Origin of the sequence: Sedimentimonas flavescens, assembly GCF_019264375.1 — a bacterium.
Lineage (GTDB): Bacteria > Pseudomonadota > Alphaproteobacteria > Rhodobacterales > Rhodobacteraceae > Rhodobacter > Rhodobacter flavescens.
The window spans coordinates 493,606-605,512 of sequence record NZ_JAHVAI010000001.1 but is presented as its reverse complement, the minus strand read 5'-3'; the positions used below and the strand labels follow the sequence as shown (position 1 = coordinate 605,512).

Here is a 111,907-nt window from a genome sequence, read left to right as displayed (position 1 = left end):
CATCGCCGCCAACATTCCCGAGATCTATGAAGCCCATTTCGCTGTGCCGATGGCGGGAGCGGTGCTGAACGCGATCAATACGCGTCTGGATGCCGAGGCGATCAGCTTTATCCTGAGCCATGCCGAGACCAAGGTCTTTCTGGTCGATCCCGAGTTCGCGGAGGTCGCCGAGCGCGCGCTGCATATCGCGGGGCGCAGCGATATCCTCGTGGTCGACATTCTCGACGTGAGCTATGAGGGCGGACGCCGTATCGGTCAGATCACCTATGACGAGATGGTCGCCGAGGGTTCCGAAAGCTTCGAGTGGACGCCGCCGGCGAGCGAATGGGATGCGATCAGTCTGAACTATACCTCGGGGACGACGGGCAATCCCAAGGGGGTCGTCTATCACTACCGCGGGGCGCATCTGAACTCGCTCTCGAACATCGCGACCTGGCAGATGGGCGACACGCCGGTCTATCTGTGGACCTTGCCGATGTTCCATTGCAACGGCTGGTGCTTCCCCTGGACCATTGCCGCCGCGGCGGGCACGGTGATCTGCCTGCGCGCCGTGCGTGACGAGGCGATGCTGCGCCTGATGAAGGAAGAGGGCGTGACCCACTTCTGCGGCGCTTCGATCGTTCTGGCTCTTATCGTCCATGCCGATGCGGCGCTCAAGGAAGGCTTGCAGACCGGGATCAAGGTGCTGACCGGTGGCGCGCCGCCGCCTGCGATCATCATCGAGAAGATGGAGGCGATGGGCTTCGAGGTCACCCATGCCTATGGCCTGACCGAGACCTATGGCCCCGCCGTCACCTGCGCCTGGCACCCCGAATGGGATGCGCAGAGCCCGGCCGAGCGCGCCCGGCTCAAGGCCCGCCAGGGTGTGCGCAACCTTTCGGCCGAGGGCTTGATGGTCGCCGATCCGGAAACCCTGCAACCTGTGCCCTCCGACGGTCAGACCATCGGCGAGATATTCCTGCGCGGCAACAGCGTGATGAAAGGTTACCTCAAGAACCCGAGCGCGACGGACGAGGCATTCTCGGGCGGCTGGTTCGCCAGCGGTGATCTCGGTGTGATGCATTCCGACGGCTATGTCGAACTCAAGGACCGCTCCAAGGACATCATCATTTCGGGCGGCGAGAATATCTCGTCGATCGAGGTCGAGGATGTGCTTTACAAGCACCCCGAGGTGATGGAGGCCGCCGTGGTTGCCCGCCCGCACGAACGCTGGGGCGAGACGCCCTGCGCCTTCGTCAAGCTGAGCGCCGGTGCCACGGTCAGCGAGGCCGAACTGATCGCCTTCTGCCGCCAGAACATGGCGCATTTCAAGGCGCCCAAGACGGTCATCTTCTGTGAGTTGCCCAAGACGTCGACCGGAAAGGTGCAGAAATTCGCCCTGCGCGAACGGGCGCGCGAACTTGAGATGCAAGGCTGATGCCAGCCAAGGGGCGCCCCGACCCAGGGCGCCCCAGATCGGCGCGGAGTCGTGCCGCTGTCAGGCGCCCAGATCCCGCGTGACCCCCTGAAAATCTTGCCAAAAATCTTGCCCGACCGGCGCTGCCGTGCGAACCTGACGCCAGGGGAGGACATCTGATGGACGCAGGGGAAAAGGCCGAGCGCAAGAAGCTCGACGCCGCAGAACTTGGCGCGATTGCGCATCTCTACCGCGGCGAGGTGTATCGTTCGACGATCTGGCGAACACGGCTGGATACGACGACGAACTGGGCGGTGGTGACGCTCGGGATCGCGCTGTCGATTTCCTATTCCTCGCCCGCTGCCTCGCCCCTGCCGCTGATCCTGGTGGGGATCCTGATCATCTTCTTCCTGATGCAGGAGGCGCGGCGCTATCGCTATTTCAACGTCTGGCGTGCGCGCTGCCGCTGGCTTGAGACGCATTTCTACGCCCCCATGCTGCATGACGGCGATCTGCACATGGAAGAAGGCTGGCAAAAGACCCTGGCCGAGGATTACTGGGCCCCGCGCTATCATGTCTCTTTGTGGGTTGCGATTGGCCGCCGCATCCGGCGCAATTACTTCTGGATATTGCTGATTCAGACGGCGGCCTATCTGGGCAAGCTGCTCGTGCATCCCGAGCCTCTGACCCATGCCTCGCAACTGGCCGAGCGCGCCGCGATCGGGCCGATCAGCGGGAGCTACGTGCTGGCAATGGGCGGGCTTTACTGCGTTGCCTGGGGCGCCGCGACCGTGCTGAGCTGGCGCAGCGATTCTGCCCGCGCTGGCCGTCGCCGCGAACGCACCGGCATGGGGTGAAAGGCCGCGTTTCTTGACCTCGTCAGCCTCCTGGCCAGGTGAATGCAATCGCTGCGGGAAAACTCGGCAGCCATGAGTGATATACTTTAAGAAAGATTAAGGCATACTGGCGGGAGCGACCGGAGACGAACAGGGAGACCGCCTTATGGCTGCGAAAGCGCATACCCGCTCGGCGAAATCGACGATGGGGTCGAATTCGGATGATGTGATCCGCGGGACCGAACTGGACGACGTGATCAAGGGGCGACCGGGCGACGATCATCTCTTTGGCGAAGGTGGGGACGATGTTCTGAAGGGCGGCCCCGGCAATGACATACTCGATGGCGGCTCGGGCGACGATTTGCTGATCGGCGGGCCGGGAGAGGATACTTTCGTCTTCGATTTCAACATCTCGAACGACGGGGGCGGCGGCCTGCTCGGCACTTTCACCCCCATTTCCGGATGGGATTGGGACACGTTCTTTCTAGAGTATTTCGTCAAATTCCTTGGCAGCCACATCGGAGAACCTGGTGGCAAAGACCAATATCTGTGGGTCGATTACGAGGACAAAGACCCACTCGCAGATAATCCGGATCCGACGGTCGAATCCTACACCCTCAGCGATGGCACGGTCATCTATTACGAGAACGATCTCTACGCAACGGGCGGCGAGGGGGCCGTGGCGATCCTCACCTCGGACGGACACGACACGATCGCTTCGTTCCAGAGCGGTGTTAACGTGCAGGACACTATCCAGTTGAACGGTCTCTCGGGTCTGACCGATCAGCAGCTCGACGACCTCTTTGATCTTGCTACGGTCGATACCGATGGCGACGGGGTCGAGGATGCGTCGGTCCTAAGCTGGGGTGACGGAGCGGGGTCGATCACCATTGGCGGTACGACCGAGTGGGGCACCGATGTATTGGCCTTCTTCAGCGATGATCAGGTTTTTCTGGCCTGACGCACGCCTATTGCGATTCAGCCTCGGTTCAGGACTTTGGCGGATCATCGCGCGGGTTGGACCTTGGAGCCGGTTTCGCTTTGTGATCCAGTGACCGGACCGGGCCGCCGAGGGAGAAGGCATGATGGCAGTTGCGAGGACACAGGCACCGTCCGAATTACGTCGGACGCTGTGGTCCTCGGCGCGCAGCCTGCTGGCGGTGGCGCTGTTCAGCGCGGTCATCAACCTGCTGATGCTGACCGGGCCGATCTTCATGTTGCAGATCTACGACCGGGTAATCGGCGGGCGCACCAGCAGCACGCTGGTCGTTCTGTTCATCATCGTGGCCTATCTGTTCCTGATCATGGGTGTGCTTGACTTCGTGCGGGGAAGGGTGCTGGCGCTGATCGGGGCGCGGTTGCACGATGGCCTCAGCCCGCGGGCGTTGTCGGCGTCGCTTGCACTGGCCGAGCGTGGCGGCGAGCGGCGCGGCGATGTGCGGCCGTTGCGCGATCTGGCACAGGTGCAGGCGGTCTTTGCTTCGCCTGCTCTGGCGGCGCTGTTCGATCTGCCCTGGACACCGATTTTCCTGATCGTGCTGTTTCTGTTTCATCCGCTCCTGGGTTGGTTTGCGCTTGCTGGCACAGCGCTGGTTCTGCTGCTTGCGCTCTTCAATCAGCGTGTCACGGCGCGTCAGCAGGCGGTCGCGATGCGCAGCAATCTTGAGGCCGACGCCCGCGCGCAGATGATGGAGGACGAGATCGAGACGATCCGTGCCCTCGGGATGCGCGGCGCGCTGTCGGCGCTGTGGCAGGGTGCGCGGCAAGGCGGGCTGGAGGCTTCGTTGCGCGGCGCGCATCGTGGCGCGGCGATCACCTCGGCGACGCGGGCGACCCGGCTGCTGCTGCAATCTGCGGTGCTTGCGCTTGGCGCATGGCTTGTGTTGCAAGATGAATTGACGGCAGGCGCGATGGTCGCGGCCTCGATCTTACTGGGGCGCACGCTGGCGCCGGTCGAGCAGACCGTGGGGCAGTGGCCGGTGATGCAGCGCGGTCTGATCTCGGCACGCGCGCTTGACCGAGCCCTGGCCTCGGTGCCCGAGGCGCCCGCGCCAATGCCGCTGCCTGAACCCGCCGCGCTGATCTCGGCCCATGGTGCGACCTATCTGCCGCCGGGGCAGTCGCGGCCCTTGCTGCGCAACGTGAGTTTCAGCGCGCAGGGCGGCGATGTTGTGGCGGTGATTGGCCCCTCGGCCTCGGGCAAGACGACGCTGGCGCGGATGCTGGTGGGCCTCTGGGCGCCGAGCCATGGCGAGATCCGTCTGGGCGGCGCGACGCTTGAGCAATACGAACCCGACCGGCTGGGCCTGATGCTGGGCTACCTGCCGCAGCGCGTCACGCTGTTTGCGGGCACCGTGGCGCAGAACATCGCGCGCTTTCAGCCTGATGCCACGCCCGAAGATATCGTGGCGGCGGCGCTGGCGGCCTCGGCCCATGATCTGATCCTCGGCCTGCCCAATGGTTATGACACGCGCATCGGCGATCGCGGGAATGAGCTGTCGGGTGGCCAGCGCCAGCGCATCGGGCTTGCGCGCGCATTCTATGGCGATCCGGTGGTTCTGGTGCTCGATGAGCCGAATTCGAGCCTTGATGAGCCCGGCTTGCAGGCGCTGAACGCGGCGATTGCCACGGCGCGCGATGCGCAGAAGATCGTCTTCGTGATGTCGCACCGGCCCTCGGCGCTGGCGGTGTCGAACAAGGTGATGATGATCGAGGGCGGCGTGATGCGCGCCTTCGGACCGCGTGATGAGGTGCTGAGCCGCTTCGTCAAGAACAGCCCCAGCCTGATCAGTGCGGCCAGCCGCAAGCAGGGGGATGGCTGATGGTTTGGTCCACGACGCGTCTCATCACCATCGGTCTGTTGACCATCCTGCTGGGTATTGGCGGCTTCGCGGCGTGGTCCGTCGCGACCGAGATCAACGGCGCGGTCGTTGCCATGGGGCAGGTCGAAGTCGAGGCCCGGCGTCAGACCGTGCAGCATCCCGATGGCGGCCTTGTCGCCGCAATCGAGATCCGAGATGGCGATCTGGTTGAGGCGGGCGCGGCCCTGATCCGTCTCGACGGGACCGAGCTTGAGGCGCGGCAGTTGCTGCTGCGTCGCGGTCTATTCGAGACGCTCGCCCGGATCGACCGGCTGAGCGCCGAAGTGCTGGATGCTGAGGCCCCCGACTATCGCGCCGAGTTGCGCGATGCCGCTGCGGCCGATGCCGAGGTGGCGCGGGTTCTGGCCTCGGAAACCGCGCTGTTTGCCTCGCGCCGCGACACCATGGCCCAGACACTCGCGCAGCTAGACGAGCGCAAGTTGCAGGCGCGGGCGCAGATCGAGGGCTTCGGCCGTGAGATCACGGCGGGTGAGACCCAGTTAAGCCTGATCGAGAAGGAACTTACCGATCAGCAATCGCTCTATGAGCGCGGGCTGACGCAGTTCCGCCAGGTCTCGGTTTTGCAACGTGAGGCCGCGAGCCTTGAGGGCCAGATCGGGCGGCTTCAGGCCTCGGTCGCCGAAATCAACAGTGCTCGCGCGGGGTATGAGATCGAGGCCCTGCGGCTATCGGCGGCGCGGCGCGAAGAGGCGCAAAACGAGTTGCGCATGCTGGAGCCGCGCGAGATCGAACTGCGCGAGAACCTGCGGGTGGTCGAGACTGCGCTAGGCCGGCTGATCCTGCGCGCACCGATGACCGGGCGCGTGTTGGACCTGAAGGTCCACACTATCGGCGGGGTCATCGCGCCGGGCAGCGACATCGCGACGATCGTGCCCGCCGATACGCCGCTGATCTTCGTGCTGCGCATCGACCCGCGGCAAGTCGACCGGCTGCAACCGGGGCAGGGCGCGCTGGTGCGTTTTCCCAATTTTGACAGTCGCACGACGCCCAGTTTTTCGGGCGTGCTGCGCAGCCTATCCGCCGATACGGTGCTGGATGCGCAAAGCGGCGTGGCCTTCTACACCGCCGAGTTGACCATCGCCGAGGAAAGCCGGGCGGCGCTGGATGGTTTCGGGCTGCAACCCGGCATGCCGCTGGAGGCTTTCATCCAGACCTCGGCGCGCACGCCTGCCTCGTTCCTGCTCAAGCCGATTGCCGATTACATGTCTTACGCCTTGCGCGAAGAATGAGCGCGGAGTGAGCCGATGGAACTGCTCTCGGGGGATCGCGGCAAGAAGGCGCTGATCGCGGTTGCGTTGGCGGGGCTTTGCCTGGGGCTTTTGCTGCAATTCAGCGGGCAGGAGGCGCCCGCGCGATGGGTCTGGGCAGCGGGTGTCGCGCCGGTTCTGGCGGCGCTGGTCCTCGAGATTGCAGACGGGTTGCGGCGGGGTGAGTTCGGCCTTGATATCGTCGCGGCGCTGTCGATGTCTTCCGCGCTGATCTTTGGCGAGACGCTCGCCGCCGCCGTCGTGGGCGTGATGTATGCGGGCGGCACCTTTCTGGAAAGCTATGCCGAGGGGCGCGCCCGGCGCGAGATGCACGATCTGCTTTCGCGCGTGCCGCGCAGTGCTGCCCGGCTGCGCGACGGCAGGCTAGAGGCTGTGCCGCTCGATGCCATCGAGCCCGGCGACCGGCTGCTGATCCGGCAGGGAGAGGTTGCGCCGGTCGATGGCACGCTCTTGTCGGATATGGCGATGCTCGACACCTCGGCGCTGACCGGGGAATCGCTGCCCGTGCGCGCCGCCGCCGGCACCGAGGTCATGAGCGGTTCGACCAATGCCGGTGAGGCGTTCGAGCTGCGCGCGACGCGGATCGCCGCGCAAAGTACCTATGCCGGGATCGTGCGCCTTGTCGAAGAGGCGCAGCGTTCCAAGGCGCCGATGGCGCGGCTGGCTGATCGCTGGTCGCTCGGCTTTCTGGTGGTGACGCTGGTGCTGGCAGGTCTGGCGTGGTGGCTGACGGGCGATCCGATCCGGGCCGTCGCGGTTCTGGTCGTGGCCACCCCTTGCCCGCTGATCCTGGCCGTGCCTGTCGCCCTGGTCGCGGGGCTCTCGCGGGCGGCGCATTACGGTGTGCTGATCAAGGGCGCCAAGCCGCTTGAGATGTTGGCGCAGATCCGCACGCTGATCCTCGACAAGACAGGCACCCTGACCGAGGGGCGCCCGCGCATCCTTGCCGTTCAAAGCCGTGGTGCGCTGGAGGAGGATGAGATCCTGCGCCTAGCTGCCTCGCTCGATCAGGCCTCGCAGCACCCGGTCGCGCAGGCGCTGGTGCAGGCCGCGCGCGAGCGTGGGCTGGTGCTGTCTCTGCCGACCGAGGTTGCCGAAATCCCCGGAGAGGGCGTTCTGGGTCATATCGATGGGAAAAGCGTGCTGGTCGGCGGCGATCGCTTCGTGACCGAGCGGGTGGGCGATGGCGCCCTGCCGGACGAAGCGCTGATGGCGGGCGCGGTGTTGGTGGCGCTTTCTGTCGATGGGCATCTGGCGGGGCACCTGATCATGGCGGACCCGCTGCGCGAGGGCGCGCGCGAGATGCTCGACGCGCTGCGCCAGCTTGGCGTGTCGCGCATCCTTCTGGCCACCGGTGACCGTGCCGATGTGGCCGAGCGCGTCACCGATGGCCTCGGGCTTGATGGTCTGCGCGCCGGGCTGACGCCTGATCAGAAGGTGCTTCTGGTGCTGAGCGAGCGCAAGGATGGCGCGGTGGCCATGGTGGGCGACGGGGTCAACGATGCCCCCGCGCTGGCCGCCGCCGATGTCGGCATTGCGATGGGCGCGCGCGGGGCGGCGGCCTCGGCCGAGGCGGCGGATGTGGTGCTGCTGGTCGATAGCATCGACCGGCTGCGGCCGGGGCTGGAGATCGCGCGCGGTGCACGTGGCATCGCGATCCAGAGCGTCTTCATGGGAATCGGGCTGTCGGTTCTGGGGATGATCGCGGCGGCGCTTGGCTATCTGACGCCCGTCGAAGGCGCTCTGCTTCAGGAAGTGATCGACGTGCTGGCGATCCTCAATGCGCTGCGGGCCTTGCGGATTCGCCCCGCGCCCGTTGCCGGAATGGCCGCCTGAACGCATTGCGCGCGTCGGCGAAAAACGGCGCTGTCACCAAGGGTTGCATTGACGCCGCTGCCGCGATCTGCGATGCCGCGTGCCTCTTGAAGGGGAGGGCCAGATGCCGGACAAACCGCTCGAACGCGCAGAACTTGAGCTGCTGAACGTGATCGCCCAGCTTGGGGACGCGGGCGGGTCTGTCGATCGCGATTCGCTTTCGGTCGAGGCGCGTGGCAAGGGGCTCGAGGTGGGTCGCCCGCTGGTGCGCCTGAAAGAGATGGGCCTTGTTGAGGAGCACGAGCATCGCCCGTTCTTCCTTAGCCGGTTGTTCGGCGCCAAGGTGGTGATGCAGTTGCGCCTGAGTGCGGCGGCGCAGGCCCTGCTTGCCCCCGCTCCGCAGGAAGAACCTGTGCCCGCACCCCACGCCGCGGAGCCCGTCGATCTGCCCGCTGAAGCGCCGCCCGAGCCCGCAGCTACCCCCGAACCGGCACCCGTCGAAGAGGTCCCACCGGTCGAGGAGCGGCCTGTTGCGCCCGTGCGCGCCGCACCCAAGGCGCCGAAGGTTTCGGTCTCGGTCTTTACCGAGGATCTCGGCGGCGCGCCCTCGGATGACGCGACGCCTCTTGGCACCGAGGTCGATCCCGAAGTGCTGGCCGGGATGCGCGAACTGCTCGAAGGGTTCGGGATGGAGATGACCATGGCGGGCGAGGCGCTGGCCGCCGACCGGATGGCGCGCGGAGCCTCGGTGGGCGAGGCGCTGACGCAGGTCGTCATGTTCGCCTTCGCCCATGCGGTGCGCTACGATGTGCAGTCCGAAGGCGAGGTGCAGGCGCTTGGCCTCAACGATTACGCCATCGAAGTGATGCGCGAGATCGAGAAGCTGCGCGATGCAGGCGTGATCGGCGAGGAGCGTTTCGAGGAGGATATGCACCACCTCTGGGCCTTGGTGCAGGGCGGCGAGGAACGCCTGACCCGCGCCGAAGAGATGCTGCTTGACCCTGTCGGAGGGGCCGCCCCGCCGGCGCTGCTGCCCGAAGATCTGCGCCGCGCCGAAGAAGGCTGAGGCATCCGGCGAACTCGGCGCACTGTCGCCTTGCTGACCATTTGGTGAAAATTCCGTCCGACGCCTCTTGCCCCCGCCGCGTCGGCGCTATCCTTTACGTCGGGATGAAAGCCCTGACTATTCCATCTGCCGCTTGGATTCGGCATAAGTCGCAAGAAAGGAATCGCGATGCCGCAATCACTTCAAGCAGTCGCTCGCCAGTCGCTCTTGCTGGCGAACGTCCCGGCCCACGCGTTGGACCGTATTCTGGCGCAGGCCCGGATGCGCGAGCTTGAGCGCGGCGCGACGATCTTCCTGCAGGGCGAAACCGCGACCGGCGTCTATATCGTCGCCGAGGGTTGGGTGAAGCTCTATCGCATCGCGCCGAACGGGGCCGAGGCGGTCGTGGGGGTCTTTACCCGCGGCGACAGCTTCGGCGAGGCGGTCGCGTTCAAGAACGATCCCTATCCGGTCTCGGCGGAATGCGCGACGGATTGCCGCCTGATCCGTATCGACACCGAAGTGTTCTTGCGGCTGATCCAGAACGAGCCCGAGCTTGCCGTGGCGCTGCTGTCTGCGACCTTCGCACATCTGCATCGCCTTGTTGGTCAGATCGAGCAGCTCAAGGCGCAGACCGGGGCGCAGCGGGTTGCGGAATTCCTGCTTGATCTCGCGCCTTGCGGCGAGGGTAAGTGCGAGGTGACGCTGCCCTATGACAAGGTGCTGATTGCCGGGCGTCTGGGCATGAAGCCCGAAAGCCTGAGCCGCGCCTTTGCCAAGCTGCGCGATCAGGGCGTGCGCATCCGTCAGAACGTCGCGGTGATCGACGATATCTCGTTGCTGCGCGACTATTCCGAGGAAGACCCCGCGACCGCTTGGTCGAAGCCCTGATCGCTCAGGCGATCAGGTAAAGCCCCAGCAGGCCCGCGCAATAGATCGCCAGCACGATCGAAAAGCCGCGATGCCAGAAGGGCGCCTGTGCAAGCCCCAGATAGCGAGACAGGATGACCCGGGCCTTGGCCCAGGCCAGCACAAGGATCGTAGCTCCAGCAAGGGTGATGCCCACGCCCTCGATCCGCGCGACCGAAGTGGCGATGACGGTGGAGCCGAGCGAAAGCCCCACAAGCCAGACCCAGGCACGCATCAGCGGATCAGACAGCAGCTTCATCGCTTACCTCAACAGATAGATCACCGGGAAAAGCAGCACCCAGACCAGATCGACCATGTGCCAGAAGGCGGCGCCGACCTCGACCGTGCGCGGAGTGCAGCGGATGCCGACGAGGCCCAGGATGACGATCCCGGCGACGACATGCGCGGCATGAAAACCGGTCATCAGGTAATAGAAGGTAAAGAAGGTACTAGTCTCGATCCCGATGCCCTGCTGCGCCTTCTCGATAAACTCGAAGGTCTTGATCACCAGGAACACAACCCCGAGCAGCGAGGCCGCGGAAAGCCACATCCGGGTGCGGGCGATCCGGCCATGCTCGGCCGCGCGCACCGCCAGGGCGGCAAGAAAACCCGAGGTGACCAGGACCAGCGTGTTGATCCCCGCGGCCGCGCGATGGAGATGATCCTGCGCGCTCGCGAAGCCCGCCGGGTCGGTGATCCGAACGCTCAGGAAGGCCGCGAGCCCCGCCCCGAAGACAAGCAGTTCCGACACGATCAGCACCCACATCATCAGATCGCCGGGAAGCTGTTCGAGCGGATGGGCCTCGGGTGTCGTGTCGGTCATGCTCCCACCAGTTGCCGGTAGATCTCGGGGAGGGCGGCGGTCAGGTGATCGGGATGCGGGATCACGGCGAAGCCGCCGCGCCCGAAGATCCGCGGGAACCAGGACTTGCCCTCGCGGTCGATGGTGATGCCAAAGACCGAATGGCCCGCGCGGCGCGCCTCGAGCACCGCCATGCGGCTGTCCTCGATGCCGTGGCGGCCCTCGTAATGGTCGAGGTCGTTGGGCTTGCCGTCGGTGATTACCAGCAGCAGGCGCCGTTTGCGCGCCTGACGCGAAAGATCGGCCGAGCTGTGGCGGATCGCGGCGCCAAGCCGGGTGTAGAAGCCCGGGCGGAGCGAGGCGATACGCTCCTCGATCGCAGGGCCCATCGGCTCGCCGAATTCCTTGCAGTTCAGCATGTAGACCCGGTTGCGCTTGAGCGACGAGAACGCATGGATCGCGAAATCATCGCCGCAGGCATCAAGACCCCAGGCCAATGCGGCCAGCGCCTCGCGTTCGATGTCGATTACGGCGCGGCCCGACACGGCGCTTTCCGTAGAGCGCGACACATCGAGCAGGATCGACACCGCAAGATCGCGCTTGAGCGGGCGGGTCTGGCGCCAGATCCGCTCCGATGCTTCGCCGGTCGCCAGCAGGTCGGCACGCGCGCGAACGGCGGCCTCCATGTCCAGCTCATCGCCATCCAGATGCCCGGAGGTCGAGATGCGGCCGGGCCGCAGCGCTTCGAACTGGCGTTTGACCGCGCGGATGCGGCGGTTGGCGCGCGGGTCCGCACTGGGCGACGGCGCATCTGGCCGCACCTCGGCAGGGCTGGCAAAGACGCTGCAATGATCGGGCAGGTAGGCGCCCGTGCGCACATCCCATTCGGGGTAGAGGAACTTGCCCGCCAGGCGCTCGCGGTCCACATCTTCGGGCGCAAGGTCGAGGTGCAGCTTGAGCCGCGTCGCGGGCGCCTTGGAGATTTGCCCCAGCCCGATCTCTTCCTGATCGTCGGCGGCCTTCTTGGCGCTGTCGGGATCGTCGTCATCGACCCGGCGGTTGAGGTTGATGAATTCGGCCCAGCTCAGGATCGCTTCGAACTTGTGCAGGATGAAGCTGTCGTTGCGCTCAACCTGGTCGGCCTTGCGACGACGGGCGCGATGGGTCTTTTCTCCGGGGTTCTCGTCGATCAGGTTCTCTGACTCGGCATCGCGGGTCTCTACGGCGTTCTCGGCCGAGGTTTCGACGCGACGCAGATCGGGCCAGAGCGAGACCGGGCGCGCGGGCTGATAGCCGCGCGGCGTGCTCAGGGTGTTCAGCCGCCCCTCTTTCATCGCGGCCTCGTAGCCGCGCGCCATATCGGACAGCGGGGTCGAATCGCCAAGCGTCGCGCGGATCAGCGCCTCGACGGCCGCCTCGGCGGCGGGCAGCGAGGGGCGCGGGCGCAGCGCAAGCGTAGCGGCGCAAAGGTCGGAGTAGAGGCTGCGGAAGCCCGGCGCCTCGGTCAATGTGTCGGCCACCATGCGGCGCGCCAGCGCAATCCGCGCAAGATCGGCCTGCAAGAGATCCTCGGGCAGGGTGATGCCGCCCGGAGCGCGCGCCGAAATCGCGGCCAGCCAGACATATGTGGCGGCATTGGCCTCACGCGCGGGGAAAAGGGACAAGGAGACGGGAAGGCGCAGGGCCTCCCCATCAAGGCTTGCGCGCGGGAGGGCCTCGGCCTCGGTTCCCAGGCGGCGCAGGAAGGACAGCCGGTGGTGGCTGACCTCCTCGGACACCGGCCGGATTTCGCAGGCCGCAGCACCCCCCAGGGCGCGGAAAAGGACTGCCAGCCGTCCGCCGACCTCGGAGAGGTCGACACGGGCTCCGTCATACGCCTCGGGGGCGTCAAAACGGCTGGCAAGGGCGTGCCATAGTTTCCCGACGCTTTCTTCGGGTTCCCATGGCTCGAAGTCGATCCCGGTCACGGCTTGCCTCACCCGAAAATGGCCGTAACGAGATCGCGGAGCCCGCGTTTCACATCCTCATCATCCGAAAGGGGTTCGATCATCGCGGTGTCGATGGCCCGCTCGATCGGCATACCGCGCGCGATCAGCGTTGCGGCATAGACGACAAGGCGGGTCGAAACTCCCTCTTCCAGATCCTGCCCCTTGAGCGCGCGCAGCTTGCCCGCGAGCCGCACGAGCGGCTTGACGCGTTCCTCGGGCAGGCCGGATTCGCGGGCCACCACGGGGATTTCGTGCTCCGCGGCGGGGAAGTCGAACTCCATCGCGACGAAACGCTGACGGGTCGAGGGTTTCAGGGTCTTGAGGATATTCTGATAGCCGGGGTTATAGGAGGCAACCAGCATGAAGCCGGGCGCGGCCTCCAGTTCCTCGCCGGTGCGGTCGATCGGCAGGATCCGGCGGTCGTCGGTGAGCGGGTGCAGCACGACGGTGACGTCCTTGCGCGCCTCGACCACCTCATCGAGATAGCAGATCGCGCCTTCGCGGACGGCGCGGGTCAGGGGGCCATCGACCCAGACGGTCTCGCCACCCTTGAGCAGGTAGCGACCGATCAGGTCGGCGGCGGAAAGATCATCGTGGCAGGCAACCGTGTAGAGCGGCCGGCCAAGCTTGGCCGCCATATGGGCGACGAAGCGGGTCTTGCCGCAGCCCGTGGGGCCCTTGAGCAAGACGGGAAGATCGCAGGCGGCGGCAGCGGCAAAGACGTCGCATTCGTCGCTCTGGGGGAGGTAGAAGGGGGCTGCCGCCCCCTCCTTCGTGATGTTGTGCGCGTTCATATCCTGATGTCCTGTCTTGGGTTGCATCACTCGGCCGGAGCGGCTGAGGTGATCACCTCACGCCGAGGCTTCGCCAGAGCGTAGATGAACAGCAGAGCGCCGACCACGACCGCCACGCCCGAGCCGAAGCGCATGACGTAGAAGACCCAGAGTTGCTCCTGCACGTCCATGAAGCCATCGCCCAGAACCCGCTGCATGTGCGTCTGCACCGTGCCAGCGAAGGTCAGCGTGAAGGTCATGAAGGTCATGCCGCCCGACATCAGCCAGAACGAGGCCATGTTGAGCACCTGGTTGTAGGGATCGCGGCCACGCAGGATCGGGATAGCGTAGCTCATGATCGCCAGGTTCAGCGAGACATAGGCGCCGAAGAAGGCAAGGTGGCCGTGCGCCGCGGTGATCTGCGTGCCGTGCGAGTAGTAGTTCACCCCGTGCAGCGTGTGCAGGAAGCCCCAGACACCGGCACCGAAGAAGGCGAGCGTGGCACAACCGAGCGACCACAGCAGGGCGGCCTTGTTGGGGTGGTCACGACGGCCTTTCCAGACCATGACGAAGGCAAAGGCCATCATCGCGAAGAACGGAATGATCTCAAGCGAGCTGAAGATCGAGCCGATCCACTGCCAGTAGCCCGGTGCGCCGATCCAGTAGTAGTGGTGACCGGTACCAAGGATGCCCGAGAAGAGCGCGGCAGCAACGATGACATAGAGCCATTTTTCCACGATCTCGCGGTCCACGCCCGTCAGCTTGAGCATCAGGTAGGCGAGAATCGCGGCCATGATCAGTTCCCACACGCCTTCAACCCACAGGTGGACGACGTACCACCAGTATTGTTTGTCGAGCGCGAGGTTCGACGGGTTGTAGAAGGCGAAGAGGAACAGCAGCGCCAGGCCCCAGAGGCCAAGCAGCAGGATGTTGGTGATGGCGGTCTTGCGACCCTTCAGCACCGTCATCGAGACGTTGTAGAGGAAGATCAGCGCGGCAACGACGATACCGGCCTTCACCCACATCGGCTGCTCAAGGAACTCGCGCCCCTCTTTGCCAAGCAGGATGTTCCCCTCAAACAGGTTGAAGGTGTAGGTGATGACTGCGCCAAGCGTGCCGACAACCAGAATGATCAGCTGAATGTAGGCCAGCTTGACCGAGTGGATCTCACGCTCGGATTCTTCCGGAATGAGGAAGTAGGCAGCGCCGAAGAAGCCGGTGATCAGCCACACGACAAGCGCGTTGGTGTGCAGCATCCGCCCGATGTTGAAGGGCAGAACCTCGGACAGGAAGTTCGGCGAGACGTAGATCCAGCCGATGACGAGCCCCATTGTGACCTGGATCAGAAAGAGGCCCAGTGCCACGCCCATATAGGCCAAGGCGATTTTTTGCGATTCGTATTTCATGATGGTTCTCCCTCAGCCCGCATCATTCGGCGGCCAGTCCTGGGCGTCGATAGTATCGACCCAGAGCAGGAAGTCGGCGAGCTGCTGATACTCTTCGTCCGTCAGATTGAATTGCGGCATCTGACGGCGGCCTTCGATGCCCGTGGGCATCGCATCCATCCAGGCCTTCAGCGATTCCATCGCTCCCTCATGGTCGGCCGGATCGACGCCCCAGCGGGTCATCACATTGGCCAGTTCGGGGGCGAAATAGGCGCCTTCACCAAGGATGGTGTGGCAGTTGATACAGGCTTTCTCTTCCCAGATCCGCTTGCCCGCCTTGACCGAGTCCGTAAGTGTGGCTTCGTTGGTCGAGGTGGTACGGATGTACATGTGGGTCTGCGCCGAGAGGCCCAGGAAGATGATGATGAAGAACAGTGACCCGCCATAGAATATGTTTCGGGCCATGCTCTTGGTCATGACTTCGCGCATTGCGCTCTCCTTTTCGGAGCGGTTGATCGGTCTGCCCAGATGACAGAGCCTGGGGGGTAGCCGCCTTAACGAAAGTCAATCGTTCGTGAACTGTGCGTGATCACGAACGATGCGGCGGGACGGGCGGGGCCGGTTCGCGCGGCGCGCGGGGCGCGGTCAGGATCGGCCCCATTGCCGCCAGCGCAAGGCTGAAGCCTGCCAGCCACAGAAGGCCCGCAGCGATCGTCAGCAGGGGTTCGAGCGTGCCCGCCTGCGGGGCCAGCCAGCGCAGGACCGCAGCCGACGGGATCAGCGCATAGGCGATTGCAACCGGACGCGGTGCGATCAGGGGGCGCCCGGTGTGCCCAAGGCTTGCACGGCTAAGCACTGACAGGATCATCCCGCCCGTCCCGCCGATTCCCAACAGGTGAATCGCCGCTATTTCAGAACCGATTCCCATCCATGACAGCCCAAGGGCAATCAGACCAAGCCCGAGCAGGCCGTAGGACAGGTGCAGCGTCCACAGAATCGCGAAGGGGCGCGTCCAGCGACTTTGCCAGCGCGCAAGCCGGATCAGCGCCAGCGCCCCGGCGATGCAGGCCGCCGCGCCCGGAATGACCTCGGGTATCGGCAGGGCGGCGAGGCCAGCGGTGGCGATTGCCGCAGCACTTCCTGCAAGATCAAGTCGCCCACCGCTTGCGGGCAGGTCGTGCTCGCGCCCGGTGCGGATCATCGCGTTGCGGGTAAAGGCGGGGGTCACGCGCCCGCCGATCACCGCGATCAGCGCGACAAGTGCGAGCAGCGCAACCCGCAGCCCGCGCCCGGAATCGCCCCAGCTCCAGCCCATCCAGTCGGCCTGAACCAGAAGCTCTCCCGCCCAGATCAGCGCCAGGACCGCCAGCAGGATCACGTTTTGCGGTTTGGGCCGCTTGAATAGCAGCATCGCGATTCGCGCCCCCAGAAACGGCAGGAAGGCGAGACAGATGATTGCAACGACACCGGGGGGCAGAAGCCCCGAGAACCACACCGCGATCCGAGCGGCCAGCCAAAGCGCCGCGGCCGTACCTATGAAACGCGACCGCGCGCCGGCGGCGCCGGTCCAGTTCGGCACGGCAGTCAGAAAGAATCCGCCGACGGCCGCCGTGGCAAAGCCAAAGATCATCTCATGCGCGTGCCAGTGCATCGCCGCCGGAGCAAAGGGAAATTCGGTCGAGCCAAGACCCATCAGGTCTGCGCTGTAGATCCACAGCCAGACGCCAAGCAACACGATCGCGCTGATCAGTGTGGCCAGAAAGAAAATCCGAAAACTTTCCGAGAGGATGCGTGCGAATACGCTCATGGGGGTGCCTTCCAGGTTCTGGATCGCACGGCGACCCGAAAACAACATGTCCTCCCGACCATGAGTCGGCGCCTCTCGCTCGACCTTAACGAAAGTCAAAATTCGGCGCGCCGGAGCGGCTTTTTCGTAACATATTGCAATAATTAGAAGTTTTTGCGCGGGATCGGACCATCAAACTGACCTCACAGAAACTTGACTTTGGTCAATGTATCTCGCGCCCTCTCCGGGCAGTGTCGCACCTGCCTCATCGCCCCCACAGGAGAGTGATCATGTCACTTGAGAGAATTACGAAACGCTTCGGCCTGGGCTCGGTCGCCAGCCTCGCGGTGCTGCTCACCGGCGTGGCGCTGCCTGCCTTTGCCCAGGAGGCCCCGACGCTGAGCCCGGAAGCCTTCGAGCATTCCAAAGAGATTTACTTCCAGCAGTGCGCGGGTTGCCACGGTGTTCTGCGCAAAGGCGCCACCGGTAAGAACCTCGAGCCGCATTGGAAGAAAACCGCAGCCGACGGCACCGTCACCGAGGGCGGCACGCTGCAGCTTGGTCAGGAACGCCTTGAAAAGATCATCTCCTTCGGCACCGAAGGCGGGATGAACAACTTCTCGGACATCATGTCCGAGCAGGAAATCAAGGACATGGCGACCTACATCCAGATGGATGCGCCCAAGCCCCCGGAGTGGTCGCTTGAGCAGATGAAAGCCAGCCGCAAGGTCTATGTCGATCCGAAGGACTACCCGACCGAGCCGCTGCACGGCCGCAACTGGGAAAACTTCTTCGTCGTGATCGAGCGTGACGTCGGCAAGGTTGCCATCGTCGACGGCGACACCAAGGAAGTCGTGACCCACATCCCGACCGGCTACGCCGTGCACGTGATCAAGGCCTCCGAGCACCACAACACCGAGCACACCGAAAACCCGGGCCGCTTCTGGTACACCATGGGCCGCGACGGCAAGATGACCAAGATCGACCTCTGGCAGACGCCCGAGAAGATGCTGGTCGCCGAGGTTGACATCGCCCATGACGCACGTGACGTGGCCGTTTCGGGCGACGGCAAGTACGTGATCGGTGGGGGCTACTGGCCGCCGCACTTCGTGATCGCCGATGCCGAGACCATGGAACCGCTCAAGGTCGTCTCGACCCGCGGTATCAACGTCGACGGCAACTATGTCGAAGAAGCCCGCGTGGCCGCCATCTACACCACCCCGAACGAGCCGACCTTCCTGGTGGCCGTGAAGGAACTGGGTCAGATGTGGCAGGTGGACTACTCCGATCTCGACAACCTGCGCATCGAGGCAATCAACTCGGCCAAGTTCCTGCACGATGGTTTCTTCGATACCACCGGCCGTTACTTCCAGATCGCCGCGAATGCCTCGAACAAGATGGTCGTGGTCGACACCAAAGATCGCAAGCTTGAAGCGATGATCGACGTCGGCGCGCTGCCGCACCCCGGCCCGGGCGCCAACTGGGATGACCCGAACTGCGGCCCGGTCGCCGGCACCACCCACCTGGGTGAAGGCACCGTGACCGTTTGGGGCAACGACCCCGAGGGCCATGCCGACCAGGCGTGGAAAGTCTGCTACACGGTCGAGACGGACGGCCCCGGCCTGTTCATCCGCACCCATCCGAATTCGAAGTACGTCTGGGCTGACCAGACCAAGCACCCGGATCCGGAAGTGCAGCAGTCGATCCAGGTCATCGACAAGGCGACCGGCGAAATCGCCAAGACTATTCAGGTCACGGACGAAGCCGGTAGCGCTGCGGTTCACTTCGAGTTCAACAAGGACGGCACGGAAGTGTGGGTGTCCAAGTGGAACATGAGCGACTCGAAAGAGCCGAACGGTGAGATGGTGATCTACGACGCCGAGACGCTGGAAGAGAAAGCCCGCGTGAAGGGCCTCTATGCCCCGACCGGCAAGTTCAACGTCTACAACCGCACCAATCACGTGACCTGATAACGGGTTACGTGCAGCGGGCCGCCTCGGATACCGGGGCGGCCCCTTTTCTTCCCATGCATAGGGCTGGACGGGTGCTGCCAGACGCCAAGACCCCTCCGCCGCGCAGGAGCGATCATGTCTGACGACACTACCGAATCCAAAAAAACCGGCCGCCTTTGGCGCCGCTACGTCTATTTCGGCGTGCCCGTCATGGGCGCAGCCGCAGCCTTCATCGCTGGGATCGTCTTCTGGGGCGGCTTCAACACCGCGATGGAAGCCACCAACACGATGCCATTCTGCATCTCGTGTCACGAGATGGAGGATAACGTCTATGCCGAATACAAGGGAACCATCCACGACGTGAACCGTTCGGGGGTGGGCGCGGTCTGTTCGGACTGTCACGTGCCGAAGGACTGGACGCATAAGATCATCCGCAAGATCAAGGCTTCGAAAGAGGTTTGGGGCAAGCTGACCGGCTCGATCTCGACGCCCGAGAAGTTCGACGCCAAGCGGCTTCATCTGGCGATGAACGAATGGGAGCGGATGAAATCGTCGGATTCGCGCGAGTGCCGCAACTGTCACGATTTCGAATCCATGCTGCCCGAAAAGCAGCGCCCGCGCGCGCGCCAGCAGCACATGAATGCGATCGAGACGGGCCAGACCTGTATCGACTGCCACAAGGGGATTGCGCACACGAATGTGCGTGACCGCGCCGACGAGGAATACCTCGCCCAGCTCGAAGCCCCGAATCCGAAGTTTGCCCGCGAGATCCCGCAGGAATACCTTGAGAGCCTGGCGCGGATCGAAGCGAAAGAGGCCGCCGAGGCCGAAGCTGCCGCGGCAGCTGCCACGGCCGCAGAAGAGGCCGTTGTGGCGCGCATTGCCGCTGCGGTCGAACAGGCCAAGGCTGCTGCCAGCGGTGGCGATGCGGGGGCTTCCGCCTCGGCTGCTCCTGCAGCTTCGAGCGGAACCGCCGACGTCGGGATCGACTGGGGCAAGGCGAGCCCGATTACGGTGACCATGTTCTACCCGGGTCAGGCCAGCTTCGAATGGGTGCAGAACGGCAAGACGCATGGCGGTGCTCGTCCGTTCACCAAAGGCGGCGACAAGTGCTCGACCTGCCACGCCAAGGAACTCCCTGCGATGGGTCAGAAGATCGTGACCGGCGAGAAGGCCGAGCCGACCCCGATCCCAGGCAAGCGCGGTTCGATCGACGCGTCGCTTCAGGCGACCCACGATGCCGAGAACCTCTATCTGCGCCTTCAGTTCAAGGCCGCGGCGCATACGCCCGTGCCCTTCGTCGAAGGCGGCAAGATGGATCCCGAAAACCCGGTCAAGGTTGCCATGATGATCGCGGGTCAGGGCATCGAGTATGTCGAGCAGGCCGGTTGCTGGGCGACCTGCCACAACGACAGCCGCTACATGCCTGACGCTCCGGAAGCGGACGCTCTGGCGGCGGCAGGGGATGTCGCGCAGCGCATCGGCGCCAGCGAGTTTGTCTCGAAATACATCGCGGAATCGCGTACCGAGATCGAGCTGAAGGGGCGTAACAACGCACCGCTCGGTGGATGGGACAAGCTGAAGTCCGAGGATGAGATCGCGGCCTATCTCGATGGCGGCACCTTCATGGACCTTCTGCGCGCCAACCCGACCGGCGGCAACAACGGCCACATCCTCGATGCACGCCGTGTGGATGAGGGCGCACCGATCGACACCTCGGTCACGCTGGAAGGCGACACCTGGACCGTGGTCATCAAGCGGCCGCTCGACACCGGGGCGCCGGGCGATGTGAAGATCGAGGCTGGCAAGGTCTACACCGTGGGCTTCGCGATCCACGACGACTTTACCACCGCGCGCTTCCACCATGTCTCGATGGACTGGCGACTGGGGCTTGACGATCCCAACGTGGAAATCAACGCCACGGCGCAGTGACAAGGACGGGGCGGCGGGGTAACCTGCCGCCCTTCTCCTTTTCCGGATGGAGTATTGACGATGAAAGCCATTCTTCCGATCGCCCTTGCCGCGCTCTGGGCCGCGCCGGCCCTAGCCGAGACCGACCCTGTCAAGATCGCCGCGATCTGCACCGAGGCAGAGGAGCGCTATGCCGAGATCTATGGCCACCCTTCGGCGGAAGCAGAGGGTGTCGAGGTCGTTCTGATGTACAAATACACCTTCTGCCCGATCGAGGTCGAAGTTCCTGCGGGCACCACGATTCGCTGGGTGAACGTGGACAAACGCACCTCGCATTCGACCTGGTTTCGCGATGCGGGCGAGCCCGAAAGTGAGCGCCTGTTCCCCGAAGAAACCGCAGAGCAGACCTTCGATATCCCCGGCGAATGGGGCTATCTGTGCGGCCCGCATTGGGAAAGCCGCGACATGATTGGCAAGGTCATCGTCAAGCCCTAGCAGGAAATTCCACCTGGATCGGCCAAGATTGACTTCCGTCAAGATAATCGCGGGTCAGTTTTGGCATGGTCGGTTGGAGTAATTCCAAGCAGAGGACGTGACATGGGTAACATAGGGACGGTTACACTTGTCGGCGCAGGTCCGGGCGACCCGGAATTGTTGACCCTCAAGGCGGCGCGGCTGATCGGCTCCGCCGATGTCGTGGTCTATGACCGGCTTGTCGCCGCCGAGATTCTGGCGATGATTCCGCCGGAGGCCGAGCGGGTGAACGTTGGCAAGAGCACGCATCACCACCCGGTGCCGCAAGAGGAAATCAACGAAATTCTCGTGCGTTACGCGCAGGCGGGCCGCAACGTGGTGCGCCTCAAGGGAGGCGATCCGTTCATCTTCGGCCGTGGCTGCGAAGAAACCGCGCGACTGGCCGAGGCCGGTGTGCCCTTCGCCGTGGTGCCGGGCATTACCGCGGCACAGGGGGCTTCGGCCTCCACCGGGGTGCCGCTGACGCATCGTGGTCTCGCGCGTTCGGTGCGCTACATCACCGGCCATTGCAAGGCCGACGAGATGCTCGATCTCGACTGGGCGGGGCTTGCCGACCCGGAAACCACGCTCGTTTTCTACATGGGCAAGGCAACCATCCGCCTGATCGCGACGCAGCTGATGGCGCATGGGCTGGAAGGATCGACCCCGGTCATGGCGGTCGCCTCGGCCACCACCGCGCAAGAGCAGCGCCTCGATTCCCGGCTTGACCGGATCGAGGGAGATCTGGCGCGCTCGGACCTCGAAAGCCCGGTGATCTTCATCGTGGGCGCGGTTGCGGGCCTCTCGGGGCGCACCAGCGCTGGCTGCCTGTGCACGGCCGTTCTGGCCGATCCCGGCGCGGAGCGGTGCCATGCCTAAGATGCTCGCCGCCGCCGTCCTGCTGTTGCTTGCGATCACGCTGCCGGCCACCGCCGAAGTGGTGGGGCCGGAGCGCGCGGCGCAGCTTGAGCATCTGGTCGTCCAGGATTGCGGCTCGTGCCACGGGCTGACGCGCAAGGGGGGGCTTGGCAGTCCGCTGACCCCCGAGGCGCTGGAGGGCCAGGACCGCGAACTGATCGCCACTGTTATTCTCGACGGTGTGCCCAATACCGCGATGCCGCCCTGGCGCCCGCTGATGAGCGAGGCCGAGGCCTACTGGATCGCCGATTACCTGCTGAAAGATCAAAACCAATGAACCGTCTTGCTGCTTTCCTGCTGTGCACCGCCCTCACCGCCCCCGCATTCGCGCAAGAGTTGCGCGCCACCGGCGATCTGGGGGTCGTGGTCGAACGCGCGACGGGCTCGGTGCTGATTGTCGATCAATCCGAACGTGCCGCGATTGGCCGGGTCGAAGGGTTCGGCGATCTGTCGCACGCCTCGCTGGTCTTTTCGGCGGACGAGCGTTTTGCCTATATCTTCGGTCGCGACGGCGGGCTGACGAAGCTTGACCTGCTGACGCAGCAGATCGTCGGGCGCGTCGTGCAGGCGGGCAACTCCATCGGCGGTGCGATTTCCGACGATGGCAAGCTGATCGCGGTTGCGAATTACGAACCCGGCGGCGTGAATATTTTCGATGCCGAGACGCTGGAGCAGCTCGTGGCGATTCCCGCGGGTGGCAAGGCGCTTGGGCTGGAAGACGCGCCGGGCCGCAAGTTTGTCTTCTCGGTCTGGGATACGGGCGAGACGAAGATCGTCGACATGTCGGGTCCCGAGCCCAAGATCACCACGCTGAGCAACATCGGCGCCGAGCCTTACGATGCGCTGGTGACCGATGATGGACGCACCTATATCGCCGGGCTGTTCGGCGAGGACGGGCTGACCTCGATCGACCTCTGGGCCGAAGTGCCCGAGCCTCGCCGCATCCTGCCCCAATACGGGCGCGGCAAGGAGGAGATGCCGGTCTACAAGATGCCGCACCTCGAAGGTTGGGCGAAAGCGGGCGACCAGATCGTGCTGCCCGCGATCCACCACCACGAAGTGCTCTGGATCGATTCGCGCACTTTGGAAGAAACGGGCCGAACCGCCACTCACGGACAGCCGGTCTTTGCCATGGCGCGCCCCGGTGGGCGGCAGGTCTGGGTTAATTTCGCTCATCCCGACAACGATACTGTTCAGGTCATCGATTCGATGACGCATGAGGTTGTCGGCGAGATGAAGCCCGGCCCTGCCGTGCTGCACATGGAATTCACCTCGCGCGGGACCGAAGCCTGGGTCTCGGTGCGGGACGAGAACAAGGTGGTGATCTATGACACCACCACCTTGGAACCCATCGGCGAGATCGCGGCCGAGAGCCCCTCGGGGATCTTCTTCACCGCGCGCGCCCACAGACTGGGATTGTAATCATGGCATTTCTGACGCCCCTCGACATGCGCCTTCTGGATGAATGGCAGCGCGACCTGCCGCTGGTGGCTCGCCCCTTTGCGACCATGGCGCAGATGCTGAACGAGACCGAGGAAGAGGTGCTGATGCGCCTGGTGCAGCTGCGCGACAGCGGCACCATGGCCCGTGTGGGTGCGACCTGTCGGCCCAATACCGTTGGTGCGTCGACGCTCGCGGCGCTCGCGGTGCCCGAGTGGCGTATCGAAGAGGTGGCGCAGATCGTCGGGTCCGAGCCGGGCGTCAACCATTCCTACCTGCGCGAGGATGAGTGGAACATCTGGTTCGTCGCCACCGCCCCCGATGCCGACAGCCTTGCCGAGATCCTTGAGCGTATCGCTGAACGCAGCGGGTTGCGGGTGCTGAACCTGCCCTTGCAGCGGGCGTTCAACGTCGATCTTGGTTTCCGCCTGGAGGGGCCGCGCCATGTGCTCAAGCTCGATCAGCCCGCCGATCTCGATGCGATCCGCGACGGCGATCGCGCGATCCTGCAGGCGCTGACCGATGGCTTGCCGCTTGTGCCCCAACCCTTCGCCGAGATTGGTGCCCGTCTTGGCATGACCGAGGATGAGGTCATCGCACGTATCGCCGCGCTCAGCGAGGCGCGTATCATCACCCGAATGGGCATCATCGTGCGCCACCGGGCACTTGGCTGGCGCTCGAACGCGATGGTGACCTGGAAGATGCCGCTTGATCAGGTCGAGGCCGCGGGCAAGGCGCTGATCGGTCATCCCGGCGTGACGTTGTGCTATGAGCGCCGCCTGTCAGAAGGGTGGGAGCATCCGCTGTTTTGCATGGTGCACGCCAAGACCCGTTCCGAGGCGCTTGAGGTTATCGCGGGAGCCGCCGCGCTGCCTGAACTGGCCGGTGCCGAGCCGCGCGTGCTGTTCTCGGTCCGCTGCTTCAAGCAGACTGGGGCGATGCTTCAGGCCCGCCCTGCTCTGGAGGCTGCCGAATGAGACGCGCGCCGCTTTCGCCCGATGTGCTCGACGCGGAGGATCGCAAGATCCTGAACGCGCTGCAGGACGGTTTTCCGATCGCTCCGCATCCTTTCGCCGTTGCGGCAGAGCAACTGGGGTTGGAGGAAAAGGACCTGATCACCCGCATCCGCCACCTGCGCGAACTTGGCGCGATCACGCGGTTCGGGCCGTTCTACGATGCTGCCGCCATGGGTGGAGCTTTCTGCCTTTGCGCGATGGAAGTCCCCGAGGCCGAATTCGAGCAGGTCATGACTTTGGTCAATGCCCATCCGGAGGTCGCGCACAATTATGAACGCACGCACCGGCTGAACATGTGGTTCGTGCTCGCGGCGGAGACGCTCGAAGGGATCACGCAGGCAGCCGATGCGATCGAGCGGGAAACGGGGATGTGCGTCCACCGTTTCCCAAAGCTCGAAGAGTTCTTCATCGGCTTTCGGGTTCCGGCATGAGTATCGACGCTATCGACAGACGTATTATCGCAGCGACCCAGGCCGGGCTTCCGGTCACCTCCGAGCCCTACGCTGAGATCGCGGGGCAGCTGGGGTTGGATGTCGAAGTGCTGATGGCGCGGATGCGCGCCATGCAAGAGCGCGGCGTGATCCGCCGCATCGCGCTTGCCCCCAACCACTACGCGCTTGGCATGACGGCGAACGGCATGTCTGTTTGGGATGTGCAGGACGACCGGGCGACCGAACTTGGTGCGCAGGTCGGCGCGCTCGATTTCGTCTCGCATTGCTATCTTCGTCCGCGCGCCGAGGGCTGGCCCTACAACCTCTTTGCCATGGTCCATGGCTCTTCCCGCGACGAGGTCGAGGCCAAACGCGCCGTGATCTCCGATCTTCTTGGTCCCGCCTGTCGGGCCAAGGATATCCTCTATTCCACCCGTATCCTGAAAAAGACCGGATTACGTATCCGGGGAGAGGGCTGATCCATGTTCCGTCTGACGCAATACATGCGCGAGCTTGTCGCGCCGACCCCGGTGCGCGAGCGCCGTGGCCCCGTGAAGCCTGTGGTGATTTGGAACCTCACGCGGCGCTGCAACCTGCGCTGCCGGCATTGCTATACCACCTCGGCCGACACCCATTTCCCGGGCGAGTTGAGCCACGAACAGGCGATGGGCGTGCTGGACGACCTGAAGGCGTTCGGCATTCCGGCGCTGATCCTGTCGGGGGGCGAGCCGCTCTCGCGTTTCGACTTCTTCGAACTGGCCGAGCGCGCGAAAGAGCTGAACTTCCGTCACCTGTCGCTGTCCACCAACGGCACGCTGATCAATGCCGAGAATGCCGGGCGCATCGCCGATCTGGGCTTTGACTACGTTGGGATCTCGCTTGACGGGATCGGTGCGACGAACGACTGGTTCCGCGGCCTCGACGGCGCTTTCGACGCGGCGTTGGTCGGCGTGCGCGAGTTGCTCAAGCGGAAGGTCAAGGTGGGGCTGCGCTTCACCATCACCGCCGACAATGCCGAACAGATGCCCGCAATGATGGACCTGTGCGATCGCGAGGGCGTGGACAAGTTCTACCTGTCGCACCTCGTCTATGCCGGGCGCGGCGACAAGCACCGGGGCGAGGATACCGAACACGCCCGCACCCGCGCGGCGATGGACGAGTTGCTCGATCGCGCCTGGATCGCCGTGGCCGAGGACATGCCGCTGGAGATCGTCACCGGCAACAACGACGCCGACGCTGTCTATTTCCTGCGTTGGGTCGAGAAGAACTTCCCCGAGAAGGCCGAGCATATCCGCGCCCATCTCGAGGCCTGGGGCGGCAACAGCTCGGGTCTGGGTGTGGCCAATATCGACACGCAGGGGCGGGTGCATCCCGACACCTACTGGTCGGATTACACCGTCGGCTCGATCAAGGAGCGCCCCTTCTCCGAACTGTGGACCGGCGATGACCAGATGCTGGCGACTTTGCGCACCCGGCCGCGCCCGCTCAAGGGTCGCTGCGGCGCCTGCGCCTACAAGTCGGTCTGCGGCGGCAATACCCGCATTCGCGCGCTGCAACTGACCGGCGACCCCTGGGCGGAAGACCCCGCCTGCTATCTCTCCGCGTCGGAAATCGGCCTTGAGGCCGATGGCCCGCGCGTGACCGTCACTCCGTTCCGAGGCAAGAGCCATGATCCGCAGCATCGTTTCTTCTGACCGTCTGGCAGGCGCCATCGCGCTGGTTCTGGCCGCAACCGGACCCGCGCTGGCCGAGCCCGACCCACAGGCGCTGTTTGCCGAGCATTGCGCCGCCTGCCACGCCGAGAACCGCCTGGGCGGCACCGGCCCCGCGCTGATCCCCGAGACGCTTGGCCGCATGTTCGGCCCGGCGCTGGAAAAGGTGATCAGTGACGGCCGTCCCGCGACGCAGATGGCGGGTTTTGCCGAAACGCTCGCCCCCGAGCAGGTCGCCGCCATCGCGCGCTATCTGGAAACCCCGCTGGCCGAGACCCCGCGCTGGAGCGTCGAGGATGCCAATGCCAGCCGCGATCTGTCGGCTGACTACAAGGCTGCCGAAGCGCCGGTCTTCACCGCCGATCCGATGAACATCACGCTGGTTGTCGAAACCGGGGACCACCATGTCTCGGTTCTCGATGGCGACACGTTCGAGGTGCTCGACCGCTTCGCCACGCCCTTCGCGGTGCATGGCGGGCCCAAGTTCAGCCCCGATGGGCGCTATGTCTTCGTGATGTCGCGCGACGGCTGGGTGCAGAAATACGATATCTGGTCGCTCCAGGTTGTGGGGCAGGTGCGCGCAGGCCTCAACAGCCGCAACATCGCCATGTCGGGCGATGGCAAGTGGCTTGCGGTTGCGAACTACCTGCCGCAGACGCTGACCATCCTCGCGACCGAGGATCTGGGCGTGCAGAAGATCATCGACGTGACCGGGTCGGGCGGAGTGCCCTCGCGCGTGTCGGCGGTCTATCAGGCTCCTCCGCGTGAAAGCTTTGTGCTTGCGCTCAAGGATCTTCCGCAGGTCTGGGAAGTCTTCTACGGCGACAACCCGCCGGTGCAGGGCTTTGCCCATGACTACCGCATGGAACCCGCGATCAAGACGACCGAGCGCTTCCCCGTGCGCAAGATCCCGGTCTCGGACATCATGGACGACTTCTTCTTCGATCTCAGCTACACCAACCTGATCGGCGCCTCGCGCGACGGGGCGCGCGGGCTGGTGCTGGATCTCGATATCGGCAAGGAAGTGGCCGAGGTCGATCTGCCGGGGATGCCGCATCTTGGGTCGGGTATCACCTGGCCGTGGAACGGCACGACCGTCATGGCCACGCCGCATCTGAAAGACCCGGCGATCTCGGTCATCGATATGGAAAGCTGGAAGACGGTGAAGCGGATCGAGACGCTCGGCCCCGGCTTCTTCATGCGCAGCCATTCGAATTCGCCCTATGCCTGGGCCGATGTGTTCTTTGGCCCGAACAAGGACAAGATGCACATCATCGACAAGGAGACGCTCGAGATCGTCAAGACGCTCGACCCTGAGCCGGGCAAGACCGTGGCGCATGTCGAATTCACCAAGGACGGCGACGAGGCGCTTGTCTCGATCTGGGAAGACGACGGGGCTGTTATCGTTTACGATGCCAAGACGCTCGAAGAGATCAAGCGCCTGCCGATGAAGAAGCCTTCGGGGAAATACAATGTCTGGAACAAGATCAGCTTCGAAGCCGGAACCAGCCACTGAGCCCGCGGGCCCGCGGCTGAGCCGGCTGGCGATCCTGCTCTATCCGTTCACGGCGGCAGCGGTGGCGATCAACCTCTATCTTCTGGGGCTGATGTGGCAGCGCCTTGGCCTGCCCGCGATCCCGCCGCTGACCGCGCTGTGGGTCTCGATCCCGCTTGGCGTCCCGGCGACCTGGCTGGCGGCGAAATGGGTCAAGGGCCTGATCGACGAAGCCGAAGGGCGCCGCTGAACCCCTGTTGAGAAAAGTCAAAGAAACGATCCGCGTCGGGCAATAGCCTGTGCGCGGAAACGACGATTCACCGAAGGACAGGACGATGCCGCGCGCAAGCCAACTTGATGATCTGCGGACCAGCTTCGGCGAACAAAGCGTTGCCGAGGAAATCCGTCGCGACGAGGTCCGAGCGCTGTTTGATCGCATCGCCCCGCGCTACGACCTGATGAACGACTTGATGAGCTTCGGCACACATCGGCTGTGGAAGCGCAAGGTGATTTCCCGCGCGCTGCATCATCTTCAGCCGGGCGAGGCGCCGATCGTCGATCTTGCGGGCGGCACCGGCGATCTCGCGATTGCGCTGCGGGCGGCTCTGCCCGGGCGGCGCATCATCGTGACCGACCCTTCGGCGGGGATGCTGGGCGTTGCGCGCGAGCGGGCGGGGGATGCGCTCGAATATCTTCAGGCGGCGGGCGAGGATCTGCCCCTGTCCCCGGCGTCGGTCGCGATGGTGACGCTCTCGTTCGGGCTGCGCAACATGAGCGATCCGGCACAGGGCCTGCGCGAGGTTGCACGGGTGCTGGCGCCGGGCGGGCATCTGGTGCTGCTGGAATTTTCCAAGCCAGATCCGTGGTTTGCCCCTTTCTATGGCGTTCACGCGCGCCATGTGATCCCGCGGCTTGGCGCCCTTGTGGCGCGCGACCAGGGCGCCTACCAATATCTTGTCGAGTCGATCGAGCGCTTCCCCGCGCGGCAGGACATGGCGCGCGAGATTGCCGCCGCCGGGCTGGAGCTGGTTGAGGAACGCGCCTTCGTCTTTGGCGTGGCCCGGATGCAGATAGCGAAGAAACCGCAATGACCCAAAGCATGTCCGACGTCAGAGAGCGCCTTGCAAGCCTGCCGCGCCCGGCGCTCTGGATCATGGCGGCGCGGTTCAAGACGGTCAGCCTGTCGCTGATGCCGGTGTTGGCCGGAAGCTGGCTGGCGGCGGGGCAGGGGCTGTGGCGGCCCGATGTGACGCTGGCGGCGATGCTGGCCGCGGCCGCGATCCAGATCGGCACCAACCTGTGGAACGATGCCGCCGATGCCGAGCGCGGCGTGGATCGCGACGACCGGCTTGGCCCGCCGCGCATGACCGCACTTGGGCTGCTGAAAGCGCCTCAGGTGCGGCGCGGGGCACTGGCGGCCTTTGGTGTCGCCGTGCTTGCAGGGCTTTACCTGACAGCGCTTGGCGGCTGGCCCATCGTGGCGATCGGGCTTGCGTCGCTGGCCTTCGGCTATCTCTACTCGATGGGGCCCTACCCGATGTCGGGCCTGCCCTTTGGCGAGGCGCTGGTGATCCTGTTCTTTGGGCTCGTGGCGGTTTCGGGCACGGCCTGGCTGCAAGGTGTTGCGCCGCTTGCGCCGCAGACGCTGGCGCTTGGGGCGATGATCGGTCTGCCGGGCGCGGCGGTTCTGATGCTCAATAACCACCGCGACCGGGCGCAGGACGCGCGCGCCGGGCGCCGCACGCTGGCTATCGTGATCGGCGACCGCCCCTCGCGGCTGGTGTATTTCGCCTTCCTGCTGGGCGCGCTGGCGGTGGCGGCCTGGCTTCGGCCCGCGCTGACGCTGGCTCCCGCGGGGCTGCTTGCACTTTGGCTCGGCCATGCGATGTGGCACTGGCCGATCTCGGCGCGGCTGAACCGGCTGATCGCGCAGACCGCGCTGTTCCAGATGCTGCTGCTGATCGGCGTCATCGCCGCCTGAGCCGATGCGCAAAAGGAAAGGGCCACCGAACGCCCGGTGGCCCCCGAGGGATGCTTGAACCGCAGGGACTCAGTTCATCGCACCCGCACGCTTGACGGGCAGTTCGATCGCAACCTCGCCCGCCTTTTCGAAGACCAGAGTGACGGGCACCTGCGCGCCTTCTTCCAGCGTTTCGGTCAGATTGATGAACATCAGGTGCAGCCCGCCGGGCTGGAGTACCGCCTCGCCGCCCGCGGGAATGTCGATTGCGTCAACCTGACGCATCCGCATCATGCCGTTGTCATGCACGTGGGTGTGCAGTTCGGGTTGGGTGCAGGCGGGCGAGCGGAAAGCTACAAGCCGGTCCTCGGGGCCGGTCGAGCGGATGGTCATGAAACCCGCTCCAGCGGCCGCAACCATGGGCGATGCGCGCATAAAACCGCCCGAAATCTCAAGCCCGGGCGCGGTTGCCTCCTGTGCGAGGGCGCCAATTGGCGCAAGAACAAGCATCATTGCGCAGCCAAAGATCGCGGAACGTCGTTTCATCGGGGGCCTCTTTTCCGGAATGATCGAGGCATATCAGGTGCCTCGCCGACAACCTGCGTCCAAACTGGTATTCAAGCCTTAACATATGTCAAGGCGACTCCCTCACCTACATGTGAAGAGAGTCGCGGCGCAGCTTACGGGCCGTCTGCGTCATCGGGAAACGCGTCCAACGCAAACGGCTCGAAAGCGAGGGCAAACAATGGTCAAGACCATTCACAAGCGCCTGCTTGCCACGACGGGAATCGTGGCCATGAGCATGGCTATGAGCGCTTCTGCGGAAACGCTCGACGAGGTGATGGCGCGGCGCGGCCTGACCCAGCAGGATCTGGTCTCCGCGGCGAAAACCTACACCCCGACCGGCGGGCGCGATGAGTTCATCGTGTTCTCCTCGGGCGGTCAATCGGGCCAGGTCATGGTCTATGGCGTGCCGTCCATGCGTATTCTGAAATACGTCTCGGTGTTCACGCCCGAACCGTGGCAGGGCTACGGCTTCGACGAGGAATCGAAAGCGATCCTCGAGCAGGGCAAGATCGACGGGCGGGAAATCCAGTGGGGCGATACCCACCACCCGGCGATCACCGAGACCAACGGCGACGTCGATGGCGAATACCTGTTCATCAACGACAAGTCGGCTCCGCGCGTCGGCGTGATCTCGCTGCATGACTTCGAAACCCAGCAGATCGTCGTCAACCCGATCCTGCAATCCGAACACGGCGGCACCTTCGTGACCCCGAACTCGGAATACGTGATCGAGGCCGCGCAGTATCCGGGCGTTCTGGGCCGCGGCTATGCGCCGCTGTCGCAGTTCAACGAAAAGTTCCGCGGTGCTGTCACCTACTGGAAGTTCAACCGCGAAAAAGGCCGCATCGAGCCCGAGAACTCGTTCTCGATCGAACTGCCGCCCTACAGCCAGGACTTGTCTGACGCCGGTAAGCTCGTGTCGGATGGCTGGTCGTTCACCAACTCGTTCTGCGCCGAACGCTATGTCGGCGGCATCGAGTCGGGCCGTCCGCCCTTCGAGGCCGGCTGCTCGCAAAACGACACCGACTATCTGCACATCATCAACTGGAAGAAGGCAGAAGAGGTCTACAAGGCCGGCAAGGTTACCATGATCAATGACCACCCGGTCATCAGCATGGAAACCGCGATCGCCGAGGGCCTGGTGTACCTTGTCGCCGAACCGAAATCGCCGCACGGCGTGGACGTTTCGCCCGACGGGAAATACATCATCGTCGGCGGCAAGCTCGACACGCAGGGTTCGGTCTACTCGTTCGAGAAGATCAAGGCTTCGATCGATGCCGGCAAGTTCAGCGGCACGGACCCCTATGGTATTCCCGTGATCGCCATGGAAGACGCGATCCACACGCAGGTGCCGCTCGGCCTTGGTCCGCTGCATACCCAGTATGACAGCAAGCCTTGCGTCGTCTACACCTCGCTCTACGTGGACAGCCAGGTTGCCAAGTGGGACTATTGCGAAGGCAAGGTGCTCGACAAGATCTCGATCCACTACAACATCGGCCACCTCGTGGCGATGGAAGGCGAGACCGTCAATCCGAAGGGTAAATACCTGATCGCCCTGAACAAACTGGCGATCGACCGGTTCAACCCCGTGGGCCCGCTGCATCCGCAGAACCACCAGCTGATCGATATCTCGGGCGACAAGATGGAACTGCTCTACGATATGCCGGTGCCGCTGGGTGAACCCCACTACGCCACCGCCATCTCGGCCGAGAAGCTCCAGCCGCTGGTCCGCTACAAGTACGGTACCAACTCGCGCACGGGCGAACGGCACGAAGGCGCGGTGCGTCCGGGCCAGGAGCGCATCGAGCGTGACGGCACGAACGTCAAGGTCTACATGACCGCGATCCGTTCGCACTTCACCCCGGAAATCGTGGAAGTGAACGAAGGCGACACCGTCGAGTTCATCATCACCAACTCCGAGCGTGCAGAAGACGAAACCCACGGCTTCTCGGTTTCGACCTACAACGTCAACTTGTCGCTTGAACCCGGCAAGACCGCGACCGCGAAGATCGTCGCCGACAAACCCGGTGTCTTCTCGTACTACTGCACCGAGTTCTGCTCGGCGCTGCACCTCGAGATGACCGGCTTCCTGGCCGTGCGTCCGAAGGGCTACGTCGAAGAGGCCGGTGCTGTGACCGAGGGTCAGACCTACAGCAAGGATGACTACGACAAGCAGACCGCGAACAACGTGGCGACGCAGGAAGTCATCGACTCGGTCGTGACCTACATCACCGAGCGCAACTTCAAGGACTTCCCGGAAGTTGTCTCGCTGGTGGAAGACGCGACCGACCAGCTGAACTTCGCCGCTGAGGCCAAGGCCAAGGCCGAAGCCGCAGCCGAGAAGGAAGACTGGCAGAACGCGACCCTCTGGGCCGGTCAGTGGTGGCAGTACCAGGTTAAAGCCGCCGATATCGGTCTGCGCGCCAAGAACTTCCTGGATGAGCATGGCGCTGTGAAGCAGTGACGTGATCCTGGGCGGCGGCCATCAGGGCCGCCGCCTTCTTCCCTGCCAGATACGAGGATTGCGCCAATGCGTCCCATCTTGAACAGCCTTCTCGCCGCGGCGCTTACGTGCGTCGCAATGCCCGCACTCGCTGAAGGCCCGGACGAGGGCAAGAAGATTTACATGACCAAGTCCTGCATGGCCTGCCATGGCATGAAGGGCGCCAAGCCGGTGATGACCTATCCCGCGCTGGCCGGTCAGAATGAGAAATACCTGCTGCAGCAGCTCAAGGATATCAAGGCGGGTAAGCGCCTGGGGACCGTTGACGAGACGACGGGCCATCCTTTCGTGCAGGGCATGATCGATGTCATGCATCTGGTGACCGACGACGATCTGAAGAAGGTCTCCAAATATCTGGCCGATCAAGCGCCCGGCGCGCCCAAGCCGCTGGACCCCCCGCCCGATGCCGAGACGCTCGCTGCGGGTGAAAAGGCGTTCAACTCGCTTGGTTGCAAGTCGTGCCACGGCGCCGAAGGCAGCAAGCCTACCAGCAAGAATTATCCCTTCGTCGCCGGTTTGAACCGCGACTACCTCATCCGCGCGATGACCGAGATGCGCGACAAGGTGCGCGTCAACGGTCAGTCGAAGCTGATGTTTGGCACGATCAAGAAGGCCTCGGACGAAGACATTTCTGTCATCGCCACCTGGCTGTCGCAGATCGACCGTTCCGCAAAATGAAAGGACCAGCCATGAAAGCCACTCTTCTTTCCGCCGCTCTCGTCGCGCTGGCACTGCCCGCGCTGGCTGCGGGCACTGTCGACACCTCGTCGTGGAACCAGGGCGGGGGTGAACAGGATGAAGCGCTGCACCTGACCCCGAACTACGAGAACGGGATCGAGGTCTATGAGGTCTGCTCGGCCTGCCACCAGCTGAACGGTTGGGGCCTGGACGACGGCACCTTCCCGCAGATCTCGGGGCAGCACTACACCGTCATCATCAAGCAGCTCGCCGATATTCGCGCGCTGAACCGCGACAACCCGACGATGTATCCCTTCGCGCTGCCCTCGGAAATTGGCGGCTCGCAGGCGATCGCGGACGTGGCCGAGTATATCTCGAAGCTGCCGATGAACCCCAATAACGGCGTCGGCAAGGGCGACGATCTGGAGTTGGGTGCGCAGCTTTACAAGGACAACTGCGTGCGTTGCCACGGTGAGAACGGCGAAGGCGACAACGACAAGTTCTATCCCCGCATCCACGGCCAGCACTACAACTACCTTGTGCGTCAGTATCAGTGGATCAAGGAAGGCAAGCGCCGGAACGCCAACCCGGACATGGTGCAGCAGATCCAGACCTTTACCGAGCGTGACACCCTGGCGGTGCTCGACTATGTCTCGCGCCTGAAGCCGCCGGCGGAACTGGTCGGCGATCCGGATTGGGTCAACCCCGACTTCGACTGGTAAGACCATGCGCCGGGCGGGATTGCTTTCCCCGCCCGGTTGCCCACATAGCCTGACAGGACCTCACCCATGGACAAGGCCGCCACCGACAAACGCGGGATCGTTTACCGCGTACTGACCCTTATTTCCGTTTGCCTCATTGCCGCTTCCTTTTTCAGCCCCGGTTGGTGGGTGTCGTTGACGGCCCCGAACTACCCTGAGGCGACCTTCCCGCAGGGGATCCGTATCCTCTTCCACATGGACTCGGTGCGCAACGGCTGCGATATCCGCGACTCGACCGAGGTCGAAGAGAACGAAGCCCTCGACTGCGTCCACGAGATGGACACGATCAACCACTATGTTGGCATGTATCCGATCGCCTCGGGCGGCCCTGTCGAAAAGGCCTATTCGCCCTTCCTCTTCGGTATGATGGGGGTGATGCTGCTGGCTTTCGCGGCGCCGGGGCGCAACGCGCGCATCGCCGTGTCGGTGGTCGGGTATGGCGCCGTCGCGGCCTGGATGACGCTGGCGATGCATGGCGAGAACGGGATCTCGAAACATACCACCGCCTATCTTGAGGGGCTCGTCGTGTCGCTGGGGCAGGATTCCGGCGAAAAGGTGGACGACTCGAACCTGTCGCCGATCGTGAAGATGCTCAAGCAATCGCTTGAGGAGAGCGAGGCCAAGGAAACGCCGGTGGTCGCAGGCACTGGCGACAAGCAGGCGCTGATCGACAACCTGCGCGCCAACTACAACATCGACAACAACAAGAAGCCCACGGATCAGCAGGAAGCGTGGAGCGGCTCGGTCATGCAGGTTTTCGAGTGGCACTATGCCAAGTCGCTGGCCCGCTGGTTCAATGAACCCGAGCGTAACGACCCGCTCGTTGCCACGATGAGCTCGGTCGCGCAGGTGCTCTATGTCGTGATCCTGGCCTTCATGGCGCTGATGGTTTTCGCTGCTTTCTCGGCGCGCTCGGTCTTCTACTGGCTGCTGGTGCTGGTGCCGATGGCGCTGCCGGTGGGCTTCCTTGCGGAATACGCCGGTTGGCTGTGGTGGTACGGGCATAGCCTCAACGAGATGGGGGCCTTCACGCTCAAGCCCTTCATGCCGACGGTGTTTGGCGACGGCAAGGTGGCGCAGTTCACGACCCACAGCTATCCTTCGACCGGGTTCTTCCTGATGCTTGCCTCCTCGGCGGTCCTGCTTCTGGCGGCGCTGATCCGCTTCAAGCAGATCCGTCTTGCGGGTGATGCTGCCGCCAAGATGTGAGCCATGCCATGCGTGCCGCCTCGATTGCCCTTCTGTTGATGGCCCTTGCGGCCCCGGCCTTGGCCGAGACGCTGCAAGAGCGCATCGACGCCGCCCCTGATGGCGCCGAGATCGTTCTCGAACCCGGCAACCATCAGGGCCCGCTGGTCATCCGCCATCCGGTGGTGATCGACGGGCAGGGCGCGGCGGTGATCGACGGGGGCGGCACCGGCACCGTGGTCACCATCGAGACCGATGGCGTCACGCTCAAGAATCTGACGATCCGGAACTCGGGCCGTCTGCACAACAAGGTTGATGCCGGGCTGCGCATCCACGGCAATTTCAACGTGGTACGAGATGTACGCATCGAGAACAGCCTTTTCGGCCTGGATCTCTCAGAGGCCAGCAACAATGTGCTGCGCCGCAACTATATCAGCTCGAAGGATATGCCGCTGGAGATGCGCGGGGATTCCGTGCGTATCTGGTATTCGAACGACAATATCTTCGAGCAGAACCATGTCGAGCACAGCCGCGACTTCGTGATCTGGTATTCCAGCGGCAACAAGATCCGCGACAATCGCATCCAGCACGGCCGCTATGGCATCCATTTCATGTATGCCCATGAGAACGATGTCGAGCGCAACGAGATCTCGGACTGCGTCGTGGGTGTCTTCCTGATGTATGCCAACGATATCAACGTGCGCGGAAATCAGATCCTGCGGGCATGGGGCGCCTCGGGGCTGGGCGTGGGGTTCAAGGAAACCTCGGGTGCGGTGGTCGAGGACAACGTGATCCTGGGCAATGCGGTGGGTATCTATATCGACCCCTCGCCCTGGGATCCGGACAAGACCAACGAAATCCACCGCAATCAGATCGCCTACAACGGTGTCGGCGTCGAGTTCCACACCGACTGGGAAGGCAACAACTTCTCGCAGAACAACTTCCTGTCAAATTTCACCCAGGTGTCGGTGCGCGGCCGCGGCACGGCGCTGCGCGAGGGCTGGAACGGCAATTACTGGGACGACTACGCGGGCTTTGACGCCGATGGCGATGGCGAGGGCGACGCGCCCTATGAGATCTACAACTATGCTGACCGGCTGTGGATGGATGTGCCCTCGGCGGCGTTCTTCCGGGGTGGGCTGGCGCTTGCGGCGCTCGATTTTGTCGAACGCCTCGCGCCCTTCACCGAGCCGCGCCTGCTGGTTCGCGAAACGCGCCCCTATGAGCAGGCGGTGAACCACAGTGCCGCGCAGACCGAAACCGCGACGCGCGTCGAGAAACCGACAACCGCGCTGGAGATGCTTACGCAATGACCGACGGCTCCGATACCCCGAAGAAACCCCGCCTGACCCGGCGCGAGCTGGAGCGGCGGCGCCTGATGCTGCGCACGGTGGGGCTGGGCGTGGCCGCCGTGGCTGCGGGCCTCGTCGGCTGGTATCCCGTGTATCGCCAGATGTTTGACCGGCTGCGTCCGCCTGGTGCGTTGGCCGAGAAGGACTTTCTGGCGTCCTGCATCAAATGTGGCCAATGCGTTCAGGTCTGTCCAGTCGAAGCGATCAAGCTGGCCGATGGCGATGAGGGCTACGGTCTCGGCGTGCCCTATATTGACGCTCGCGCTCAGGCCTGCGACTTCTCTTGCGATGCGGTGCAATGCGTTCTGGCCTGTCCGACGGGGGCGCTGAGCCACGCGATCGCGACCAAGGAAGAGGTCACCATGGGTTTCGCGCGGCTGGCGCGGCCCGAATCCTGTCTTGCCATGAAGGGCGAGGGTTTTACCGGACTTGCGCGCGGCTACGACTTCACCGGCCTTCTGCGCTACGAAGAGATCGACCGGTGGGAGCCGCAGCCCGTCGCCTCGCATCCCTATGAGCTGGAGCTGTGCGACCTGTGCGTACGCGAATGCCCCATCCAGGGCGCAATCAGCCTTGAGAGGATCTCGGAGGATCCGGCCGATCCGCGGCGCATCCCCACCGTGCACAAGGCCTGCGTCGGCTGCGGCACCTGCGAGATGATCTGCCCCGCCGAGCCCGCCGCTATCATCATCGACACCGAACTGACCCTGGAGGCACAATCATGAAGTGGTTCCTGCACAAGCTGGCGATGATGTTCGGCGCCGATCCGCGCAAGGCCGCGCCGACCGAGGAAACCGATGCCGCGCGCGAGATGAAGCGCTACAAGAAGACCCCCGAGCAGGTCCAGAAGCGCAAGGCGATCATCGATCACGAACACCAGTATCCGCTGGTCAGCAACAAGTGGCGCAACATGCGCTGGGCCTCGATCATCCTGATCAACGCCCTGTTCATCATTTCCTTTGCGTGGGACGTGCAGCTGGTCGAGGGCTCAATGTCGGCCTCGCGCTTCCTCGGCTTTCACATGGCCGACCCGAACGCGGCGCTTCAGGTCTTTCTGGCTTACAAGGAACTGGTGCTGAACCTCGTGATCGGTACCGTAACGGTCGTGCTTTTGTGGTGGATCGTGGGCGGGCGGGCGTTTTGCTCCTGGGCCTGCCCCTATCACCTGCTGGCCGAATGGGCCGAGGCGCTCCACCTCTTCCTCGCGAAGCGCGGTTGGGTCAAGGATCACCCGTTTCATCGAGGTCTGCGGGTGGTGCTATGGGTCATCTTCATGGGCCTGGCCTTTTTCACCGGCTACACGGTTTTCGAATACATCAACCCGGTGGGCATCGTCAGCCGCGCGCTGATCTACGGCCCGACCGTCGCTGTCGTCTGGGTGATCTTCCTGCTTGGGATTGAGGTCTTCTTCTCTCGCCGGTTCTGGTGCCGTTATGTCTGCCCGATCGGGCTGACTTATGGCATCACGGGCGCTGTTGCACCGGTCCAGATCAAATACGATCTCGAAAAATGCGTGCATGAAGGGGAGTGCAGGGCGGTTTGCCTTGTGCCGCATGTGCTGGAGATCACGAAGATGGGCTATGCCTCGGACACCACGGAATTCATCGGGCCCGATTGCACGCGCTGCGGGCTATGCGTCGATGCCTGCCCGCAGGAAGCGCTGAGCTTCACGATCCGCGGCCTCGACAAGATCGTCTGAGGAGGGCGACATGATCACCATCGACCGCCTGACAAAACGCTTCGACCGCCGCGCGGTTCTGGATGAGCTGACGCTTTCGATCGCCGCAGGCGACCGCATCGCGCTGATCGGCTCGAACGGTGCGGGCAAGACGACGCTGTTTCGCTGCCTGCTCGGCCAATACCGGCATGACGGGCGCGTCGGTTTCGACGGCGCTGGCGCCGGGCGCCGCGATGCGGGTGCGCTCGCGCGTATTGCCTTCGTGCCGCAACTGCCGCCGCCGCTGCGTATGCCGGTGGGCGAGTTGCTGGGCTTCGCCGAAAAGGGCGCCGGGGCCGACCGCGCGCTGATGCAAGCGATTGCCGAACGCATGGGTATCGACCTCGACGAGGTGAAGAAACGCCCCTTCTACCGTCTCTCGGGCGGGCAAAAGCAAAAGATCCTCGTGACTGTCGCGCTTGGCCGCAACGCCGATCTGATGATCTTCGACGAACCCTCGGCCAACCTCGACCCGGCGGCCCGCGCGGTCTTCATCGACCTGCTGGCCGAGCGCCGGGATGCCTCGATGCTAATTGCCAGTCACCGCCTGGAAGAAGTGGCGCCGCTGGTCAATCGCGTGATCGAGATGGACCGGGGCCGCGTGGTGCTGGACGATGCGGTGATGGATCGCCTCAAAGCGGGTGAGTTCCGCCGCGCCGAGATCGTGCTGTCGGCGCCGCATGCGCCTTTCGCGCTGGCTTTGTCGGGCTGGGGGTTTGAGGCCAATGGCGCGGGCACGCGCTTCACCGGCCCCGTGCCCGCCGCCGAGACTTTCCGTTTCCTCGGGCTTTTGGCCCGCTATGGCAGCCTGATCGAAAGCCTGTCGCTTGATCAGCAACCTGAGAGGGTGAATTGAGATGTGCAGACGTTGTCACGGCCCCTCCCGTCGCCAGATGATCGCGCTGCTGGCCGCAGCACCGCTGCTGGCCGCCTGCAAGCCACAATCCGAAGGCCCCGAGCCGATCCGCTGGGGTCGCGAGACCTGCGAGATCTGCGGCATGATCATCTCCGAGCCGCAATACGCCTCCGAGATCCGCGGCGGGCCGGATCGCAAGCTGGTGAAGTTCGACGACATCGGTGATGCGGTGAACTGGCTTGAGGAACAGCCCTGGAAAGACGCACCCGATATCGAGTTCTGGGTGATGGATTACGACAGCGGTACTAAGGGCGATGCCTGGATGGATGCGCGTCAGGCCCATTACCGCGCGGGCATGGTTTCGCCCATGGACTACGGCTTTGCAGCGGTGCGCCATCCCGCCTCGGATACGGTCGATTATGCCACGATGAGGGTCGAGGTGCTCAAACGCGGCTTGACTTGGCGCTGCGTACCGGGTGCGGATGGGGAAGGACACCGAGGATGAACGCAATGACCCCTGAACCCGTGCTGCGCGAGGCCCCGACCTCTCGCCGCGATCCGGCCGTGACGCCGCGCACCGGGCTTGGCCTGATGCTGCGGCTCGAACTGTCGGAGTCGCTGCGCTCGCGCTGGTTCCATTTCTATTCTTTCGTGGCCATCGGCCTGATGCTGCTGCTGATCACCACCGGCATTTCCGAAAGCCGCGTACTGGGCTTCACCGGGCTCTCGCGGCTGCTGGTGACCTATATCCAGATCATGATGGCAGTGCTGCCGTTATTCATCGTCGTCACCACCGCGCGTTCGATGGTGGGGGACCGTGAGGCGGGCAACCTCGAATATATGCTGGCCTTCCCGGTCTCGTTGCGGACCTGGTACTGGGGGCGCTTTCTTGCGCGACTGATGCTGGTGCTTTCCCCGATCTTCGCCGCACTGGCGCTGGCTGCGGCCTATGGCGCGGTGATGGGGCATGAGGTGCCCTGGCGCCATGTCGGCCTCTATTCCGGCCTTGTCGCAGCGCTCGCGACCTGTTTTCTCGGGATCGGCTTCCTGATCTCGTCCGTGTCGCGCTCGACCGAGGTCGCACTCGGCGCGAGCCTGCTGATCTGGCTGACGCTGGTGGCCTTTCTTGACCTGCTGTTGCTGTCGATCCTGATCCAGCAACGCTTCGTGCCCGATTTCGTCATCGGCATTGCGCTGGCCAACCCGCTGCAAAGCTTCCGCACGGCCTCGATGATCCTGTTCGACCCGCAGCTGATCCTGCTGGGCCCGGCGTCCTACGTGATCCTCGATCACTTCGGGGTGGCAGGATATGTCGCCTGGGCGATGGCCTATCCGACGGCGCTTGGCGCGGCCCTTGCGGGCTTGGGATACTGGCGTTTCTCGCGCGGGGATCTGGTCTAAGAGAAACGCCGCCCCTTGGGGCGGCGCTTTTCGTTTCGGGGGCGTTCAGGCCAAGCCCATCAACCACTCGATCGTGGTCGGGTCGTCCCACCGCGCCTCGCCTTCGACGTATTCGATCATCCGGCCGGTGCGATCAATGATCGCCGTTGTGGGCAGGTTCTCAAGGCCCAGGACCGCCTTGAGATTGTCGCCATCGCCCGTCAGCACCGGCAGGTTGGTGATATCGGTTTCCCGGTAGAACCGCCGCACCGCACTCGCGCCACGCCAATCGAAGGCCAGCGGCAGCACGACGCCGCGCGCCGGGTCGAGCGTCGTGGCCAGCCGCGCAAGCGAGGGCATCTCGCGCCGGCAGGGCACGCACCACGGCCCCCAGAGGTTCAGCACCACGATCTTGCCTGCGAAGTCGGCCAGCGCCAGCGCGGCACCTTCGCCGTCCTTCATGATCAGCCCCGAGGCATCGCGCGGCGGTGTGGCGGCGCGCGCCAATGTCGCCGCAGTCGGGGGAAGGGCCTCCTCGGCGCGCAGGATGCCGGGCAGCGCCAGTGTGGCACCCAGACCCGCCAGAACACCGCGCCGCGTCGTTCGCATCATTTCACCGGGACCTCGGCCATGATCGTGCGCATGTCGCTGGCCATATCCTCGGCGCTGGTGCCGTGGGGGTAGCGTTTGATCAGCATCCCGACCGGATCGAGGAAGGCGATCGAGGCGGTGTGGTCGATCGAGTAGCGGTCGGGCTGCGCGGGATCGGGAATGTGCTTTTCGTAGCGCGCGTTGAACGTTTTGACCATGTGATCGGTATAGGCCTTCGGGCCGCGCAGCCCCTCGATCCGCTTGTCGAAGAAGGCGAGGTATTCGCGCATGAGCTTTGCCGTGTCGCGCTCGGGGTCGACGGTAACGAAAATCGGCGTGACCTGCGCGGCGTCCTCACCCAAGAGATCGAGCGCATCCGCCATGGTTGACAGCGAGGTCGGGCAGACATCGGGGCACCCGGTGTAGCCAAAGTAGATCAGCAGGTATTTGCCCGCGAACTCCTCATTCGTCATGACGTTGCCGTAGAGGTCTTCCATCATGTAGCGGCGCGGCATGTCCTGCATCATGCCGGCATCGGCCTCGGGTTCCAGATCGGCATGCCCGTCTTGGGCAAAGCCGGCCCGGGCAAGAAGCGGCAAGAGCGCGGTGGAAGCGATGAGCAAGCGACGGGTGATCATGGGCCATGTCCTCTTGGTAATGGGCGGACACTAGCCCCCGACGCTGCGCGCGACCTTGACTTTGATCAGGGACGCGCGGCGCGGCGCAGGGCATCCAGAGCAAAAGAACGGGAGTTTCCAATGACGGCGATCCTTGCGGCCTTCCTGCCGGTGGCGATGATGATCCTGATGTTCTCGCTGGGGCTGCGCCTCGCACTGCGCGACATCACCGGCGCACTGCGCGGCTCGCCCGCCTATGGCGCGGGGCTGGCGTTGCAGGTGCTCGGGCTGCCGTTGCTGGCCTTCGCCATCGGCAGTCTCTTTGGCCTGTCGCCGATGCTGATGGCGGGGCTGATGCTGGTCGCCGCCTCGCCGGGCGGGGTGACATCGAACTACGCCACGCATCTGGCGCGGGGCAAGGTGGGCCTGTCGGTCGCGATGACCCTGAGCACGAGCCTTCTGGCGCCGATCACCCTGCCGCTGGTGCTGGTGGCGGCGGGCGTGACCGCGCCGCAACCCGCGGGCCTGCTGAAAATCTCGCTTGGCATGTCGGCGGTGGCCATCGTGCCGATGCTGCTGGGGATGGCGCTGGCGCATTTCGCGCCGCGTATGGTTGCAAAGATGGTGCGCGTCGTGGATCCGCTGGCCAAGCTGCTGTTCGTTCTGATGGTGCTGGCGACCTTCGCGCAGAACTGGGGTGCCATGCAGCGTGCGTTTGCCGAGACGGGCATGGCCGTGGTGACATTGGCCGTGATCGCGCCCATGCTGGCCTTCGCCGCCGGGCGCGGGTTGCGCCTAGAGGCCGCGGCGACCCGCACGATCATGACCGAGGTTTCGCTGCAAAACGTCGCCATCACGATTTTCGTCGCGGGCGCGCTGCTCAAATCGCCCGAACTGTCGATCCCGGGCCTGATCTATGCGGTGGTGATGAACCTTGTCGTTCTGGTCCTGATCGGGCTGGCCAGCCTCGCCCCACGCGGCGCGGAAGGCGCCCGGCTCAGAGTCCGCTAAGGCTCTGCCAGACAATCGAAATTTCCGTGCGTGGCGGAAACCGGCCAGAGCCGGGGCGGGAAGCTGCCACGAATCTGGCCCCGCGCGCTGGAAAGAGGTTTGATCGCAGGCGCTTTGCCCTCACCCTGTCGCACAGCCCCGCAGGAGGCGGGGAATATGCATGGGGAGGACATGATGTTCCACAATTTGAAGCTCGGCGCGGTTGTCGCCGGGGCGATCGCGGTTTCGGCGCCGGTCGCACAGGCCAGCGAATTCATCAACATTCTGACCGGAGGCACCTCGGGGGTCTATTACCCGCTCGGCGTGGCGCTGTCGGATGTCTATGCCAAGGGCATCGAGGGCGCGCGCACCCAGGTACAATCGACCAAGGCCTCGGTCGAGAACCTGAACCTGCTGCAGCAGGGCAAGGGCGAGCTGGCCTTCGCACTGGGCGACTCGGTCAAATACGCCTGGGAAGGCAATGCCGATGCGGGCTTCAAGGAGCCGCTGAGCAAGCTGCGCGCCATCGCCGCGATCTATCCCAACGTGATCCAGATCGCCGCGCTTTCGGAAACCGGCGCCGCCACGGTCGCGGACCTCAAGGGCAAGAGCCTCTCGGTCGGTGCCGCCAAGTCGGGGACCGAGCTGAACGCCCGTGCGATCTTTGGCGCCTCGGGGATGAGCTATGAGGATCTCGGCAAGCTCGAATACCTTCCCTTCGCGGAATCGGTCGAACTGATGAAGAACCGCCAGCTGGACGCGACGCTGCAATCCTCGGGTCTGGGCAACGCGGCGCTGAAGGATCTGGCGACCTCGCAGCCGATCACCTTCCTGTCGGTCCCGGCAGAAGTGGCCGAGAGCCTCGGCGCGCCCTATATCGCCAGCGCCATCCCGGCGGGCACCTATGAGGGTCAGACCGCCGACGTGCCGACGGTTGCCGTCGTGAACTTCCTCGTCACGCATGAGGATGTCTCGGACGAGGTCGCCTACCAGATGACCAAGCTGATGTTCGAGAATCTCGACACCCTCAAGGCCGCGCATAGCGCCGCCGGCGGCATCAGCCTGGAAGGCGCGATCAAGGGATCGCCCATCCCGCTGCACCCGGGCGCCGAGCGCTTCTACAAAGAGCAGGGCCTGCTTTAAGCACGGCCTGAAGGGGCAAGGGGGCGGTCCGGTCAGCCGGGCCGCTACCCACGGGGGAGGACATCATGGAACAGACCAAACATCACCTGCCCGAGGATGAGCTCGGGTTGCACGATCCGCTGGCGGAAAGCTTTCCCGATACGCATGAGGGGCGCGGGCTGTTCTGGCTGGCCTTTGCCTTCTCTGTGTTTCAAATCTCGGTTGCGGCCCATGTGATCGACCTGCCTAGCCAGGTCGTGCGCGCGGTCCATGTGGGCTTCCTGCTGGCGCTTGGTCTGCCGCTTCTGGCGATTGCCAAGCATCGCGGCCCGGCGATGAAGGCGCTGTCCTATGCGTTGGCCGGTGTTGGCGTGGCTGTCGCCGCCTACCAGTGGATTGAGTTCACCGATCTGCTGATGCGCGCGGGCGATCCGCTGACGCGCGACATCGTCTTTGGCGTCGCGGCGCTGGTGACCATCTTCACCGCCGCCTGGCTGCTGATGGGCCCCGCGCTGCCGATCATCTCGGGCATCTTCCTCAGCTATGCGCTCTGGGGCGAGTATCTGCCCGCCCCGCTCGACCATCGCGGCTACGATTTCGCGCAGGTGATCGAGCACCTGACCTATGGCACCGAAGGTATCTACGGCATCCCGACCTATGTCTCGGCGACCTATATCTTCCTCTTCATCCTGTTCGGAGCCTTTCTTGAGAAAGCCGGGATGATCAAGCTGTTCACCGATGTCTCGCTTGGCCTTGTCGGTCACAAGATGGGTGGCGCGGCCAAGGTGTCGGTGCTGTCCTCGGGGCTGATGGGCACGATCTCGGGTTCGGGCGTGGCGAATGTGGTCACCACCGGGCAATTCACCATCCCGCTGATGAAAAGCTTCGGCTATCGCCCGGCCTTCGCCGGCGGGGTCGAGGCCACCGCCTCGATGGGTGGGCAGATCATGCCGCCGGTGATGGGCGCTGTGGCCTTCGTCATGGCCGAGACCCTGGGTGTGGAATATGTCGAGGTCGTCAAGGCCGCGCTGATCCCCGCAATCCTCTATTTCCTCGGTGTCTTCTGGATGGTTCACCTTGAGGCAGGCAAGCGCAACCTGCGCGGCCTCAAGCGCGAGGATCTGCCCTCGGCCATGGCTGCGCTGAAGGCGGGCTGGTATCTGATCCTGCCGCTGGCGGTGCTCGTCTACCTGCTGTTCTCCGGCTACACGCCGCTTTTCGCGGGCACTGTGGGCTTGGCGCTGACGGGGATGCTGATCCTCGGCGGCTCGGTCGCGCTTGGTATGCCCGAGGGGGTGCTGCGGGTGATCTTCTGGATCTTCCTTGGCCTGATTGCGGCGGCTTTCTTCAAGTTCGGCCTGAACATCGTGATGATCGCGCTGGCGGCGCTGGTCGCGGTCAATATCTTCTCGAAGGGCGGGCGCGAGACGCTGGCGCTGTGCCGTGACAGCCTGGCCGAGGGCGCGAAGACCGCGCTGCCGGTGGGTATCGCCTGTGCGCTGGTGGGCGTGATCATCGGCGTGATGACCCTGACCGGTGCGGCCAACACGTTTGGCCAGTATATCGTGGGCGTGGGCGAGAACAGCCTGTTCCTGTCGCTCGTGCTGACGATGATTACCTGTATCGTGCTGGGCATGGGGATCCCGACGATTCCGAACTACATCATCACCTCCTCGATCGCGGGCCCGGCGCTGCTGGCGCTTGGTGTGCCGCTGATCGTCAGCCACATGTTCGTCTTCTACTTCGGGATCCTCGCCGACCTCACGCCGCCCGTGGCGCTGGCCTGCTTTGCAGCGGCACCGATCGCCAAGGAAAGCGGCCTGCGCATCAGCTTCGAGGCCGTCAAGGTCGCCGCCGCGGGCTTCGTCGTGCCCTTCATGGCGGTCTATACCCCGGCCCTGATGCTGCAAGATGGCGGGCCGCTGGCAGCCGCGATCGGCTATGTCCCGGCGGTGGCCTATATCGTGCTCAAGGCGGTGCTGTCGCTGGCGCTCTGGGGGGCTGCGGTGATCGGCTGGCTTGGCCGTCCGCTGGCGGTGTGGGAACGACTGATCGCCATGGCGGGCGCCTTCTGCCTTGTCGCGGCGCTGGCCCTGACCGATGAGGTGGGCTTCGCCCTGGCCATTCTGTTCGGCGCGTTCCTCTGGGTGCGCCGGGGCCGGGTGCCGGCATGAGCGGCTGCCTGATCGCGGGGGCGATGACGATTGCCCTTGCGGCGGGCGGCGAGTTCAGCCTCGAATGGACCCATTCGGTCGAGAAGGAAAGCTGGCGCGAGCGTTGGCGGGTCGAGGATGGGCGGATGCGGCTGATAGAGGCGGCGGTCAAGGGATCGGGGGCGGGGATGGAACCCGGCCCCGATGGCGTGTTTGAAGATGGCTGGTGGGTCTGGCAACCCTCGGCGCCGCCGGTGCGCGAACTGGTGCTGGCGGCCTCGGGCAAGACGCCCACGGGCTGGCAGCTATGCGGCGCCGATTGCGTGACGCTTGGCGCGACCGAAGCCGAGCCGCTGGTGCTGCGGCCCTGCGCGCCATGACGGCGGGTGCGGCAACCGGGGGCGGTCTGTCCCGTCTGCGCCGGGTTCCGGCCGCGCTGAGCGTGCTGACCATCTGCTGCGTCGCGGTCCTTGCGGGCGCGCTCGCCTGGCGCGCGGCCATCGCCGACATCGACGCGCGGCTGCAACAAAGCCTGATCCTCAGTCTGCGCGCGCTTGAGACCGAGATCGACCGCTTTCGCTACCTGCCCAAGGTCACCGGCGAGGACGCCCGCATCCGCGACGCCATCCTGCACCCCGAAAACCCCGGCGTGATTGACGCCGCCAACCGGTATTTGCAGCGTGTGACCGGGCTAGCAGGGGCGAGCCACCTGTATCTGATGGACGCGGCAGGGCAGACGCTCGCGGCCTCGAACTGGGACACGGGTGAGAGCTTCGTCGGCAATAACTACAGCTTCCGCCCCTATTTCCGCGAGGCGATCAAGACCGGCGCGGGCGGGTTTTACGCCATCGGCGTGACCACGGGCACGCCCGGCTATTTCCTGGCCGCGCGGATCGACCTTGCGCAGGGCAAGCAGGGGGTCGTTGTCGTGAAGGTCGTCCTCGATCCGCTGGAAGAGGCCTGGCGCGCGGCGGGGCAGGCCAATGCCGTGGCCGATGTCGATGGCATCGTGTTTCTGTCGGGCGAACCCGCCTGGCGCTATCAGCCGCTTGAGACGCTTTCGCCCGAGGCGGTCGCGCGGCTGACCTCGCAGCGTACCTATTTCGGCGCTGAGGTGCGGGTGGACGAACCGCTCCTGCATGGCGCGCAGGGCTGGATTTTTGACGGGGCAGGGGCGCGGCTGCGCACGCAAAGCGCGCCCTTCGGGCACGACTGGCGCATGATCTCGGCGGCGCCGGTCCTGCCCGCGATTTTCGCGTCGCTTGGCTGGGGGGCGGGCGCGGCGCTCTGCTGGGGGCTTGGCATAGGTCTGGCCAAAATCCAGCGCCAGCGCCGTCAGCTTGTCGCGCTGCGCCTGCGTCAGTCGGAACTGCTCGAACGCAAGGTCGAGGAGCGCACCCGGATGCTCGCCCGCGAGATCGAGGCCCGTCGCCAGACCGAGGCCGAGCTGCGCGCCGCACAGGAAAGCCTGATCCATACCGAGAAGATGGCCGCTCTAGGTCGCATGTCCGCCGCAATCGTGCACGAGGTCAGCCAGCCCCTTGCCGCGATGGAGGCTACCCTTGCCGCGGCCGAGCTTTCGCTGGAACGCACGCCCGAGCGCACCGGCCCGCGCATCGAGACCGCGCGTAACCTGATCCGCCGGATGCAGCGCACGATCAAGCATCTCAAGTCCTTCTCGCGCAAGGAAAGCGGTACGCTCGTTGAAATCGACCCCGTGCAGGTCGCGGAAAACGCGCTGGAGCTGGTGCAGCCGCGCGCTCGTGCCGTGGGCGTGGTGCCCGATCTGACGGTCGAGGGCGCGCCCATTCGGGTCAAGGCGGGGCGCGTGCGTCTTGAACAGGTGCTGCTCAACCTGCTTTTGAATGCGCTCGACGCGGTCGAGGGGTTGCCCCGGCGCGAGGTGCGCCTGAGCGTCGCCACGCATGGCGCCGAGGTGCATCTGAGCGTCGAGGACACCGGCACCGGTATCGCCCCCGAGGACCTGCCGCGCGTGACCGAGCCCTTCTTTTCGACCAAGACCAACAGCGAGGGGCTGGGCCTTGGCCTTGCCATTTCGCAGGCGATCCTGTCTGAATTCGGCGGGCGGTTCGAGGTTCACTCGGTCCCCGGTGAAGGCACCCGGATGACCGCCATACTGCCGCTGATCGAAGAGGCGCGGGCATGAGCGCATTGATCCATATCGTCGAGGATGACGCCGACCACCGTGCCGCGCTGTGCGATCTGATCGAGGCGGGCGGCTACCGGGCCGAGGGTTTCGCCTCGGGCGAGGCGGCGCTGGCCGCCCCGGTGACGCCCGATCTGATCATCACCGATCTGAGGATGCCGGGAATGGACGGGTTTGAGCTGCTCGAGGCGCTGAAGATCCGGATGCCGGGGCTGCCCGCGATCCTGATCACCGGCCATGGCGATGTGCCCCATGCCGTGCGCGCCATGCGGCTTGGGGCCGAGGATTTCCTCGAAAAACCCTATGATGCCGCGCATCTTCTGGTGGTGGTGGACCGGGCCCTGCGCGCAGCCGCCACGCGCGCCGAACTGGGCCGTCTGCAAACCGAGCTTCAGCGCCGCGACGGGGCCGAGATACTGGGCCAGTCCCCCGCGATCGAGGCCCTGCGCGCCCGCATCGCGGCGCTGGCGCCGCTCGATCTCGACATCATCGTCACCGGCGAGACCGGCACGGGCAAGGAGTTGGTGGCCCGCGCCTTGCACGCCGTAAGCCCGCGTGCCGCTGGCCCCTTCGTCGCGATCAACTGTGCCGCGCTGCCCGAGCAGCTTTTCGAGATCGAGATGTTCGGCCATGTCGCGGGCGCCTTCCCCGGTGCGCTCGACAAGCCCGGCAAGCTTGAGAGCGCCTCGGGCGGGACGTTGGTGCTTGACGAGGTCGAGGCGATGCCGAAACCGGCGCAGGCGAAACTGCTGCGCGCGTTGCAGGAACGCCAGGTGGAGCGTCTGGGAGAAAACACCCTGCGCCCGCTTGACCTGCGCATCATCGCCCTGTCGAAATCCGACTTGAGCAAACTCTCGCTCGATGACAGCTTCCGCGCCGATCTGTTCTACCGGCTGGCCGGAGCCGAGATCGTGCTGGAGCCGCTGCGCGGGCTTGGTCAGGACATCGTGCAGATCTTCGTCCATTTCGCGGAACTCGCTGCGCGTCGCTACGGTAAGGCCTTACCCGAGGTGCCCTACCTGCTGCGCCAGCAGCTGTTGCGCCGCCCCTGGCCCGGCAATGTGCGTGAGCTGCGTGCCTCGGCCGAGCGGTTCGCCCTGGGTCTCGATTTGCCCGACGCGCCTGCTGCCGCGCAGGACGCGCCGCAAAGCCTTGCTGACAAGGTCGCCGCCTATGAGGCGCGCGAGATCCGCGCGACGCTGGAACGCTGTCGCGGCAATACCGAGCGCGCGGCGCAGGTTCTGGGCATCGCCCGGCGCACGCTGAACGACAAGATCGGGCGCTACGGGATCCGCGTCTAGGCGGGCTCGACAGGCAGGGCGATCGACACTTCGAACCCCGTTGCTTGGCCGGGTCGTGGCGAGCGGATCGTGAGCGGGCTGTCGATGCCCTGCGCGATGGCCGCGACAATGGTCAGCCCAAGGCCCGATCCATCGGCGCGGGTGTCCCCGCGCTCGAACCGCCGCGTCAGCCGGTCCAGCGTATCGGGGTCAAGTGGCGCGCAGTCATTGGCGACGCGCAATAGCCCCGTGTCGCTCAGCGAAACCTCGACGGGCGCGTCTGCATGTCCATGACGCAGGGCGTTCTCGATCAGGTTGCGGCTCAGGATGCCAAGGATATCGGGGTCGAGATCCGACATGACCGGCTGTTCGGGCAGATCGAGGTGCAGCCGCTCGGGCGTGGCCGCGCGGCCGATGTCCTGCGCGATGACCCGCACCACCGCGCGCAGATCCGAGGCATGATCGAGGCGCAGCCGCCCGCCTTCCGCGCGGGCCAGTTGCATCAGCCGTTCGGAGAATCGCGTCAGGCGCTTGAGCGTGGATTCAATCTCGCCTGCGCGTTCGCGGGCCATCGGGTCCGTGGTTTCCGCGCGCAGGCGCTGCGCCTGCGCGATGGCGCCCGCAAGGGGGGTGCGCAGCTCATGCGCGGCGTTCGAGGCAAAGTTGCGCTCGGCCTCGAAGGAGCCCTCAAGCCGGGTCAGCAGGCCGTTCAGGGTTTCGACAACCGGCGCGATCTCGGTGGGCAGATCGCCACCGGCCAGCGGCGACAGATCGCGCGCCCCGCGTGCCGCCAGCGCGCTGCGAAACTGGTTGAGCGGCCGCAGACTGAGGCGCACGGCAAACAGCACCGCCAAGAGCGCGATCGGAATGACGATCAGCAGCGGCAGGCTGAGGCCCATCTGGATCTCGCGCGCAACCTCGGCGCGATGAGTCAGGGGCTCGGCCACCGAGATGCGCAGGCTGCCGCGCAGGGCCTCATCATGGAAAAAGCGATAGGTGGCGTTTTGCGAGAAGCCGGGGCCTTCGTATGCGGGAAAGATCGCCGGATCGGCACCATGCGATTGCAGCAACACCCGCCCGCGTTCGTCACGCACGATATAGGTGAAATACTCGTCATGCTCGCGGATCGTGGCCAGCCTCTGCGTGATGCCCTCTTCCTCGCGGTTGACGATATCGACGATGGCCAGCGGAAGCAGCCGTTGCGCGGTTTCCTGAAGGGCCGAGTCGAAGACCTCGTTCATCTCGTTGCGCAGCACGATGGTGGTCAGAGAGGCCGCCGTCAGCCACAGCGCGGTCAGCAAGAGGCCAACCGAGGTCGCAAGCCGAAGTTGAAGGCTGCGCGGCAGTTTCATGCGGACCCCAGCCGGTAGCCGAGGCCGCGTTCGGTCTCGATCACGCCCGCGCCGAGTTTCTTGCGCAGGCGGCTGACATGGACCTCGATCGTGTTGCTCTCGATCTCGGCGCCGAAGGCGTAAAGCTTCTCCTCCAGTTGGGCTTTCGACAGAAGCTGGCCGGGCCGCGCAAGCAGTGCCTCGAACAGGGCCCATTCCCGCGCGGTCAGCACCACGGGCTTGCCGTCGCGCCGGATGCTGCGCGCCGACAGGTCGATCTGGAGCGCGCCATGCTCGATCAGCGGGTTGGGATTGCCCGCATAGCGCCGCGAGACCGAGCCGATCCGCGCCGAAAGTTCCGCCAGATCGAAGGGTTTCACAAGGTAGTCGTCCGCCCCGGCGTTCAGCCCCTCGATCCGGTCCGAGACCTGATCGAGCGCGGTCAGGATAATCACCGGCGTCACATCGCCCCGCGCGCGCCGGGCCTTGAGAAAGCCGATGCCGCGCCCGTCCGGCAGCATCAGGTCGAGCAGAAGCAGGTCATAGACCGTTCCCGCCACCGCATCGCCCGCCTGATCGAGCCGCGTCACCCAATCGACCGAATGGCCATCGGCCGCGATCTGGTCGCGCACAGCGGCGCCCAGAACGGTGTCATCCTCGATCAGCAGAATGCGCATGGCAGGCGGGCTCCTTGCTTTGTCTGGCATCCTTGTGACGCGCGCGGCTGACGCCAAGCTGACATGGCGCCGCGGCTTGCTTCAGGCTCCTGTCAGCTTCATAGTGAAGAAAGGGGCCATGATACCCGCTGGCTCGGAGTGTGCCCGATGAAGAAGTCGCTGACAATTCTGGTGTTTCTTGCGCTGGCTCCGGCGCAGGCGGCCCTGGCCGATGACGATTGCTTTGCGCCCATGGCCGAGTGGCAGCCGCGCGCCGCCGTGGCCGAGATGGCCGCGCAGAACGGCTGGACCGTCGGGCGTATCAAGATCGACGACGGCTGCTACGAGATCGACGGAACCGACGCCGAGGGCCGCCCCATCGAGGTCAAGCTGCATCCTGCGACGCTTGAAGTGATCGAGTTCGAATATGAAGAGAAGCGCCGTGATCGTAACCGCCCCGACGCGGACGATGACGATTAGGCCCGCCTGCCGCGGCACCCGCAGCCCCGCCCTTGTGGCGGGGCTTTTCGTTTCCTGACGGCAAGCTGAAGCAAAAAAAACCGCGCCGTCAGGAAATGCTCAGTTTGCGGGGCCAGTTTGATCGCATCGGATCAAAAGGAGATCTCGCCATGAAAAAAACCTTCGCACTTCTTGCCGCCGGGACCGCGCTGTCGGCCCTTGTCGGTTTCCCGGCCCTTAGCGGGCTGCGTGACAATGGCTGCGCCCGCGATCTGGGCTGCGCCACCAGTCTTGACACCAAGGGCGCCGAGCGCGCCCTGCGTGTGGCAGACGATGATCGTGACGACGATGACGATGCGTTCCGCTGGCTGTGGAAGCTCCGCGCGAGTCACGACGACGATGATGACGACGATGACGATCACGACGACGATGATGATGACGACGACGATTACGGCCGTGGCGGTCAGAAGGCCGCGCCCGCCGGAACCGTCGCTCCGCCGCAGAACGGGCTTTTCGTGCCGGGCGCGACGCCGACGGTAAAGGTCAACTGAGCCTATCCATCTTGCCCACCCCTTGTTGAAAGGTTGCCTGCCATGAAACCCGTATTCGCCGCACTGGCGCTGACCACGGCGCTGATGCTTCCGGCCCTGGCTCTCGCGCGCCCGGTTACGCTCACCACGCAGATGAACAACTATGGCGGGGACGGGGCCTATCTTGCGCTTTACGTCACCGATCCCGGCGGGGCCTATGTCGGCAGCCTCTGGATGGCTGGCGGCAAGTCCAAATACTACAAGCACCTGTCGGACTGGTATCGCGCCACCGGGGGCGATCTTGCCCAGATCAACGGCATTACCGGCGCCAGCGTGGGCGCCGGGCGCCAGCTTGAGATCACGCTTGATCTGGCCGATGCGCTGTTCGATGCGGGCTACACGCTGCATATCGACGCCTCGGTTGAGGATATGCGCGACAGCCCCAATGAGGTCGCCGTGCCGCTGACCTCGGCGGGGGCAGGGCAGCCCGTCGCGGGGCGGCGCTACATCGCCAACTTCACCTACGAGATGTAAGGAGGGGTTGCGATGATCCGCGCGCTGCATCGCTGGCCGGGGCTGCTGGCCGCGGTTGTCCTGCTGGTGCTTGGCCTCAGCGGGGCGGCCCTGTCGGTTTTCCCGGCGGCCGAACGGCTGAGCGCGCCGCAAGCCGAGGCCGGGCAAAGCGTGGCCGATCTGGCCGGAAAGATCGCCGGGGTCTACCCGACGGTTGAGCAGATCCGCCGCGCTCCCTCGGGCAAGATCACCGCCTACTGGTTTGAGGGCGGCACGCCCATGGCGGCGGTCATCGACCCGGCAACGGGGCAGGGCGTGGCCAGCGCGGACCCGAACGCGGTGGAGCGTTGGCTGACGAACCTGCACCGCTCGTTTTTTCTGGATGACGCGGGGCCGCTGGTCATGGCGGCGGGGGCCGGGGCGATGCTGATCTTGTCGCTCAGCGGGGCCTGGCTGATTGCCCGGCGCGCGGGTGGCTGGCGGCGCTGGTTCGCGCCGATGCGCGGAGCCGGGCCTGTGCGCTGGCATGCCGAGATGGCGCGCATGGCCACGGTCGGGCTTTTGCTCTCGGCTGGCACGGCGCTGTGGATGACGGCCTCGACCTTCGATTTGCTTCCCGATGGCGAGGCGCAGCCGGGCTTTCCCGTCTCGGTCAGCGGGGGCAGCGGTGTTGCTCTGCCCGATATCGACATGATCGGCACGCTTGCGGTGACCGATCTGCGCAGCTTCACCTATCCCTATCCGGGCGATGCAAGCGATGTGTTCACGCTGAAGACCGATACCGGATCGGGGTATATCGATCAGGGCACGGGCGCGCTGCTGGCATGGGCCGATGCGACGCCGTGGCAGCGCGTATCTGAAACTATCTACATGCTGCATACCGGGCAGGGGGCCTCGGTTCTGGGGCTGGCTCTCGGCCTGATCGCGCTGGCGATTCCGGGGCTGGCGGGCACTGGCCTTGCCGTCTGGCTGGCCGGGCGCGGGCCGCGGGGCTTTCGCAGCGCCCCCGCTGCACAGGCCGAGACCATCGTTCTTGTCGGCAGCGAGGGAGGCTCGACCCGCGGCTTTGCCGAAACGCTGGCCCGCGCGCTAGGGGCGGCAGGCCAGCCGGTGCATGTCGCGCCGATGTCGGCCTTTGCGCCGAAAAGCTACGGCCGGGCGAAGCGCATCCTGGTGCTGGCCGCGACCTATGGCGACGGGGTGGCGCCTGCCTCGGCCAAGGGGTTTCTGGATCGCCTTGCCGCGCTGCCCGCCGCGCCAAATGCGCCGCTCGCGGTGCTTGGGTTTGGAGATCGCAGCTTCCCGGCCTATTGCGCCTATGCCGCCGAGGTCGCCGCGGCTGCCGAGGCCAAAGGTTGGCAGGAACTGCTGCCGCCTGCGACGGTCGATCGCCAGTCGCCGCAGGACTTTCATCGTTGGGGCGTTGCGCTTGGTCAGATCCTCGGGATCGATCTGGTCCTGTCCCATGCACCCCGGTCGCCGCGCACGACACCGTTGGAGTTGATCGAGCGGCGCGACTATGGCGCCGAGGTTCAGGCCCCGACCGCGATCCTGCGCTTCGCGCTTCCCCGCGCGTCGCTGTGGCAGCGCCTGACGGGGCGGGGCTTTGGCCGTTTTGTCGCGGGCGATCTGATCGGCGTAGTGCCCGAGGGCGCCTCGGTCCCGCGTTTCTACTCACTGGCCTCTGGCGCGCGCGATGGATTTGTCGAGATCGTGGTGCGCAAGCAGACGGGCGGGCTTTGCTCGGGGCAGCTGATGGCCTTGCAGCTGGGTGATCGGGTGCGCGCCTTCCTGCGCCGCAATCCGGGGTTCCATGCCGGGCGTGATCGTGTGCCACTGATCCTGATCGGGGCAGGCACGGGGATCGGGCCGTTGGCGGGCTTCGTGCGGGCCAACGCGCGCCGCCGCCCGATGCACCTCTTCTTCGGGATGCGCCATGCGGCAAGCGATTTTCTCTATGGCGAGGATCTCGCGCGCTGGCAGGACGAGGGGCGTCTGGCGCGCCTGATCACCGCCGCCTCGCGCGGGGCGCGGCCGCATTACGTGCAGGATGCCCTGCGCGCTGACGCGGCCGAGTTGACGCGGCTGATCCAGTCCGGGGCGCGGATCATGGTTTGCGGCGGGCGCGAGATGGCCGCAGGTGTGTCGGCCGCCTTGGGCGAAATCCTTGCCCCCGCCGGATTGTCGCCGGTGCTGCTGAAAGCTGAGGGGCGCTATGTCGAAGACACCTACTGAGCCGCAGCGCATCGCGCTCAATGGCCCGACGATGGGCACCCGCTGGTCGGCGCTGTTCTATGCGCCCCCGGGCTATGACCCGGGGGCGCTGGCCATCGCATTGCAGGATGCAGTGGCAGAGATCGACGATCAGATGTCCACATGGAAGCCCGACAGCGCGCTGATGCGCTTCAACACGGCGCCTGTGGGCGACTGGGTGGTGCTGCCCGCCCATCTGCTGCGCGTGCTGGAGCTTGGGCTGCGGATCGGTCGCGCCTCGGGCGGGGCTTTCGACATCGGCATGGGCGATGCGGTGCGGGCCTGGGGTTTCGGCCCTGAGGCTGCGAGTGCCGAGGCCATTCGCTCAGCACTGACCCGCCCGCGGCCGCCTGCGCATGAGGCGCTTGATCTCGCCCCCGAGCGTGGCGAGGTCCGCAAACGCGCGCCGCTGTCGCTGGACCTGAACGGGATCGCCAAGGGCTACGGCGTGGATCGTCTGGCTGAAGTGATGCTGGACCACGGGATCACGGCGGCACTTGTCGGCATCGACGGAGAGATGCGCGCTCTTGGTCTGCGCCCCGATGGCGCACCCTGGTCGGTCGCGGTCGAGGCGCCCGATCCCGCGCGTCGCGCGCCGCATTCGATCCTGGCGCTTGCGGATGCAGCCGTCGCCACCTCGGGCGACTATCGCCATTGGGTCGAACTGGGCAGCCAGCGCCTGTCACACACGATGCAGCCGCGCCGCGGCGCGCCCGTGCAGGGCGGGCCAGCCTCAGTTAGCGTGGTCGCGCGCAGTTGCGCCGAGGCCGATGCCTGGGCCACCGCTCTGATGGTTCTTGGCCCCGAGGAGGGCGCAAGGGTAGCCCGGCGCGAGGGGTTGGATGCACTGTTTCTGCTGCGCGACCCCGACACGGAAGTTCGTGTCGGCCCGCTCTTTGGCGCGGTTGACGCCTAGGGCCCAAGGATCGTCACGAACCCGGTCTCGCAGCGCACCGATTGCGGCGGGAAGGTTGCCCGGAAGGGGGTGCCGCTTGCCTCCAGATGTGCAAATAGCGCGTTGTCGCAGGGGGCGGCTTTGGCATTGGTCGCCGTGATCCGCAGGAAGACCACGATATCTCCGGCGCGTAGCGCAGGGATGGCTTGCGGGTCGAGAACCCTCGGCTGAGCGGTCGGCGGGAAATAGAAGTTGATCCGCTCGGAGCCGAAGATGGTCGCCTGGGCGCGCAATGGCCACGCAAACAGCCGCCCGTGAACGGGATCGAGGGCCGCGAGCGCGCCTTCTGTCGCCCCCCGGATATTCTCGAGCGGTTCGAACTTGCGGCCAATCTTGCTGTAGATGCGCTCTTGCGTGGCCAAGAAAATCAGAACGAGCAGGACGATCCGCGCCCAGTTTCGCGGCACTCGCGGCAATATCGCGTCGAGCGCTACTGCGAGCAGGAAGGATCCGGGCGGCAAAAGCACGATGAAGTTCCGCTCGGTTGTGACCGGCGTATGAAAGTTCAGCAGTGCAGTGCCGATTGCCATTGCGGCGAACAGGATCGCGGCATCCTGCGCCGCGCGGCGCTCGAGTGTCGGGATGAAACTGCGCAGCCAGGCTGCGGCGAGGATCAGGATCAACCCCGCCGACCCCAAAGGTATGCCGGCCTGGATCGCGTCTTGCAGGGCGTCGAGCGGTGTGCTGTCGATCCAGAACTTCCCGCCGACCTGCTCGTCGACGCCGCCAAGCGTCAGCATGGCAACGGGCCAGATCATCAACACACCCGCGACGCTCGCCAGCAAGATGCGCTTGGGCCAGCCTGTGTCGCGCTCAAGGCCGATCCAGAGCAGGTAGAGCATTGCCTGCAAGGTGCCGAAGAAATGCGTGCAGCCAAGCGTCAGGAGTACTGCGATCAGCCAGCGCCGCTCACCCAGTGTGAACAGCACGAACGAGAGCGCCGACACGAACAGCAGCATCGCGTAGCTGCGCGCCTCCTGCGCGTAATAGATTGTGAGCCAGCTGGAGAGAAACAGGAACAGCGTCAGCAGGACAACGCGTTGCGGCATCTTGCGGCGCAGGCTTGCCAGCGCAGCCAGTGCCCCCGCGACAAACAGCGCGGAGAACAGTCGCGCCGACAGTTCGGAGATGCCAAACAGCTTGACCCAGAGCGCAAGAAGCCACTGATAGAGCGGCGGGTGCACATCGCGCAGATAGCCCTGCATCGCCTCTCCCTGCGGCAGGGCGGCGGCGACGCTGAATACCTCGTCATTCCAGAACGAATAGCCCAGCCAAAGCCCGTAAAGTGTGTAAGCGGCGAAACTCGCCAGCGCGAGGCCAAGCAGCAGCTTCAGGATACGATCGAACGAAAGTGAGGCCGGCATCATCGTGGTTCCGAATTTTCCCGCGTTGTTAGCTGCTTTCTTCCGGCAATACAGGGCCCTTGGCGGCTCTGCGGCGTTTTGTTCACGGCGTGCGCGGATCCGACGCGACGATTCCGCCCTTGCCCCACACTGGGTCTACCCCTAAACCCGAGCGGACAAGGGAGACAGCATGGCACGCAGACCGCAAGCGCCGCTCGAAGATCGGCCCACCACAAAACGCATCGGCGCACTCAAGGGCCTCAGCCCGTTTGTGACGCCTTACAAGTGGATGGCGCTGGCGGCGCTGGCCGCGCTGATGCTGACCGCCTCGATCAGTCTGGTTCTGCCGCTTGCCGTGCGCCGCGTCGTGGATGGCTTCCAGCAAGGGGCCGAACTGCTTGACCAGTATTTCGGTGCGGCGCTGCTGATCACCGCGCTGCTCGCGCTTGGCACCGGAGCGCGCTACTACCTTGTTACTCGCTTTGGCGAGCGGGTCGTGGCCGATATCCGCAAGGCCGTCTTCGACCGCGTTCTGGGCATGAGCCCGGCCTTCTTCGAGCGCATCCTGACGGGCGAGATCATCTCGCGCATCACCACAGATACGACGCTGATCCTGTCGGTCATTGGCTCGTCGGTCTCGGTCGCGCTGCGCAACTTCCTGATCCTGATCGGCGGCATGGTGATGCTGCTGGTCACCTCGGCCAAGCTGACCGGCCTTGTGCTGCTGATCGTGCCCGCCGTGGTCATCCCGATCGTCGTGCTCGGCCGTCGCCTGCGCGCGCTTTCGCGCGAGAACCAGGACTGGATCGCCAGTTCCTCGGGCGCGGCCTCCGAGGCGCTTTTGTCGGCGCAGACCGTGCAGGCATTCACCCATGAGGCGCAGACCCGCGCGCATTTCGCCGATGTCACCGAGAAAAGCTTTGTCTCGGCGCAGCGTCGCATCACCACCCGCGCAATCATGACGGTGATCGTGATTTTCCTCGTGTTTGCGGGCGTGGTTGGCGTGCTCTGGGTCGGTGCGCGCGACGTGCGTCTGGATTACATGTCGGTGGGCGAGCTGGTGCAGTTCGTCATTTACGCCGTGATGGTCGCCGGGTCGGTCGGCGCGCTGTCGGAAATCTGGGGCGAGTTGCAGCGTGCCGCCGGCGCGACCGAGCGTCTGGTCGAGTTGATCGGGGCTGAAGACAGCGTCAAAGACCCCGAACATCCGGTGCCGCTGCCGATGCCCGCGCGCGGTGCTATCGACTTCGAGAATGTCACCTTCCACTACCCCTCGCGCCCCGAAACCTCGGCGCTTGAGGAGGTCACGCTGTCGATCAAGCCCGGCGAGACGGTCGCGCTTGTCGGCCCTTCGGGGGCGGGCAAGACCACCGTGATCCAGCTGATTCAGCGCTTCTGGGATCCCGAGAACGGGCAAGTGAAGATCGACGGCTACGATCTGCGCGATCTTGCGCGGCATGATTTTCGCCACGCCGTGGCCCTTGTGCCGCAAGATCCGGTGATCTTCGCGGCCTCGGCGCGCGAGAATATTCGCTTCGGCCGCCCCAACGCCACGGATCACGAGGTCGAGGAAGCCGCGCGCGCGGCCCATGCCTATGACTTCCTGACGGCGCTTCCCGACGGGTTCGACACCTATGTGGGCGAGCGCGGCGTGATGCTGTCGGGTGGGCAGAAGCAGCGTATCGCCATCGCCCGCGCGATCCTGCGCGACGCACCGATCCTGCTGCTGGACGAGGCGACCTCGGCGCTGGATTCGGCCTCGGAGCGCGAGGTGCAGGCTGCGGTCGAGCGTGTCTCGGTCGGGCGCACAACGGTCATCGTGGCGCACCGACTCGCGACGGTGAAAAAGGCCGACCGGATCGTTGTGTTCGAAGACGGCCGCATCGTCGCGCAGGGCACCCATGACGAGCTGGTCGCCGAAGGCGGTCTGTATGCCGAACTGGCGCGGCTGCAATTCACCGACGGCGCGGCCGTCTGATCGCGCTATCCGCTCGCATTAAGGGGGCCGTGTGTGCGGTAATTCCCCTTTGTCGCGTCATCTGATCGTTGCACGGTCACCTCAGGTTGAAGGCGGGCCCCCCGGGGGGCCTGCCAGCCAATATGAGGAGAGTGCTATGGGTCTGTGGAATTTTGTGAAAGACGCGGGCAAGTCGCTGTTCGGCTCGAAGGCCGAGGCCGCCGAGGCGCCGAAAGAAGATGTGCTGCGGGCGGAGCTGAAAGATCTGGGGCTCGATGCGACCGGTGTCGATCTGAAGGTCGAGGGTGACAAGGTCGTGGTTTCGGGCAAGGCGATCGACGCCGAGACCAAGGAAAAGATCATTCTCGCCGTGGGCAATGTCGATGGTGTGGCTGCGGTCGAAACCGAAGAGGATGCCGATACCCTGGATGCCGTTTTCCACACCGTCGTCAAAGGCGATACGCTTTCGGCGATTGCCAAGAAGACTCTGGGCAGCGCGAACCGCTACATGGAGATTTTCGAGGCGAACAAGCCGATGCTGACCCATCCCGACAAGATCTATCCGGGCCAGGTTCTGCGTATTCCGGGCGGCAATGCCTGATTGCTTGTGACCTGAGTGTGCGGGGACGGCAGCGGCTGTCTCCGCCCTTCGCGCCATATTGTTTCCCCGCGTCACTTTCGCCATGACGTGACGTTGCCCACTGACCTGCATACTTGCTGCCGAGGGCGCTCCTATCGCATTCTGACAGGAAGGGCCCGCGAGGAACGGGCTTAGGGAGGAAGACCGAGATGGCGAATTTTGCGTCCATTGCCGACCGCGACGCGGTCGAGAACGAGATGCCATGGGAAGGCCGCGATCGCGCCCAGACCATGTACCAGTTCCTGACCCGCGCACGCGATGCCTATGGCAGCCGCCCGGCGCTGACCTTCCAGATCTTTTCGGGGCCGAAGGACAAGGCGCTGACGCTGAGCTGGTCCGAGCTGCATGGCCGCGTGACGCAAGCCGCGAACCTCTTGCGTCATCTTGGTGTGGGCGAGGGTGACACGGTCGCTTACCTCCTGCCGAACTGCCTTGAAACTGCGGTGACCCTGCTGGGGGGCTCGGTCGCGGGGATCGTGAATCCGATCAACCCGCTGCTCGAATCCGAGCAGATCTCGGCCATCCTGCGCGAGACCAAGGCCAAGGTTCTGGTCACGCTCAAGCCCTTCCCGAAAAGCGATATCGCCCAGAAGGCGGCCGAGGCGGTCAAGTTCGCGCCGAACGTCAAGACCGTGCTCGAGATCGACCTGAACCGCTACCTGACTCCGCCCAAGTCGCTGATCGTGCCGTTCGTGCGCCCCAAGGTCACGACGAAGCACCATGCCGATGTCTATTGCTTCAATCGCGAATGCGCCAAGATGCCGGGCGACAGGCTGACCTTCGCCGACAGTGCCGGTGACCGGGTAGCCGCCTATTTCCACACCGGCGGCACCACGGGGATGCCCAAGGTGGCGCAGCACAAATACTCGGGCATGATCTACAATGGCTGGCTGGGCGGCACGCTGCTGTTCACCAAGGAAGACGTGCTAATCTGTCCGCTGCCGCTGTTCCACGTCTTCGCGGCCTATCCGGTGCTGATGTCCGCGATCGCCTCGGGGGCGCATGTGGTGATGCCGACGCCTGCGGGCTATCGCGGCGAGGGCGTGTTCGACAATTTTTGGAAGCTGGTCGAGCGTTGGAAGGTCACCTTCCTGATCACGGTGCCCACGGCCATCTCGGCGCTGATGCAGCGCCCGGTGAATGCCGATATTTCCTCGCTCAAGACGGCGATCTCGGGTTCCGCCCCACTGCCGCTGGAGCTTTACAACCGCTTCAAGGCCGCGACGGGCGTCGAGATCGCGGAAGGCTACGGTCTGACCGAGGCCACCTGCCTTGTCTCGGTCAACCCGGTCGATGGCCATAAGAAGGTCGGCTCGGTCGGTATTCCGCTGCCCTATTGCCACGTCCGCATCCTGCGCAAGACGACCGAGGGCTTTGATGAATGCGGCGTCGATGAGGTGGGTGAGATCTGCGTGGCCAACCCCGGCGTCTTCGAGGGCTCGACCTATACCGAGGCCGACAAGAACCACGACCTGTTTGCCGAGGACCGCTTCCTGCGTACGGGCGACCTGGGGCGGCTTGATGCGGATGGCTATCTGTGGATTACCGGACGCGCCAAGGATTTGATCATTCGCGGGGGCCACAATATCGACCCCGCCGAGATCGAAGAGGCGCTGCTGTCGCATCCGGCCGTGGCCTTCGCCGGGGCGATCGGGCAGCCCGACAGCTTCGCGGGCGAGTTGCCCTGTGTCTATCTCGAACTGGTGGCCGGTGCCTCGGTCACCGATGAGGAACTGACCGCCCACGCGAAAAAGCACATCCATGAGCGCGCCGCGATCCCCAAGCATATCGAGGTGATGGATGAGTTGCCGAAGACCGCCGTGGGCAAGATCTTCAAGCCCGACCTGCGCAAGCGCGCGATCTCGCGCGTGCTTGATGCCGCGCTGACCGAGGCAGGCATCGCCGCGCATGTCGTCGCTGTGGTCGAAGACAAGAAGCGTGGCCTAGTGGCAGGGATTGCCACCACCGGCGCGATCGACGAGGACAAGCTCAAGCAAAAACTGGGCGAATTCACCGTGCCCTGGGAATGGGCGAAGTAAGCAGATCGGACGGGGCGCCTGCGGGCGCCCTTTCTTTTAGCGTTGCCTCGCCCCGGCACGGCTCCTATTGGAGGGCAGCAGCAGGAGGTTCCCATGGCGCTGATTGACGATCTGATGGCCCGCTCGGGTGCGGTGTGCGAGTTCTGCGGCGCCGCCGAGGATCTGGCGGCGGAGCCTCTGGCGGGCACCGAAGAGCACGTTCTGCTTTGCGCGATCTGCCGCTCGGAGGACGCGCCCGAGGCGCATTGGCGCTGCCTTGAGGGTGCCGCCTGGTCGGCCGAGCCCACCGTGCAGGCAGCCGTCTGGCGCAAGCTTGGGCAGGTCGACGCCGCCTGGGCCGCCGAGGCGCGCGAGGGCATGGCGCTTGAGGGAGACGCGCTTGCGTGGGCGCAGGCCGGGCAGGTGCTGCCCGGCATCGAGCATCGCGACAGCAATGGCGCGCTGCTGGCCAGTGGCGATACCGTCACGCTGATCAAGGATCTGCCGGTCAAGGGCGCGGGCTTTACCGCCAAGCGCGGCACTGCGGTGCGTGGTATCAGCCTTGTGGCCGACAACCCTGCCCATATCGAGGGTCGCGTCGAGGGCCAGCGTATCGTCATCCTGACAGAGTTCGTCAAGAAACGCTGAGCCCCCTTGACGAATGCGCCGCGCCGCTGCATCTGCGGCGCGTCTCGCCCTTTCGGTGCCTTCATGCGTCAGCCCCTGTCGTAACCCCTGCCTGAGTCTCCGGTTCCCTCCAGATTCAGGTGTTTCATGACCCCCTTGCAGTTTTCTTCCGGCGATCTGATCGCCGACCGTCGCGCGGATTATGCCGAGGGGCTTCTGGCCTCGGGTGAGGCTGCGGCCGCCGCCGATCTCTACCTTCAGGCGCTTGAGGTCGCGCCGGGTTGGGTGGCGGGCTGGTATCGCCTGGGCGAGATCCGGGCTGAGCATGGTTTGCCCACTGCGGGTGAGGCCTTTGCCGAGGCGCTGCGCCTCGACCCTGCTGACCAATTGGGAGCGGCGCTGCGACTTGATCTTTTACGCGGTCAGCCGCTGGTCGAGACCATGCCCTCGGCCTTTGTCGAGACGCTGTTCGATCAGTATGCCGATCACTTCGACCATGCGCTGGTCGAGACGCTGAACTACCGCGCGCCGCAATTGCTGCGGGCGGGGCTGGAAGGCGAGTTCGCGCGGGCGCTCGATCTGGGCTGCGGCACGGGTCTGATGGGGGCAGAGCTGCGCGCCTCGGCCAGGCATCTGGAGGGATGGGATATCTCGGCCGAGATGCTGCGCGAGGCCGAGGCCAAGGGGGTTTACGATCGCCTCGAAAAAGCGGATCTGAGCGCGCTTGCGCCTGTTGTGGACGCATATGATCTGATCACGGCTGCCGATGTCTTTGCCTATCTGGGCGCGCTGGAGCAGATCGTCGGCTGGGTTGCGCTAGCGCTGGCGCCGGGTGGGCGCTTTGCCTTTACCGTTGAGGCCTACGAGGGTGAAGGCTTCGTTCTGCGCGAGAGCCGCCGTTACGCGCATTCCGAGGACTATGTGTGTGACCTGCTGGCCCGGGCCGGGTTCGAGGCCCGTATCGGCCGCGCGGTGCTGCGGATGGATCGTGGCGCGCCAATCGAGGGGCTGATCGTGCAGGCCGTGCGTGTGGCCTCTGGTGTGCGGCGCCAGTCGGATGGCGAGGATCTGGCTTTCGCGTGAGGCGTAGGGGCGCTGCCCCTCTGGGCCTGCGGCCCATTCACCCCGGGATATTTGGACAAAGCCGAAATCAGCACGTTTGGGCGTTGACCCAATCGGCATAGGCCTGGTTTACGGTGATTTCGTCGAGCGCGATCAGCGGGCAGTCGTAGGGGTGCAGCTGTTCGATCTTGGCCATGACATCGGGCGCCAGATCGCTGCGGGTCTTGAGCCAGAGCTGAACTTCGGGCGTTTCCTCGCGCGTGCCCTCCCACGTGTAGAGCGAGGTCACCTGCGCGCCGATATTGGCGCAGGCAATCAGGCGTGCGTCAATGAGCGCCGTGGCGAGGGAGTGCGCTGCGTCCGTGGTGGGCAGGTAGGTCAGCAGGCGGGCGATGGTGGGCATGGCGAGCCTTTGCATGGAGAAGAAAAAAGGCCCCCGGAGCGGGGGCCTTTGTCTTAGCGCGTGAACTTCTTGTACTTGACCCGCTTGGGCTCGACCGCATCTGGGCCGAGGCGGCGGATCTTGTCGTTCTCGTAATCCTCGAAGTTGCCCTCGAAGAACTCCACATGGGCCTCGCCTTCGAAGGCGAGGATGTGGGTGCAGAGGCGGTCGAGGAAGAAGCGGTCGTGCGAGATGATGACCGCGCAGCCGGCGAAGTCTTCGATCGCCGCTTCCAGCGCTTGCAGTGTTTCCACGTCGAGGTCGTTGGTCGGTTCGTCGAGCAGGAGCACGTTGCCGCCCGATTTCAGCAGTTTCGCCATGTGGACGCGGTTGCGTTCACCGCCCGACAGCAGGCCCACCTTCTTCTGCTGATCCGCGCCCTTGAAGTTGAACGCGCCGACATAGCTGCGGCTGGCGACGGAGGCATCGCCCAACTGGATCAGTTCGGCCCCGCCCGAGATCTCTTCCCAGACGTTCTTGTCCGGGTGGAGCGCGTCGCGCGACTGGTCGACATAGGCAAGCTTGACGGTATCGCCGACGGTGATCGTGCCCTCGTCGGGCTGCTCGGCGCCGACGATCATCTTGATCAGGGTCGATTTACCGGCGCCGTTCGGGCCGATGATGCCCAGGATGCCGCCCGGCGGCAGGCTGAACGAGAGGTTCTCGATCAGCAGCTTGTCGCCCATGTGCTTCTTCAGGTTCTCGACCTCGATCACCTTGCCGCCAAGGCGCGGGCCGTTCGGGATGATGATCTGCGCCTTGCCCACGCGATCCTTGACCCCCTCGTCGGCCATCTTCTCGTATGCCGCGATACGGGCCTTGGATTTCGCCTGACGGGCCTTGGCACCGGCGCGGATCCACTCGAGTTCCTTCTCCATGACCTTCTGCTTGGCCTTGTCCTCGCGCGCTTCCTGCTCAAGCCGTTTGGCTTTCTGTTCGAGCCAGGCGGAGTAGTTGCCCTCGTAGGGGATGCCGCGGCCGCGCTCGAGTTCGAGGATCCAGCTGGTGATGTCGTCAAGGAAGTAACGGTCGTGCGTAACGCACAGGATCGTACCCTTGTATTCGATCAGGTGCTTCTGCAGCCAGGCGATAGTTTCCGCGTCGAGGTGGTTGGTCGGTTCGTCGAGCAGCAGCATGTCGGGCGCTTCGAGCAGCAGCTTGCACAGCGCGACGCGGCGACGCTCACCGCCCGAGAGGGTTGAGACATCGGCGTCATCGGGCGGGCAACGCAGCGCTTCGAGCGCGATATCGACCTGGCTGTCGAGATCCCACAGGTTCTCGGCGTCGATCTCGTCTTGCAGGCGGGCCATTTCCTCGGCGGTCTCGTCCGAGTAGTTCATCGCCAGCTCGTTGTAACGCTCGAGCTTGGCGGTCTTCTCGGCCACGCCTTCCATGACGTTCTCGCGCACGGTCTTGGTCTCGTCGAGTTGCGGCTCCTGCGCGAGATAGCCGACCTTGGCGCCCTTGGCGGCCCAGGCCTCGCCCTGGAAATCCTTGTCCATGCCGGCCATGATTTTCAGCAGCGTCGATTTACCCGCGCCGTTGACGCCGACCACACCGATCTTCACGCCCGGCAGGAAGTTCAGTCGGATATTCTCAAAGCATTTCTTGCCACCCGGATAGGTCTTCGAGACGCCATCCATGTGGTAAACATATTGATACGAAGCCATAGGCGCACCTTTCGAGGGTATTTCGGGGTTTGCGCCTAGATAGGGGAAAGCGGCGCGTGAGGGAAGGGGCGCGAGTCGCAACCTGCGTTCACGAAAAGCGCGGGTGCGATCACGGATGATCGCGGGGTTATGATCGGCATGGCGCGCGTCCGGGGGTGGCCGTGGCGGGCGTTCACACGAATGTGGGCAGCCATTTCAAACGGTTGCAGGGCATGTCTGGCGCAGGCTGATTTCAATAAGCAAATTTGCACAATGATCAGATATTTCGTGTCATTCTCATACCTGACGCGCAGAACTAGGTTTGTCTCATCGCAGGGCGCAACCGGGATGGCACTATCCAAGGCTCTGAAACGATAGACAAAATGGAGAATGAAATGCGTAAATCTGCTCTTATCCTCGGTCTCGCCGCTGCCCTCTCGGCGGGTGCCGTTTCGGCGCAGGGTGTCAGCCCTGGTATCGCCCAGCTTGCGGCTCAGGCGGGCGTCGATGCGGCGCATTACTCGGCCGATGAGGTCATCGCACTGTGGAATGCCAAACGCGACAACGACGCCGCTGCGCCCTATGCGGCTCCGGCCCATGGCGTTGCGTCCAACGTGACCCTTTCGAGCGGCGGTGCCGCGATCAGCGCCGGTCACGCCCAGTTGGCGGCCCAACTCGGCGTCGATCCGGCGGAATACTCGATCGGCCAGATCATCGCGCTGAAAGATGCCCGCGCCGACAATTGATCGCGGCAATTAAAAAGGCGGCCCTTCGGGGCCGCCTTCTATCGTCCGAAATCCGGATTGGCCTTAGGCCAGGGCGAGGTTCGTTGCCGACTCGCGGCCGTCACGGCCTTTTTCCAGATCGAAGGTCACAGCCTGACCGTCGTTGAGGCCGCGCAGACCTGCGCGCTCAACGGCCGAGATGTGAACGAAGATGTCCTTGCCGCCGTTTTCCGGGGCGATAAAGCCGAAGCCTTTGGTGCTGTTGAACCATTTCACGGTGCCGTTGGCCATCGTGTGTCTCCTTTTGATATGCTGCCCGCACAATTGCGGCAGCCCGGCTCAGTCACGTCAAAATCGCGAACTGAGGCCCGAAAGGAGCAGATCGTCGAAAGATAGCGTCTCGCCCAGACTAGATGCGCCTTTTGCCCCTAAATTGCAAGAGCGGCGTTTGACGAAAGCGGAAATGACGGTAGAACGGGCCAAAAGGCCCGCACATGCTTGAGACATTTCGCGCCCTCTACGAAGGTGAGACGAAACGCGCGCAACGCTTTCGCTACCTGATTCTATGTTTCGATCTGACGACGATTGCTTTCGTGATCATCTCGTCCTTCCTGCCCCGCTCGCTGGCGATCGAGGTGACCGATGCGCTGATCGGTCTTGTGATCGTGGCGGATTTTCTGGCGCGGCTCCTGATCGCGGACAGTAAGGTGAATTTCTGGACACGGCCCGCGACGCTGGCGGATCTGGTGGCGATGGTGTCGTTTCTTGCGCCCATTGCTGGCGAGAGCTTCGGCTTCCTGCGCGTCTTGCGCACCCTGCGGCTGCTGCACGCTTATCAGATGCTGGTCCGGCTACGCGCCGAATTCGCGTTCTTCCGTCGGCACGAGGATGTCATTCTCGCCGCGATCAACCTGTGCGTTTTCCTCTTCATCATGACCGGGCTGATCTATGCGACGCAGTTCGGGCGCAATGAGGATATCCGCAACTACGCCGATGCGCTCTACTTCACCGTCACGACGCTGACGACAACCGGGTTTGGCGATATCACCTTGCCCGGAACGACCGGACGATTGCTGTCGGTCGGGATCATGATCTTCGGCGTCACGCTGTTCCTGCGGCTGGCCCAGGTGCTCTTCCGGCCCAGGAAGGTGCGCTATGAGTGCAAGCACTGCGGGCTGAGCCTGCATGACGCCGACGCCATCCATTGCAAGCACTGCGGCGCCACCGTGCATATCGACACCGAAGGTCTGGTCTGAGGGCGGCGATCAGGTCAGCGGACGGCCCCAAAGGTCGTATTCGCTGGCTTCCTCGACCTCGACCGTCAGCATGTCGCCCGGCGCGAGATCCTCGAACCCTTCGTCGATGAACAGGTTGCCGTCGATCTCGGGCGCATCGGCGCGGGTACGGCAGGTCGCGCCCTGCTCGTCGATCTCGTCCACGATCACCTGTTGCAGCGTGCCGACCTTGGCCTCCAGCTTCGCCTCGGAAATCGCCTGCGCCTTCTCCATGAAGCGCTCCCACCGCTCCTGCTTCAGCGCATCCGGCACATGATCGGGCAGATCGTTCGAGCGCGCCCCGGCGACATTCTCATACTGGAAGCACCCGACACGATCGAGCTGCGCCTCGTCCATCCAGTCGAGCAGGTATTGGAACTCTTCCTCGGTCTCGCCGGGATAACCCACGATGAAGGTAGAGCGCAGCACGATCTCGGGGCAGGCCGCGCGCCAGGCGGCGATCTCGTCGAGCGTCCGTGCCGAGGCCGCGGGCCGCGCCATGCGCTTGAGCGTCTCGGGATGCGCGTGCTGGAAGGGAATATCGAGGTAGGGCAGGATCAGCCCGTCCCCCATCAGCGGGATCAGATCGCGCACATGGGGGTAGGGATAGACGTAATGCAAGCGCAGCCAGGCGCCGGCCTCCTTGGCCATCTTGCCCATCTCGCGCGTCAGATCGGTGATATGCGCGCGCAGCTCGCCACCCTTCCAGGGGCTCAGGTCGTGCTTGCGGTCCACCCCATAGGCCGAGGTGTCCTGCGAGATTACCAGCAATTCGCGCACCCCGGCATCCAGCAACTTCTCCGCCTCGCGCAGCACGGCATGGGCGGGGCGGCTGACCAGACGCCCGCGCATGTCAGGGATGATGCAGAACTTGCAGTGGTGATTGCAGCCCTCGGAGATCTTCAGATAGCTGTAATGGCGAGGGGTCAGCTTTACGCCCGTCGGCGGCAGCAGATCGACGAACGGATCGGGCGAGGGCGGCACCGCGCCGTGCACCGCGTCCAGAACCTGCTCGAACTGCTGCGGGCCGGTGACGGCCAGAACTTTGGGATGCACGCCGGTGATATACTCGGGCTCGGCGCCCAGACAGCCGGTCACGATGACCTTGCCGTTTTCTTTCAGCGCCTCGCCGATGGCCTCAAGACTTTCCGCCTTGGCGCTATCCAGAAACCCGCAGGTATTCACGATCACCGCCTCGGCCCCGGTGTAATCGGGGCTGATCGCATAGCCCTCGGCCCGCAACCGCGTCAGGATCCGCTCGCTGTCCACCAGCGCCTTCGGACAGCCAAGCGAGACCATCCCGATCGTTGGCTGCCCCGGGCGCGGAGCCTCGTCAAAGCGCGCCTTCGGCGCCAGGTCGGGGCGCAGGTTCGGGGGGTTCTGGCTCATCATGCCCTCTCAATGGCAAAGGCGAGCCCGACGACCCGCCCTTTCTTCTTGGTTCATATACCTCGGGGGTCCGGGGGCGGCGCCCCCGGCTTGACCCGGGTTCAGCGGCGACGGTCGCGGCGTGCGCTCATCGGCTGGAAGGCGACGCCGACATGGGCCTCGCAATAGGGCTTTCCGGGCTGCGAGGGCAGGCCGCAGAAATAGAAATTGTCCGTCGCCGGGTCGCCGATCGGCCATTTGCAGGTACGCTCGGTCAGCTCCATCAGGCTGATCTTGCGGGCGCGCTTCTCGACCTCGCCTACCTTGGCCAGAGCCTCGGGGCTGATCTCATTGGCCGAGGGCTGCGGCGGCAGCGGCTGACCTGCGGGAATGATCGCCTTGCGCATCACCGGCGTGGGCGCGGCGGGGGCGGGCGCGGGTTCCGGGCGCGCGGCGGGCGCGGGCTTCGGGGTGGGAGCGGGCTCGGGGCGGTTTGCGGCAGGCGCGGCGGCCGCGACCGGCTCGGGGCGTTCGACCGGAGTGGGCTTGGCAGCGGCAGGCGCGGCGGGCGCCGGTGCGGGATCGCTCCCTCCGGCACGGTTCGACAGGCCCAGACGATGCACTTTGCCGATCACGGCGTTGCGGGTCACCCCGCCCAGCTCCTTGGCGATCTGGCTGGCCGACTGGCCCTCCGACCACATCTTTTTCAGGAGTTCGACGCGTTCATCGGTCCAGGACATGACCACCCTTTCGCATTCTGACCCGGTCCGTTGACCGGGTTCCGGCTTGGCTTGCCTCATATTAGTGAGGACGCGATGAGATACAAGCGCCGCCCCCGGAATTCAAGCCCGCGCCACGCCTGCAACAAAGGAATCCTTTGACAGGTGCCACCGCGCACGCTACCGAGCGCCCATGATCACTCGGACCGCCCATTTCGCCCGTCCCCGACGTCGCCGCACCCGCGCCTGACGTCCGATCTGCCGTGGTCTTTGGCCACATCCCCCCAAAACCCGTCAAATCCCCGGCCTTGACCGTTGACAGCCCTGCGGGCCTGTTGCACCCCTTGGCCTTCCCTTTCTGGAGACACACGATGATTTCCTCCGTTCTGCCGACTTATAACCGCGCCCCTCTCGCCTTCGTCAAAGGCGAGGGTTCCTGGCTCGAAACGGCGGACGGTACCCGATATCTCGACATGGGGGCGGGCATCGCGGTGAACGTGCTGGGCCATGCGGCGCCTGAACTGGTCGCCGCCCTGACCGAACAGGCCGGGAAGCTCTGGCATGTCTCCAACCTCTACCAGATTCCCGAGCAGCAGCATCTTGCCGATCAACTGGTCGAGAACAGCTTTGCCGATACCGTCTTCTTCACCAACTCGGGCACCGAGGCCTGCGAACTGGCCGTCAAGATGGCGCGCAAATACTGGTATGACAAAGGCCAGCCCGAGCGGGTCGAGATCATCACCTTTGAGGGCGCCTTCCATGGCCGCTCCTCGGCCGCAATCGCCGCGGCCGGGTCCGAGAAGATGGTCAAGGGCTTCGGCCCGCTGCTGCCCGGCTTCGTCCATGTGAAATGGGGCGACCACGAGGGCCTGCGCGCCGCCATCAACGAACGCACCGCTGCCATCCTGATCGAGCCGGTGCAGGGCGAGGGCGGTATTCGCCCTGTCCCCGATCAGTGCCTCAAGGGTCTGCGCGATCTGTGCGACACCACCGGCACGCTTTTGATCTTCGACGAGGTCCAGTGCGGCGTGGGCCGCACCGGTCGGCTCTTTGCCCATGAATGGGCGGGCGTGACGCCTGACATCATGATGGTTGCCAAGGGTATCGGCGGCGGCTTCCCGCTCGGCGCGGTGCTGGCCACCGAAGAGGCCGCCAGCGGTATGGTCGCGGGCACCCATGGCTCGACCTATGGCGGCAATCCGCTTGGCTGCGCGGTTGGCGCCAAGGTGATGGAGATCGTCACCGATCCGGCATTCCTCGATGCGGTGAATGCCAAGGCGGGGTTCCTGCGCCAGAAGCTCGAAGGCCTCGTTGCCGCCCATCCCGACGTGTTCGAGGGTGTGCGTGGTCAGGGCCTGATGCTCGGCCTCAAGTGCAAGATTGCGCCCGCGGATGTGGTCAAGGCGGCCTATGCCGAGAAGCTGCTGACCGTGCCTGCGGCGGATAACGTGCTGCGCCTGCTGCCCGCGCTGAACATCTCCGAAGCGGACATGGCCGAGGCGGTGAAGCGCCTCGATGCTGCCGCCAGCGCGCTTGAACCGACCAAGGCTTGATTGATCCGGCGGCGAGGGCCGCTGAGCGAAAGACAGACAGATGACCAGTTTTCTCGATATTCACACCACCAGCCCCGAAGACCTGCGCAAGATGATCGACAGCGCGCGCGCCATGAAGGACGCGCGCAACGGCCGCCCGAAAGGCGCGCTGGACCATGACCAACCGCTGGCCGGTCACATGGTCGCGCTGATCTTCGAGAAACCCTCCACCCGGACACGCGTCAGCTTTGACGTGGGCGTGCGCCAAATGGGCGGGCAGACGATGGTGCTCTCGGGCAAGGAGATGCAGCTGGGTCACGGCGAGACCATCGCCGACACGGCGCGGGTGCTTTCGCGCTATGTCGATCTGATCATGATCCGCACCTTCGAAGAGGCAACCCTGCAGGAGATGGCCGAATACGCCAGCGTGCCGGTAATCAACGGGCTGACGAACCGCACCCACCCCTGCCAGATCATGGCCGATGTGATGACATACGAGGAACATCGCGGCCCCATCGCGGGCAAGAAGGTCGTTTGGTCGGGGGATGGTAACAACGTCTGTGCCTCGTTCCTGCATGCGGCAGGTCAGTTCGGGTTCGACCTGACCTTCACCGGCCCGCCCACCCTTGACCCCGAGGCCGAGTGGTTGAACTTCGCCCGATCCAAAGGCGTCGATGCCCGGATCGAGCGCGACCCATTCAAGGCGGTCGAGGGCGCCGATCTGGTGGTTACCGATACCTGGGTGTCCATGCATGACCCGGAATCCGCCAAGGAGCGCCGCCACAACCAGCTGCGCCCCTATCAGGTCAACGAAGAGCTGATGGCGCGCGCCAAGCCCGATGCGCTCTTCATGCATTGCCTGCCCGCGCACCGTAACGACGAGGCGACCTCCGCCGTGATGGACGGTCCGCATTCGGTGATCTTCGACGAGGCTGAGAACCGCTTGCACGCACAAAAGGCGATCATGCGCTGGTGTCTGGGCATGTGACAGGTGGTGAGGGCCGCAGGGGGGCTGTCTGCCCCCCTCTTTGCTTTCAGCAAATTCACCCCCCGAGGATATTTGCGCCACATTGAAGCGGAAACGTTTTCTTAACCAGAATCAATGGAATGTGCACTTACGGTACAGGCGGGGACGCCGATGACCGTCCACGTTGAAGGCCGCTCGACCTCTCCGCCCCCCGCGGTGGGGTCGGGCGTGCTCTGGTCAGCCTTTCAATGTGGTTGAAATATCCCGGGGGTGAGCGGCGCAAGCCGCGAGGGGGCGGCGCCCCCTTACGTTCCGCGGGGCTTGGCGCGTGTGGTCGGGTCCGCTTCGCGCGGGTTCTCGGGCCAAGGATGGCGCGGGTAGCGGCCGCGCATTTCCTTGCGAACATCGGCATAGGAGCCGTCCCAGAAGCCAGGAAGATCCATAGTCACTTGGATCGGTTTGTTGCCAGGGCTTAGCAGGGAAATCCGCAGCGGACGGCGTTTCGGCCCGACAGAGGGATGCTCGGTCACGCCATACATCTCGGGCAGCTTGACCTCGATCGCGGGCGCTGCGCCGGAATAGTCGATCGGGACGCGGCGGCCGAGCGGGGTTTCGAAATGGCTCGGGACCAGCCGGTCCAGCAATTGCATCTGCCCCCAGTCGAGTTGTCCGCGCAGGGCTTCGGTCAGATCAAGGTTGCGCAGATCGGCCTCGGTGCGTTTGCCGCGCAGGTAGGGCAGCAGCGCCTCGCCATTTAGCAGGGCCTCGTCCGACAGGTCGGGCATCTCTTCGCCGTCCTGACGCAGGATATCGACGCGGGCGCGGAAGCGAGCGGCGACGGGCGAGAGCGTCAGTCCAATCTGGCGCAGCCCGTCCAGGGCGCCGCGGGCGATGGCCTCGGGGGGGGCGTCGGGCCAGTGGCGATCATCGAGAACCAGCGCACCGTAGCGTTCTTGCTTGCGGGCCAGAACACGGCCCTCGCGGCGCGACCAGGCGCAGATGTCTTGCCAGGCAATCTCGGGTGCGTGGAGACGGCGCAGCTCGGCCTCTGTCAGCGTGATGCCCTGCCGGATTCGGGCCTCGCGCGGGTCACCGTCCAGATCGGTCGCGACGATCAGGCGCGCGCGGCCAAGCGCGTCGGTCTCGGCCGCCACCGCACCCTTGCCGCCCGAGAGCACATAGCGCGGTGCCTCGCCCTTGCGGCGCAGACCGATCCGGTCGGGATAGGCCAGAGCGGCCATCTCGGCCAGGCTGTAGCTGACTGCGGGTTGCACCATACGCGCCAGCCGTTTCGCCTCGGATCGGATCCGCTCGACCGTGCCGCGATGCACCTGCCAGGGATGCTCGGCCTCGAATCGTCCGGGATTGGCGACGGCGGCGATGCGCAGGGCAAGATCGGCGGGCGCCCCTCGGATCGGGTCGCGCTCGGCCAGAAGGGCGGCGAGCGTCGCGGCCTCTGGGCCGGCGGTGACCAGCATATGCGCGAGACGCGGGTGCAACGGCAGCGCGGCCAGCGCCCGCCCATGCGTCGTGAGCCGCCCGTCTTTCAGCGCACCAAGCCCTTCGAGCAGCGCGCGCGCCTCGGCCAGCGCGGGGGAGGGGGGCGGCGTAAGGAAGGCAAGATCCGCGCCATCCGATCCCCAAAGCGCGAGTTCGAGCGCAAGGCCCGACAGATCGGCCACGGCAATCTCCGGCGGGGCGAAGGCGGGTAGGGCGCCTTCTTCGCCTTTGGTCCAGAGCCGGTAACAGATCCCTTCGGCCACGCGCCCGGCGCGGCCACGGCGCTGTTCGGCCTCAGCACGGCTGACGCGCTCGGTCACCAGACGGGCCATGCCCGAGCCTGGGTCGAAGCGCAGGCGGCGGGCGCGTCCGGCATCGACGACGACGCGAATATCCTGAATGGTCAGCGAGGTTTCGGCGATCGAGGTGGCCAGCACGATCTTGCGCCCTGAACTCGCGGGGGCGATGGCCGCGCGTTGGGCGGCGAAATCCATCGCGCCGAACAGCGGCCGCAGCGCGATCTCGGGGCCAAGACGGCCCGATAGCAGCGCCTCGGTGCGGCGGATCTCGGCCTCGCCGGGCAGGAAGACCAGAATGCCGCCCTCGGTTTCTGCAACGGCCTCTTCGACCAGTGCGGCGGTGGCAGCCTCGAGCCGCATTCCGGTTGCAAGGGGGCGACCAAGCCAGCGCGTCTCGACCGGGAAGGCGCGGCCTTCGGAGACGATCACGGGGCCGTTGTCGAGCAGCGCTGCGACGGGTTCGGCATCGAGCGTCGCGGACATCACCACGATAGCCAGATCGGGGCGCAGGGCGCTGCGCGCCTCCCATGTCAGGGCAAGGCCCAGATCGGCATTCAGGCTGCGTTCGTGGAACTCGTCGAAGATGATGCAGCCGATACCGGTCAGTTCCGGGTCGGATTGCAGCATCCGCGTCAGGATGCCCTCGGTCACGACCTCGATGCGGGTCGCGCGCGATGTGCGGGCTTCGCCGCGAATGCGGTAGCCGACGGTCTGACCGACCGGCTCGCCAAGCGTCTCGGCCATGCGTTCGGCCGCGGCGCGGGCGGCCAGGCGGCGGGGTTCGAGCATGACGATCCGGCCCGACACCTGATCGAGCAGCGCCAGCGGAACGCGGGTGGTCTTGCCCGCGCCGGGCGGTGCCATCAGCACGGCGCGACCGGCCTTGGCCAGTGCGTTTTTCAGCGCGGGAAGCGCCTCGTCTATGGGAAGTCGGTCCGTCACGACGTCCTTATCGCCGTTTCAGACGTCCTTTGCCATAGATCGTGTCGGTCGCGATCTCGATGACCTGAAGGCGCGCCCCATCGGGGGTGGGGGCGTAGGTCAGCGTGAAGGGGAAGCGGCTCTTCTCATCCATGTCCTTGGCCGAGAAGCCCTCAAGCCGGCGGTATTCGCCCGCGCAGATCACATTTGTGCCCTTGCTTTGGGCCGGTTCGAGCTTGACCTGGGTGCGCTTCGAGCCGTCGTAGAGCTTGACGTCGAGCTTGCAGGCCTCGCCCCGGTCCACGTCGCGCAGCACGGCGTAAAGCGCGGTCAGCGGGTCGATCGTGCCGGTTTGCTTGGCCGGGTCCACGTCAAGGTCGCGCGGCGTGCGTGGCGGGTTGCGGCTGACCGAGACGGGGGTGCCCGCCTGGTAGACGATCACGTGATCGACCTTCTTGTCGCCACGCTCCGAGGTCTGGTTGTAGCTGAGCGGGGTGAAGGCACCCGCCTTGAAATTGCCCGCCACCGAGGCGTCGTGGCGCAATTTTTTCAGCGCGCCCAGAAGCCCCGTGGTTTCCAGCGTGCCGTTCGCGCCGTAGGACGCGCCCTCGATCTTGCCGTTGATCGTCAGGCGGCCCGCCTTGAGGCCCTTCAGCTCGACATCGAACTGAATGCGATCCTTCTGGTCCGCCAAGAGCGGCGACGCGGCCATCATTGCCGCGCCGATCGCGATTGCGGCGGCGCCCAAACGACCCTTGAACGACGAAAGCATCATGGCTCCTCAGGAAAACCGGTGTTCGGTCTGGACATACACCGCCCCGAAGGGGCAAGAAACCGAAACCGCATCACGAATTCTGACGCTTTTGTCATCTCCTCTGTCCGAAGGCCTCCGATGAACGCCCATGCCATGACCGACCTCGCTGACAAGATCCTCGCCGGTGACCGCCGCTCGCTTGCTCGGGGGATCACGATGGTCGAGTCGGCGCGGGCCGATCATCGCGTTCAGGCGACGGCGCTTCTGGATCGGCTGGCGGGGGCGGGGCGGCAGGCGCTGCGCATCGGCCTGTCGGGCACGCCCGGCGTGGGCAAATCGACCTTCATCGAAAGCTTCGGGATGATGCTGACGGCGCAGGGTCTGCGGGTTGCCGTGCTGGCGGTCGATCCGTCCTCGGCGCGCTCGGGGGGCTCGATCCTGGGCGACAAGACCCGGATGGAGCGGCTCTCGCGCGATCCCAACGCCTTCATCCGCCCGTCGCCCAGTCAGGCTCATCTGGGGGGCGTTGCACGCCGCACCCGCGAGGCCGTGGCCCTGTGCGAAGCTGCGGGCTTCGACGTCGTGCTAATCGAGACGGTGGGCGTCGGTCAGTCCGAGACGCTGGTGGCCGAGATGACCGACCTTTTCATCCTGCTCATGGCGCCTGCGGGCGGGGATGAGTTGCAGGGCGTCAAGCGCGGCATCATGGAAATGGCCGACATGATCCTTGTCAACAAGGCCGACGGCGATCTCAAGCCCGCCGCGATGCGCACCGTGGCCGATTATGCGGGCGCGCTGCGCCTGCTGCGCAAGCGCGCGCAAGACCCCGAGGGCTTCCCCAAGGCGCTGCCCGTCTCGGCGCTGGAAGAGCAGGGCCTGATCAAGGCCTGGGACGAAATGAAGATGCTGGCCGACTGGCGGCGCGAACACGGTCATTTCACCTCGCGCCGCGCGGCGCAGGCGCGTCACTGGTTCGAAACCGAGGTGCGCGAGGGGCTTCTGGCGCGGCTGCACAATGACCCCGCTATTCGCGGACGGATGGGCGATCTGGGGGCGACCGTCGCTGCGGGCGAGGTGGCTCCGGCTGCCGCCGCGACCGAGATGCTGCGGCTCTTGGGGGCAGCCGGCCCGGAGTAAGCGATCAATACCATTGAAATGAACGAAGCCCCGGTCGATGCGCCGGGGCTTTTCGTTTTGGGACGTTCCCTGCCTCCATCCGCGAGGGCACGTGGGCGGAGGCAGGGCCGTTCCGGATCATGGGGCCGGTCGTCGGGAACCGACCGGGCCGCAATCAAGGGAAGTGGCCAGAAACCCGTTCGGGAAGTCGGGCCTGACCGCACGGCACACCGCCCACTCGGGAAAGAGGCGGAGGCCGGTCGTTTCGGCAACCGCCATTTCTGGCGGCGCCGACAGATCAGTTGGAGGGCATATTCTTATGCTCGGGCATCTTCCCTTCGGGCGCGCCGTTCATCATCTGCATCCCGCCCATCGCCGCGGCATCGCGCTTGAGGTCGACCGGGATGTCGACCGCAACCTCGCCTGCCTTCTCGAAGGTCAGAACGACATGGACCGTATCGCCATCGTTGAGCGACTGACGCAGGCCCAGGAACATCACATGGTCCGCGCCGCGCTTGAGCTCGTGCGTGCCATGCGCAGCCACCGGGAAGCCTTCCTTCACCTCGACCATCTGCATCACCCCGTTGGCATCGGAGATATGGGTGTGCAGCTCGACCCGGTCGGCGATATCCGAGGCCGCTCCGATCAGTCGATCGTCGTTAGCACCGTGATTCTCGATGACCATGAAGGCCGCGCCGGATTTCGACATCATGGTCGAGACGCGGGCATAGGGGTCGGTGATCATGATGTCGCCGGCGAAAGCGGGCGCAGCGAAGGCGACCGCCGCGGCGGTCATGAGAAGTTTGAAGCGGGACATACTCGTCTCCAGTCTGATCTTGGTTCGGGTTAGGCGAAGGGATCAGGCCGAAAGCGGGGGGCCGCGCGCGCGCGGGGTCAGGGCCGACTGGGCGCTGAGGCTGGCAGGCTCGGGCGCATCGAGGTGCACGACCATGCCCTCGGGACGCATGAGGACAGGCGGCGCTTCATCCAGCGCGGCCATCATGCCCAGCACCATGTCGGGACAGAGATGAACGGGGCCGACAGGATCCCCGTTTTCATCGACCGAGACCGTGGTGAGGCCGTAGCCGGTGCAGATCACGATCTCGCCGGCAACACGCGTCTGCCCGCGCGCAACGGCCATCGTCAGGCTCGTCGCCGCAAGGATAGCCGCCAGCAGGATCGCCACGGCACTCTGTGCGTACTTCCGGTTCATGGCTGCAATCTAGCCGCCTGCGCGGGCGCGCGCCATGCCTTTAGTCAAGCCGAATTGCCGCAGGTTGCGCAAAAGCAAAAACCCCGCCGATGGCGGGGCAATCGCTTGACTAACGCGTGTCAGGATCAGGCGGCAGCCTGAGCCTTCACGATCGCTTTCTTGATCTTCAGCGCGTTGTCCGACAGCTCGGCGTCCTTGGCCTTGAGCAGGTAGGAGTCGAGACCACCGCGGTGGTCGACCGAGCGCAGGCCGGCGGCCGAAATGCGCAGCTTGAACGACTGACCCAGAACGTCCGAGATCAGGGTCACTTCGTTGAGGTTCGGCAGGAAGCGGCGACGCGTCTTGTTGTTCGCGTGGCTCACGTTGTTGCCCGTGATCGGGCCCTTGCCGGTCAGTTCGCAAACGCGCGACATGGCGTAAATCCTTCGTTTCCTCGGGGCGCGTGTCCGCCCGCTTCTCAACACAAACGAACGCCGCGAATGGCAGCGCCCGGAAATTCGTTTGGGGGGCATACGGGCAAAGCCGGGCGGCGTCAAGCGATTCATGCGGGCATTCTGTTGGCCGCGCACTCATTTTCATCGTAACGCCGCAGCGCCCCTCAGCCCAGCATTTCACGCACCCAGGCGGGAACAATCGCCGTGGCGGGGCCGTGCCGGGCCTCGTCGAAATAGCGGCTGCCCGCCGAGGGTTCGAGGTTCAGTTCAAGCGTGGGCACCCCGGCATGGCCCGCATCGGCGACGAATCCGGCCGCCGGGTAGACATTCCCCGAGGTGCCGATCGACACGAAGAGATCCGCCGCCCGCAGCGCAGTCCAGATCTCTTCCATCTGATAGGGCATTTCGCCGAACCACACGATGTCGGGCCGGGTGGCGGGTTTTTGGCAGGCGGGGCAGGGATCGCGCGGTGCCATCTCGGCGGGCGCGGACCAGCGATGGCCGCAGGAATGGCACAGCGCGCCCGTCAGAGTACCGTGCATGTGGATGACATTGGCCGAGCCGCCACGCTCGTGCAGATCATCCACGTTTTGCGTGACCACAAGCACCTCGTGGCGGCCGTCCTGCTCCAGCTCGGCCAGCGCGCGATGGGCGGCATTCGGCGCGGCTGCGGCGGCTGCGGCGCGGCGGGCATTGTAGAAGCGATGCACCAGCCCCGGATCGGCCATGAAGCCCTCGGGGGTCGCGACATCCTCGATGCGGTGCTCCTCCCATAACCCGTCCGAGGCCCGAAACGTCCGAATCCCGCTTTCGGCGGAAATTCCCGCCCCGGTCAGAATCACGATCTTGGCCATTGCCGCTCCTCTCGCTACATTTTGCTTATGCGTATCCTGTTTCTCTGCCTAGGCAACATCTGCCGCTCTCCCGCCGCCGAGGGCGTGTTTCGTGAAATGGCCGCCCGCGCGGGTCTGGAGGCCGAGGCCGACAGCGCCGGAACGGGCGACTGGCACCGGGGCGAGCCGCCCTATGGCCCGATGCAGGCCGCCGCCAGCGCGCGTGGCTACGATCTGAGCAGCCTGCGCGCGCGCCAGCTAACACGCGATGATTTCGAGCGGTTCGACCTGATCCTGGCGATGGATAGCAAGAACCTGAAAGATGCCGAGCGGATCCGGCCCGCGGGCGCCCGCGCGCAGCTGCGGCTGTTTCTGGATGCGAAAACGGGCACGCAAGACGTGCCCGACCCCTATTACACCCGTGATTTCGATGGCTGCCTCGACCTGATCGAGGATGGCGCGCGCCGCCTGATCGCCGTGCTTCAGCCGCCGCAGTAACCCTCGGCTGCCGCCGCGAAGTTCTTGTAGCGGTCCCAGAACGCCTCGTCGGCCTTGCGGTCCGACATACGCACTTCCTGTGCCTTCTCCGGGTCTTTGAACAGCTTGGCGGCGCGACGCTGGTCCGAACGGCTCAGCGTCATGTCGGCTACTTGCTGGATGCATCCGCATAGCGCGCGGTTGGCGCTGTTGCGGTTCGCGCCCATGCAGGCGCCGTCAATCGGACCTGCCGAGGCCTGAGTGGCGCCCATGACGAGGCATGCCGCCGCAAGAATGGTGAACTTCATGACTACTGCCCCGCGTTCTGCCTTGAGTTGGCGGGATTGATCCCCGCCTTTGTTTGCGGGCGCACCATAGCCGATTCTGGCGCAAATCGCAACGAAACCGCCCCTTTGGCCCGTCGGCGCGCGAAAAAGACGCAGCGCGCGCAAGCTGTGGATGGGCTTAGCAGGCGCAGCCCCAACCGCTAGCGTTACTCGATCACCTCGGCCTCGTAGCCGGCAGCCTTGAGCGCGGCCAGAACCGTTGCCTCGGGCAGGCCGTTCACCTCGACCTCGCGGTCGGCGAGATTGATGTCGGCCTTGCCGCCGACCTCGACGATGGCCGCCTCGACGGCGGCCTTGCAATGACCGCAGGTCATGTTCGGAACGGAAAGGATCATGGCTTTCTCCTGATCTGATAGGCGCTAGATTGAGTATCTGGCCCGCGCGGTCAATGGCCTCGGGCCCGGCTGCGCCGCTTGCCGCGAAAATACCGCGGCGGGCGCGGTGTTCAATCCCCCTTCCCGGCCCCTTTTTTTGCAGATATATGCGCGCCCATGACCCAGCTCGATCACATCCGCAATTTCTCCATCGTGGCGCATATCGACCACGGCAAATCCACCCTTGCCGACCGGCTCATCCAGATGACCGGCACGGTGGCTGCGCGCGACATGAAGGCGCAGATGCTCGACTCGATGGATATCGAGCGCGAACGGGGCATCACCATCAAGGCCAACACCGTGCGGATCGAGTATCCCGCCAAGGACGGCCAGACCTATATCCTGAACCTGATCGACACCCCCGGCCACGTCGACTTCGCCTATGAAGTCTCGCGCTCGATGCGCGCGGTTGAGGGCTCGCTGCTGGTGGTCGATGCGTCGCAAGGGGTCGAGGCGCAGACGCTGGCGAACGTCTATCAGGCGATCGACGCGGGGCATGAGATCGTGCCGGTGCTGAACAAGATCGACCTGCCCGCCGCCGACCCGGATGCGGTGAAGGCCAATATCGAGGATGTCATCGGCATCGACGCCTCGGACGCGATCCCGATCTCGGCCAAGACGGGTCTGGGTATTCCCGATGTGCTTGAGGCCATCGTGCAGCGCCTGCCCTCGCCCAAGGGCGACCGCAACGCGCCGCTCAAGGCGATGCTGGTCGACAGCTGGTACGACCCCTACCTGGGCGTTGTCGTCATGATCCGCGTGATGGACGGCGTCATCAAGAAGGGTGACCGGATCAAGATGATGCAGACCGGCGCGGTCTATGGCATCGACAAGCTCGCCGTGTTGAAGCCGCAAATGGTGGATATCGCCGAGCTTGGCCCGGGCGAGATCGGCGTGTTGACCGCCTCGATCAAGCAGGTGCGCGATACCCGCGTGGGCGACACGATCACGCATGAGCGCAAACCCTGCGACAAGCCGCTGGCGGGCTTCAAACCCGCTCAGCCGGTGGTGTTCTGCGGTCTTTTCCCGGTCGATGCGAATGATTTCGAAGCCCTGCGCGACGCGATCGAGAAGCTCGCGCTGAACGATGCCTCGTTCAGCTACGAGATGGAGACTTCGGCCGCGCTTGGCTTTGGCTTCCGCTGCGGCTTCCTTGGCCTGCTGCACCTCGAGGTGATCCGCGACCGTCTGGAGCGCGAGTATGATCTCGACCTGATCACCACCGCGCCGAGCGTGGTGTTCAAACTGCATATGAAAGACGGTGAGGTGCGCGATCTGCACAACCCCGCCGACATGCCCGATCTGACCTATGTCGATCACATCCAGGAGCCGCGCATCAAGGCCACGATCATGGTGCCCGACGAATATCTGGGCGATGTGCTCAAACTCTGCCAGGACCGTCGCGGTATCCAGTTAGACCTGACCTATGCCGGTTCGCGCGCGATGGTGGTCTATGATCTGCCGCTGGCCGAGGTCGTCTTCGATTTCTACGACCGTCTGAAATCGGTCACCAAGGGCTATGCCTCGTTCGACTACCAGTTGAGTGAATACCGCGAGGATTTCCTCGTGAAGATGTCGATCCTCGTGAACGACGAGCCGGTCGATGCGCTCTCTATCATGGTGCATCGCGACCGCGCCGAATCGCGTGGCCGCGCCATGGTGGAAAAGCTCAAGGAGCTGATCCCGCGGCACATGTTCAAGATCCCGATCCAGGCGGCCATCGGCGGCCGCGTGATCGCGCGCGAGACGCTCAGCGCGATGCGCAAGGACGTGACTGCCAAGTGCTACGGCGGCGACGCGACGCGGAAGAAGAAGCTGCTTGAGAAGCAGAAGGCCGGCAAGAAGAAGATGCGCCAGTTCGGGAAGGTCGAAATCCCGCAATCGGCCTTCATCTCGGCCCTCAAGATGGACAACTGAAAAGGGCGCCCTCGGGCGCCCTTTTTCGTTCGATCAGTATTGCGATTGCACCTCGGCGGCCTCGCGGCTGACAACCGCGCCTGCGGTTTGCAGGTCACGGCCCGCACCCTTGACGGTTTCGCAGGCGCTCAGCGCGGCGAGGGCGAGCAGGGGGATCAGGTATTTGCGCATCGGGGTCTCCTCGTGTCGTGCAGGCGCCATGGCCCGAAAGTATCGAAGAGATATTTGGGAATACTGCGCCGCTTGGTCAATTGGGAAAACGCCACGGCAAGCCGCAGCGTGTCACGTTGCATCAGGTGGAGGGAGTGGTGAGCCGTGCAGGATTCGAACCTGCGACCCACTGATTAAAAGTCAGTTGCTCTACCAACTGAGCTAACGGCCCACTCTTCTCGCGTGAAGCAGGTTAGTACCCTGTTTTCCCCTTGCGGGTCAAGCTGTTAGCTTGCTCACTCTGTTCTGCGCGATGGCGGTTCAGTGTGGCGCGGCGCCTTGGCTCGTCACTGAGCGGCTCTCTAAAGGCCCACGCACGGGGGGTCAAGGCCGAATCTTCGGAAATTTTGCGCATCTGGAAAAAACCTATCGGCAGGCGTATATGCCCGGCATGAACAGCACACTGACCCCTCCGACCGGCCTGCGTTTCATGAAGATGCATGGTCTGGGCAACGACTTTGTGGTGATCGACGCGCGTGATGGCGTCGATCCGGTGACGCCTGCGCTGGCGCGTGCGGTGGGTGATCGGAATCGGGGCGTGGGCTTTGATCAGCTTGCGGTGATCCTGCCTTCGCAAGCGGCTGATTTCGCGCTGGAATTCTGGAACTCGGATGGCTCGAAAGCGGGCGCTTGCGGCAATGCCACGCGCTGCGTATCGGACTGGATGATGCGCCAGTTGGGCAAGGACGCTGTCACCCTGACCACCGCGCGCGGCACGCTTTCGGCGCGTCGGCGCGAAGACGGGCTCGTTTCGGTCAACATGGGCGCGCCGATTCTGGAGGCGGCGGCGATTCCGGTCGCGGCGGAACCGATGCATCTGCCGCTGGCGGGCGATCCGATTGCCGTCGGTATGGGCAACCCGCATTGCATCTATTTCGTCGCGGATGCCGAGACGGTGGATGTCGCGGGTCTTGGCCCGCAGATCGAGCATGACCCGCTCTTCCCCGAGCGCACCAATGTCGAATTTGCCTCGCTCATCGCACCGGACCATTTGCGCATGCGGGTGTGGGAGCGCGGGGCGGGCATCACGCTCGCCTGTGGCTCGGGCACCTGTGCCACCGCCGTTGCCGCGCATCTGCGCGGGCTGACCGGGCGGCATGTGATCGTCGATGTGGACGGTGGGCGGCTTGAGATCGACTGGCGCGACGATGGCGTCTGGATGACCGGCCCGACCGCGCTGGTGTTCGAGGGCGTCCTGAGCCCCGCATTCCTGGCCTGCGCATGAAAGCCCCGGTCTTCGCCACGCTCGGCTGCCGTCTCAACGCCTATGAGACGGAGGCGATGAAGGAGCTCTCGGCCCAGGCGGGGATCGAGAACGCCGTCGTCGTCAATACCTGCGCGGTGACCGCCGAGGCGGTGCGCAAGGCCAAGCAGGAGATCCGCCGGCTGTCGCGGGAAAACCCCGGCGCGCCGATCATCGTGACGGGATGCGCCGCGCAGACCGAACCCGAGACCTTTGCGGCGATGGAAGAGGTCACGCGGGTCATTGGCAACCACGAGAAGATGCTGGCCGAGACCTGGTCGGGCATCGGTGCCGAGATGCGTGGCCCGGACTTCATCGGCGAGACCGAGAAGGTCCAGGTCGATGACATCATGTCGGTCAAGGAGACCGCGGGCCATCTGATCGACGGTTTCGGCCGCCATCGTGCCTATGTGCAGGTCCAGAACGGCTGTGATCACCGCTGCACCTTCTGCATCATTCCCTTCGGGCGGGGCAATTCGCGCTCGGTCCCGGCGGGGGTAGTGGTCGAGCAGATCAAGCGGCTTGTGGATCGCGGTTTCAACGAGGTGGTGTTGACCGGGGTCGATCTGACCTCCTGGGGGGCGGATCTGCCGGGCGGGCCGCGCTTGGGTGATCTGGTGATGCGCATCCTGCGGCTGGTGCCGGATCTCGCGCGTCTGCGGATTTCCTCGATCGACTCGATCGAGGCCGACGAGAACCTGATGCTGGCGATCGCGACCGAGCCGCGCTTGATGCCGCATCTGCATCTGTCGCTTCAGGCCGGCGACGACATGATCCTCAAGCGGATGAAGCGCCGCCATCTGCGCGACGATGCGATCCGGTTCTGCGAAGAGGCGCGGCGGTTGCGGCCGGGGATCGTGTTCGGCGCAGATATTATCGCCGGTTTCCCGACCGAGACCGAGGATATGTTCGAGAACTCGCTGCGGCTGGTGGATGACTGCGGGCTGACCTTCCTGCATGTCTTCCCCTTCTCGGCGCGCAAGGGCACACCTGCGGCACGAATGCCGCGCGTGGCGGGCCCCGAGATCAAGGAGCGCGCCGCACGGCTGCGTGCCAAGGGGCAAGAGGCGCTGGAGCGCCATCTGGCTGCCGAGGTCGGGCAGGAGCGCGTGATCCTGACCGAAGGGCCGCGCCTGGGGCGCACCGAATTCTTCACCGAGGTGGCCTTCGCGCGCGATATGCCCGAGGGGACGATCCTGAGCGCTCGGATTCTGGGCCATGATGGCGCGCGTCTTCTGGCGTGATGGCCGGGGCTCTGCCCCGGACCCCGGGATATTTGCACCACATTGAAGGCAGGGGCCTTTCGTTTTCTGCGCGGCGCGCTAGGGTCTGGCCATGCTGTGGATCAACGACACTGTGGCGATCGCCGATTGGGAGCTTTCGGAAAGCTTTACCCGCGCGCAGGGGCCGGGTGGGCAGAACGTCAACAAGGTTTCGACGGCGGTGGAGTTGCGGTTCGAGGCTGAGCGTTCGCCGCATCTGACGCCTGCGGTGAAGGCGCGCCTGAAGCGGATCGCGGGGCGAAAGTGGACGCAGGATGGGGCAATTCTGATCCGGGCCGAGGAGACGCGAAGCCAGTTGCGCAACCGGGAGTTGGCGCGGGAGCGGCTCGCCGAGATGATCCGCGCCGCGCTGGTTGCGCCCAAGCGGCGGGTGGCGACGAAGCCGACACTGGGCAGTCAACGGCGCAGGCTCAAGGCCAAGACGGTGAGGGGCGAGGTGAAGTCCCTGCGCGGGAAGGTGGGCGATGACGAATGATCTGATCGCGCGCCGCGCGCGCCTGCTGGGGCCGAATGTGCCGACCTTCTATGAACAACCTGTGCAGATCGTGCGCGGCGAGGGGGTGTGGCTGTGGGATGCCGAAGGACGGCGCTACCTAGATTGCTACAACAACGTCGCGCATGTCGGGCATTGTCATCCGAAGGTGGTCGAGGCGATCTCGGCCCAGGCGGGGGTGCTGAACACGCATACGCGCTATTTGCATGAGGGCATTCTGGACTATGCCGAGCGGCTCTTGGAGCATTTTGGCCATGATCTGAGCCAGATCATCATGGTTTGCACCGGGTCCGAGGCGAATGATGTGGCGCTGCGCATGGCGCAGGCGGTGACCGGCAAGACCGGGCTGATTGCCACCGACAATACCTATCATGGCAACACCACGGCGGTTGCGCATCTTTCGACTCGGCGTCCGCCGATTGGCGGTTACCCCGGCCATGTGCGCCGTGTGCCTGCGCCGGACAGTCTGGTGCCGTTGGGTGGCTCGTTGGAGGCCCAGCCGCAGGCTTTTGCCGCGGGCGTGGCCCGCGCGATTGCCGAGTTGGAAGCGGCCGGGCACGGGTTCGCGGGGCTGATGCTCTGTCCGATCTTCGCCAATGAGGGCACGCCGGGGATCGCGCCGGGCTTCCTTGATCCGACTGTTGAGGTTGTGCGCCGCGCGGGCGGGTTGATCCTGTGCGATGAGGTCCAGCCGGGTTTTGGCCGTGTGGGCTCGCACTGGTGGGGGCATGAGTTTCTGGGCTTCGCGCCCGATGTGGTGACGCTTGGCAAGCCGATGGGGAACGGCCATCCGGTGGGCGCGGTGGTTGCGCGGCCCGATGTGATGGCGGCGTTTCGCGGGGCGTTCGGGTATTTCAACACATTTGGGGGCAATCCGGTGTCCTGCGCGGCGGCCATGGCGACGCTGCGCGTGATCGAAGAGGAGGGGCTAGTCGAAAACGCGCGCGACGTGGGAGGCTATGCGCTTGACCTGCTGCGCCAGTTGCGCCACCCGCTGATCGCCGATGTGCGCGGCTTCGGGCTGTTCTTCGGGATCGAGTTCGCGCAGGGCGCGCAGCCTGCCAGCGATTTCTGCGGCCGGGTGGTCGAGGCTGCCAAGGCGCGCGGCATCCTGCTGGGCCGGGTGGGGCGCGCGCAGCATATCCTCAAGATGCGTCCGCCGATGCCCTTCTCGCGCGCCAATGCCGAGCAACTGGCCGAGACGCTTGATGCCATCCTGCGCGAGATGCCAGCATGAGCGCGCGCGACGCGGCGCAGGCGCGGGCGGCACTGGCGCATTGGGGGGCGCTTGGCGCGCCGCTGCGGCTGGTCTGGCAAAGCGAGAACGTGGTCTATGAGACGACGCTGCGCGATGGAACGCGCGCGGCCCTGCGTCTGCACCGGCCGGGGTATCAGGGGCGCGAAGGTATCGAGGTTGAGCTGGAATGGTGTGAGCGCCTGGCCACCGCAGGGGTGCCGGTGGCGCAACCGATCCGTGCGGTCAACGGGCGGCTGACGGCGGGGCTTGGCGGGCGCGTCGTTTCGTGCCTGCGCTGGATCGAGGGCACACCGATGGGGCAGGCGGATGAGCCACTGGCCGGGTCGGCCGTGGCCGCGCGGGCGGTTGAACTGGGTGGGCTGATCGCCGTGCTGCACGACGCAAGCGATGCCGGCGCCTGCCCGGCGCCCTTCACGCGCAAGCCTTGGGACGCCGACGCGCTATTGGGGGATCAGCCGCGTTGGGGGCGGTTTTGGGAGAACCCCGCGCTGAGCGTCGAGGAGCGCGCGTTGCTGCTGGATGCGCGCGAGCTTGCGCGTGGCATCTTGGCGCAGGCGCGGGATTTCGGTCCGATCCACGCCGATGTAATCCGCACCAATGTCATGCTAGGCCCCGAGGGGATGACGTTGATCGATTTTGATGACAGCGGGCCGGGATGGCGGCTTTACGATCTGGCCTCGGCCTTGATCCAGAGCTGGGGCGATCCGGCGATGGGCCAGCAGGCGCGGGCGTTGGTGCAGGGCTATGCCGCGCGGCGCGATCTGCCTGCTGATCAGGCGCGGCTTTTGCCGCTTTTTGTGGCACTGCGGGCCTTCGCCTCGGCCGGTTGGGTCATCACCCGCGCCCCCGGCGACGCAACACGCGGTGCGGCCTATGCAAAGCGCGCGGTTGAGGCCGGGCAGGCCTTGCTGTCGGGGCGCCCTCTGTGGGAGGGTGCGCCATGATCAGGGTTATCGGCGAAGTTCTTACCGGCTTGCTCGGCTTGCGTCCGCCGCATTTGCAGGTGGGCGCGCTTTGCGTGCGCCGCCACAAGGGCAAGCGGGAGATCTTGCTGATCTCGTCGCTCGATACCGGGCGCTGGATCATTCCCAAGGGCTGGCCGATGAATGGCCGCACGCTGGCGGGCGCCGCGGCGCAGGAAGCCTGGGAAGAGGCCGGCGTACGCGGGCAGGTGCGTCCCGGGCATATCGGCACATTCTCCTATCTCAAGAAGCGCGACAGCGGGATGCATTTGCGCTGCGAAGTTCGCGTTTTCCAGATCGAGGTTCAGAGCCTGTCCGAGCGCTACCCGGAGGCGGGTCGTCGCAAGCGGGAGTGGTTTACCAGCGAAGACGCCGCCGAGCGCGTTGACGAAGACGGCTTGAAGCAGATTTTGCTGGCTCTGTGACGATTCCGCAGTTGTTTTGTGAGACTAAACCAGCTACCCCGCCGCCCGACTGTGACGGTTTAACGTCAGTAATATGACAAGCGGGGAGAGGGCATGGCAACGCCTCCGGTGAACCAGTGGAAAACGCTCGACAAGGATTTGGGCCGTATCGGGCGGCTGGAGGAGGCGACGATGTTCGTCTCGCGGCCGCTTGTCGCGCCGGGAATCGCCCTGGCCTTCATCGTGCTGGCGGGGATCGCGGCGGCGATCCTGATGGGCTCGCAGCCTGGCGCGCTGATCGTGATCGCGGCGGCGGCCATCGGCGCCTACATGGCGCTGAACATCGGCGCTAACGACGTTGCCAACAACATGGGCCCCGCCGTCGGAGCCAATGCGCTGACGCTAGGCGGCGCGCTGATCATCGCGGCCGTCTTTGAAACCGCAGGTGCGCTGATCGCGGGGGGAGATGTGGTCAAGACCGTCTCGACCGGCATTCTCGCGCCCGGCGCCGTGACCGACAGCGCGCATTTCGTCTGGGCCATGATGGCGGCACTGCTGGCTGCAGCGCTCTGGCTGAACCTTGCCACCGCCGTTGGTGCGCCGGTCTCGACGACGCATTCGATCGTCGGGGGTGTTGTCGGGGCGGGGATCGTTGCGGCAGGCTTCGGGGCGGTAAACTGGAGCGTGATGGGAACGATTGCGCTGAGCTGGGTCGTCTCGCCGGTTCTGGGCGGGATCATTGCGGCGATCTTCCTGGCCTTCATCAAGGCCAATATCATGTATGCCGATGACAAGATCGCCGCTGCGCGCCGCTGGGTGCCGGTGCTGATCGGGATCATGGCCGGCGCTTTTGCCGCCTATCTCGCGATCAAGGGTCTCAAGCGGGTCTTCAGCATCTCGATGACCCATGCGCTGTTGATCGGGCTTGCTGCGGGCGTGATTTCCTGGGCGGCCTCGGTTCCGCTGATCCGTCGCCAGTCCGAGGGGCTGGAGAACCGGAAGAAGTCGCTTAAGAAACTGTTCTCGATCCCGCTTGTGGTGTCGGCGGCACTTCTGTCCTTTGCCCATGGCGCGAATGACGTGGCCAACGCGGTCGGTCCGCTGGCGGCGGTGGTTCATGCCGTCGAGGCCGGGGACATCACCGACAAGGTCGGTATCCCGATCTGGGTCATGGTGGTCGGCGCGCTTGGCATCTCGGTCGGTCTGATCCTGTTCGGACCCAAGCTGATCCGGCTGGTTGGGTCCGAGATCACCAAGCTCAACCCGATGCGCGCCTATTGCGTGGCGCTGTCGGCGGCGATCACGGTGATCGTGGCCTCCTGGCTTGGCCTGCCGGTGTCCTCGACCCATATCGCGGTCGGCGCGATCTTCGGTGTGGGCTTCTACCGCGAATGGCACGCCGAGCGTCGGGTGCGGCAACTGGGTCTGCAAAAGGGCAAGCCGATCCCGCCCGAGGAACGCTCGCGCCGCCTGCTGGTGCGCCGCTCGCATATGCTGACGGTCGCTGCGGCCTGGATCATCACCGTGCCGGCCTCGGCCGGGCTTTCGGCGCTGCTTTACGTGCTGCTCAACGGGCTTGCCGGTTAAACGACGACCGGCATGGCCTCTTGCTGGCCGACCCCGAAGACGCGCTTGTAGCGGGCGATCTCATCCGCCGGTCCAAGCGCCTTTTCGGGGTTGTCAGACAGCTTGACAGTCGGGCGCCCCTCGGCGCTGATCGCCTTGCACACCAGGCTGAACGGCGCCAACCCGCCATCGGGCACGAGGCCGCGGAAGTCATTGGTGAGCAGCGTGCCCCAACCAAAGCTGACCCGGACCCGACCGACGAAATGTTCGTGTAACTCGCGGATCTTTTCGACATCGAGCCCGTCCGAGAAGATCACGAGCTTCTGCGTCGGGTCTTCGCCTCGCGCCTTCCACCATTTGATCGCGGTCTCGGCCCCCTCGACCGGATCGCCCGAGTCGATGCGGATGCCCGTCCAGCCCGCGAGCCAGTCGGGTGCGTGCTCCAGAAAGCCCTTGGTTCCGTAGGTGTCGGGCAGAATGATGCGCAGGTTGCCCTCATGCTCTTCCTGCCAGTCGGCCAGAACCTTGTAGGGCGCCTCGCGCAGGGCTGCGTCGGTATCGGCCAGCGCGGCATAGACCATGGGCAGTTCATGCGCGTTGGTGCCGACGGCCTCAAGGTCGCGCCGCATGGCGATCAGGCAGTTCGAAGTGCCGGTAAAGGCGCCACCCTTGGCCGCATCGCCCAGGCCCTCGATCATCGCCTGCACGCACCAGTCCTGCCACAGGAAACCATGGCGGCGCCGCGTGCCGAAATCGGCGATGCGCAGGCCGGGGATACCCTTGAGTGCCTCGATCTTTTCCCAGACGCGGGCCATGGCGCGGGCATAAAGCACCTGCAACTCGAACCGACCCATCGCGTTCAGCACCGCGCGCGAGCGTAGCTCCATCAGGATCGCCAGCGCCGGGATCTCCCACAGCATGACCTCGTGCCACTTGCCCTCGAAGGTCAGGTCATATTGTCCGTCACGCACCTCAAGGTGATAGGGCGGTAGCTGGAAGCCCTCGAACCACTCCATGAAATCGGGGCGGAACATCTGGCGCTTGCCGTAGAAGGTATTGCCACGCAGCCAGGTGCTTTCGCCGCGCGCCAGCCGCAGGTCACGTGCGTAGTCAAGCTGCTGGCGCAGCTCACCCTCGTCGATCAACTCGGCCAGGCGAATGGATTTCGAGCGGTTGTGTAGGCTGAAGGTGACGGTCGTGTCCCGCTTGTTGCGGAAAATCGACTGACACATCAAGAGCTTGTAGAAATCGGTATCGATCAGGGAGCGGACAATCGGGTCGATCTTCCACTTGTGGTTATAGACGCGGGTGGCGATATCGACCATCTCGGGCCTCCTCTCATGCCGCGAGCACAACGCCGGCGGCGCGCATCGCGTCGCGGGCGGCGGCAAGCGAGCCGTTCAGGTCGATGGCGCGGCAAGCGCCCTCAAGCACCCGCACGTTGAACCCAATTTTGGCCGCGTCGATGGCCGACCAGGCCACGCAGAAATCGAGCGCGAGACCGACAAAGGTCAGATCGGTGATGCCCCGTTCGCGCAGGTAGCCCGCAAGGCCCGTGGACGTGGCGTGGTCGTTCTCGAAAAACGCCGAGTAGCTATCGATCTCGGGGCGAAAGCCCTTGCGGATGATCAGATCGGCCGGATCGATGGCAAGGCGCGGGTGAAACGCCGCGCCCTTGCTGCCCCAGACGCAATGTGCGGGCCACAGCGTCTGCGGACCGTAGGGCATCTCGATTGTTTCGAAAGGCGACGTGCCATCATGCATGGCCGCGAACGAGGAATGCTCCTCGGGGTGCCAGTCCTGCGTTAGGACGGTGACGGGGAATTCCTGCATCAGCGCGTTGATACGCGGGATGATCTCATCCCCGCCCGTGACCGCCAAGGCGCCGCCGGGGCAGAAATCATTCTGCACGTCAATCACGATCAAAGCTTCGGTTTCGCCCGACATTGTTTCCTCTTGCGTCCCAATTCTGCCAGATTCATCCTCTAGCATCGCAGGTAAGTTATTTTGTTCAAGCTGTAGGCCGCGCCATGACGACCGAGACCCTCCCGTTCTACCGCCGCCCGCTGGAGCTGCTGCTGGCGATTGCCATGTTCCTGTTCGTGCTGCTGTTTTCCTGGCATGCGGCGTTCTCGGGCAACCCAATCATCTCTTACCCGGCGGATGGCGCGGGGGGGATGGGCGCGCGGGCGTTCTTCATGTTCTTCGTGGGCTGCGCAGCGGTGTTCCTGGTTGTCGGGTTGATTACCCTGATCCGCACCGCAGGCCGCAAGGAAGAGATCGTGCTGGGTCCCGACACGCTCAGCCTGCCCGGACCGATGGGGTCGAAGCCCGTGCATATTCCCTACCGCGAGATCACGGCGCTTTGGCTGCATCGCCGCCGGGGCCGCAAGATGCTGCGCATCGCCTCGAACGGCCCGATGCGCGAGATCCTCGCCTCGAACCTGTCCGAGCATATCACCCTTGAGGATCTGCAAGAGCGGCTCGAGGCGCGTATCCGCGCGGCACGGGCCGCAGGTGGGAACGTCTATACTTTCGCCGCCTGAGCCGCCCGGCTTGCCAGCGCCCCCGGTTCGGCGCTAGAGGGAGGCTATGTATACCGTCGCCGCCCTCTATCACTTCACCCGTTTCGAAAACCCCGCAGCACTTCAAGGGCCGCTGGCTCGGTTGGCCTGTTCGATGGGGGTGAAAGGCTCGCTCTTGCTTGCGCGTGAGGGGATCAACGGCACCATTGCGGGCACACGCGAGGGGATTGACGCCGTGCTGGCGCATGTGCGCGCCCTGCCGGGCTGTGCGACGCTCGCATGGAAGGAAAGCGCCGCGCGCGAGATGCCTTTCGGCAAGATGAAGGTGCGCCTCAAGCGCGAGATCGTGACGATGGGCGAGCCCGATGTCGATCCGCGCGCGTCGGTCGGCCATTACGTAGCGCCACAGGATTGGAACGCGCTGATCTCGGCCCCCGATGTCGTGGTGATCGACACGCGCAACGATTACGAGGTCGAGATCGGTACCTTCAAGGGCGCGATCGACCCCAAGACCCGCAGCTTCCGCGAGTTTCCGCAGTGGTGGCAAGAGAACGCCGCGCGGTTCCACAACAAGCGCGTTGCGATGTTCTGCACCGGCGGTATCCGTTGCGAAAAATCGACGAATTATCTGCTTAGCCAGGGGGTGGAAGAGGTCTACCACCTCAAGGGCGGCATCCTGCAATACCTTGAGGATGTGCCCGAGACCGAAAGCCTGTGGGAGGGCGATTGTTTCGTCTTCGACGGTCGCGTCAGCCTGCGTCATGGCTTGAAGCAGGGCGATTACGACAGCTGTCACGCCTGCCGCCGCCCGGTTTCGGCCGAGGACAAGCTACGCCCGGAATTCGAGCAGGGCGTCAGCTGCCATCGCTGCATCGACGAATATTCCGATGCCGACCGCGCGCGGTTCCGCGAGCGCGAGCACCAGATGCAACTGGCCGCCAAGCGGGGCCAGGCGCATCTTGGGGCAACTCACTCCTCGCAGGACTGAGTCGCGATATCGCAGCCCTGCGTCACTTGCTCGCCTTGGCTCGGGAAGCTCAGGCGAGGAAGATCGACGCCATAGGCTGCGGCCGAAGCGGCCGATACAGTTACCAATGCAAGGCTGAGAAGGATGCGTTTCATCTCACGTCTCCAAACTGAACGAGTCGGTTCATATGGCTTATATGAACCGGTCGGTTTAGTTCCGCAAGTTGATTCTGAACTAAACGGTTCAATATCGGCACTTGCAAGCCATGCGCTATTCCGTATTTTGGAATCATTCTAAAAAGGAGCCAGCCATGATCCCCGGCCTCGCCAACCGCCGACGCTTTGCCGATCTGTCCGAGCAGGAGGTTCTGGCGCTCGCGATTTCCTCCGAGGAGGACGACGCCCGCATCTATCGCCAATACGCCGAGCATCTGCGCGCCGAATACCCTTCCTCTGCCGCCGTGTTCGAGGGTATGGCCGCCGAGGAGGATCATCACCGCCAGTCGTTGATCGCGCGCCACCAGGCGCGTTTTGGCGATGTCATTCCGCTGATCCGACGTGAACATGTCGCGGGTTTCTACGCCCGCAAGCCGATCTGGCTGACCAAGAACCTGCCACTTGAAACGATCCGCGCCGAGGCCGAGGCGATGGAGCGCGAGGCGGGCAAGTTCTACACGCTCGCCGCGCAGCGCACCTCGGATGCGGCCACGCGCAAGCTGCTTGGCGATCTGGCCGCGGCCGAGATGGGCCATGAAAAGAAAGCCACCCAGCTTGAGGCCAAGCATCTGCCCGAAGAGACCAAAGAAGAGGAGGACCGCGCCGCGCATCGCCAGTTCATCCTGACCTGGGTGCAGCCGGGCCTTGCGGGGTTGATGGATGGTTCGGTCTCGACGCTCGCGCCGATCTTCGCGACGGCCTTCGCCACGCAGGATACCTGGACGACGTTTCTCGTGGGCCTTGCAGCCTCGGTCGGTGCGGGGATCTCGATGGGCTTTACCGAGGCCGCGCATGACGATGGCGTCATCTCCGGGCGCGGCTCGCCGGTCAAGCGCGGATTCGCCTCGGGCATCATGACGACGGTGGGCGGTCTTGGCCACGCGCTGCCCTATCTGATCCCCGATTTCTGGACCGCCACCGTGATCGCGATGATTGTCGTCTTCGTCGAGCTTTGGGCCATCGCCTGGATCCAGAACCGCTACATGGAGACGCCCTTCATGCGCGCTGTCATGCAGGTTGTTCTGGGTGGCGCGCTGGTCTTTGCCGCCGGGGTGTTGATCGGGGGAGGCTGAGGGCACTGGCGCAAGCGGAATCTGCGTGTTAGCGCTTGGCCATGCTGGAGATATTTCTCAAGACGCTTCCATTTTTCGGCCTGATCGGACTGGGCTGGTTCGCCGGTCGGATCCGCTTCTTTCCCGCCGAGGCAACGGCCTGGCTGACGAAATTCGTCTTCTATTTCGCCCTTTCGGCGATGCTCTTTCGCTTCACCGCGACGCTGAAGCTTGAGGAACTGTTCGATCCGCAGTTCTTCCTCGCCTATCTGCTGGGCTCGGCGCTCGTCTGGGTGATCGGCTTCGCGGTCGCCAAGGCGCGCGGCCGCCCGCTCAGCGAGGCCGCGATGGAGGCCCATACCGCGATGACCGGCAATACCGGCTTTCTCGGAGTGCCGATGCTGGTGGTGCTGCTCGGGCCGCCTGCTGTCGGGCCGGTGCTGATGGTGCTGGCGATCGACCTGATCGTGTTTTCCTCGATCATCACCATGATCATCACCGTGGCTCGGCACGGTCGCATTGCCGTTGCGCCGCTGGCGCTTGGTCTGGTGAAGAATCCGATGATCGTGTCGATGGCGGCGGGGCTGCTCTGGGCGGGGCTGCATATCCCGATGCCCGCGCCCTTGCAGGATTTCGTCTCGATCCTTGGGGCGGCGGCCACGCCCGGCGCGCTTTTCGCCATCGGTGCCTCGCTGGCGGACCGCTCGGCCGAGCGGGTCGCGCCGGCGATCTGGCTGTCTTCGGCCAAGCTCTTCCTGCATCCGCTGGCGGTTGGTATCGCGGCGCTCGCGGTGTTCGACGTGGAACCCTACGCCGCGGGGGTGATGATCTCCGCTGCGGCCTTGCCGGTGGCGGGAAATGTCTACATTCTGGCCGCGCATTACGGTGTCGCGCCTCAGCGCGTCTCAACCGCGATTCTGATTTCGACGGCGATCAGCATTCTGACCATTCCGGGCGTTATCGCCTGGGTTACACGATAGGAGAGCCCATGCACACGGTTTCGGAAAACAAGTGTTTTGGCGGCATGCAGGGGGTCTATACCCACCAGTCCGAGGCCACCGGATGCGAGATGACCTTTGGCCTATTCCTGCCCGAGGAGGCCGAGCAGGGACCGGTTCCGTTGCTGTGGTATCTGTCGGGCCTGACCTGCACACATGAAAACGCGATGGTGAAGGCCGGGGCGCAGCAATGGGCGGCCGAGCATGGCATCGCGCTGTGCTTCCCCGATACCTCGCCGCGCGGCGCGCATGTGGCCAATGACGATGCGTACGATCTGGGGCAGGGTGCGGGCTTTTACGTCAACGCCACACAAGAACCCTGGGCGCCCCATTTCCGCATGTGGGACTATGTCGCCGACGAGCTGCCCCGCATCGTCACCGCCGCTTTCGACATTGACGAGGATCGCCAGTCGATCACCGGGCACTCGATGGGCGGGCATGGCGCGCTGACGCTGGCGATGCTGCTGCCGGGGCGGTTCCGCTCGGTCTCGGCATTCGCGCCGATCGCGCAGCCCTCGCAATCGGATTGGGGGCGCAAGCAGTTGACGGCCTATCTGGGCGCGGATGAAAACACCTGGCTCGATCATGATGCCACCCACCTGATGACCCGCGTGGGCTTCGATGGCGATGTGCTGATCGACCAAGGCAGCGACGACCAGTTCCTTGACCTTCTGCGCCCCGAGGCGCTGGCCGCCGCGATGGCCGCGCGCCGCCAGCCTGGCGTCTTCCGCATGCAGGCGGGCTACGATCACAGCTATTTCTTCGTCTCGACCTTCATGCCTGACCACATCGCCTTCCACGCCGAGGCGCTCTGGCGGTGATCTGGGTCGATGCCGATGCCTGCCCGGTGAAGGCCGAGATCGAGCGCGTGGCGACACGCCTCGGCCATCCGGCGTCCTTCGTGTCGAACGGTGGGCTGCGCCCCTCGGCCAATCCGCTGATCCAGATGGTTTATGTGGCCGAAGGGCCGGACGTGGCCGACATGCATATCGCCGAACGCGCCGGGCGCGGCGACGTTGTGGTGACCAACGACATCCCGCTGGCCGCGAAATGCGTCGCGGCGGGGGCGCGCGTGTTGCGCCCCGATGGCGAGGCTCTGACCCCCGCCAATATCGGCAATGTCCTGGCGACGCGCGATCTGATGGCCGATCTGCGTTCGGCCGATCCGTTCCGGCAGGGCGGGGGGCGTGCGTTCTCCAAGGCCGATCGGTCGCGCTTTCTCGATGTGCTAGACCGGACCGTGCGCGCAGCAATGAGGGAAGCGAATGGTTGAAGCGGTGATCTTCGATATCGGCAACGTGCTGATCGAATGGCAGCCCGAGCGGTATTACGACAAGATCATGCCGCGCGCCGAGCGCGAGGCGATGTTTGCCGAGGTCGATCTGCACGGGATGAACGATATCATCGACCGTGGCGGTTCGTTCCGCGAGACAATCTACGACTGGGCCGAGCGTTATCCGCAGTGGCGCGACAAGATCCGGCTTTGGCATGACGACTGGATTCAGATGGCCGCTCCGGTGATCCCGCGCTCGCTGCGGCTGATGCAGGCCTTGCAGGCGCGCGGCGTGCCGGTCTTTTCGCTGACGAATTTCGGCATCGGCTCATTCGATTATGCCTGCACGCATTACCCGTTCCTGCGCGATTTCGACCGGCCCTTCATCTCGGGGCATATGGGCGTGATCAAGCCCGAGGCGCGGATCTACGAAATGGTCGAGCGGGCATCTAACCTCTCGGGCGCGCAGCTTCTGTTCACCGACGACCGGGCAGACAATATCGCGGCGGCGCATCTGCGCGGCTGGAAAACGCATCTCTTCGAGGGGCCGGCCGGTTGGGCGGCGCGCCTTGTGGCCGAAGGGCTTTTGAGCGACGCGGAGGCACAATGAGCATCGACATCATCGGGCCCGAGGCCGAGGGTCTGCTTGACTGGATTATCCTGACCGAGGCCTTCGAAGCGGGCCACCGCCTGCCGCGCGCCGAGGTGGCCGACACCTTCCTCTATCGCGGCGAAGACACGCTGCTGACCCGTTCGGCCTGGATCTCGGGGCTGGGGATCGCGGTGAAATCGGCCACGATCATGCCGGGCAACCCGGAGGCGGGTCTGCCCATGGTCAATGGCGCGGTGAACCTGCTCAGCGACCGCACCGGGATGCTTGAGGCCCTCGTCGATTTCAAGCTGCTCACCAAGTGGAAGACGGCAGGCGACAGCCTTCTGGCGGCGCGGCTCCTTGCCCGCCCTGACGCGCGCGAGATCCTGATCTGCGGTGCGGGCCATGTGGCCGCCTCGATGATCGAGGCTTATCGCGCGGCCTTCCCGCAGGCGCGCTTCACGATCTGGAACCGCACCCATCTGACCGCCGAGGCGCTGGCCGCGCGCACCGGTGCGCGCGCCGAGGCCGATCTGGAGGCCGCCGTGCGCGGGGCCGAGATCATCGCCTGCACCACCATGGCCTCTCAGCCCTATATTCGCGGCGAGTGGCTGCGGCCGGGTACGCATCTTGACCTGATCGGCGCCTATCGGCCCGACATGCGCGAGGTCGATGACGAGACCCTGCGCCGCGCCCGCATCTTCTGCGACAGTCGCGTAACCACCATCAAGCATATCGGCGAGTTCAAGGACCCGCTCGCGCGCGGTGTGATCTTAGAGGCCGATATCATCGCGGATTACTACGACATTCACGCAGGCACCTTCGCGCGCCGCTCGGACAACGAGATCACGCTGAGCAAGAATGGCGGGGGCGCGCATCTCGACCTGATCTGCGCGCAATATATCCTGCAAACCTGGCGGATCAGCCGGGCCTGATCAGGCCCGCTTCGCGACCGCCACGCCCAGAAGCTCAAGCACCTTCGCCTCGATATCCGAGGCGTTCATGCGGGCCGAGGCATACATATCCTCGGGCGACGCATGGTCGATGAACGTATCGGGCAGCACCATCGAGCGAAACTTGTAGCCCCGGTCGAATACGCCCTGATCGGACAGGAACTGCGCGACATGGCTGCCAAAGCCGCCCACCGCGCCCTCTTCGATGCAGATCAGTGCCTCATGCTCGGCCACCAGCCGTAGGATGAGATCGGTGTCGAGCGGCTTGGCAAAGCGCGCGTCCGCCACGGTCGGCGCAAGGCCGCGCGCGGACAGTGCCTCGCGCGCCTTCAGCACCTCGGCCAGGCGCGTGCCGAAGCTCAGGATGGCAACGCGCGCCCCCTCGGTCACGATCCGGCCCTTGCCGATTTCCAGTGGCTGACCGCGCTCGGGCATCTCGACGCCCATGCCCTCGCCGCGCGGATAGCGGAAGGCGATGGGGCCTTCGTCATGCGCGGCAGCGGTAGCGACCATATGAACCAGTTCGGCCTCGTCGGCGGCGGCCATCACCACCATGCCAGGCAGGTTGGCCATGAATCCGATATCGTAGCTGCCCGCGTGGGTCGCGCCATCCGCGCCCACCAGGCCCGCGCGGTCGATCGCAAAGCGCACCGGCAGACGCTGGATCGCCACGTCATGCACGATCTGGTCGTAGCCGCGTTGCAGGAAGGTCGAGTAGATCGCGCAGAAGGGCTTCATCCCTGTCGCGGCCAGTCCGGCCGAGAAAGTTACGGCGTGCTGTTCGGCGATGCCCACGTCGAAGGTGCGGCGTGGGAAGCGCTCGGCGAACAGGTTCAGCCCGGTGCCATCGGGCATGGCCGCGGTGATCGCCACGATCTTCTCGTCGCCCTCGGCCTCGCGCACGAGGCTTTCGGCGAAGACCTTGGTGTAGGAGGGCGCGTTTGTGGGCGCCTTGACCTGTGCGCCGGTGATCACGTCGAACTTGGCGGTCGCGTGCCCCCGGTCGGCGCGGCTTTCGGCGGGGGCATAGCCCTTGCCCTTCTTGGTCAGCGCATGGATCAGAACGGGGCCGGTGGCGCGTGCTTTCAGCGTGCGCAGCAGCGGCAGCAGCGCGTCCAGATCGTGGCCATCGACCGGGCCGACATAGGTGAAGCCCAACTCTTCGAACAGCGTGCCGCCCACGGCCATGCCCTTGAGCATCTCCTTGGCGCGGCGCGCGCCTTCCTGGAAGGGCTCGGGCAGCAGGCTCACGGCGCCCTTGGCGACGGATTTGAGATCCTGCATCGGGCCTTCGGAATAGAGCCGGGTGAGGTAGCTCGACAGCGCACCGACCGGCGGCGCGATCGACATTTCATTGTCGTTCAGCACGACAAAGACCCGCTTGCCAAGGTGGCCTGCATGGTTCATCGCCTCGAAGGCCATCCCGCCTGACATCGCCCCGTCGCCGATCACGGCAATGGCGTCACCCGTCTCGGCCCCCAGCTCGCGCGCCATGGCAAAGCCGACGGCCGCCGAGATCGAGGTGGAGCTATGCCCCGCGCCGAACGGATCGTAGGGGCTTTCCGAGCGCTTGGTGAAGCCCGAGAGGCCGTTCTTGGTGCGCAGGGTGCGGATGCGGTCGCGCCGCCCGGTCAGGATCTTGTGGGGGTAGCACTGGTGGCCCACGTCCCAGATGATCTTGTCGCGCGGCGCATCGAAAACCGCGTGCAGCGCGACGGTCAGTTCGACCACGCCAAGCCCCGCGCCCAGATGCCCGCCCGTCACCGACACCGCCGAGATCGTCTCGGCACGCAGTTCATCCGCCAGCCGGTGCAGCTCGCGGTCGGTCAGCGCCTTGAGGTCCGAGGGCAGGCGCACGCGGTCAAGGATCGGGGTAGGCGGGGTCTGGCTCATCGGCGTTCCCGTGTCATTTGTCGCGCGAGATAACGAAACGCGCCGCTTCCCGCAAGTTTTGCGCCTTTGCGCCATAGGGGGCAAGTGCGGCCTCGGCCTCGTCGATCAGGGCGGCGGCGCGGGATTTTGCGCTCTCCAGCCCCAAAAGCGAGACGAAAGTGGCCTTGCCGGCCTGCGCATCCTTGCCGACCTGCTTGCCCACAAGTGCTGCATCGCCCTCGACATCCAGGATGTCGTCGGCGATCTGGAAGGCAAGGCCAAGCGCGCGGGCATAGGCGGCCAGCGGCGCGCGGTCGGCGCCCGCAAGGATCGCGCCCGCCTCGGCGGCGAATGAGATCAGCGCGCCGGTCTTGCCTGCTTGCAGGCGGGTGATTTCATCAAGCGTCAGCGGCGCCGCAGCCGTTTCGGCCGCGATGTCGAGCGCCTGGCCATAGACCATCCCCGCCGCGCCCGAGGCTTGCGCCAGCGCTGACACAAGGGCCACGCGGCGATCTGCCGGGCCAAGGGTCGGGTCGCAGCACAGCTCGAATGCCAGCGTTTGCAGCGCGTCTCCGGTCAGAACGGCGGTGGCCTCATCCCACTTCACATGGACGGTGGGCTGGCCCCGGCGCAGAGCGTCGTCATCCATGCAGGGCATGTCGTCATGCACCAGCGAATAGGCGTGCAGCGCCTCGACCGCAGCGGCGGCGGGCAGGGCCTGCGCCTGCGAAATACCGAAGAGCGCCGCGGATTCGAGCACGAGGAACGCGCGCAGCCGCTTGCCGCCCTGCGCGGCGTAGCCGATCGCGTCGCGCAGATCGCCTGCGGGCAGGCGCGCGACGGCCTGGTCCAGCGCATGCTGAACCGCAATCTGCACTTCGCTCAGACGTTCGGGAAACATCAAAGACCTTCGACCGGAACCGTTCCGGCGGGCTTTCCGCCTTCGCCTAGGGTGATCTTTTCGACCCGCTCCTCGGCGGCTTTCAGCAGTTCGGCGCAGCGCGCCTTCAAGGCGGCGCCGCGTTCATAAAGGGCGATCGACTGATCGAGCGGCACCTCGCCGCGCTCAAGCTGGTTCACCACCTGCTCCAGCGCCTTCATCGCCTCCTCGAAGCTCATCGCCGCGATCTCGGTCTGAGTGTCGGTCATTCGCCCGCTCCCCTGCCTTACGGAAACCCGGCGCCCAAGGCGCCCTGACCCTCCAAACCACATCGCGGCGCGCGTGTCGAGATCGGCTGGCGGCGCGCGGCGGGCGCGCGGGGAGGTGCGCAATAGAAAGGGCCGCTTGGCAAAGCCAGCGGCCCCCGAGATCTACGGAGATGGTCCGGTTAGGGTCTGGTCGATCCTCCGTCCCAGCCAGGGTTATTTGCCCTTGGGTTTGCCCTTAGGCCACGGCCCCCCTGACTGTCCCGACACCTCTCTCCACTATCACTCTAGACACTGGACCACCTCCTTTCATGCGTTGCCGATAAGGATAGGGTGGCACAGATTTTGTGTATGGCAAGAAAAATTACGCAATCTTTGGCGATAGGCGCGTGACGATTGCCTTGAAAGGCACAAGGGCGACCAAAGAAAGCGCAACTTTCACAATCCAGTCCGCAGCGGCCAAAGAGACCCAGAGCGGGGCCATCGGGCCAATGCCGACCAGCGGCACCGCCTCGTTCGCCCAGGACACATCGTTGAGCGGCTCGATGAAGGCGAATTGCGCGGCGAAGGCGATCGAAAAGAAGATCGCCGTGTCGAGCGAGGAGCCCACGATGGTCGAGACCAGCGGGGCCTCCCACCAGACGCCGCGGCGCAGACGGTCGAAGATGGCGATGTCCATCATCTGGGCGACCAAGAAGGCCGTGCCCGAGCCGATGGCGATGCGCAGCGTGACATAGGGGCCGAACTCGCCCTGGATCTGGGTGCCGATGAGCGAGCAGATGACACCGACGACAAAGCCGGCGGCCACGACGCGGCGCGCGGCGGCGGGGCCATAGACGCGGTTCATCACATCGGTGACGAGGAAGGCGAAGGGATAGGTGAAGGCGCCCCAGGTCAGCCAGTCGCCGACGAGGAATTGCACCAGGATGTTCGAGGCCACGACAATGGCGGCCATGGCAAGAATGCCGGGGAGGAAGCGGTTCATGATTTTCACCGTTTTTACATGGTAGCGGGGACATGGCCCGGAGGCTCCGGGCAGCGCGGCGCTTACGCGCTCTACCCGCTTGGGTCAAGCCATTTCAGGGCTTGAGCCGGTATTCGACCAGTTCGGTGCGCTGAAAGATCCGGAAATTGTCATCTGCGACCATCGTCAGCCGGATCGCGCCGCCGCGGTCACGCCAGACCGCGATGCCTTCGAGATTGTCATGCACCCCGGCACGGGTTTGCAGCAGAACGTCGCCGCCGGTGACGCTGTCGCCCGCGATGTCGAAGACGCGCACCCGGGTCAGGAAACCCAGCAGGCCCCAGAAGTCGCGTTCGAGCAGATAAAAGCGCCCGTCCGGCCCGAAATCCGCTCCTACCGGCAGCCAGTCGCCATCGCGCGGGATCGCGAAGGGCTGATCCCACGTGCCATCGCGATAACGCCAGACCGGGAAGGGGCGATTGAGCATCCCCGATCGCTCGGGCAGGGTATAGAGCGTGCCGTCCGGCGCAATGGCCAGTGCCTCAAGCGAGGAGTTCGACTGGAACCGCTTGAAGGCCTCGGGGCGGGGCAGGCGCTCGGCCGGACCGTCATCGCGCGGGTAGCGGGCCACGCGGTGCAGCCCCTCGAACGAGACATAGACAGATCCGTCAGGCGCCAGCGCCAGCCCCTCGGAATCGCCAGACGACTGGCCGAGGCCGTCGCCCTTGCTGTCGCGCAGCTTGACCGGGCCGGAACGCAGGTCGACGCCTACGATCCGGTCGGTCGCGTCGCGCGCGATCCGCCCGCGCCACAGCGTTGCGCGATCCGAGAGCGCGACGAAATCGCGCCCGTCATCTTCCAGTTCCAGCCCCGAGAACCCGCCGAAGGCGGCATTCGCTGTGCTCCAGGCATAGGTTTGCAGGAACTCGGCCCGCGGTGCGGGGTCCGCAGCGGTCGCGGGATGCCCCGCGAAAGCCAGGGCCAGCGCGATCAGCGCGAGGCGAGCACGTTTTTGCATTGTCCTGGCAGGTCCGACATCACGTAGGTTTTTGCGTTCTTGGGGGGCGGGCCGGTGCGCTTGGGTTTTTTCGGCGGGTTGCGCAACTCTTCCAGATAGGTCGTTACCCACCAGTTCAAGGTCTCGTCGCAGCCGTCACCGCCCTTCGACAGCTCGGCCACGGTGGGTTTTTGCCTCTCGCACGCGCTTTGGCCGGGGGGGCACTTCAGCCGCACGTGGAAATGCGAGTCGTGGCCATAGATCGGGCGGATCTTTTGCAGCCAGCTGCGATCGCCGCGCGGGGTGGAGTTGCACATCGCGATCTTCGCGGCGGCTGCGACAAAGACGCGATCGACCCGCGGGTCCGAGGCGGCGGCGCGCAGCAGCGCCATATGCTGGGCCGACCAGTTGCCATTGGTGCGGGTCTGGTCTGCGGTGCGGATCGAGACCGAACTGATCTTTTCGCGCTCGGAGCGACTGAGGTTCAGGCGCTGCGGCGGCAGCATCCAGATATCGGCATCAAGGCCGATCTGGTGACTGGCGTGGCCGCCAGTCATCGGGCCGCCGCGTGGCTGGCTGATATCGCCGATATAAAGCCCCTTCCAGCCCGGCAGGGTTGCGGCGAAGGCCGACAGATCGCTCAGGAAAGCGATCATCTCGGGTTGGCCGTAGTTGCGGTTGCGGCTCAGGCGCATGGCCTGCCAGGTGGGGCCGGTCTCGGGCAGGGCCACGAGGCCCGCAGCGCATCCGCGTGAATAGAAGCCGATCGCCGCCGCACGCTGCTGCGAGGGGGCATTCGCCGCGCCAAAGAGCTGCCGGGCCAGCGGCTCGGCCGAGGCGGCGGTGCCCGCGATCAGCGCAAGGCAAAGGGCAAGCGGGCGGGTCAGGTGGGCAAGGGTCATATCTCGGGTCATCCTGCGCTTTGGGGCTGCCGGGCGCCGTTCGGCTTGACCCAACCTAGCAGCCCAAGCCCCAGAACGAAAAGCACGATGAGCGGAGTGATGCCGAGCGCCTGATTGCCGGTAAGATGCGTCACCACCCCGATCGAGAGCGGAGCGATGAAAGCGGTGGCCTTTCCGGTCAGCGCGTAAAGGCCAAAGCTTTCGGTCATGCGGCCCGGCTCGGCCTGATGCACCATCATCGTGCGGCTGGCCGCTTGCAGCGCCCCGCCCCCCGCGCCGATCAGCCCGCCCATGACGTAGAAGGCCACGTCGGGCAGGATGCTGTCAGGCCCGACGGCCATGCCGAATACGCTCTCGCGCGAGATATAGACGACGCCGACCACGACGGCGGTCAGCAGCACGACGGTAAACAGGATCACCGCCTTCGGGCCAAAGCGATCATCGGCCTTTCCGCCAAGCCAGGCAAAGACCGCTCCGGTGATCGCGGCCAGAATACCGAAGATGCCGATCTGGGTGATGGACCAGTCCAGCACCCCTGCCGCATAGAGCCCGCCGAAGGTGTAGATGCCGTTCAGCGCATCGCGGTAGAACATCGACGACAGCAGGAAGGCAAAGAGGCTGCGGTTGCGCGGCAGGCGGCGCAGGGTTTGGCGCAACTGCGGCCAGGCCTCGCGCGCGGCGCGGGCAACCGGAACGGCGCCGGGGTGGCGCGGCTCGCGCACCCACAGGAAGAAGGGGATCATGAAGACCGCATACCAGACCGCCGTCAGCGGCCCGACGATGCGCGTATCTTCACGCGTTGCGATATCGAGGCCGAACAGCGGCGGCAGCCCGACCAATGTGCGGCCCGTGTTCGGGTTCACCTGCAACAGCACCAGCATGATGATCAGCGCGACCATCCCGCCCACATAGCCAAAGGCCCAGCCCGAGCCCGAGATCTTGCCGATCTCCTCGCGGGGCGCGAGGTCGGGCAGCATCGCATTGGTGAAGGTGGTGGCGAACTCCATCCCGATCATGCCGATGGCAAAGGAGGTCATGATCAGGATCAGACTGAAATTGCCCGGCTCGGCATACCACAGGCCCCAGGCACCAAGGACATACATCAGCGAAAAGAGCCAGATGAACGGCATCCGGCGGCCCGAGCGGTCGGCGATTGCCCCCAGAAGCGGCGAGGCGATCGCGATCAGCAGCCCTGCAAGGCCCACGCCATAGCCCCAGACCGTCTGCGCGTTCGAGCCGCTGCCCAGCAGTTCCTTCATGAAGGGGGCGAAGATGAAGGTCAGCAGCAGGGTGTTGTAGGGTTGGCTGGCCCAGTCGAAAAAGAACCAACCCCAGATCCGCTTGCGTGTGGTGATCATGCCCTGCCCCCTGCGTTGCGGCGATCAAGCCCGAAAAGCGGTGGCGGCGCAAGGGTTAGGGGCGATCACATCTGCGGTGGCCAGGGGCGCTCGTGCTCGGCGCCGATCCAGCGGTGCACCCAGCCGGGCAACTCGGGGCTGTCGGCCTTGTGCCCCATCGCCGAAAGCACCTGCATGGGCGGCACGATCCCCTCGCGCGAGGTCACGGCGCCGCGGATCAGGACATGGTTGCAGCACTCAGCGCCGCGCCACATGCTCTGCTCCATATAGACAAAGCGGTTGTCCCAGCCGACGACGCGGGTGCGCATCTCGAAGCGTTGCATCATGGTGATGCGCTTGCGGTAGCGTGTGGTGTTGCCAGCGACCACGATTCCCCAGCGATTGCGCATCAGCGCCGCGCTCAGTCCGGTGCGCTGCGCCAGCTGGATGCGGCCCAGATCGAACAGCGTCAGGATGCGCCCGTTATTGAGGTCTTTCCACGGGTCGATATCCCAAGGCCAGGCGCGATGCTGGCTGATCACCGTGTCGAGAATGTCGAGCGTCTGGCCGCGCCCCGCGACAAGGGCCTTGGCCATACGAATAACTGGATACATGCGCGCCTCCGAATCCTGCCATCGATGCCGCGTTGCAGCATGAAGGTCAACCGCTACGTCGCGGCATTTGGCCGATGCGCAAGGTTGCAACCCCCGCGCGCCTGCCTTACCTGTAATCCCGCATTGCCCGGAGGTTTCGCATGGTCACGCTGTTTCAGGCCCTCAACCTGATCCTGAATGTTGTCTGGTTCATCATGATCGCCCATATCATCATGAGCTGGCTGATCAACTTTCAGGTGCTCAACCTGCGCCAGCCGCTGGTCGCGCAGATCTGGTACGGGCTGAACAACCTGCTTGAGCCGATCTACGGGCGCATCCGCCGCTTCCTGCCCGCCACGCCGGGGCTGGACCTTGCGCCGCTGGTCGCCTTCATCGTGGTGATCATCCTGCAACGCGCGCTGATCAACAACGCGGGCTTCTTCTTCGGCTATTGATCCATGCTGGACCCGGTGACCGATCCTGCGCCCGATCCCGGCGCGCTGCTGGCCTCGGTCTTCGGGTTTCAGGCGTTCCGGCCGGGTCAGGAAGAGATTGTGCGCGCGGTTCTGGCCGGGCGCGACACGCTGGCCATCATGCCCACAGGCGGCGGCAAGTCGCTGTGCTTCCAGTTACCGGCGCTGTGCCTGCCGGGGATGACGGTCGTCATCTCGCCGCTGATCGCGCTGATGCGCGATCAGGTGCGCGCGCTGCGCGAGGCGGGGGTCGAGGCCGGTGCGCTGACCTCGGGCAATACGGAGGAAGAGACGGAGGCGGTCTTTGCCGCGATCGACGCGGGCTGCCTCAAGCTGCTCTATATCGCGCCTGAACGGTTGGCCTCGGTCGCCACGCTGGGGCTGTTGCGGCGCGCGGGCACGCGGCTGATTGCGGTCGATGAGGCGCATTGCGTCAGCCAGTGGGGCCATGATTTCCGCCCCGACTACCTACGTATAGGTGAGCTGAAGCGCGCCCTTGGCGTGCCGCTGGCCGCCTTCACGGCCACCGCCGACGAGGAAACCCGCGCCGAGATCGTCTCACGCCTGTTTGACGGCCAGGCCCCGGCGACCTTCCTGCGCGGCTTCGACCGGCCCAATATCCATCTGGCTTTCGAGCCCAAGGACCAGCCGCGCCAGCAGATCCTGCGCTTTGCCGCCGCGCGCCGGGGTCAGTCCGGCATCGTCTATTGCGCCTCGCGCGCGCGGACCGAAAGCCTTGCCAAGGCGCTCAACGAGGCCGGGCACCCCGCCTGCCACTATCACGGCGGGATGGAGGCCGAGGATCGCCGCACCGTCGAGGCCCGCTTTCAGCGCGAGGATGGGCTGATCGTGGTGGCTACGGTCGCCTTCGGCATGGGGATCGACAAGCCCGACATTCGCTGGGTCGCCCATGCCGATCTGCCCAAATCCATTGAGGGTTACTATCAAGAGATCGGCCGCGCGGGCCGCGATGGGGCCCCGGCCGAGACACTGACCCTTTATGGCCCCGACGATATCCGCTTTCGCCGCCAGCAGATCGACGAGGGCCTCGCACCGTCTGAGCGCAAGGGTGCCGATCACGCGCGCCTCAATGCGCTGCTCGGTCTGGCCGAGGCCAATTCCTGCCGCCGCCAGAAGCTGCTGGCCTATTTCGGCGAAGAGATGGCCGAGCCCTGCAGAAATTGCGATTTGTGCGAAACCCCGCCCGATCTCTTCGACGGCACTGAGGCCGTGCGCAAGGCGCTTTCGGCCGCGCTGCGCACGGGCGAAAGCTATGGCGCGGGCCACCTGATCGAGATCCTGATGGGCAACACGAACGAGCGCATCACCGCGCGCGGTCACGACAAGCTGCCCACCTTCGGCGTGGGCCGCGACATGACCCGCCCGCAATGGCAGGCGGTATTCCGGCAGATGATGGGCCACGACCTTGTGCGCCCCGATGTCGAGCGTCACGGCGCGCTGGTAATGACCGATCGCGCCCGCCCGATCCTGCGCGGCGAAGAGGGGATCACCCTGCGCCGCGACCTGATCCGCAAGGCCAAGGGTCGGCCCGTGGTCAAGGCGCTGGTCTCAGACGAGGATGCGCCGCTTCTGTCCGCGCTCAAGGCCAAGCGGCGCGCGCTGTCCGAGGCTGCGGGCCTGCCCGCCTATATGATCTTTCCCGACCGCACCCTGATCGAGATGGCCGAGGCGCGCCCTGCCAGCATCGACCAGATGGCGCGGATCAACGGGGTGGGGGCGAAGAAGCTCGACAGTTACGGTGCGGCCTTCCTTGAGGTGATCGCCGGGGCGGGGGCGGGTGACATCCACCCCGCGCGGATGAAGCTTGCCGGGCGCGAGGAGGGGGCGCTCTTCGACCGTCTCGCGCAGGCGCAGCTTGATCTGGCCCATGGCGGTCACGGCAATGATCGCTACCTGAGCTGCACGCAATCGACCCTGCGCAAGATCGCCGAGGCCAAGCCGCGCTCGCGCAGCGATCTGGCGCGGATTGCGGGCATGGGAGAGGCCAAGGTCGAGCGTTTCGCCGAGGTATTCCTGTCGCTGATCGAGGAATATCGCTAGGCCTGCACCGCCTCTTCCGGCAGGATCGGCAAGGTGCCCTCGGGCTGGCAGGCGTGGATCAGATCGGCAATCGCGCCCTTTTTCAAAGGCTTCGTCAGGTAATGATCGACCCCGGCGGCGAACAGCGGATCGCTGTCGCCCTCCATCGCATGGGCGGTCAGCGCGCAGATCGGCACATGGCCCCCGGTTTCGGCCTCAGCGGCGCGGATCGCACGGGTCGCATCGCAGCCATCCATCCCCGGCATCGAAATATCCATGAAGATCAGGTCGGGCCGCAGTGCGCGCCACTGTGCCACCGCCTCATGCCCGTTATTGGCGAAATGCACCTCGATCGTCAGATCCTTCACCATTTTCGAGAAGACGAGCTGGTTGGTCAGGTTGTCCTCGGCCGCAAGGATACGCATCCGCCGCAGCGGCGGTTGGCCCGTCCGGTTCTGCGCGCCGCGCGTGGAGGAGAGTGCCTGCAATTCCCGGTAAAGCGCTGCGCGCAGCACCGGCTTGTCGAGGCGCGCGCAGAAGCAATCCCCGGTCACCGCGTCGCGGTGGGCCGTGACCAGAAGAATGGGCGCCGTGACGCCGCGCGCCCGCAGCGTTTGGCAGATCGAGCTTTCGCTGCCGGACGGCGCATCGTCGGTCAGGATCACGTCGAACCGCCCGCCGGCCTCGATCAGCCTCAGCGCCTCCTCGACATCCTGACTTGCGCTGACGGCAAGCCCGCAGCCCTCCAGCTGCCGCGTGACGACGGCGCGGTTGACCAGCATCGGGTCGATGACCAGTGCACTGCGCAGTGCGATCGGCGGGCCGGGCGGGTTGGCGGCGTTGGGCGGCTCGGCGCGGGGCAGGGAGAGGCGAAATCCAAAGCAGGCCCCCGCGCCCAACTCGCTATCGACCCAGAGTGCGCCGCCCATCAGTTCGATCAGTTGGCGCGTGATTGCAAGGCCAAGACCGGTCCCCTCGAACTTGCGGTTCGCGGCACTGTCGACCTGGTTGAACTCGCCGAAGATATGCTCGACATGCTCGGGTGCGATGCCGATGCCGGTATCCTCGACGGTGATGTGCAGTTCATAGGCGGCGTCCTCGCCCTCGAAGCCGACGACGCGGGCAAGGACATGGCCCGAGGGGGTGAATTTCACCGCATTGCCGATCAGGTTCATCAGGATCTGCCGCATCCGCCCGGGATCGGCGATGAAGCGCGTGGGCAGGAAGAGGTCGTAATCGACCAGCAGGTTCACGCCCTTCTCGCGCGCCGAGGGTTGCAGCAGCACCATGATCTCGTGCAGGCAGCGCTCCAGATCGAAGGGCTCGGGGCGCAGCTTGATGCGCGAGGCCTCGATCTTGGAGTAATCCAGCACGTCGTTGATGATCGCCAGCAGCGCCTCGCCCGAAGAGCGGATGGTCTCTGCATAAAGCCGCTGCTCCTCGGTCAGTTCGGTCTCGGTCAGCAGTTCGGCCATGCCGACCACGCCGTTCATCGGCGTACGGATCTCGTGGCTCATATTGGCGAGGAAGGTCGATTTGGCGCGGTTCGCGGCCTCGGCGCGCAAGCGGGCCTCTTCCAGCTCGGCCTCGCGGCGGATCATGGCGGTGATGTCCTGCGACAGGCAGACCAGATCGCCGTCTTCGCCCCAGCGGTCGATCAGGCGGATGTGGCGGCCCTGCGGCGTGGTCAGCACGAAAGGGTCGATGCGCGGGCTGCGGATACGGGCCAGCATCTGCCGGTGCCAATCCTGCGGGTCGCGCCCGTTCAGTTCGACCAGACCGTTCTCGGCGATCTGTCGCAGCACCGCGTCATAGGTTGTGCCGATGCTGACGGCCTCATTGCCACGAAAGAATGACAAATATGCCTTGTTGGCGGCCACCAGCCGCAGATCGTCATCGAACAGGGCAAAGCCGTCGCGGATGGTTTCCAGAGCGTCCCACAGGCGCCGCTGCGCGCTTTGCGCAAGCGAGGTCGCCCGCGCGAGATCGAAGCGTACCTTGCTGTTTTCGCCCTTGAGAGTAGCGGCCTCGGTCAGGGCGCGTTCAAGCCCATGGCGCTGCTGCACGATCTGGTCGGAAAGCGCCCGGGCGTGATGCGACAGCTTTTCGTTCGCGGCGAACAGCTCACGCTTCTTTTGCTCCAGCAGCCGCTCGGCGGCCAGCCGGGCACGCCGTTCCTGCGCCAGTTTTTCGATGATGCTGGCACTCATCCCCGCACATCCATTCCGC

111 protein-coding genes and 1 tRNA gene (1 of these 112 cut by a window edge) are annotated in these 111,907 nt (G+C 65.0%); 72 read left to right on the top strand and 40 right to left on the bottom strand.

Annotated elements, in window-relative coordinates; all coding sequences use genetic code 11:
• From KTQ37_RS03065 to KTQ37_RS03030, 8 genes are all read left to right on the top strand, one after another.
• A protein-coding gene (locus KTQ37_RS03065) for an acyl-CoA synthetase (RefSeq protein ID WP_218628982.1) crosses the window boundary here: on the top strand, positions 1-1,417 show its 3' portion. It extends 224 nt beyond the left edge of the window; 1,417 of the gene's 1,641 nt are visible here — the last part of the coding sequence; its start codon lies beyond the left edge, outside the window; it ends in the stop codon at positions 1,415-1,417.
• 158 nt (positions 1,418-1,575) lie between these two features.
• A complete protein-coding gene (locus KTQ37_RS03060; RefSeq protein WP_218628981.1) occupies positions 1,576-2,253 on the top strand; it encodes a DUF2270 domain-containing protein in 678 nt (225 codons plus the stop codon).
• A 145-nt stretch (positions 2,254-2,398) separates the two neighbouring features.
• Complete coding sequence (locus tag KTQ37_RS03055; protein ID WP_218628980.1) at positions 2,399-3,193, top strand: calcium-binding protein; 795 nt, start codon at positions 2,399-2,401, stop codon at positions 3,191-3,193.
• 121 nt (positions 3,194-3,314) lie between these two features.
• A complete protein-coding gene (locus tag KTQ37_RS03050; RefSeq protein ID WP_236021017.1) occupies positions 3,315-5,054 on the top strand; it encodes a type I secretion system permease/ATPase in 1,740 nt (579 codons plus the stop codon).
• A complete protein-coding gene (locus tag KTQ37_RS03045) occupies positions 5,054-6,343 on the top strand; it encodes an HlyD family type I secretion periplasmic adaptor subunit (protein WP_218628979.1) in 1,290 nt (429 codons plus the stop codon). The genes KTQ37_RS03050 and KTQ37_RS03045 overlap by 1 nt, the downstream gene beginning before the upstream one ends.
• A gap of 15 nt (positions 6,344-6,358) precedes the next feature.
• Positions 6,359-8,218, top strand: coding sequence for a heavy metal translocating P-type ATPase (locus KTQ37_RS03040; protein ID WP_218628978.1), 1,860 nt, complete (start codon positions 6,359-6,361; stop codon positions 8,216-8,218).
• A 103-nt stretch (positions 8,219-8,321) separates the two neighbouring features.
• The gene (locus KTQ37_RS03035) at positions 8,322-9,263 is read left to right on the top strand and encodes a hypothetical protein (protein WP_218628977.1); all 942 of its coding nucleotides are present in this window, start codon (positions 8,322-8,324) and stop codon (positions 9,261-9,263) included.
• Positions 9,264-9,431: 168 nt separating this feature from the next.
• Positions 9,432-10,133: a Crp/Fnr family transcriptional regulator gene (locus KTQ37_RS03030; protein WP_218628976.1), complete on the top strand. Its 702-nt coding sequence runs from the start codon at positions 9,432-9,434 to the stop codon at positions 10,131-10,133.
• 4 nt (positions 10,134-10,137) lie between these two features.
• On the opposite strand, the gene KTQ37_RS03025 is transcribed toward KTQ37_RS03030, so the two are convergent.
• The 7 genes from KTQ37_RS03025 to KTQ37_RS02995 all read right to left on the bottom strand — a co-directional run bounded on the left by KTQ37_RS03025 (position 10,138) and on the right by KTQ37_RS02995 (position 16,906).
• On the bottom strand, positions 10,138-10,410 hold the full coding sequence (locus KTQ37_RS03025) for a nitric oxide reductase F protein (RefSeq protein ID WP_218628975.1): 273 nt from the start codon (positions 10,408-10,410) through the stop codon (positions 10,138-10,140).
• Between the two features lie 3 nt (positions 10,411-10,413).
• On the bottom strand, positions 10,414-10,974 hold the full coding sequence (locus KTQ37_RS03020; protein WP_218628974.1) for a cytochrome c oxidase subunit 3 family protein: 561 nt from the start codon (positions 10,972-10,974) through the stop codon (positions 10,414-10,416).
• The gene (locus tag KTQ37_RS03015) at positions 10,971-12,920 is read right to left on the bottom strand and encodes a nitric oxide reductase activation protein NorD (RefSeq protein ID WP_218628973.1); all 1,950 of its coding nucleotides are present in this window, start codon (positions 12,918-12,920) and stop codon (positions 10,971-10,973) included. Before KTQ37_RS03015 ends, KTQ37_RS03020 begins: the two co-directional genes overlap by 4 nt.
• An 8-nt stretch (positions 12,921-12,928) precedes the next feature.
• Positions 12,929-13,735, bottom strand: coding sequence for a CbbQ/NirQ/NorQ/GpvN family protein (locus KTQ37_RS03010; RefSeq protein ID WP_218628972.1), 807 nt, complete (start codon positions 13,733-13,735; stop codon positions 12,929-12,931).
• 26 nt (positions 13,736-13,761) lie between these two features.
• Positions 13,762-15,120, bottom strand: coding sequence for a cbb3-type cytochrome c oxidase subunit I (locus KTQ37_RS03005; RefSeq protein ID WP_218628971.1), 1,359 nt, complete (start codon positions 15,118-15,120; stop codon positions 13,762-13,764).
• Positions 15,121-15,132: 12 nt separating this feature from the next.
• Positions 15,133-15,588, bottom strand: a complete 456-nt coding sequence (locus KTQ37_RS03000; RefSeq protein WP_218628970.1) for a c-type cytochrome — start codon at positions 15,586-15,588, stop codon at positions 15,133-15,135.
• Between the two features lie 100 nt (positions 15,589-15,688).
• Positions 15,689-16,906 (bottom strand): NnrS family protein, encoded by a 1,218-nt coding sequence (locus KTQ37_RS02995; protein WP_236021016.1) that lies wholly within the window; start codon positions 16,904-16,906, stop codon positions 15,689-15,691.
• A 269-nt stretch (positions 16,907-17,175) separates the two neighbouring features.
• On the opposite strand from KTQ37_RS02995, the gene KTQ37_RS02990 reads away from it, so the two are divergent.
• The 14 genes from KTQ37_RS02990 (at position 17,176) to menA (ending at position 30,254) form a co-directional block, all read left to right on the top strand.
• The gene (locus KTQ37_RS02990) at positions 17,176-18,855 is read left to right on the top strand and encodes a cytochrome D1 domain-containing protein (RefSeq protein WP_218628968.1); all 1,680 of its coding nucleotides are present in this window, start codon (positions 17,176-17,178) and stop codon (positions 18,853-18,855) included.
• Between the two features lie 117 nt (positions 18,856-18,972).
• Complete coding sequence (locus tag KTQ37_RS16920; RefSeq protein ID WP_301654107.1) at positions 18,973-20,769, top strand: NapC/NirT family cytochrome c; 1,797 nt, start codon at positions 18,973-18,975, stop codon at positions 20,767-20,769.
• A 60-nt stretch (positions 20,770-20,829) separates the two neighbouring features.
• Complete coding sequence (locus tag KTQ37_RS02980; RefSeq protein WP_218628967.1) at positions 20,830-21,243, top strand: cupredoxin domain-containing protein; 414 nt, start codon at positions 20,830-20,832, stop codon at positions 21,241-21,243.
• Positions 21,244-21,345: 102 nt separating this feature from the next.
• A complete protein-coding gene (cobA, locus tag KTQ37_RS02975) occupies positions 21,346-22,140 on the top strand; it encodes a uroporphyrinogen-III C-methyltransferase (RefSeq protein ID WP_218628966.1) in 795 nt (264 codons plus the stop codon).
• Positions 22,133-22,456, top strand: coding sequence for a c-type cytochrome (locus KTQ37_RS02970; protein ID WP_233676775.1), 324 nt, complete (start codon positions 22,133-22,135; stop codon positions 22,454-22,456). The genes cobA and KTQ37_RS02970 overlap by 8 nt, the downstream gene beginning before the upstream one ends.
• Positions 22,453-23,601, top strand: coding sequence for a cytochrome D1 domain-containing protein (locus KTQ37_RS02965; protein WP_218628965.1), 1,149 nt, complete (start codon positions 22,453-22,455; stop codon positions 23,599-23,601). The genes KTQ37_RS02970 and KTQ37_RS02965 overlap by 4 nt, the downstream gene beginning before the upstream one ends.
• A gap of 2 nt (positions 23,602-23,603) precedes the next feature.
• Entirely contained in the window at positions 23,604-24,596 is a 993-nt protein-coding gene (gene ahbB, locus KTQ37_RS02960) for a siroheme decarboxylase subunit beta (protein ID WP_218628964.1), read from the top strand.
• Complete coding sequence (locus KTQ37_RS02955) at positions 24,593-25,066, top strand: Lrp/AsnC family transcriptional regulator (protein ID WP_218628963.1); 474 nt, start codon at positions 24,593-24,595, stop codon at positions 25,064-25,066. Before ahbB (KTQ37_RS02960) ends, KTQ37_RS02955 begins: the two co-directional genes overlap by 4 nt.
• A complete protein-coding gene (ahbB, locus tag KTQ37_RS02950) occupies positions 25,063-25,545 on the top strand; it encodes a siroheme decarboxylase subunit beta (protein WP_218628962.1) in 483 nt (160 codons plus the stop codon). Before KTQ37_RS02955 ends, ahbB (KTQ37_RS02950) begins: the two co-directional genes overlap by 4 nt.
• Before the next feature lie 3 nt (positions 25,546-25,548).
• Positions 25,549-26,760, top strand: coding sequence for a heme d1 biosynthesis radical SAM protein NirJ (gene nirJ / locus KTQ37_RS02945; protein ID WP_218628961.1), 1,212 nt, complete (start codon positions 25,549-25,551; stop codon positions 26,758-26,760).
• A complete protein-coding gene (locus KTQ37_RS02940) occupies positions 26,735-28,294 on the top strand; it encodes a cytochrome D1 domain-containing protein (RefSeq protein ID WP_218628960.1) in 1,560 nt (519 codons plus the stop codon). The genes nirJ and KTQ37_RS02940 overlap by 26 nt, the downstream gene beginning before the upstream one ends.
• A complete protein-coding gene (locus tag KTQ37_RS02935; RefSeq protein ID WP_218628959.1) occupies positions 28,251-28,523 on the top strand; it encodes a hypothetical protein in 273 nt (90 codons plus the stop codon). The genes KTQ37_RS02940 and KTQ37_RS02935 overlap by 44 nt, the downstream gene beginning before the upstream one ends.
• 85 nt (positions 28,524-28,608) lie before the next feature.
• Positions 28,609-29,364 (top strand): ubiquinone/menaquinone biosynthesis methyltransferase, encoded by a 756-nt coding sequence (locus KTQ37_RS02930; protein WP_218628958.1) that lies wholly within the window; start codon positions 28,609-28,611, stop codon positions 29,362-29,364.
• Positions 29,365-29,372: 8 nt separating this feature from the next.
• Positions 29,373-30,254: a 1,4-dihydroxy-2-naphthoate octaprenyltransferase gene (menA, locus tag KTQ37_RS02925; protein ID WP_218628957.1), complete on the top strand. Its 882-nt coding sequence runs from the start codon at positions 29,373-29,375 to the stop codon at positions 30,252-30,254.
• A 69-nt stretch (positions 30,255-30,323) separates the two neighbouring features.
• On the opposite strand, the gene KTQ37_RS02920 is transcribed toward menA, so the two are convergent.
• On the bottom strand, positions 30,324-30,779 hold the full coding sequence (locus KTQ37_RS02920) for a copper chaperone PCu(A)C (protein WP_218628956.1): 456 nt from the start codon (positions 30,777-30,779) through the stop codon (positions 30,324-30,326).
• Between the two features lie 199 nt (positions 30,780-30,978).
• Here KTQ37_RS02920 and nosZ point away from each other — a divergent pair, with 199 nt between their 5' ends.
• The 10 genes from nosZ to KTQ37_RS02870 all read left to right on the top strand — a co-directional run bounded on the left by nosZ (position 30,979) and on the right by KTQ37_RS02870 (position 41,256).
• On the top strand, positions 30,979-33,264 hold the full coding sequence (nosZ, locus tag KTQ37_RS02915) for a Sec-dependent nitrous-oxide reductase (protein ID WP_218628955.1): 2,286 nt from the start codon (positions 30,979-30,981) through the stop codon (positions 33,262-33,264).
• 117 nt (positions 33,265-33,381) lie between these two features.
• Entirely contained in the window at positions 33,382-33,981 is a 600-nt protein-coding gene (locus tag KTQ37_RS02910; RefSeq protein ID WP_218628954.1) for a c-type cytochrome, read from the top strand.
• A gap of 11 nt (positions 33,982-33,992) precedes the next feature.
• The gene (locus KTQ37_RS02905; RefSeq protein WP_218628953.1) at positions 33,993-34,703 is read left to right on the top strand and encodes a c-type cytochrome; all 711 of its coding nucleotides are present in this window, start codon (positions 33,993-33,995) and stop codon (positions 34,701-34,703) included.
• A 66-nt stretch (positions 34,704-34,769) separates the two neighbouring features.
• Entirely contained in the window at positions 34,770-35,951 is a 1,182-nt protein-coding gene (locus KTQ37_RS02900) for a hypothetical protein (protein WP_218628952.1), read from the top strand.
• Positions 35,948-37,243, top strand: coding sequence for a nitrous oxide reductase family maturation protein NosD (gene nosD, locus KTQ37_RS02895; RefSeq protein WP_218628951.1), 1,296 nt, complete (start codon positions 35,948-35,950; stop codon positions 37,241-37,243). Before KTQ37_RS02900 ends, nosD begins: the two co-directional genes overlap by 4 nt.
• A complete protein-coding gene (locus KTQ37_RS02890; RefSeq protein WP_218628950.1) occupies positions 37,240-38,007 on the top strand; it encodes a 4Fe-4S dicluster domain-containing protein in 768 nt (255 codons plus the stop codon). The genes nosD and KTQ37_RS02890 overlap by 4 nt, the downstream gene beginning before the upstream one ends.
• Positions 38,004-38,981, top strand: a complete 978-nt coding sequence (locus KTQ37_RS02885) for a NapH/MauN family ferredoxin-type protein (RefSeq protein ID WP_218628949.1) — start codon at positions 38,004-38,006, stop codon at positions 38,979-38,981. The genes KTQ37_RS02890 and KTQ37_RS02885 overlap by 4 nt, the downstream gene beginning before the upstream one ends.
• Before the next feature lie 10 nt (positions 38,982-38,991).
• Positions 38,992-39,855, top strand: a complete 864-nt coding sequence (locus tag KTQ37_RS02880) for an ATP-binding cassette domain-containing protein (protein WP_218628948.1) — start codon at positions 38,992-38,994, stop codon at positions 39,853-39,855.
• A 37-nt stretch (positions 39,856-39,892) separates the two neighbouring features.
• The gene (locus KTQ37_RS02875) at positions 39,893-40,360 is read left to right on the top strand and encodes a nitrous oxide reductase accessory protein NosL (protein WP_218628947.1); all 468 of its coding nucleotides are present in this window, start codon (positions 39,893-39,895) and stop codon (positions 40,358-40,360) included.
• Between the two features lie 5 nt (positions 40,361-40,365).
• A complete protein-coding gene (locus tag KTQ37_RS02870) occupies positions 40,366-41,256 on the top strand; it encodes an ABC transporter permease (protein ID WP_218628946.1) in 891 nt (296 codons plus the stop codon).
• Positions 41,257-41,301: 45 nt separating this feature from the next.
• Here the strand turns inward: KTQ37_RS02870 and KTQ37_RS02865 are convergent, their stop codons facing one another.
• Together KTQ37_RS02865 and KTQ37_RS02860 are read right to left on the bottom strand one after the other, a co-directional pair.
• On the bottom strand, positions 41,302-41,847 hold the full coding sequence (locus KTQ37_RS02865) for a TlpA disulfide reductase family protein (protein ID WP_218628945.1): 546 nt from the start codon (positions 41,845-41,847) through the stop codon (positions 41,302-41,304).
• A complete protein-coding gene (locus KTQ37_RS02860) occupies positions 41,844-42,464 on the bottom strand; it encodes an SCO family protein (protein WP_218628944.1) in 621 nt (206 codons plus the stop codon). Before KTQ37_RS02860 ends, KTQ37_RS02865 begins: the two co-directional genes overlap by 4 nt.
• 120 nt (positions 42,465-42,584) lie before the next feature.
• On the opposite strand from KTQ37_RS02860, the gene KTQ37_RS02855 reads away from it, so the two are divergent.
• The 6 genes from KTQ37_RS02855 to KTQ37_RS02830 all read left to right on the top strand — a co-directional run bounded on the left by KTQ37_RS02855 (position 42,585) and on the right by KTQ37_RS02830 (position 50,176).
• The gene (locus KTQ37_RS02855) at positions 42,585-43,454 is read left to right on the top strand and encodes a bile acid:sodium symporter family protein (protein ID WP_218628943.1); all 870 of its coding nucleotides are present in this window, start codon (positions 42,585-42,587) and stop codon (positions 43,452-43,454) included.
• Positions 43,455-43,628: 174 nt separating this feature from the next.
• Positions 43,629-44,576, top strand: coding sequence for a TAXI family TRAP transporter solute-binding subunit (locus tag KTQ37_RS02850; RefSeq protein ID WP_218628942.1), 948 nt, complete (start codon positions 43,629-43,631; stop codon positions 44,574-44,576).
• Between the two features lie 65 nt (positions 44,577-44,641).
• Positions 44,642-46,729, top strand: a complete 2,088-nt coding sequence (locus tag KTQ37_RS02845; RefSeq protein ID WP_218628941.1) for a TRAP transporter permease — start codon at positions 44,642-44,644, stop codon at positions 46,727-46,729.
• Positions 46,726-47,088: a DUF1850 domain-containing protein gene (locus KTQ37_RS02840; RefSeq protein WP_218628940.1), complete on the top strand. Its 363-nt coding sequence runs from the start codon at positions 46,726-46,728 to the stop codon at positions 47,086-47,088. Before KTQ37_RS02845 ends, KTQ37_RS02840 begins: the two co-directional genes overlap by 4 nt.
• Entirely contained in the window at positions 47,028-48,875 is a 1,848-nt protein-coding gene (locus KTQ37_RS02835; protein WP_218628939.1) for an ATP-binding protein, read from the top strand. The genes KTQ37_RS02840 and KTQ37_RS02835 overlap by 61 nt, the downstream gene beginning before the upstream one ends.
• Complete coding sequence (locus KTQ37_RS02830; protein ID WP_218628938.1) at positions 48,872-50,176, top strand: sigma-54-dependent transcriptional regulator; 1,305 nt, start codon at positions 48,872-48,874, stop codon at positions 50,174-50,176. The genes KTQ37_RS02835 and KTQ37_RS02830 overlap by 4 nt, the downstream gene beginning before the upstream one ends.
• On the opposite strand, the gene KTQ37_RS02825 is transcribed toward KTQ37_RS02830, so the two are convergent.
• Together KTQ37_RS02825 and KTQ37_RS02820 are read right to left on the bottom strand one after the other, a co-directional pair.
• Entirely contained in the window at positions 50,173-51,507 is a 1,335-nt protein-coding gene (locus KTQ37_RS02825) for an ATP-binding protein (protein ID WP_218628937.1), read from the bottom strand. The genes KTQ37_RS02830 and KTQ37_RS02825 overlap by 4 nt on opposite strands.
• Positions 51,504-52,163, bottom strand: coding sequence for a response regulator (locus KTQ37_RS02820; protein WP_218628936.1), 660 nt, complete (start codon positions 52,161-52,163; stop codon positions 51,504-51,506). The genes KTQ37_RS02825 and KTQ37_RS02820 overlap by 4 nt, the downstream gene beginning before the upstream one ends.
• 147 nt (positions 52,164-52,310) lie before the next feature.
• Between KTQ37_RS02820 and KTQ37_RS02815 the strand changes: the two genes are divergently transcribed.
• The 5 genes from KTQ37_RS02815 to KTQ37_RS02795 all read left to right on the top strand — a co-directional run bounded on the left by KTQ37_RS02815 (position 52,311) and on the right by KTQ37_RS02795 (position 56,813).
• Positions 52,311-52,622: a PepSY domain-containing protein gene (locus tag KTQ37_RS02815; protein ID WP_218628935.1), complete on the top strand. Its 312-nt coding sequence runs from the start codon at positions 52,311-52,313 to the stop codon at positions 52,620-52,622.
• A 149-nt stretch (positions 52,623-52,771) separates the two neighbouring features.
• Entirely contained in the window at positions 52,772-53,152 is a 381-nt protein-coding gene (locus KTQ37_RS02810) for a hypothetical protein (protein WP_218628934.1), read from the top strand.
• A gap of 42 nt (positions 53,153-53,194) precedes the next feature.
• A complete protein-coding gene (locus KTQ37_RS02805; RefSeq protein ID WP_218628933.1) occupies positions 53,195-53,665 on the top strand; it encodes a DUF2271 domain-containing protein in 471 nt (156 codons plus the stop codon).
• A gap of 12 nt (positions 53,666-53,677) precedes the next feature.
• Positions 53,678-55,879: a PepSY domain-containing protein gene (locus KTQ37_RS02800; RefSeq protein ID WP_218628932.1), complete on the top strand. Its 2,202-nt coding sequence runs from the start codon at positions 53,678-53,680 to the stop codon at positions 55,877-55,879.
• Entirely contained in the window at positions 55,860-56,813 is a 954-nt protein-coding gene (locus KTQ37_RS02795) for an FAD:protein FMN transferase (RefSeq protein ID WP_218628931.1), read from the top strand. Before KTQ37_RS02800 ends, KTQ37_RS02795 begins: the two co-directional genes overlap by 20 nt.
• Here KTQ37_RS02795 and KTQ37_RS02790 read toward each other — a convergent pair.
• Positions 56,810-58,216, bottom strand: coding sequence for a glycosyltransferase family 39 protein (locus KTQ37_RS02790; RefSeq protein ID WP_218628930.1), 1,407 nt, complete (start codon positions 58,214-58,216; stop codon positions 56,810-56,812). The genes KTQ37_RS02795 and KTQ37_RS02790 overlap by 4 nt on opposite strands.
• 169 nt (positions 58,217-58,385) lie before the next feature.
• On the opposite strand from KTQ37_RS02790, the gene KTQ37_RS02785 reads away from it, so the two are divergent.
• From KTQ37_RS02785 to KTQ37_RS02765, 5 genes are all read left to right on the top strand, one after another.
• On the top strand, positions 58,386-60,173 hold the full coding sequence (locus tag KTQ37_RS02785) for an ABC transporter transmembrane domain-containing protein (RefSeq protein WP_218628929.1): 1,788 nt from the start codon (positions 58,386-58,388) through the stop codon (positions 60,171-60,173).
• A 136-nt stretch (positions 60,174-60,309) separates the two neighbouring features.
• Positions 60,310-60,753, top strand: a complete 444-nt coding sequence (lysM, locus tag KTQ37_RS02780; protein WP_218628928.1) for a peptidoglycan-binding protein LysM — start codon at positions 60,310-60,312, stop codon at positions 60,751-60,753.
• A 188-nt stretch (positions 60,754-60,941) separates the two neighbouring features.
• Positions 60,942-62,831, top strand: coding sequence for an acyl-CoA synthetase (locus KTQ37_RS02775; protein WP_218628927.1), 1,890 nt, complete (start codon positions 60,942-60,944; stop codon positions 62,829-62,831).
• Positions 62,832-62,924: 93 nt separating this feature from the next.
• A complete protein-coding gene (locus KTQ37_RS02770) occupies positions 62,925-63,458 on the top strand; it encodes a PhnA domain-containing protein (RefSeq protein ID WP_236021014.1) in 534 nt (177 codons plus the stop codon).
• A gap of 126 nt (positions 63,459-63,584) precedes the next feature.
• On the top strand, positions 63,585-64,520 hold the full coding sequence (locus KTQ37_RS02765) for a class I SAM-dependent DNA methyltransferase (protein ID WP_218628926.1): 936 nt from the start codon (positions 63,585-63,587) through the stop codon (positions 64,518-64,520).
• Positions 64,521-64,587: 67 nt separating this feature from the next.
• On the opposite strand, the gene cutA is transcribed toward KTQ37_RS02765, so the two are convergent.
• A complete protein-coding gene (gene cutA / locus KTQ37_RS02760; protein ID WP_218628925.1) occupies positions 64,588-64,902 on the bottom strand; it encodes a divalent-cation tolerance protein CutA in 315 nt (104 codons plus the stop codon).
• Between the two features lie 53 nt (positions 64,903-64,955).
• A complete protein-coding gene (gene ettA / locus KTQ37_RS02755) occupies positions 64,956-66,611 on the bottom strand; it encodes an energy-dependent translational throttle protein EttA (protein ID WP_218628924.1) in 1,656 nt (551 codons plus the stop codon).
• Between the two features lie 374 nt (positions 66,612-66,985).
• Here ettA and KTQ37_RS02750 point away from each other — a divergent pair, with 374 nt between their 5' ends.
• A complete protein-coding gene (locus KTQ37_RS02750; protein WP_218628923.1) occupies positions 66,986-67,336 on the top strand; it encodes a hypothetical protein in 351 nt (116 codons plus the stop codon).
• A 63-nt stretch (positions 67,337-67,399) separates the two neighbouring features.
• On the opposite strand, the gene KTQ37_RS02745 is transcribed toward KTQ37_RS02750, so the two are convergent.
• Entirely contained in the window at positions 67,400-67,606 is a 207-nt protein-coding gene (locus KTQ37_RS02745) for a cold-shock protein (protein ID WP_218628922.1), read from the bottom strand.
• A 203-nt stretch (positions 67,607-67,809) separates the two neighbouring features.
• Here KTQ37_RS02745 and KTQ37_RS02740 point away from each other — a divergent pair, with 203 nt between their 5' ends.
• Positions 67,810-68,571: an ion transporter gene (locus KTQ37_RS02740; RefSeq protein ID WP_218628921.1), complete on the top strand. Its 762-nt coding sequence runs from the start codon at positions 67,810-67,812 to the stop codon at positions 68,569-68,571.
• Positions 68,572-68,580: 9 nt separating this feature from the next.
• Here the strand turns inward: KTQ37_RS02740 and rimO are convergent, their stop codons facing one another.
• Together rimO and KTQ37_RS02730 are read right to left on the bottom strand one after the other, a co-directional pair.
• Entirely contained in the window at positions 68,581-69,978 is a 1,398-nt protein-coding gene (rimO, locus tag KTQ37_RS02735; protein ID WP_218628920.1) for a 30S ribosomal protein S12 methylthiotransferase RimO, read from the bottom strand.
• A 101-nt stretch (positions 69,979-70,079) separates the two neighbouring features.
• A complete protein-coding gene (locus tag KTQ37_RS02730) occupies positions 70,080-70,697 on the bottom strand; it encodes a GcrA family cell cycle regulator (RefSeq protein ID WP_218628919.1) in 618 nt (205 codons plus the stop codon).
• A gap of 350 nt (positions 70,698-71,047) precedes the next feature.
• Between KTQ37_RS02730 and KTQ37_RS02725 the strand changes: the two genes are divergently transcribed.
• Both KTQ37_RS02725 and argF read left to right on the top strand, forming a co-directional pair.
• The gene (locus KTQ37_RS02725) at positions 71,048-72,229 is read left to right on the top strand and encodes an aspartate aminotransferase family protein (protein ID WP_218628918.1); all 1,182 of its coding nucleotides are present in this window, start codon (positions 71,048-71,050) and stop codon (positions 72,227-72,229) included.
• A gap of 40 nt (positions 72,230-72,269) precedes the next feature.
• Entirely contained in the window at positions 72,270-73,196 is a 927-nt protein-coding gene (gene argF, locus KTQ37_RS02720; protein WP_218628917.1) for an ornithine carbamoyltransferase, read from the top strand.
• Between the two features lie 284 nt (positions 73,197-73,480).
• Here the strand turns inward: argF and hrpB are convergent, their stop codons facing one another.
• Both hrpB and KTQ37_RS02710 read right to left on the bottom strand, forming a co-directional pair.
• Positions 73,481-75,916 carry an ATP-dependent helicase HrpB gene (gene hrpB / locus KTQ37_RS02715; RefSeq protein ID WP_218628916.1) on the bottom strand — a complete coding sequence of 812 codons (2,436 nt, stop codon included), beginning with the start codon at positions 75,914-75,916 and terminating at the stop codon, positions 73,481-73,483.
• Between the two features lie 7 nt (positions 75,917-75,923).
• Positions 75,924-76,670 (bottom strand): DUF3108 domain-containing protein, encoded by a 747-nt coding sequence (locus KTQ37_RS02710; protein ID WP_236021012.1) that lies wholly within the window; start codon positions 76,668-76,670, stop codon positions 75,924-75,926.
• A gap of 117 nt (positions 76,671-76,787) precedes the next feature.
• On the opposite strand from KTQ37_RS02710, the gene meaB reads away from it, so the two are divergent.
• Positions 76,788-77,786 carry a methylmalonyl Co-A mutase-associated GTPase MeaB gene (gene meaB / locus KTQ37_RS02705; protein WP_218628915.1) on the top strand — a complete coding sequence of 333 codons (999 nt, stop codon included), beginning with the start codon at positions 76,788-76,790 and terminating at the stop codon, positions 77,784-77,786.
• Between the two features lie 277 nt (positions 77,787-78,063).
• On the opposite strand, the gene KTQ37_RS02700 is transcribed toward meaB, so the two are convergent.
• The 4 genes from KTQ37_RS02700 to KTQ37_RS02685 form a co-directional block, all read right to left on the bottom strand.
• Positions 78,064-78,582, bottom strand: a complete 519-nt coding sequence (locus KTQ37_RS02700; protein WP_218628914.1) for a copper chaperone PCu(A)C — start codon at positions 78,580-78,582, stop codon at positions 78,064-78,066.
• 42 nt (positions 78,583-78,624) lie between these two features.
• Entirely contained in the window at positions 78,625-78,978 is a 354-nt protein-coding gene (locus KTQ37_RS02695) for a hypothetical protein (protein WP_218628913.1), read from the bottom strand.
• A gap of 125 nt (positions 78,979-79,103) precedes the next feature.
• Positions 79,104-79,391: a 50S ribosomal protein L28 gene (gene rpmB / locus KTQ37_RS02690; RefSeq protein WP_218628912.1), complete on the bottom strand. Its 288-nt coding sequence runs from the start codon at positions 79,389-79,391 to the stop codon at positions 79,104-79,106.
• A gap of 185 nt (positions 79,392-79,576) precedes the next feature.
• Positions 79,577-80,266 carry an NAD-dependent deacylase gene (locus KTQ37_RS02685; RefSeq protein ID WP_218628911.1) on the bottom strand — a complete coding sequence of 230 codons (690 nt, stop codon included), beginning with the start codon at positions 80,264-80,266 and terminating at the stop codon, positions 79,577-79,579.
• Positions 80,267-80,287: 21 nt separating this feature from the next.
• Here KTQ37_RS02685 and KTQ37_RS02680 point away from each other — a divergent pair, with 21 nt between their 5' ends.
• Positions 80,288-80,743, top strand: a complete 456-nt coding sequence (locus KTQ37_RS02680) for a low molecular weight protein-tyrosine-phosphatase (protein ID WP_218628910.1) — start codon at positions 80,288-80,290, stop codon at positions 80,741-80,743.
• Here the strand turns inward: KTQ37_RS02680 and KTQ37_RS02675 are convergent.
• Positions 80,728-81,030 carry a hypothetical protein gene (locus KTQ37_RS02675; RefSeq protein ID WP_218628909.1) on the bottom strand — a complete coding sequence of 101 codons (303 nt, stop codon included), beginning with the start codon at positions 81,028-81,030 and terminating at the stop codon, positions 80,728-80,730. The two genes, KTQ37_RS02680 and KTQ37_RS02675, sit on opposite strands and share 16 nt — an antisense overlap.
• Positions 81,031-81,215: 185 nt before the next feature.
• On the bottom strand, positions 81,216-81,404 hold the full coding sequence (locus KTQ37_RS02670) for a heavy-metal-associated domain-containing protein (RefSeq protein WP_218628908.1): 189 nt from the start codon (positions 81,402-81,404) through the stop codon (positions 81,216-81,218).
• Between the two features lie 156 nt (positions 81,405-81,560).
• On the opposite strand from KTQ37_RS02670, the gene lepA reads away from it, so the two are divergent.
• On the top strand, positions 81,561-83,360 hold the full coding sequence (gene lepA / locus KTQ37_RS02665) for a translation elongation factor 4 (protein WP_218628907.1): 1,800 nt from the start codon (positions 81,561-81,563) through the stop codon (positions 83,358-83,360).
• Positions 83,361-83,393: 33 nt separating this feature from the next.
• Here the strand turns inward: lepA and KTQ37_RS02660 are convergent, their stop codons facing one another.
• Both KTQ37_RS02660 and KTQ37_RS02655 read right to left on the bottom strand, forming a co-directional pair.
• Positions 83,394-83,531, bottom strand: coding sequence for an entericidin A/B family lipoprotein (locus tag KTQ37_RS02660; protein ID WP_218628906.1), 138 nt, complete (start codon positions 83,529-83,531; stop codon positions 83,394-83,396).
• A gap of 135 nt (positions 83,532-83,666) precedes the next feature.
• A tRNA-Lys gene (locus tag KTQ37_RS02655) sits at positions 83,667-83,742 on the bottom strand.
• 219 nt (positions 83,743-83,961) lie between these two features.
• Between KTQ37_RS02655 and dapF the strand changes: the two genes are divergently transcribed.
• From dapF to KTQ37_RS02620, 7 genes are all read left to right on the top strand, one after another.
• Positions 83,962-84,795, top strand: a complete 834-nt coding sequence (gene dapF / locus KTQ37_RS02650; protein WP_236021009.1) for a diaminopimelate epimerase — start codon at positions 83,962-83,964, stop codon at positions 84,793-84,795.
• A complete protein-coding gene (mtaB, locus tag KTQ37_RS02645; protein WP_218628905.1) occupies positions 84,792-86,057 on the top strand; it encodes a tRNA (N(6)-L-threonylcarbamoyladenosine(37)-C(2))-methylthiotransferase MtaB in 1,266 nt (421 codons plus the stop codon). Before dapF ends, mtaB begins: the two co-directional genes overlap by 4 nt.
• Positions 86,058-86,148: 91 nt before the next feature.
• A complete protein-coding gene (arfB, locus tag KTQ37_RS02640; protein WP_218628904.1) occupies positions 86,149-86,571 on the top strand; it encodes an alternative ribosome rescue aminoacyl-tRNA hydrolase ArfB in 423 nt (140 codons plus the stop codon).
• On the top strand, positions 86,561-87,826 hold the full coding sequence (locus tag KTQ37_RS02635; protein WP_218628903.1) for an aspartate aminotransferase family protein: 1,266 nt from the start codon (positions 86,561-86,563) through the stop codon (positions 87,824-87,826). Before arfB ends, KTQ37_RS02635 begins: the two co-directional genes overlap by 11 nt.
• Positions 87,823-88,791, top strand: coding sequence for a phosphotransferase enzyme family protein (locus KTQ37_RS02630; RefSeq protein WP_218628902.1), 969 nt, complete (start codon positions 87,823-87,825; stop codon positions 88,789-88,791). The genes KTQ37_RS02635 and KTQ37_RS02630 overlap by 4 nt, the downstream gene beginning before the upstream one ends.
• Positions 88,788-89,234: an NUDIX hydrolase gene (locus KTQ37_RS02625; RefSeq protein WP_218628901.1), complete on the top strand. Its 447-nt coding sequence runs from the start codon at positions 88,788-88,790 to the stop codon at positions 89,232-89,234. The genes KTQ37_RS02630 and KTQ37_RS02625 overlap by 4 nt, the downstream gene beginning before the upstream one ends.
• A 93-nt stretch (positions 89,235-89,327) precedes the next feature.
• On the top strand, positions 89,328-90,800 hold the full coding sequence (locus KTQ37_RS02620) for an inorganic phosphate transporter (protein WP_218628900.1): 1,473 nt from the start codon (positions 89,328-89,330) through the stop codon (positions 90,798-90,800).
• Here the strand turns inward: KTQ37_RS02620 and pncB are convergent.
• Entirely contained in the window at positions 90,797-92,104 is a 1,308-nt protein-coding gene (pncB, locus tag KTQ37_RS02615) for a nicotinate phosphoribosyltransferase (RefSeq protein WP_218628899.1), read from the bottom strand. The two genes, KTQ37_RS02620 and pncB, sit on opposite strands and share 4 nt — an antisense overlap.
• Before the next feature lie 13 nt (positions 92,105-92,117).
• Positions 92,118-92,726 carry a bifunctional nicotinamidase/pyrazinamidase gene (pncA, locus tag KTQ37_RS02610; protein ID WP_218628898.1) on the bottom strand — a complete coding sequence of 203 codons (609 nt, stop codon included), beginning with the start codon at positions 92,724-92,726 and terminating at the stop codon, positions 92,118-92,120.
• 83 nt (positions 92,727-92,809) lie between these two features.
• Between pncA and KTQ37_RS02605 the strand changes: the two genes are divergently transcribed.
• Both KTQ37_RS02605 and trhO read left to right on the top strand, forming a co-directional pair.
• Positions 92,810-93,325, top strand: a complete 516-nt coding sequence (locus KTQ37_RS02605; protein WP_218628897.1) for a hypothetical protein — start codon at positions 92,810-92,812, stop codon at positions 93,323-93,325.
• A 46-nt stretch (positions 93,326-93,371) separates the two neighbouring features.
• A complete protein-coding gene (gene trhO / locus KTQ37_RS02600) occupies positions 93,372-94,292 on the top strand; it encodes an oxygen-dependent tRNA uridine(34) hydroxylase TrhO (protein ID WP_218628896.1) in 921 nt (306 codons plus the stop codon).
• Here the strand turns inward: trhO and KTQ37_RS02595 are convergent.
• Positions 94,274-94,426, bottom strand: a complete 153-nt coding sequence (locus tag KTQ37_RS02595) for a hypothetical protein (RefSeq protein ID WP_218628895.1) — start codon at positions 94,424-94,426, stop codon at positions 94,274-94,276. The genes trhO and KTQ37_RS02595 overlap by 19 nt on opposite strands.
• A gap of 155 nt (positions 94,427-94,581) precedes the next feature.
• Between KTQ37_RS02595 and mbfA the strand changes: the two genes are divergently transcribed.
• Genes mbfA through KTQ37_RS02565 form a run of 6 tightly spaced genes read left to right on the top strand, consistent with a single transcriptional unit; the run spans position 94,582 to position 99,336 of the window.
• The gene (gene mbfA, locus KTQ37_RS02590; protein WP_218628894.1) at positions 94,582-95,559 is read left to right on the top strand and encodes an iron exporter MbfA; all 978 of its coding nucleotides are present in this window, start codon (positions 94,582-94,584) and stop codon (positions 95,557-95,559) included.
• 41 nt (positions 95,560-95,600) lie between these two features.
• Complete coding sequence (locus KTQ37_RS02585; protein WP_218628893.1) at positions 95,601-96,518, top strand: AEC family transporter; 918 nt, start codon at positions 95,601-95,603, stop codon at positions 96,516-96,518.
• An 8-nt stretch (positions 96,519-96,526) separates the two neighbouring features.
• The gene (gene fghA / locus KTQ37_RS02580; RefSeq protein WP_218628892.1) at positions 96,527-97,357 is read left to right on the top strand and encodes an S-formylglutathione hydrolase; all 831 of its coding nucleotides are present in this window, start codon (positions 96,527-96,529) and stop codon (positions 97,355-97,357) included.
• Positions 97,354-97,809 carry a YaiI/YqxD family protein gene (locus KTQ37_RS02575; RefSeq protein WP_413243713.1) on the top strand — a complete coding sequence of 152 codons (456 nt, stop codon included), beginning with the start codon at positions 97,354-97,356 and terminating at the stop codon, positions 97,807-97,809. Before fghA ends, KTQ37_RS02575 begins: the two co-directional genes overlap by 4 nt.
• On the top strand, positions 97,802-98,419 hold the full coding sequence (locus KTQ37_RS02570; protein WP_218628891.1) for an HAD family hydrolase: 618 nt from the start codon (positions 97,802-97,804) through the stop codon (positions 98,417-98,419). Before KTQ37_RS02575 ends, KTQ37_RS02570 begins: the two co-directional genes overlap by 8 nt.
• A complete protein-coding gene (locus tag KTQ37_RS02565; protein WP_218628890.1) occupies positions 98,416-99,336 on the top strand; it encodes an ornithine cyclodeaminase family protein in 921 nt (306 codons plus the stop codon). The genes KTQ37_RS02570 and KTQ37_RS02565 overlap by 4 nt, the downstream gene beginning before the upstream one ends.
• On the opposite strand, the gene dxs is transcribed toward KTQ37_RS02565, so the two are convergent.
• From dxs to KTQ37_RS02525, 8 genes are all read right to left on the bottom strand, one after another.
• Positions 99,337-101,247, bottom strand: a complete 1,911-nt coding sequence (dxs, locus tag KTQ37_RS02560; protein WP_218628889.1) for a 1-deoxy-D-xylulose-5-phosphate synthase — start codon at positions 101,245-101,247, stop codon at positions 99,337-99,339. It lies immediately after the preceding gene.
• Positions 101,248-101,260: 13 nt separating this feature from the next.
• Positions 101,261-102,127 carry a polyprenyl synthetase family protein gene (locus tag KTQ37_RS02555; protein WP_218628888.1) on the bottom strand — a complete coding sequence of 289 codons (867 nt, stop codon included), beginning with the start codon at positions 102,125-102,127 and terminating at the stop codon, positions 101,261-101,263.
• Positions 102,127-102,375, bottom strand: coding sequence for an exodeoxyribonuclease VII small subunit (locus KTQ37_RS02550; protein ID WP_218628887.1), 249 nt, complete (start codon positions 102,373-102,375; stop codon positions 102,127-102,129). Before KTQ37_RS02550 ends, KTQ37_RS02555 begins: the two co-directional genes overlap by 1 nt.
• A 361-nt stretch (positions 102,376-102,736) precedes the next feature.
• A complete protein-coding gene (locus KTQ37_RS02545; protein WP_218628886.1) occupies positions 102,737-103,357 on the bottom strand; it encodes a queuosine precursor transporter in 621 nt (206 codons plus the stop codon).
• Between the two features lie 94 nt (positions 103,358-103,451).
• The gene (locus KTQ37_RS02540; protein WP_218628885.1) at positions 103,452-104,354 is read right to left on the bottom strand and encodes an esterase-like activity of phytase family protein; all 903 of its coding nucleotides are present in this window, start codon (positions 104,352-104,354) and stop codon (positions 103,452-103,454) included.
• A complete protein-coding gene (gene mepA / locus KTQ37_RS02535) occupies positions 104,327-105,235 on the bottom strand; it encodes a penicillin-insensitive murein endopeptidase (RefSeq protein ID WP_218628884.1) in 909 nt (302 codons plus the stop codon). The genes KTQ37_RS02540 and mepA overlap by 28 nt, the downstream gene beginning before the upstream one ends.
• 8 nt (positions 105,236-105,243) lie before the next feature.
• Positions 105,244-106,593: an MFS transporter gene (locus KTQ37_RS02530; protein ID WP_218628883.1), complete on the bottom strand. Its 1,350-nt coding sequence runs from the start codon at positions 106,591-106,593 to the stop codon at positions 105,244-105,246.
• Positions 106,594-106,658: 65 nt separating this feature from the next.
• Positions 106,659-107,186, bottom strand: coding sequence for an acyl-CoA thioesterase (locus tag KTQ37_RS02525; protein ID WP_218628882.1), 528 nt, complete (start codon positions 107,184-107,186; stop codon positions 106,659-106,661).
• 140 nt (positions 107,187-107,326) lie between these two features.
• Here KTQ37_RS02525 and KTQ37_RS02520 point away from each other — a divergent pair, with 140 nt between their 5' ends.
• Together KTQ37_RS02520 and recQ are read left to right on the top strand one after the other, a co-directional pair.
• Positions 107,327-107,620, top strand: a complete 294-nt coding sequence (locus KTQ37_RS02520; RefSeq protein WP_218628881.1) for a YggT family protein — start codon at positions 107,327-107,329, stop codon at positions 107,618-107,620.
• A 3-nt stretch (positions 107,621-107,623) separates the two neighbouring features.
• Positions 107,624-109,699, top strand: coding sequence for a DNA helicase RecQ (recQ, locus tag KTQ37_RS02515; protein WP_218628880.1), 2,076 nt, complete (start codon positions 107,624-107,626; stop codon positions 109,697-109,699).
• Here the strand turns inward: recQ and KTQ37_RS02510 are convergent.
• A complete protein-coding gene (locus KTQ37_RS02510) occupies positions 109,696-111,888 on the bottom strand; it encodes a response regulator (protein WP_218628879.1) in 2,193 nt (730 codons plus the stop codon). The two genes, recQ and KTQ37_RS02510, sit on opposite strands and share 4 nt — an antisense overlap.
• Positions 111,889-111,907: the final 19 nt, after the last annotated feature.

Coding starts and splice junctions, on each gene's coding strand:
- KTQ37_RS02990 (WP_218628968.1), top strand. CDS start 17,176: ATGTCACTTGAGAGAATTACGAAACGCTTCGGCCTGGGCTCGGTCGCC.
- KTQ37_RS03010 (WP_218628972.1), bottom strand. CDS start 13,735: ATGAACGCGCACAACATCACGAAGGAGGGGGCGGCAGCCCCCTTCTAC.
- KTQ37_RS03050 (WP_236021017.1), top strand. CDS start 3,315: ATGATGGCAGTTGCGAGGACACAGGCACCGTCCGAATTACGTCGGACG.
- trhO (WP_218628896.1), top strand. CDS start 93,372: ATGTATACCGTCGCCGCCCTCTATCACTTCACCCGTTTCGAAAACCCC.
- nosZ (WP_218628955.1), top strand. CDS start 30,979: ATGGTCAAGACCATTCACAAGCGCCTGCTTGCCACGACGGGAATCGTG.
- KTQ37_RS02910 (WP_218628954.1), top strand. CDS start 33,382: ATGCCCGCACTCGCTGAAGGCCCGGACGAGGGCAAGAAGATTTACATG.
- KTQ37_RS02750 (WP_218628923.1), top strand. CDS start 66,986: ATGCGTAAATCTGCTCTTATCCTCGGTCTCGCCGCTGCCCTCTCGGCG.
- KTQ37_RS02555 (WP_218628888.1), bottom strand. CDS start 102,127: ATGTTTCCCGAACGTCTGAGCGAAGTGCAGATTGCGGTTCAGCATGCG.
- KTQ37_RS02765 (WP_218628926.1), top strand. CDS start 63,585: ATGACCCCCTTGCAGTTTTCTTCCGGCGATCTGATCGCCGACCGTCGC.
- dxs (WP_218628889.1), bottom strand. CDS start 101,247: ATGAGCCAGACCCCGCCTACCCCGATCCTTGACCGCGTGCGCCTGCCC.
- fghA (WP_218628892.1), top strand. CDS start 96,527: ATGCACACGGTTTCGGAAAACAAGTGTTTTGGCGGCATGCAGGGGGTC.
- KTQ37_RS02820 (WP_218628936.1), bottom strand. CDS start 52,163: ATGCGCATTCTGCTGATCGAGGATGACACCGTTCTGGGCGCCGCTGTG.
- KTQ37_RS02880 (WP_218628948.1), top strand. CDS start 38,992: ATGATCACCATCGACCGCCTGACAAAACGCTTCGACCGCCGCGCGGTT.
- KTQ37_RS02695 (WP_218628913.1), bottom strand. CDS start 78,978: ATGAACCGGAAGTACGCACAGAGTGCCGTGGCGATCCTGCTGGCGGCT.
- KTQ37_RS02730 (WP_218628919.1), bottom strand. CDS start 70,697: ATGTCCTGGACCGATGAACGCGTCGAACTCCTGAAAAAGATGTGGTCG.
- rimO (WP_218628920.1), bottom strand. CDS start 69,978: ATGAGCCAGAACCCCCCGAACCTGCGCCCCGACCTGGCGCCGAAGGCG.
- menA (WP_218628957.1), top strand. CDS start 29,373: ATGTCCGACGTCAGAGAGCGCCTTGCAAGCCTGCCGCGCCCGGCGCTC.
- arfB (WP_218628904.1), top strand. CDS start 86,149: ATGCTGTGGATCAACGACACTGTGGCGATCGCCGATTGGGAGCTTTCG.
- recQ (WP_218628880.1), top strand. CDS start 107,624: ATGCTGGACCCGGTGACCGATCCTGCGCCCGATCCCGGCGCGCTGCTG.
- KTQ37_RS02520 (WP_218628881.1), top strand. CDS start 107,327: ATGGTCACGCTGTTTCAGGCCCTCAACCTGATCCTGAATGTTGTCTGG.
- KTQ37_RS02980 (WP_218628967.1), top strand. CDS start 20,830: ATGAAAGCCATTCTTCCGATCGCCCTTGCCGCGCTCTGGGCCGCGCCG.
- KTQ37_RS02540 (WP_218628885.1), bottom strand. CDS start 104,354: ATGCAAAAACGTGCTCGCCTCGCGCTGATCGCGCTGGCCCTGGCTTTC.
- KTQ37_RS02660 (WP_218628906.1), bottom strand. CDS start 83,531: ATGCGCAAATACCTGATCCCCCTGCTCGCCCTCGCCGCGCTGAGCGCC.
- KTQ37_RS03020 (WP_218628974.1), bottom strand. CDS start 10,974: ATGACCGACACGACACCCGAGGCCCATCCGCTCGAACAGCTTCCCGGC.
- KTQ37_RS02625 (WP_218628901.1), top strand. CDS start 88,788: ATGATCAGGGTTATCGGCGAAGTTCTTACCGGCTTGCTCGGCTTGCGT.
- argF (WP_218628917.1), top strand. CDS start 72,270: ATGACCAGTTTTCTCGATATTCACACCACCAGCCCCGAAGACCTGCGC.
- mepA (WP_218628884.1), bottom strand. CDS start 105,235: ATGACCCTTGCCCACCTGACCCGCCCGCTTGCCCTTTGCCTTGCGCTG.
- mbfA (WP_218628894.1), top strand. CDS start 94,582: ATGATCCCCGGCCTCGCCAACCGCCGACGCTTTGCCGATCTGTCCGAG.
- KTQ37_RS03045 (WP_218628979.1), top strand. CDS start 5,054: ATGGTTTGGTCCACGACGCGTCTCATCACCATCGGTCTGTTGACCATC.
- KTQ37_RS03055 (WP_218628980.1), top strand. CDS start 2,399: ATGGCTGCGAAAGCGCATACCCGCTCGGCGAAATCGACGATGGGGTCG.
- lepA (WP_218628907.1), top strand. CDS start 81,561: ATGACCCAGCTCGATCACATCCGCAATTTCTCCATCGTGGCGCATATC.
- meaB (WP_218628915.1), top strand. CDS start 76,788: ATGAACGCCCATGCCATGACCGACCTCGCTGACAAGATCCTCGCCGGT.
- KTQ37_RS02825 (WP_218628937.1), bottom strand. CDS start 51,507: ATGAAACTGCCGCGCAGCCTTCAACTTCGGCTTGCGACCTCGGTTGGC.
- KTQ37_RS02770 (WP_236021014.1), top strand. CDS start 62,925: ATGGCGCTGATTGACGATCTGATGGCCCGCTCGGGTGCGGTGTGCGAG.
- KTQ37_RS02815 (WP_218628935.1), top strand. CDS start 52,311: ATGAAGAAGTCGCTGACAATTCTGGTGTTTCTTGCGCTGGCTCCGGCG.
- KTQ37_RS02885 (WP_218628949.1), top strand. CDS start 38,004: ATGAAGTGGTTCCTGCACAAGCTGGCGATGATGTTCGGCGCCGATCCG.
- KTQ37_RS02685 (WP_218628911.1), bottom strand. CDS start 80,266: ATGGCCAAGATCGTGATTCTGACCGGGGCGGGAATTTCCGCCGAAAGC.
- KTQ37_RS02550 (WP_218628887.1), bottom strand. CDS start 102,375: ATGACCGACACTCAGACCGAGATCGCGGCGATGAGCTTCGAGGAGGCG.
- KTQ37_RS02830 (WP_218628938.1), top strand. CDS start 48,872: ATGAGCGCATTGATCCATATCGTCGAGGATGACGCCGACCACCGTGCC.
- KTQ37_RS02905 (WP_218628953.1), top strand. CDS start 33,993: ATGAAAGCCACTCTTCTTTCCGCCGCTCTCGTCGCGCTGGCACTGCCC.
- KTQ37_RS02525 (WP_218628882.1), bottom strand. CDS start 107,186: ATGTATCCAGTTATTCGTATGGCCAAGGCCCTTGTCGCGGGGCGCGGC.
- KTQ37_RS02530 (WP_218628883.1), bottom strand. CDS start 106,593: ATGATCACCACACGCAAGCGGATCTGGGGTTGGTTCTTTTTCGACTGG.
- KTQ37_RS02670 (WP_218628908.1), bottom strand. CDS start 81,404: ATGATCCTTTCCGTTCCGAACATGACCTGCGGTCATTGCAAGGCCGCC.
- KTQ37_RS03040 (WP_218628978.1), top strand. CDS start 6,359: ATGGAACTGCTCTCGGGGGATCGCGGCAAGAAGGCGCTGATCGCGGTT.
- rpmB (WP_218628912.1), bottom strand. CDS start 79,391: ATGTCGCGCGTTTGCGAACTGACCGGCAAGGGCCCGATCACGGGCAAC.
- KTQ37_RS03005 (WP_218628971.1), bottom strand. CDS start 15,120: ATGAAATACGAATCGCAAAAAATCGCCTTGGCCTATATGGGCGTGGCA.
- KTQ37_RS02840 (WP_218628940.1), top strand. CDS start 46,726: ATGAGCGGCTGCCTGATCGCGGGGGCGATGACGATTGCCCTTGCGGCG.
- KTQ37_RS03025 (WP_218628975.1), bottom strand. CDS start 10,410: ATGAAGCTGCTGTCTGATCCGCTGATGCGTGCCTGGGTCTGGCTTGTG.
- KTQ37_RS02565 (WP_218628890.1), top strand. CDS start 98,416: ATGAGCATCGACATCATCGGGCCCGAGGCCGAGGGTCTGCTTGACTGG.
- KTQ37_RS02935 (WP_218628959.1), top strand. CDS start 28,251: ATGTCTGGAACAAGATCAGCTTCGAAGCCGGAACCAGCCACTGAGCCC.
- KTQ37_RS02545 (WP_218628886.1), bottom strand. CDS start 103,357: ATGAACCGCTTCCTCCCCGGCATTCTTGCCATGGCCGCCATTGTCGTG.
- KTQ37_RS02850 (WP_218628942.1), top strand. CDS start 43,629: ATGTTCCACAATTTGAAGCTCGGCGCGGTTGTCGCCGGGGCGATCGCG.
- KTQ37_RS02620 (WP_218628900.1), top strand. CDS start 89,328: ATGGCAACGCCTCCGGTGAACCAGTGGAAAACGCTCGACAAGGATTTG.
- KTQ37_RS02510 (WP_218628879.1), bottom strand. CDS start 111,888: ATGAGTGCCAGCATCATCGAAAAACTGGCGCAGGAACGGCGTGCCCGG.
- cobA (WP_218628966.1), top strand. CDS start 21,346: ATGGGTAACATAGGGACGGTTACACTTGTCGGCGCAGGTCCGGGCGAC.
- dapF (WP_236021009.1), top strand. CDS start 83,962: ATGAACAGCACACTGACCCCTCCGACCGGCCTGCGTTTCATGAAGATG.
- ettA (WP_218628924.1), bottom strand. CDS start 66,611: ATGGCTTCGTATCAATATGTTTACCACATGGATGGCGTCTCGAAGACC.
- KTQ37_RS02875 (WP_218628947.1), top strand. CDS start 39,893: ATGATCGCGCTGCTGGCCGCAGCACCGCTGCTGGCCGCCTGCAAGCCA.
- KTQ37_RS02745 (WP_218628922.1), bottom strand. CDS start 67,606: ATGGCCAACGGCACCGTGAAATGGTTCAACAGCACCAAAGGCTTCGGC.
- KTQ37_RS02940 (WP_218628960.1), top strand. CDS start 26,735: ATGATCCGCAGCATCGTTTCTTCTGACCGTCTGGCAGGCGCCATCGCG.
- cutA (WP_218628925.1), bottom strand. CDS start 64,902: ATGCCCACCATCGCCCGCCTGCTGACCTACCTGCCCACCACGGACGCA.
- ahbB (WP_218628964.1), top strand. CDS start 23,604: ATGGCATTTCTGACGCCCCTCGACATGCGCCTTCTGGATGAATGGCAG.
- KTQ37_RS03000 (WP_218628970.1), bottom strand. CDS start 15,588: ATGCGCGAAGTCATGACCAAGAGCATGGCCCGAAACATATTCTATGGC.
- KTQ37_RS02805 (WP_218628933.1), top strand. CDS start 53,195: ATGAAACCCGTATTCGCCGCACTGGCGCTGACCACGGCGCTGATGCTT.
- KTQ37_RS16920 (WP_301654107.1), top strand. CDS start 18,973: ATGTCTGACGACACTACCGAATCCAAAAAAACCGGCCGCCTTTGGCGC.
- KTQ37_RS02585 (WP_218628893.1), top strand. CDS start 95,601: ATGCTGGAGATATTTCTCAAGACGCTTCCATTTTTCGGCCTGATCGGA.
- KTQ37_RS02795 (WP_218628931.1), top strand. CDS start 55,860: ATGTCGAAGACACCTACTGAGCCGCAGCGCATCGCGCTCAATGGCCCG.
- KTQ37_RS02635 (WP_218628903.1), top strand. CDS start 86,561: ATGACGAATGATCTGATCGCGCGCCGCGCGCGCCTGCTGGGGCCGAAT.
- KTQ37_RS02870 (WP_218628946.1), top strand. CDS start 40,366: ATGACCCCTGAACCCGTGCTGCGCGAGGCCCCGACCTCTCGCCGCGAT.
- KTQ37_RS02860 (WP_218628944.1), bottom strand. CDS start 42,464: ATGATCACCCGTCGCTTGCTCATCGCTTCCACCGCGCTCTTGCCGCTT.
- KTQ37_RS03060 (WP_218628981.1), top strand. CDS start 1,576: ATGGACGCAGGGGAAAAGGCCGAGCGCAAGAAGCTCGACGCCGCAGAA.
- KTQ37_RS02710 (WP_236021012.1), bottom strand. CDS start 76,670: ATGATGCTTTCGTCGTTCAAGGGTCGTTTGGGCGCCGCCGCAATCGCG.
- pncB (WP_218628899.1), bottom strand. CDS start 92,104: ATGGTCGATATCGCCACCCGCGTCTATAACCACAAGTGGAAGATCGAC.
- KTQ37_RS02970 (WP_233676775.1), top strand. CDS start 22,133: ATGCCTAAGATGCTCGCCGCCGCCGTCCTGCTGTTGCTTGCGATCACG.
- KTQ37_RS02955 (WP_218628963.1), top strand. CDS start 24,593: ATGAGACGCGCGCCGCTTTCGCCCGATGTGCTCGACGCGGAGGATCGC.
- KTQ37_RS02900 (WP_218628952.1), top strand. CDS start 34,770: ATGGACAAGGCCGCCACCGACAAACGCGGGATCGTTTACCGCGTACTG.
- mtaB (WP_218628905.1), top strand. CDS start 84,792: ATGAAAGCCCCGGTCTTCGCCACGCTCGGCTGCCGTCTCAACGCCTAT.
- nirJ (WP_218628961.1), top strand. CDS start 25,549: ATGTTCCGTCTGACGCAATACATGCGCGAGCTTGTCGCGCCGACCCCG.
- KTQ37_RS02630 (WP_218628902.1), top strand. CDS start 87,823: ATGAGCGCGCGCGACGCGGCGCAGGCGCGGGCGGCACTGGCGCATTGG.
- KTQ37_RS02675 (WP_218628909.1), bottom strand. CDS start 81,030: ATGAAGTTCACCATTCTTGCGGCGGCATGCCTCGTCATGGGCGCCACT.
- KTQ37_RS02605 (WP_218628897.1), top strand. CDS start 92,810: ATGACGACCGAGACCCTCCCGTTCTACCGCCGCCCGCTGGAGCTGCTG.
- KTQ37_RS03030 (WP_218628976.1), top strand. CDS start 9,432: ATGCCGCAATCACTTCAAGCAGTCGCTCGCCAGTCGCTCTTGCTGGCG.
- KTQ37_RS02785 (WP_218628929.1), top strand. CDS start 58,386: ATGGCACGCAGACCGCAAGCGCCGCTCGAAGATCGGCCCACCACAAAA.
- KTQ37_RS02800 (WP_218628932.1), top strand. CDS start 53,678: ATGATCCGCGCGCTGCATCGCTGGCCGGGGCTGCTGGCCGCGGTTGTC.
- KTQ37_RS02845 (WP_218628941.1), top strand. CDS start 44,642: ATGGAACAGACCAAACATCACCTGCCCGAGGATGAGCTCGGGTTGCAC.
- KTQ37_RS02700 (WP_218628914.1), bottom strand. CDS start 78,582: ATGTCCCGCTTCAAACTTCTCATGACCGCCGCGGCGGTCGCCTTCGCT.
- KTQ37_RS02865 (WP_218628945.1), bottom strand. CDS start 41,847: ATGATGCGAACGACGCGGCGCGGTGTTCTGGCGGGTCTGGGTGCCACA.
- KTQ37_RS02725 (WP_218628918.1), top strand. CDS start 71,048: ATGATTTCCTCCGTTCTGCCGACTTATAACCGCGCCCCTCTCGCCTTC.
- lysM (WP_218628928.1), top strand. CDS start 60,310: ATGGGTCTGTGGAATTTTGTGAAAGACGCGGGCAAGTCGCTGTTCGGC.
- KTQ37_RS02740 (WP_218628921.1), top strand. CDS start 67,810: ATGCTTGAGACATTTCGCGCCCTCTACGAAGGTGAGACGAAACGCGCG.
- KTQ37_RS02995 (WP_236021016.1), bottom strand. CDS start 16,906: ATGAGCGTATTCGCACGCATCCTCTCGGAAAGTTTTCGGATTTTCTTT.
- KTQ37_RS03035 (WP_218628977.1), top strand. CDS start 8,322: ATGCCGGACAAACCGCTCGAACGCGCAGAACTTGAGCTGCTGAACGTG.
- KTQ37_RS02965 (WP_218628965.1), top strand. CDS start 22,453: ATGAACCGTCTTGCTGCTTTCCTGCTGTGCACCGCCCTCACCGCCCCC.
- ahbB (WP_218628962.1), top strand. CDS start 25,063: ATGAGTATCGACGCTATCGACAGACGTATTATCGCAGCGACCCAGGCC.
- KTQ37_RS02890 (WP_218628950.1), top strand. CDS start 37,240: ATGACCGACGGCTCCGATACCCCGAAGAAACCCCGCCTGACCCGGCGC.
- KTQ37_RS02790 (WP_218628930.1), bottom strand. CDS start 58,216: ATGCCGGCCTCACTTTCGTTCGATCGTATCCTGAAGCTGCTGCTTGGC.
- KTQ37_RS02775 (WP_218628927.1), top strand. CDS start 60,942: ATGGCGAATTTTGCGTCCATTGCCGACCGCGACGCGGTCGAGAACGAG.
- KTQ37_RS02595 (WP_218628895.1), bottom strand. CDS start 94,426: ATGAAACGCATCCTTCTCAGCCTTGCATTGGTAACTGTATCGGCCGCT.
- KTQ37_RS02920 (WP_218628956.1), bottom strand. CDS start 30,779: ATGAAACGACGTTCCGCGATCTTTGGCTGCGCAATGATGCTTGTTCTT.
- KTQ37_RS02855 (WP_218628943.1), top strand. CDS start 42,585: ATGACGGCGATCCTTGCGGCCTTCCTGCCGGTGGCGATGATGATCCTG.
- KTQ37_RS02930 (WP_218628958.1), top strand. CDS start 28,609: ATGCCGCGCGCAAGCCAACTTGATGATCTGCGGACCAGCTTCGGCGAA.
- KTQ37_RS02570 (WP_218628891.1), top strand. CDS start 97,802: ATGGTTGAAGCGGTGATCTTCGATATCGGCAACGTGCTGATCGAATGG.
- KTQ37_RS02810 (WP_218628934.1), top strand. CDS start 52,772: ATGAAAAAAACCTTCGCACTTCTTGCCGCCGGGACCGCGCTGTCGGCC.
- pncA (WP_218628898.1), bottom strand. CDS start 92,726: ATGTCGGGCGAAACCGAAGCTTTGATCGTGATTGACGTGCAGAATGAT.